This is a genomic window from Nocardioides flavus (ex Wang et al. 2016) (genome assembly GCF_014653115.1).
GTDB classification, from domain to species: domain Bacteria; phylum Actinomycetota; class Actinomycetes; order Propionibacteriales; family Nocardioidaceae; genus Nocardioides; species Nocardioides flavus.
The window spans coordinates 1-113,838 of sequence record NZ_BNAD01000005.1; the positions used below are offsets into that span (position 1 = coordinate 1).

Consider the following 113,838-nt stretch of genomic DNA (forward strand, 5'->3'; position numbering starts at 1 on the left):
AGGTCGAGGACCTCACCGCCGCCGGTCTGCTCGCCTCGATCAAGGCCTCGCGGGAGACCGAGAACGCCGAAGCAGCTCGCCAATTGGTGCTCGCTGCGCAGTGGGCCGACCTCCACCCGCCCGAGTCGATCCACTCCGCCGCCACGTTCGCCGTCCCGGGGTGTGAGCACGAGGAGCCCATCGCCGGCGAGGGTGCGCCGTTGGTGACGGAGTTCTGCGTCGCCGAGCTCGGCACCGTCCTCGGCATCTCGACGGTCGCGGCGAAGAAGCTCATCGGGCACGCCCTCGAGCTGCGCCACCGCCTCCCCCGCCTCTGGGACCAGGTCCACACCGGGCAGGTCCCGGCCTGGCGTGCCCGGTCCGTGGCCGAGACCACCATCCACGCCAACCCGGCCCTGACCCGTGAGGCTGCCGGGTTCGTCGACGCCCAGGTCGCCGCCGTCGCCGGCCGGATCGGGCCCGCGCAGCTCGACCGCCTCGTCGCCGAGACCATCACGCGCTACGACCTCGCCGTCACCGACCCGACAGCCGATCCGGAGGACGGCTATCTGTCGGTGGACCCGCGGCACGTGACCGTGCATGACGACGACGTCCACTTCGCCGGCACCATGCGCATCGAGGCCGAGATCGACCTCGCCGACGCCCTCGACCTCGACCGCGCCGTGGCCCACGACGCCGCCACCCAGAAGGCACTCGGCTCGCAGCTGTCGCTCGACGCCCGCCGCGCCAAGGCCCTCGGGAACCTCGCCCGCACCCAGACCGCCCTCGACCTGGCCGGCCCCGGCGCAGATAACGAGGACCTGCCGCCTGCGCGGGAGGTGGTGATCCACGCCCACTTCGACGCCACCTTGTCGGGTGACACCACGGTGTTCGGGCCGACGGGGCGGATGGAGAACGGCCAGCGCCTCGTCCTGCTCGAGCAGATCCAGGCCTGGTGCGGCGACACCCACACGAGCGTGACGGTCAAGCCGGTCATCGACCTCAACGCGACCCTGACTGCGCAGACCGGCAAGGTCCCCGCCCTCATCCGCGAGCAGATCATGCTCCGGGATCGCACCTGCGTGTTCCCGAACTGCGGCCGCCCCGCCCGCGGCTGCGACATCGATCATCTCGTGCCCTGGGACGAGCACGCCGACGCAGAAGGCAGACCCCAACCCGGGCCGACGACCACGAGCAACCTCGCCGCGCTGTGCCGGTTCCACCACCGGCTCAAGACCCACTCAGCCTGGCGCTATGCCATGGTCGCGCCCGGGGTGTTCGAGTGGACGGCTCCCCACGGCCACCGCTACCGCCGCGACCACACCGGCACCACCGAGCTCGACCCACCCGATCCACCCGGCATCCCACGCCCCCGCCGACGATGACCCCGCCCCACACCCCGCCAGTCCCCACGATGGCGGGGGCACAGGCACGTCCGCGCTCAGGCCGCGACGCCGAAAAGGCGCCGGACGGCGTCTTCCAGCACGGGCAGCCCGTCGACCACGGGCCGACCGACCACACGGGATACCGCGTCGGCGTCGGCGTCGAGCCCCACCTGCCGCAGCGTCTCCTCGAGCGAGACCGTCTCGAGGTCGAGTCGGTCGAGGGTGCCTCCCGCCCCGATGTCGAGGACCAGGTCGTCGCAGGTACCGAGCACGTCGTCCGACGCCGCCTGCGGCAGGTGGGGGTGGCGGCCGCGAAGCTTGTCGTGACCGATGCAGTAGATGACCTGGCCGCTGCCGTCGTCGGCCGCGCCGCCCTGACCTGGCAGGAATCCAGCGGCGGCCAGGACCGAGTCGAGTGCCGCGCACAGTCGGCGTACGGAATCCGTCGGCGGGGTCACGACGTCACCTGCGCTCGACGTACGCCATCGAGCGCAGCCCGCGCTCGAGGTGCCAGGCGAGGTAGGCCGAGACGAGGTTGCTCGCCTCGCGGAGGTGACGCGGGTCCGCGGCGTGGACGACCGGCCAGTCCCCCACGAGCAGCGCGCCGAGGACGGTGACGGTCTCGGTGGCCGGTGTCGCAGAGCCCGGCAGCCGGTCCGAGGCGCAGAGCACCCCGCCGGCGGAGGGGTTGAAGAACCGGTGCGGACCCTCGACGCCGCACTGCACGCAGTGGTCGAAGGACGGCGCGTAGCCGGCGACGGACAGCGAGCGCAGCAGGTAGGAGTCCAGCACCTGCCCGGCCGGGTGCTCCCCCGCCGCCATCGCACGCAGCCCGCCGACGAGCAGCAGGAACTGCTGGACCGCCGGCTCCTTCTCCTCGGTCACCAGCCGCTCGGCGGTCTCGAGCATCGCCGTGCCCGCGGTGTAGCGGTCGTAGTCGAACCCGAGCCGCGCGTTGAACGGGTCGAGCGTCTCGGCCTGCGTGATCACGTCGAGGCTGCGTCCCTCGGCGAGCTGCAGGTCGACGTGGGTGAACGGCTCGAGCCGCGAGCCCCAGCGCGAGGTCGTACGGCGCACGCCCTTGGCGACGGCGCGCACCCGCCCGTGCTGACGGGTCAGCAGGGTGATGATGCGGTCGGCCTCGCCCAGCTTGTGGGTGCGGAGCACGACCGCCTCGTCGCGGTAGAGGGGCACTGGACCATTGTCCCCCACCCACCGCGCGTGAGCCGGGTGCGGCGTCAGCGTTTCCGGGTGCGAGCCCTCGTCGTCGCCGGCCGGTCCTGCCAGCACTCCAGCGCGAACTCGGTCGCGGCGACGGTCAGCCGCTCCGGGCGGAAGCGCCACTCGAGGATCGAGGACGCCCGCTCCATGCGTACGTGCGGCAGCTCGGCGGCGAGCATGTCGGCGTCGACGAACGGGTGGATCGGGTCGACCGGGTGGCCCACGACGAACACGGGGGCCTGGATCCGGCGGCGCTGCGACCGCGACGGCGCGAGCCGGCCGAAGATCACCCCGTGCAGGACCGACGCGATCGACTCGGCGCGGTGGTCCAGGGTGTCCAGGCAGATCCCGGCCCAGAAGGGCACGATCCCGCGCGGCACCTGGCGCGACAGCTTCTGCAGCGCGTTGGCCGTCACCGGCACGTAGCGCGCGGCCAGCATGATCGGGACGAAGGCGAGGATCCCGGCGACGAGGGCGTTGTTGAGAACCGGCATCTCGACGATCAGGCCCTTTACCCGCTCCGGCGCGATCACCGCCACCTCGAGCGACACGTTGGCGCCCAGCGACGTGCCGCCGATGACCGCCTGCTCGGCCCCCAGGTGGTCGAGCAGCGCCACGACCTGCTCGCCGAAGGCGGTCATCGAGTAGACCAGCGGGTCTGCCGGCTGGTCGGAACGGCCGTGCCCGAGCAGGTCGAGCGTGACCACGTGCAGGCCCTGCGCCGCCATCGCCCGCGCCAGCGGCTGCTGCATCCGCCGCGGCATCAGCAGGCCGTGCAGGAGCACCACCCAGTCGTCGCCCGACCCGTACTCGGTGTACTCCAGCCGGTCGCGCCCGCCGTCGGACTCGACGAAGAACTGTCCGATCCGCTCGCTCACCAACATGACTGGAATGTAGTCGCGTCACCGGCGTCGGGGTGGCACGCTCGCCAGATGATCACCGATTCGAGTGTCGTCGAGCTCACGAGCGACGACTGGGCCGAGCTCAGGGCCATCCGCCTCCGCGCGCTCGCGGACACGCCCGACTCCTTCGGGGTGCTCCACTCCGAGGTGGTCGATCTCCCCGACGAGGCCTGGCGCGAGCGCCTGTCGACCGGGCACCCGACGTACGTCGTGCGCGAGGCGGACGCCACGGTGGCCATGGCCGGCGGCTTCGCACCCCCCGGCTCCTCCGTCGCCTGGGTCTGGGGCATGTGGACCGCCCCCGAGGCGCGCGGGCGCGGTCACTCGACCTCGCTGCTCGACGCGGTCGTCCGGTGGGCACGGCGGCTCGGGCGTACGCCCCACCTGCACGTCACCGAGGGCAACGAGATCGCTCGCCGCCTCTACACCCGCTACGGCTTCGAGCCCACCGGCGAGTGGGAGCCCCTGAGGGAGGGCTCCCACCTGCGCATCGAGGAGCTGGCGCTCACGCGCGGTTGACGGCGCTGGTCACGGCCTTGAGGGAGGCGGTGACGATGTTGGCGTCGAGCCCGACGCCCCACAGCACCTTGTCGCCGCTGGCGGAGGACACCGCGCACTCGACGTACGCCGCGGCGATCGCGTCACCGCCGGCGGACAGGGCGTGCTCGGCGTAGTCGAGGACCCGTACGTCGTGCCCGACCGCCGCGATCGCATCGACGAACGCCGCGATCGGGCCGTTGCCCTCGCCGGTGAGCTCGTGGCGCTCGCCGTCGACGTAGACCCCCACGGTGAGCTGGTCCTTCTCCCCGGCGGCGCTGGAGGTGTGGACGGAGTTGAGCCTGAGCGGGGTCTCGCGGTCGAGGTACTCGGCGCGGAAGACCGACCAGATCTGCTCCGGCGTGATCTCGCCGCCCTCGGCGTCGGTGTGCTGCTGCACGACCCGGCTGAACTCGATCTGGGCCCGGCGCGGCAGGTCGAGCTTGTGCTCGGACTTGAGGACGTAGGCCACGCCGCCCTTGCCGGACTGGCTGTTGACCCGGATGACCGCCTCGTACGTGCGGCCGACGTCCTTGGGGTCGATGGGCAGGTAGGGCGCCTCCCAGGGCAGCTCGGAGACGTCGACTCCCAGCGCGGCGGCCTTCTTGTCGAGGTCCTCGAGGCCCTTCTTGATGGCGTCCTGGTGGGAGCCGGAGAAGGCGGTGTAGACGAGGTCGCCGGCGTAGGGGTGGCGCGGGTGCACCGGCAGGTTGGTGCAGTACTCGACGGTGCGGCGGACCTCGTCGATGTCGCTGAAGTCGACCTGCGGGTCGATCCCTTGGCTGAACAGGTTCATCCCGAGGGTGACCAGGTCGACGTTGCCGGTGCGCTCGCCGTGGCCGAACAGGCAGCCCTCCACCCGGTCCGCGCCGGCCATCAGGCCCAGCTCCGTCGCGGCGACCGCGGTGCCGCGGTCGTTGTGCGGGTGCAGGCTGATCGCGGAGTGCTCGCGCCGGGTCAGCCCGCGACCGAAGTACTCGATCTGGTCGGCGTACGTGTTGGGCGTCGACATCTCGACCGTCGCGGGCAGGTTGAGGATGATCTCGCGGCCGGCCTCGGGCTGCCACACGTCGGAGACCGCCTCGCACACGCTGAGCGCGAAGTCGGTGTCGGACTGGGTGAAGATCTCCGGGCTGTACTGGTAGCCGAAGTCCTGGGTGCCGACGATCGGTCCCAGTCGCTCCTCGGCGTACTTCATCACCATCTCGGTGCCGCGCACGGCGATGTTGCGGCACTCGTCGGGCGTCACGTTGAACACGACGCGCTGGAACAGCGGGGCGGTGGCGTTGTAGAGGTGGACGGTCGCGCGCGGCGCACCGACGAGGGAGTCGATCGTGCGCTCGATGAGGTCCTCCCGCGCCTGTGTGAGCACCGAGATCTGCACGTCGTCGGGGATCCGGTCCTCGTCGATGAGCTTGCGGACGAAGTCGAAGTCGGTCTGGCTCGCGCTCGGGAAGCCGACCTCGATCTCCTTGTAGCCCATCTTCACCAGCAGCTCGAACATCGTGAGCTTGCGAGCCGGGGTCATCGGGTCGATCAGCGCCTGGTTGCCGTCGCGCAGGTCGGTCGACAGCCAGCGCGGCGCCTTCTCGACCTTCTTCGTCGGCCAGGTGCGGTCCGGCACGTCGACGGGGACGAACGGCGTGTAGCGGCCGAACGGCATCGGGCTGGCGCCCTGCTGGTTGGCGGTGTTGCTCAGGTTGGTCATGGTGTTCCTCGAAGGTCGGTCGGTGCTGGGCGACCGGCGCGCGCCACACTCCGCAACGAGGAAGCCGGTGTCAGGCCTCGCTGCGGCAGCGAAGGAGGAGGCTGCGCATCATGACCACCCCACAGTACGCCCCCGGCCACGGGTGCACACGGGTCCGTCCGATCCGCGGACCAGCGCGTGAGAGGGTGCGCGCATGAGCGACGTCGCGGACGAGATCGTGGTCGGCGAGGCCGACGCCGCCCTGGACCAGGCCCTCTCCGACGGACTCGACGCCGTCAACGAGGCCGCCACGACCGGGATCACCGCCCAGCGCGAGCTCACCGTGTCGCTGCGTGACGAGCGCGGTGTCGTCGGCGGCGTCAGCGGCTGGACGTGGGGCACCTGCGCGGGCATCGGCATGGTGTGGCTGCGCGACGACGCCCGCGGGACCGGACTCGGAGCCCGGTTGATGACGGCCTTCGAGGACCAGGCCCGCGAGCGGGGCTGCGTGCAGGTGCTGGTGTCCTCCTTCACCTTCCAGGCCCCGGGGTTCTACGAGTCGCTGGGTTACGCCGAGTTCGCCCGCTCCGAGGGCCTGCCGGTCGCCGGCCACGCCGACGTGCACTTCCGCAAGGACCTGTGACCCGCACCTGCGTCCCGGGCCCGTGACCCGCGGCGACGTGCCTCAGGCACGGCCGCGCGCGGCGTACGCCACGGCGGTCAGGTCGAACGGCCCGTCGCCGAGCCGGCGACGCAGGGCCTCCTCCAGCCGGGCGCGGCCGTCGGGTCCGAGCGCAGCGACCGCCTCGCCCGCGGGACCGACGCCGTGCAGGTAGGGCTCCCACCACTCCTCGAAGCTCGGATGCGTCACCGTCACCGGCAGCTCGACGGCCTCGACACCTCGCAGGCCGGCGTTCTCGAGGATCGCGACGAGGCCCTCGCGCGACCCGCCGGGGAGCTCACGCTCCCCCGGGTGCTCGGGCTGGAGTCGCGCGACGGCCTCCCACAGCGGCCACATCGGCGCGCGGGCGCCGGCGAGGTCCCAGACTGCGGCGCCGACGAGGCCGTCGCGACGGGTCACCCTGGCCATCTCGGCGACGCCGCCGACCGGGTCGGTCATGAAATGGACCACCAGGCAGGCCGCGGCCACGTCGAAGGAGTCGTCCTCGTAGGGCAGCGACTCCGCCCCGGCACGCCGTACGTCGACGCCGGGATGCCGCTCGCGGCACGCCTCGACGAAGGAGGCGGACGGGTCGACGGCCGCCACCTGTCCGGCACCGAGCCGGTCGACGAGGACGCCTGTCAGCGCACCCGGGCCGCAGCCGACGTCGATCGCCCGCTGGCCCGGCGCGAGCTCCAGCCAGTCGCCGAACCCGGCCGCGAGCGGCCGGGAGTAGCGACCCATGAACCGGTCGTAGGCACCACCCGTCACCTCGAAGGTCACGTCTCGCGACGCTACTCCGCCTCGTAGGCTCACGCCATGCCCCGACTGCTGGTGGTCCACCACTCGCCGACCCCGTCGGTGCTCGCGCTGACCGAGGCCGTCGTCGCCGGCGCCTGCGACGACGCGATCGAGGGCGTCGAGGTGGTCGTGCGGACCGCGTTGGAGGCCGACGCCGACGACGTGCTGGCCGCCGACGGCTTCGTGCTGGGGACCCCGGCCAACTTCGGCTACATGAGTGGCGCGCTCAAGCACTTCTTCGACTCGATCTTCCTCCAGGCCGGCGGCGCGCTCACCGACGACGGCTCCGCGGGGTCGACCGAGGGCGGCCGGAGGCCCTACGGGCTCTTCGTCCACGGCCGCTACGACACGACCGGTGCCGTCCGGTCGGTCCAGTCGATCGTCGCCGCCCTGCCGTGGCGGCAGGCCGCGCCGGTCCTCGAGGTCCTCGGCGAGGTGGGCGAGGACCAACGCGAGTCGGCGTACGAGCTCGGCGGCACCCTCGCGGCGCTGGTGATGGGGTGAGGCGCCTGCTCGCGTCGCTCGCCGCGACCGTCGTCCTCACCGGCTGCACCTCGTCGGCGCCCGACCCGGACCCGAGCACCGAGCAGTCCGCCTCCTCGCCGGCGCCCGCCCCCACCGAGACCACTCCCCCGGCCCCGGGCCCGACCCCGGAGGTCGGCGAGTGCCACGCGCTGACCTTCCGCCAGGCGCTGGCCGTCGTCGGGCGTACCGCACCGGTGCCGTGCCGCAGGAGGCACACCGCACAGACCTACGCCGTGGGCACCCTCGACCTGACGACGAAGTCCGGCTTCACTCGCCGCGTCGACTCCTCGGCGGCCCAGCGGCAGATGCGTACGACCTGCACCGCACGGCTCCCCCGACACCTGGGGACCACGCCCCGCGAGCTGCGGCTCAGCATGGTGCGCGCGGTGTGGTTCACGCCCAGCCCGGCGCGCGCGGAGGCCGGCGCCGACTGGTTCCGGTGCGACGTGGTGGCGGTCGGCTCGCCCCGGCAGCTGCTGTCGTTGCCACGGCGCACGAAGGGCTGGGCCGCGCCGGCGATGTGCGCCACGTCCGCGCCGGGGACGAAGGGGTTCGACCGCGTCGCCTGCAGTCGGCCGCACGCCTGGCGCGCCGTCGCGACCGTCGACATCCCCGGTCGCCGGCTGCCCCGGGCGGCGGTGGTCGCCGACCGGATGGACCCCGTGTGCCGCGACGCGGCGGCCGACGCCGCCGAGGACCCGCTCGACTTCTCCTGGTCGCAGGAGAGCCCGACGCGTCAGCAGTGGGCGGCCGGGCAGCGCTACGGCATCTGCTGGGTGCCGGACTAGGCGCCCACCTCAGAAGCGGCGCGCGCCCCTGGCCCAGACCGCGAGGGTCCTGCGGGAGCTGTCGACCCGCCAGTCGACCTCCTTGCGCAGGGAGAACCAGGTGACGCCGCGCACCTCGCGATGGGCCGCGAGCCAGTCCCACATCCCAGCGATCCAGGCTGCCTTGTCACCGCCGCCGCGCGCCGGGGCCGCCGTCTCGTCGACGTTCACCGGCCGGCTGCTGATGGCGCGCAGCTCAGCCACGCCGGGCCCGACGAGGTCACCGAAGGACTGCCACGTCGACCACGGCTGCGTCGTCCCCCAGTTGTAGCCGTCCAGACCGACCCGGTCGACGAACGCGTCTCCGGGGTAGAGCGACGCGATGGGCGTCGAGCCCGGGTAGGGGACGTTGACCGACCAGCTCCACCGCACGTTGCGCGCGCCGGCGCGACGGAAGACGCGGACCACGTGGCGCCAGGCGGCGGCGTGGTCGCCGGCCCGGTTGCCGTTGACGCCCTCGGCCCAGGGGTACCAGTCGCCGTTCATCTCGTGGGCGAAGCGGATGACGAGCGGCTTGCCCCAGGCCCGGACCTGGCGTGCCCAGCGCCGCAGGTAGGCGTCGTGGTCGCCGCGCGCGATCGTGTCGAGGGCGTACGCCGGCTGGCGCACTCCGCGAGCCGGGTCCCACGGCTCCCACGTCAGCACGGGGACCGCCCCGGCCGAGGTGATGCGCGAGACGTGGCGGGCCGGGAAGTCCCCGCGCCGCGACCAGGCGACGTAGAACGTGAGCGCGTCGAGGTCGACACCCGTACGCCTCTCGATCGCCCGCGCCTCCGACAGGTCGCTCGGTGCGCCGGCGACCACCAGGCCGACCGACCGCCGCGAGCCCTGCGCAGGGTCGACGACGGGCCGCCCGGTCGAGGCCGATCCCGAAGCGGAAGCGACGTCCGTGGCCGGGGCGAGGACCGAGGCCAGCGCGCCGACGAGGACGCCGACCAGCGCGACGCGGGCGCGACGCGGTCGGGGGTGCAGCACGGCGCTTCCTCCGAGACGAAGCGGGACATGACGATCTCGGGGACCAGCCTAGGCGTCGACGGCGGGTCGCGCAGCGGAACGGCTCTCCGCCGCCGTCGTCAGAACCCGAGCTTGCGCAGCTGGCGCGGGTCGCGCTGCCAGTCCTTGGCGATCTTGACCTGGAGGTCGAGGTAGACGGGCGTGCCGAGAAGTGCCTCGATCTGCTTGCGCGCCGCCGTGCCGACCGCGCGCAGCCGCGAGCCCTTGTGCCCGATCATGATGCCCTTCTGGGAGTCGCGCTCGACGTAGAGGTTGGCCACGATGTCGAGCAGCGGCTTGTCGTCGGGGCGACCCTCGCGCAGGCCCATCTCCTCGACCACCACGGCGATCGAGTGCGGCAGCTCGTCGCGCACCCCTTCGAGCGCGGCCTCGCGGATCAGGTCGGCCGCCAAGGCCTCCTCCGGGGCGTCGGTGAGGTCTCCGTCGGGATAGAGCGGCGGCCCCTCGGGCATCAGCCCGACGAGCAGGTCGGCCAGGAGGTCCACCTGGTCGTCGGCCACGACCGAGACCGGGACGATCTCGGCCCACTCGGTCGACGTCTCCTCGCCGAGCGCGGCGATGTCCATCAGGTGGGTCGCGAGCTGCTCGGGGGTGACGAGGTCGGTCTTGGTGGCGACAGCGATCCGTACGGTCCGGCGGACCTTGGCCAGCTCGGTGACGAGGAACCGGTCGCCGGGGCCGATCTTCTCGTTGGCCGGGAAGCACACCGCGACCACGTCGACCTCCGCCCACGTGGTGCGGACCAGGTCGTTGAGCCGCTCGCCGAGCAGGGTGCGCGGACGGTGGAGCCCGGGGGTGTCGACGAGGATCAGCTGGGCGTCGTCGCGGTGGACGATGCCGCGCACCACGTTGCGGGTGGTCTGCGGCTTGGACGAGGTGATGACGATCTTCTGCCCGACGAGCGCGTTGGTCAGCGTGGACTTCCCGGCGTTGGGTCGTCCGACGAAGCAGGCGAAACCGCTGCGGAAGCCTGCGGGCGCCTCGTAGAAGGCGCCGGCCGGGGCGACCCCGGACAGGTCGAAGTCCTCGTCCAGCTCGTCGTCCAGCTCGTCATCCATGGCGTCGTCCAGCTCGTCCGGTTCGCGGTGCTCGTCGTGGTCAGCCATCGCTCGTCTCCCTGGCAGCGTCGTACTCGGCCCAGATCTGAGTGTCACTCTTCCCTGCCGCCTTGCCGGCGCGCCAGACCGGACCGGGGTCGACCGCGCGGGGCTGGCGAGCGGCGGTCGCGCGCCAGTAGCCCATCACGTCGTAGTGGCTGGCCGGCAGGCCCACCTCGCGCATCAGGTGCTTGCGGATCGCCCGCATCTGCGCGGACTCGCCCGCCATCCAGAAGTACCCCTCGCCCTCGGGCCACGCGAGGTCCTCCACGACCCGGGCGAGCGCGCTCTGGCCGGGTGCGGGCGGGGCGAGCCAGGTGACCTCCGCGGTGCCGGGGAGGTAGCCGGTCAGGTCGTCGGGGACCTCGGCCATGACGTACGTCGGCAGGTCGGGGCGGGTCTCGGCGATGCGGGCCATCGCCGGCATCGCCGTGAGGTCGCCGACGAGCAGGAGCCAGGACGCCCCGGACGGCGGGTCGAAGGAAGCCTTGGGCTCGGTGACCGTGACGACGTCGCCGACGCAGTCGCGCATCGCCCACTCGGTCACCAGTCCGGTGTCGTGGACGACCACGTCGAGGGTCAGCTCGCCGTCGGCCCAGGACCGCACGGTGTAGTAGCGGCTCTGGAACTGCCCGGGCACGACCAGGCCGACCCACTCGTCGGGGACCCCGGTGGAGGCGAACCCCCCCGGACCGTCGAGGCCGTCGAGGACGAGCCGGACGAGGTGGTCCGACAGCGGTTCGCGGCGGCGTACGGTCGCTTGGAACTGGGCTGCGCGCGTGCTCACCGGACGAGGTTATCGGTGGCTCACCAGTCGGGGCGCATCGGGAACTCGGACCGTCCGTCGTCGTGGTTGCGGGTCGCCAGCACCTGGTGCAGCTCGACCTCGCCGCGCTCGAACCCGACCCGTGACCCGGCGATGTAGAGCCCCCACACGCGGGCGGTGCCCTCGCCGACCTCCGCGACGCACTCGTCCCAGTGCTCGACGAGGTTGCGGTTCCAGTCGCGCAGGGTGGCGGCATAGTGCAGGCGGAGGTTCTCGGTGTGCTGCACCTCGAGGCCCTGGTCCTGCGCGGCGCCGACGATCGTGCCCGAGCCGATCAGCTCGCCGTCGGGGAAGACGTAGCGGTCGATGAACGCGCCGGTCTCCTGCCGGCGGTTGTGCGGCCGGGTGATCGAGTGGTTGAGCAGGCGTCCGCCGGGACGCAGCCGGTCGCGCAGGCGCCGGAAGTACGCCGGGTAGCGGCGGACCCCGATGTGCTCGGTGAGGCCGATCGAGCTGACCGCGTCGAACCCGCCCTCCACGACGTCGCGGTAGTCGAGGTGACGCACCTCGGCTAGGTCGCCGAGCCCCTCACGGTCGATCGCGGCCTTGGCCCACTCGGCCTGCTCGAGCGACAGCGTCACGCCGAGTGCGCGTACGCCGTGCTCGCGGGCGGCGTGGCGGACCATGGTGCCCCAGCCGCAGCCGACGTCGAGCAGCCGCATGCCCGGCTGCAGCCCGAGCTTGCGGCAGACCAGCTCGAACTTGGACCACTGGGCCTGCTCGAGGGTGGCGTCCGGCGTCTCGTAGAGCGCGCAGGTGTAGGCCATCGACGGTCCGAGCACGAGCTCGTAGAACCGGTTGGAGACGTCGTAGTGGTGGGAGATGACCTCGGCGTCGCGCACCATCGAGTGCCGCAGCCCCTCGACCGCGCGCCGCCAGCGCGGCAGGTGCTCCTGCGGCGGAGGGGCGGGCGGGCGCAGGTGCGCCAGGCCCAGGCCGCGCGCGAGCTGCAGCGCCTCGGTCGGCGCGGGCACCCGGAACCGGGTGTGGTCCTTGAGCAGCAGCAGCGCGTCGTACGGGTCGCCGGGGTGGACCCCCGACAGGTCGAGGTCGCCGCTGACGTAGGCGCGGACCAGGCCCAGGTCGCCGGGCGCGGTCATCAGGTAGGCGAGGCCGCGCTCGTTGTGCAGGTGCATCCCGACCGGCGCGTCGGGCGGGCCGGCGCTGCTGCCGTCGTACGCCGAGAAGCGCAGCGGCAGCCCGCCCCTGACCAGCCGGTCGACGGCCTCGCCGATCGGCATCCGCGCGGTCGCCGCCGGAGTGGATCCAGAATTCATCGTCGTCCCACCACCTTGTCGTAGAGCGAGGTCAGCCTGTCGTCGGGGTCGTGCACCGCCTTGACGCGGGCGAGGTTCGCACCGCCGTAGAGCCGGTCGAAGTCGTCGCGGGAGTAGAACGCCTCGGAGTAGAGGCTCTTGTGGCCGCCGAGAGCCGTGACCTGCGCCTCGATCGCGCGGTTGCGCGGCGAGGCCGGGGCGTCGGGCCCGACGTTGACGACGCCCCAGAAGCCGACGTTGACGTAGGTCGTGCCGGCCGCGAGCGGGTAGCCCGGCCAGGGACGGTCGGAGACGGCGCCGGCGCCGGGGACCCGCCGCAGCCGCAGCGGGCACAGCCAGACGGGGCGCATGCCGACCTCGCGGTCGAACCAGTCCAGGAACTCCGCGAGGCGGTCGACGGGCACCTCGACGTCCTGGACGACCCGCTCGCCCTGCGGGCGTCCGGCACGCTGGTCGAGGCGTTCGGAGACGCCGAGGCGCCGGTCGAGCGCGACGAGCCTCCAGTAGACGTCGGAGCGACGCAGCCGGCGCGGCCACACGCGGCGTACGAGCGGGTGCTGCGCGCCGAACGCCCGCGAGCACCAGAACCAGTCGGTGTCCCAGCGCCAGAGGTAGTCGTGCATCGTGAGCAGGTCGCTCGAGCGCTGCTGCAGCGAGCGGTAGAAGACCCGCTGCCGGGTGTAGTCGCTCGTCGGGCCCGGCTCGTCGCTCCAGCGGGCCAGGGTGAGGTAGAGCTCGTCGGGCGAGAACGCCACCCCGTCGAGGCCGTCGACCCGCTCCCCTGCCCAGGACCGGTCCTCCACGATGCGACCCACGGCCTCGGCGAGCGAGTCCGCGTCGCCGAAGCGGACGTGGCGCAGCGCGACGTGTGCCGGCACCTGCTCGAGATCGATGCGCAGCCGGGTGGCGTAGCCGAGCGAGCCGTAGGAGTTGGGGAAGGCGTCGAAGAGGTCGTCGCCCGGCTTGGTGGTGACGACCTCGCCCGCACCCGTGAGCACGTCCATCTCGAGGACGGACTCGTGCGGCAGCCCGCTGCGGAAGCTGGTGGCCTCGATGCCGAGGCCGGAGACCGCGCCGCCGAGGGTGATCGTCCGCAGCTGCGGCACGACCAGCGGGATCCGTCCGTGCGCCAGCGTCACCTCGACGAGGTCCTCGTAGGTGCACATCCCCTGCACCTCGGCGACGTCGCCGTCGACCTCCACCACCCCGGTCAGGCCCGAGACGTCCAGCCCGGGGCCGCTGCGCGCACGCCCGCGGAACAGGTTGCTGGTGCGCTTGTCCAGCCGTACGGGCGCACCGGGCGGCAGGGTGGCCCAGGACTCCCTCAGCCTCGCCTCCCCTGCGCGGTGCTGCTCACGACCAACCGGCGATCGCACAGCTCCACGCTAGCGAGCCCGGGGCGCCGGCGCGAGGGTTCAGGTGGAGAGGGAGCGGACGATCGTGCCGCGCTCGTCGCCGACCATGACGGGCACGCCGGGCCCCGCGAGGTCGTGCAGCGCGCTGAGCGCGGGCTCGGCCCCGGTCAGCACGACGGCGGCCTCCAGGCCCCCGGCCCCGGACGACACGGCCATGGCGACGCAGACCTCGAGCGCGGACAGGTCGAGGTGGGCGAGGCGCACGCTCGCGGCGGCGTACGTCCGCCCGTCGAGGTCGCGCACCGCAGCACCCTCGTCGGCGCGGGCCCGGGCGCGCGTGGCACGGGCGAGGGTGACGAGCTTGGCGTCCTCGGCACTGAGCGTGTCGGTCATGGCGCCAGCCTAGGAGGCGGGTCGCGACGCTGGTCAGCGGCCGCCGGAGCTGACACTCGGCGAGACGTCGTCGTCCTCGGGCTCGGGCTCCAGCACCGTCACCAGCACCGTCTCGATCTTGTTGCGCCGGCCGGTGGCTCGCTCGGCCTCGAGGCGCAGGCCGTGGCACTCCACCACCGAGCCCGGGATCGGGACCTTGCCGAGGTGCTTGGCCATCAGGCCGCCGACGCTGTCGACGTCGTCGTCGACGACGTCGAAGCCCACCAGCTCGTCGAGGTCGTCCACCGGATAGCGCGACGAGACGCGGATGGCACCGCCCTCGAGACGCTCGACCTCGACCTCCTCCACGTCGTACTCGTCGGTGATCTCGCCGACGATCTCCTCCAGCACGTCCTCGATCGTGATCAGGCCGGCGGTGCCGCCGTACTCGTCGACGACGACGGCGATGTGCTGGCGTCGTGCCTGCAGCTCGGTGAGGAGGGCGTCGACCGGCTTGGAGTCGGGGACGTAGTGGACCGGGCGCATCACCTCGTCGACGCGCTGGGTGAACTCCACGTCCGGGGCCTCGAAGTCGCGGCGCACGAGGTCCTTGAGGTAGGCCATGCCGACGATGTCGTCGAGGTTCTCGTCGACGACCGGGATCCGGGAGTAGCCGCTGCGCAGGAACAGCGAGAGGGCCTGGCGCAGGTTCTTGTGGCGCTCGATGTAGACCACGTCGGGTCGCGGGACCATCACCTCGCGGGTGATCGTGTCGCCGAGCTCGAAGACCGAGTGGATCATCCTGCGCTCACCGGACTCGATGACCGCCGAGGCCTCGGCGAGGTCGACGAGCTCGCGCAGCTCGGTCTCGGTGGAGAACGGTCCCTCGCTAAACCCCTTGCCCGGGGTGATCGCGTTGCCGAGCAGGATCAGCAGGGCGGGGATCGGGCCGAGGATCGTGGTGACCAGCGACACCGGACCGGCCGAGGCGAGCGCGACGCGGACGTCGTGCTGACGGCCGATGGTGCGCGGGGCGACGCCGATGACGACGAACGAGACGACGAGCATCACGCCGACGGTGGTGAGGAACGTCGGGACGGGTGAGCCCTGGTAGGCGTCGCGCGCCCAGGTGGCGACCAGCACGATGGCGCTGATCTCGCAGAGCAGGCGCATGAGCAGCGCCGTGTTGAGGTAGCGGGCGGGGTCGTCGAGCAGCGTCACCAGGCGCGGGGCGCCCGGCCGGCCCTCGGCCTTGAGCTCCTCGGCGCGGGCGCGGGAGAACGCCCCGAGCGCGGCGTCGGCGGCGGAGAAGAGCCCCGCGAGCACGACCAGTACGGCAGCCGTGCCGAGCTGCCAGATGTCGGCGGTCATGTCGGCCGCCTCAGACCGAGTCGTGGGTGGGGTCGGGCGCGCTGCGCCACGCGTCGAGCAGCTCGCCCTGGAGCCCGAACATCACCGCGTGCTCCTCGGGCTCGGCGTGGTCGTAGCCGAGGAGGTGCAGGATGCCGTGCACGGTGAGCAGGTCGATCTCGGCCTCCCGACCGTGACCGGCCTCCACTCCCTGTCGCTCGGCGACCGACGGCGCCAGCACGAGGTCGCCGAGGACGCCCTCCTCGGGCTCCTCGTTGACCTTGCCGGGTCGCAGCTCGTCCATGGGGAAGGCCAGGACGTCGGTCGGGCCCTCCTTGTCCATCCACTGCTCGTTGAGCTCGGCGATGGTGTCCTCGTCGACCGCCTTGATGCACAGCTCGGCCTGCGGGTGGACCCGCATCCGATCCATCACGAAGCGCGCCAGCCGCGACAACCGGCGTACGTCGAGCTCGAGGCCGGACTCGTTGAGGACCTCGATGCTCATCGCGGTCCCCGCTCGGTCTTCTGCGGGCCGGTGCGCGGCCGACGCTCGTGCCCGTCGACCCGCTTGTCGGACTGCCGGTCGGCGAGCCCGGCCGCGTGGTTGTCGGCGTCGAAGACCTCGTAGGCCTCGACGATGCGTCCGACCAGCCGGTGGCGCACGACGTCGGTGCCGGTGAGGCGGCAGAACGAGATGTCGTCCACGCCGTCGAGGATGCCCTCCACGACGCGCAGCCCGGACTTGGTGCCGGAGGGGAGGTCGACCTGGCTGGTGTCGCCGGTGACGACGATGCGCGAGCCGAAGCCGAGGCGCGTGAGGAACATCTTCATCTGCTCGGGAGTCGTGTTCTGCGCCTCGTCGAGGATGATGAAGGAGTCGTTGAGCGAACGACCGCGCAGGAACGCGAGCGGGGCCACCTCGATGGTGCCGGCGGCCAGCAGCTTGGGGATCGTCTCGGGGTCGACCATGTCGTGCAGCGCGTCGTAGAGCGGGCGCAGGTAGGGGTCGATCTTCTCGCTGAGGGTGCCGGGCAGGAAGCCGAGCCGCTCCCCCGCCTCGACGGCCGGCCGGCTGAGGATGATCCGGTTGACCTCCTTGGCCTGCAGGGCCTGCACGGCCTTGGCCATCGCCAGGTAGGTCTTGCCGGTGCCGGCAGGGCCGATGCCGAAGGTGATCGTGTGGGTGTCGATCGATTCGACGTAGCGCTTCTGGTTCAGCGTCTTGGGCCGGATCGTGCGCCCGCGGTTGGAGAGGATGTTGAGGCTCAGCACGTCGGCCGGGCGCTCCTGCGTCTCCGTGCGCAGCATCTGGATGATCCGCTCGACCGTCTCGCCGGTGACGCCCTGGCCGGTGCGCACGAGCGTCACGATCTCGTCGAGCAGGCGCTCTGCCGTGGCGACCTCGGCGGACTCACCCGACAGCGTGATCCGGTTGCCGCGGACGTGGACGCTGGCGTCGAAGGCGCGCTCGATCAGGCGGAGGTGCTCGTCGCCCGGGCCGAGGACCGAGACCATGTCGATGCTGTTGGGGACGACCACGGTGTGGGTCGGTCGTTCCGCAGGGATGCCTGGCTGGTTCGTGGCAGTCATGGATGCCCGTGTCGGGCGGCCTTCCGGGTCGGTGGCAGAGCCCCTCCATGCTACCGAGCGGGTGAGCCGCGGCCCACCCGGAAGGACGCGGACCCAGATCGGGCCCGGTCGGGCCCGCTCAGGGGCGGGTGACCTGCAACATCCCGAGGCACATCTCGTCCGTGGTGCCCTCCCCCCACACGACGTAGCGGTCGGGCTGGCCCTCGAAGGCGGGCAGCTTGTCGCGCAGCCACTGGACGTGGGTGCAGGTGACCTTCACCTGCTCGAACGGCTGCAGGGTGATCGGCTCGATCGGCCGGCTGCCCTGGTCGTCGAAGTCCCAGACGGGGATGTCGAGGATCGTCTGCGCCTGCGGCGTGCCCGGGCGCACCTCGACCTTGATCGAGCGCCCGAGCAGGTGCATGTGGGCGGCGACGCCGTGGATGGTGATCGACTCGCCGAGGGTGCGTACGCAGGACTGGGTCTGTCCGGCCCTCGGCTCGCCGCCGCAGAGGAAGTAGAGGAGGTCGGCGGTGTTGCCGTCGGCGCCGAAGCGCTCCTTGACGTCGGCGACCGCGGCGTCGCGGTCGCAGAGCTCGCCGTCGGAGTGCTTCGGCCGACAGGGCAGCTCGACCGGCGCGGGCAGCAGCATGGTGGACAGGCCCTGGTACTTCCGGTTGCCGGGGGCGAGTCGCAGCTGTGCCGCAGAGGTGTCGGGTTGCTGGCCGGCGAGCAGGTTGTAGTGGACCTGCATCACGACCCGGCTGCCCTTGCGCAGCCGTACGCCGTAGCCGGGCTTGACGACCGACTCCTCGCCGCCGGGCGCCCACGCACCGATCCATGACGACCGGTTGACGTCCTGGAACTGGTCGAGGCCGGTGCCGCCGAAGCAGGTCCAGCCCTCGCCCTCCTCCGCCGCGTCCTTGGCCTCGGCCGCCTCGACCTGGTCGGGCGTGACCTGGAACAGGATCACGTGGTGGACGACCTCGGGGTTGCCCGGCTGGACGTGGGTGCCGGTGAGCCACGCGTCGCGGTCGAGCTCGGGGTCGAGGAGGAAGCAGCGGTAGTCGTCGGTGCCGGTGCCGTAGGGCGCGTCAGGGGTGTAGCTGGCCGGCATCGCGATCGTCGTCCGGGTCTCCCCCGCCCGCAGCTTCTTCGGCTTCACCGGCTTCGCCGCCTCGGCGTGGTGGTCGCCTGCGTGCGCCCCGGCCGTTGCCTCCTCGGCCGTCGGCGACGTGCTCGCGGGCTGCCCTGCCGGCTGGTCGGCCGGCTGGGTGGCGCTGCGGTCGTCCCCGGGGGCGCCACCGCCGCACCCGGCGAGGGCGAGGAGGCCGAGGACCAGGCCGGCAGCGAGCGCGCGGGAGGAGCGGGGCGTACGGGATCGGGTCATGTCATCCGTCAGATCAGGGTCTCGGTCATGCGCGACGAGCCGCCGAGCACGTGGAAGTGGGTGTGGAAGACGCTCTGCCCGGCGGCCGCGCCGGTGTTGGCGACGAGGCGGTAGTCGGGGTTGCCCGACTCACGGGCGATCGTGTCGGCGAGCGTGACGAGGTGGCCGACCACGGCGGGGTCCGCCGCGGCGGAGGCCGCGACGTTCTCGTGGTGGTCGAGCGGGACCACGAGCGCGTGGAACGGCGCCTGCGGGTGCAGGTCGCGGAACGCGATCGCGTGCTCGGTGCGGCCGAGCACGTCCGCCGGGATCTCCCCGGCGACGATGGTGCAGAAGATGCAGTCGTCCGACGTGGCGCTCATCCCACCAGCCTAGAGCGGTGGACAGCGGCGTGGGACCGGAAGCCGGGGGCGCACGTCGGACTACCGTGAATGTCATGACCTTCCCCACCCTGGCGGCCCGACGCGTACGGCGATGGGCGAGCGCCACCGCCGTCGTCGCGGCGGCGACCCTGTCCCTCGCATCGTGCACCGGTGACGGCACCCGCCCGGCCTCCGACGACGCCCCCGAGCCCACCGCGACGGACGACGCGCAGTCCTCGGAGTCGCCGCCCGCATCCCCCTCGGAGCCTTCGGCGTCGCCGACCGAGTCGCCCTCCGAGTCCTCGGCACCCGACGGCACGGCCGTCCCGGTCTACTGGGCCGGCGACGGCCCCGGCGGTCGTACGGTCCTCTTCCGTGAGTTCCACCGGGTGGAGGGGGACCCGCTGACCGAGGCAGCGCGGCTGGTGACCTCTGGACAGGCGCTCGACCCCGACTACAGGACACTTTTCCCCGGCGGCGCGTTGAAGTCCGTCGAGGCGACGGACGGCCTCCTCGTGGTGGAGCTGGCTGACGACGGCTGGAGCACCCCCGCCGAGGGGATGAGCCGCCGCGACGCGAAAGTCGCCATCCAGCAGCTCGTGTACACGCTCCAGGGCGTCCAGCAGGAGCGGGTGCCTGTCCAGGTGCTGCTCGGTGGCGAGCCCACGATGCTCTTCGGGATCGACACCACGGATCCCTTCACCGCCGCGAGCGCGCTCCGCACCCTCAACCTGGTCAGCATCACCTCCCCCGCAGAGGGCGACACCGTCACCGACGACGTACTGACGGTGACCGGGGTGGCGAACTCGTTCGAGGCCTCGGGGCCGTGCCGGCTGCTCGTCGACGGCGTCGAGATGGTGGTCCAGCCCTACCAGTCGGAGGGCTGGATGGAGGACAGGCTCTTCCCGTTCGAGGTGGAGTTCCCCCTCGAGGGCATCAGCGGCGAGGTGGTCGTGCAGTGCGAGACCGACGACCCGTCCGGCGGCACCGAGGGCCCTGGCGCCGCGATCGACACGAAGACCATCACGGTGCAGTAGGCGCCCGGCGCGACAGGCTAGGACCAGCGGGGCGTACGGGCGAGCAGCGCCGCGACGGCCGCGACGCCGGCGGTGGAGGTGCGCAGCACCTCGGCGCCGAGGCGTACGGACCGCGCGCCCGCGCCGGTGAGCGCGGCGAGCTCGTCGGGGGCGATCCCGCCCTCGGGTCCGACGACGACCACGATGCGCCCGGCGGCCGGGACCTCGAGGGAGGCCAGCGGGACCTCGGCGTCCTCGTGCAGGACCACGGCGAGGTCGGCCTCGGCGACCAGGCCCGCGAGGTCCGGGGTCGAGGCCAACGGCGTGACCGTGGGCAGCCACGACCGGCGCGACTGCTTGGCGGCCTCGCGGGCGGTGGCCTGCCACTTCGCGTGGGACTTCGCGGCGCGCTCGCCCTTCCAGACCGCCACTGAGCGCGAGGCCGCCCACGGCACGATCCGGTCGACCCCCACCTCGGTCAGCACCTCGACGGCCAGCTCGCCGCGGTCGCCCTTGGGCAACGCCTGGACGACCGTGATCGCTGGCTCGTGTCGTTCCTCGCTCGACACCGCAGCGATCGTCACCGTGAAGACCCGCTTGCCGGTCGAGGCCACCGGCCCGGTGACCGACGTCCCGGCCCCGTCGGTGAGCACGACCTCCTCACCCTCGCGCAGCCGTCGTACGGCGACCGCGTGGTGCGCCTCGTCGCCGGTCACCTCGACGGTCGAGCCGACGGCGACTCCGGCCAGCGACTCGACCAGGTGGACGGGCAGCGACACGGCTCAGCCCTGGAAGGCGTCGCGCAGGCGTCCGAACATCGACTTGTGCGGCGCCTGGTTCTGCCCGTCCGGCGACTCCTCGCCGCGGATGGCGGCCAGCTCGCGCAGCAGCTCCTCCTGGCGCGGGTCGAGGCGGGTCGGGGTGTCGACGGAGATGCTGACGACCAGGTCGCCGCGACCGCCGCGCAGGCTGGGCACGCCGAAGCCGCGGATCACCTGCTCGCTGCCCGACTGGGTGCCGGGACGGACCTCGAGGTCGTAGGTCGTGACGGTCTCGGAGTCGGAGTCCGCGGAGGCCGGCAGGTCGGCCTCGAGCAGCGGGAGGGTGAGCTTGGTGCCGAGCGCGGCTGCCGTCATCGGCAGCGACACCGTCGTGTGCAGGTCGCTGCCGTGCCGGGTGAAGGTCGGGTGGGGCTCGACGTGGATCTCGACGTAGAGGTCGCCGGCCGGCCCGCCGCCGGGGCCGACCTCGCCCTGCCCGGTGAGCTGGACGCGGGTGCCGTGGTCGACGCCGGCAGGGATCTTGACCGTGAGGGTGCGGCGCGAGCGCACCCGGCCGTCGCCGGAGCACTCGCGGCACGGGTCGGGGATGACCGAGCCGTAGCCGCGGCACGCCGCGCACGGTCGCAGGGTGCGGATCTCGCCCAGGAACGAGCGCTGCACCACCGCGACCTCACCCTGGCCGTGGCAGGTCTCGCACGCGACGGGCTTCGTGCCGGGCGCGGTGCCCTCGCCCTCGCACGCCTCGCACCGCAGTGCCGTGTCGACCTTGAGGTCGCGGGTCACGCCGAAGGCGGCCTCGGCGAGCTCGACGTCGAGCCGGATCAGCGCGTCCTGGCCGCGCCGCGCACGCGAGCGGGGCCCGCGCGACTGGCCGGCGCCGGGGGCTCCGCCGCCGAAGAACGCGTCCATGATGTCGGTGAAGCTGAAGCCCTGCCCGGCGCCGAAGCCCTGGCTGAACGCGTCGCCGCCACGGTCGTACGCCGCGCGCTTGCCCGGGTCGCTCAGCACCTCGTAGGCGCGCGAGACGTCCTTGAAGCGCTCCTGCGTCTCCGGGTCGGGGTTGACGTCAGGGTGGAGCTGCCGCGCGAGCTTGCGGTAGGCCTTCTTGATCTCGTCGGCGTCGGCGTCACGCGAGACGCCGAGGATCTCGTAGGGGTCCTGGGTCACTGGTTTCCTTCATCGAGGATCCGGGAGACGTAGCGCGCGACCGCGCGCACGGCTGCCATGGATCCGGGGTAGTCCATGCGGGTGGGGCCCACGACGCCGAGGGAGCCGAGGTGGTGCTCCTGCGGGCCGTAGCCGGTGGCCACGACGCTGGTCGCCGCGAGCTCGGAGTAGGGGCCCTCGTGGCCGATGCGCACCGTCAGCGCGTCGGTGCCCGACTCCCCGAGCAGCTTGAGCAGCACGACGTGCTCCTCCAGCGCCTCGAGCAGCGGGCGTACGGCGGTGTCGAAGTCGCCGTAGCGGGCGAGGTTGGCGGTGCCCCCGACAGCGACGCGCTCGTCGCTGCGGTGGTCGGACATCGCCTCGGTCAGCACGCCGGTGATCGTGCGGGCCCAGTCGGCCTGGTGGGGGCGTACGGCGTCGGGCAGGTCGCCGAGCGCGGCCGCGGCCGCCGCGATCTGCACGCCCGCGCTGGCCTGGTTGACCGCGACGCGCAGCTCGGCGAGGTCGGTGTCGGCGATCGGCTGCTCGAGGTCGACGAGCCGCTGCTCGACCCGGCCGGTGCTGAGGATCAGGATCAGCATCACCCGGGTGGGGGTCAGCGAGACGAGCTCGATGTGGCGCACGGTCGAGCGCGAGAGCGTGGGGTACTGGACGATCGCGACCTGGCGGGTCAGCTGGCTGAGCAGGCGCACCGACTTCTGCACGACGTCGTCGAGGTCGACGGCGCCGTCGAGAAGCGTGGAGATCGCACGGCGCTCCGCGGCGCTCATCGGCTTGAGCGTGGCGAGCTTGTCGACGAAGAGCCGGTAGCCCTTGTCGGTCGGGACCCGGCCGGCACTCGTGTGCGGCTGGTGGATGTAGCCCTCGTCCTCCAGCGCCGCCATGTCGTTGCGGACGGTCGCCGGCGAGACGCCGAGCCCGTGCCGCTCGACGAGCGCCTTCGAGCCGACCGGCTCCTCGGTGGCGACGTAGTCCTCCACGATCGCGCGGAGCACGTCGAGCTTGCGGTCGTCGACCATCGAGCTCTCCTCTGCACGTCGGTTCTGGCACTCCGGGAATCCGAGTGCCAACTCTACTAGGAGTCCGTACCCTCGCCGACATGCCCGACACCGCCCCCCGCTTCACCGAGGTCGCCCCGCGCGTGTGGGTGGCGCACTACGACTGGATGCACGTCAACATCACGCTGGTCGGCGGGTCCGACGGCCTCCTCATGGTCGACACGCACGGGTCCGCCGCCGAGGCGCGGGTCGTCGCCGACGACGTGCGCCGGCTGGGCGTCGGTCCGCTGACCGGGCTGGTCAACACCCACGAGCACTGGGACCACCACTTCGGCAACGCCACGATGGTCGAGCAGTTCGGCGACCTCCCCATCCACGCGACGGACTGGGCGGCCGAGCACATGGAGGCGTCCGCCGCGGCCACCTTCGAGCGCCACGAGCAGGATCCCGAGCACCCGCGCAGCGAGGAGATCCTCGCCACCACGCTCCGCCTCCCCACGAGCACCTTCGCGTCGGCGGTGCAGCTCGACCTCGGCGACCGGGCCGTCGAGCTCATCCACCCCGGTCGCGGGCACACGGCGGGCGACCTCGTCGTACGCGTGCCCGACGCGGACGTGGTGGTGGGTGGCGACCTCGTCGAGGAGTCCGACCCGCCCGCCATCGGAGACGACTCCTGGCCGCTGGAGTGGCCGACGACGCTCGACCTCGTGCTCGGGCTGATGACGGACGACACCGTCGTGGTCCCGGGCCACGGCCGCGTCGTCGACAAGACCTTCGTGCAGGACCAGCGCTTCGAGCTCGGCGTGGTCGCCGAGACCATCCGCGACCTCGCCTCGCGCGGGGTGCCGCAGTCGCAGGCGCTCGCGCAGGGCGACTGGCCGTGGGACCCCGCGCTGCTGGAGAGCGCCGTACGCCGCGGCTACGAGCACCTGCCCCGCAGCCAGAAGCGCCTACCGCTGGCCTGATCGTCCCACCCAGCGTCCCACCGCGCGTCCCACCCCCATGGGGCTGGCCGGGTCGCTCGCACCTCGGTAGGACTGGGTCATGAGCGAGAACACCGAGTCGACCGACACCCCCCAGGCCGGGAGCGGAACGAGCCCCGCCGACTCCGACCACTCCGGCGACACCGCGTCTCCTGAGGGCGCGACGCTCGGGGGGATCTCGGACGACCAGCTGCCCGAGGACTTGCAGCCCGGCGAGGACAACCCCCTGGCCGAGCCGCTCGATCCCGACGACGAGGCGACCAAGAGCCGCGAGGAGCTCGAGATGGACGCCACCCAGGAGGACCTGGGCAACGACGACGGCGCGAGCCAGGCCCCCACGCAGGGCGACGGCTAGCGGGTCAGCGCCAGACAGGCGATGAACGCGCCGTAGCCGCCGACGAAGAGCACGACGATCGCGATCGCCACCAGCAGGTCGACCGACGGGACGAGGCGATTGAGCCGGAAGTGGTTGTCGTCGGCATAGTCCTCGTAGTGGTTGGCCGAGTCCGACCACTGCCACCACGCCAGCGTCCGCTCGGCGCGGCTCATCTGCTCGGGCGGGCACCCACCCCGGTCGAGCTCCTCGGACACGAAGCCGCTGCGCCCGCCGAACGACCGGGCGATGTCCTTGTGCTGGGTCGTGCGTCGACGCGTGCCCATCTCAACGTCCCTGCGTGTGGGCGAGCCACGCGAAGAAGCCGACGAAGGACGCGGCTGCGGCGAGCACGATCAGGGCCGAGACCCCCAGGTCGATCCACAGCGGCAGGCGTACGGGGCGGAAGACACCGTCCTCCTCGTAGGCCCCACGCAGGCGCGCGCGGAGACGCTGGCCCCAGGAGCGGCGTACGGGAGCCGGCGCGGCCACCTGGTCAGTCGTGTTCGTGGTCGTGCGTGGCTGCACGGCGTGCCACCCCCGTCGTCGAGCCGTCGGCGCCTAACGTAGCCCAGTGCCCACGGATCGCTACGGAACCGACGTCCTCTCCGGCGACTGGCGCGCCCCGAGGAACGGCCGCGCCACCGAGACGCCCACCGAGCTCGGCATGGTCGTCGAGGAGGTGACGACCGACTGGTGCGGCGAGGTCGTCGCGATCGACCGCGACATCGACACTCTGACGCTGGAGGACCGCCGCGGCAAGCGGCGCACGTTTCCGCTGGGGCCCGGTTTCCTGCTCGAGGGCAGGCCGGTGATCCTCACCCGTCCGGTCCGCGCGGGCGCACCCGCCGTCCCCACCCGTACGGCGTCGGGCTCGGTCGCGGTGCCCAACGCGCGGGCCCGCGTCGCGCGGGCGAGCCGCATCTTCGTCGAGGGCCGGCACGACGCCGAGCTCGTCGAGAAGGTCTGGGGCGACGACCTGCGCATCGAGGGCGTCGTCGTGGAGTACCTCGGCGGTGTCGACGACCTCGCCGACCACCTGCGCGACTTCGGGCCGGGCCCGCAGCGTCGCGTCGGCGTGCTGGTCGACCACCTCGTCCCGGGGTCCAAGGAGGCCCGCATCGCGCAGGGCATCGCCCGCTCCCCCATCGGCAAGCACGTGCTCGTCGTCGGGCACCCGTTCATCGACATCTGGCAGGCGGTCAAGCCCGACCGGCTCGGCATCCCGCGGTGGCCGCACGTCCCGAAGGGCATCGACTGGAAGACCGGCACCTGCCAGCAGCTGGGCTGGCCGCACCGCGACCAGGCCGACATCGCCCGGGCTTGGAAGCACGTCCTCGGCCGGGTCACGTCCTTCGCCGACCTCGAGCCCGCCCTCCTCGGTCGCGTCGAGGAGCTCATCGACTTCACGACCCAACCCTGAGCGAAGCGACGGCCGGTGCGCTTCCTCTCGCTGGTTGAGGTGCGAGGAGCCAGTGCGCTTCCTCTCGCTGGTTGAGGTGCGAGGAGCCAGTGCGCTTCCTCTCGCTGGTTGAGGTGCGAGGAGCCAGTGCGCTTCCTCTCGCTGGTTGAGGTGCGAGGAGCGCTAGCGACGAGCCTCGAAACCTGCGAGCCCAGCACGTGCGTGACCTCGCACCTCAGCGCCCAGAGAGTGGCTTCCCGCCGCGACGCGATGACAGGTGCGGCAGGATCTCGAAGTCCCCGTTGATCAGCGCCTCGCGCTTCTTGCGACCCCAGCCCTGGATCTGCTTCTCGAGGCTGTACGCCTGACCGACGTTCTCGACCTCTGCGTGCCACACCAGGGCGACCGGGCGCCGGGTACGCGTGTAGGCGCACCCGTCCTTGTCCGAGTTGTGCTGGAACAGTCTCAGTTCGAGGCTGCGCGTGCTGCCGACGTAGTAGGAACCGTCGGCGCACCGGAGCATGTAGACGAAGGGCATCCTTGGATCGTCGTCCGCGCCAGCCACCGAGGACAGACCTCCGGCTGCTTCTGTGGATGACGTGGTTTCGAGGCTCGCTCCGCTCGCACCTCAACCACCGAAGGCATCATGGTTTCGAGGCTCGCTCCGCTCGCACCTCAACCACCGAAGGCATCATGGTTTCGAGGCTCGCTCCGCTCGGACCTCAACCACCGAAGGCATCATGGTTTCGAGGAGGTAGGGCCGGGTCAGTCGGTCAGGTCGCGGATCACCGCGTCGGCGAGGAGCCGGCCGCGCTGGGTGAGCACCAGGCGCTCGGTGGCGAGCTCCACGAGCCCGTCGGCCACGAGTCGGGCGACGTGCGAGCGGCCGGAGGCGTCGAGCGCCGTGACCGGGAGCCCTTCGACCAGCCGGATCTCCAGCATGATCCGCTCGACCCGCTGGTCGCGATAGCCGAGCACCTCGCGGGCCAGGGCGGGCGAGACGCCGCGCGCGAGTCGCTCGGCGTAGGCCGCCGGGTGCTTGACGTTCCACCAGCGCACCCCGCCCACGTGCGAGTGGGCGCCGGGGCCCACTCCCCACCAGTGCCCGCCGGTCCAGTAGAGCAGGTTGTGGCGGCACCAGTGGTCGGGCGAGGTGGCCCAGTTGGACACCTCGTACCAGCTCATCCCCGCGGCCGCGAGCTTCTCGTCGACGAGGTGGTACTTGTCGGCCAGGTCGTCCTCGTCGGGCATCGGCAGCTCGCCGCGGGCGACCTGCCGGCCCATGGCGGTGCCCTCCTCGACGATGAGCGAGTAGGCCGAGACGTGGTCGGGGCGGCAGTCGAGCGCCACGTCCACCGACGTCTCCCAGTCGGCGAGCGACTCCCCCGGCGTGCCGTAGATCAGGTCGAGCGAGACGTCGTCGAAGCCCGCCTGCCGCGCCCACTCGACCGCCGCGGGCACCCGCATCGGGTCGTGGGTGCGGTCCAGCGTGCGCAGCACGTGGTCGACCGCGGACTGCATGCCGAAGCTGATCCGGTTGAAGCCTGCCGTGCGGAGCTCCTCGAGGTCCCACGCGGCAACGCTGTCGGGGTTGGCCTCGGTGGTGATCTCGACGTCGTCGGCCAGGCCGAACTCGGCCGCGGCGCTGGCCACGATGGCCCCGAGGTCGGCCGGCTTGAGCAGTGTCGGAGTCCCGCCGCCGAAGAAGATCGTCTCGATCTTGACGTCGCGGTGGCCGAGCACGTGGCGGGCGAACCGGATCTCGCGGATCGCGGCCTCGGCGTACGACGACCGGCTGGCCCCGACCTCGTCACCGAGCTCGTGGGCGGTGTAGGTGTTGAAGTCGCAGTAGCCGCAGCGGACCGAGCAGAACGGCACGTGGACGTAGAGACCGAACGGCTTGCTGCCGAACTCGGCCCACGCCTCGTCGGGGAGCAGGCCGTCCTCGGGCGCGACGTCGCCGTCGGGTTGAGCGGGGGGCACGCCGGTATCCAACCACGCCCGAAACGCCGAACGGGTGCCAGTGGTCTCCCACCGGCACCCGCTCGTGGACGGAGCTCAGGCGTACATCTCGTCGATCAGCGCCTGGTGGTTGTCCTGCACCACGTTGCGCTTGACCTTCATCGACGGGGTCAGCTCACCGGACTCGACCGTGAGGTCGTGGTCGAGGAGCTTCCACTTCTTGATGGTCTCCCAGCGGTTGAGGTTGCTGTTGAGCTCGTCGATGTAGCCGGCGACCATCGCCTGGACGGCGTCGGACTGGACGATCTCGGTGTAGGACGCACCGCTCATGCCGTTGGCCTCGGCCCAGCCCGCCATCGCGTCGGGGTCGAGCGTGACGAGGGCGACGCAGTAGTTGCGGTCCTCGCCGAACACCATGAACTGGCTGGCGTAGGGGCACACGGCCTTGAACTTCGACTCGATCGCCGGCGGGGCGATGTACTTGCCGCCGGAGGTCTTGAAGAGCTCCTTGATGCGGCCGGTGATGACCAGGTGCCCGTCCTCGTCGAGCGCGCCCTTGTCACCCGTGTGCAGCCAGCCGTCGCTGGTGAGCGTCCGGGCGGTCTCCTCGGGGAGGTTGTGGTAGCCGTCCATGACGCCGGGGCCCTTGATCATGACCTCGTCGTTGTCGCCGAGCTTGACCTCGCTCCCGGGGAACACCGGCCCGACCGTGCCGAACTTGTTGCGGTCGGGGTGGTTGACGAAGGAGCCCGCGGAGGTCTCGGTGAGGCCGTAGCCCTCGAGGATCTTGATGCCGGCCGCACCGAACCACTCGGCGATGTCGCGGTTGAGCGCCGCCGCACCGGAGATGAAGAAGCGGACGCGTCCGCCGAAGCGGTCGCGCACCTTGCTGAAGACCAGCTTGTCGAACAGGCCGTGCTTGACCTTGAGCCCGATCGGCACCGACTTGCCCTCGCGCTTGAGGCGCTCGACCTCGAGGCCGGTGGCGAATGCGGCCTTGAAGAGCTTCTCCTTGGCCCCGCCCTCGGCGGCCTGCATGGTGACGATGCGACCGTGCGCCTTCTCGAAGATGCGCGGTGCCGCACCCATGAAGGTCGGCTTCACCACGCCCAGGTTGTCGACGATCTTGTCGACGCGGCCGTCGATCGCGGCGGCGAAGCCGCACGCCATCTGCGTCGACATGAGCACCTTGCCGAACGAGTGGGCCATCGGCAGCCAGCGGAACTCGAGGTCGCTCTCGGACAGGATGCCCTGCGCGCGGATGGCCTCGCCCTCGTAGACCCACGAGGAGTGCCGCAGCCGCACGCCCTTGGGGCGCCCGGTCGTGCCGGAGGTGTAGATGAGGGTCGCGAGCTGGTCGGGGCGGATCGCCTGCGAGGTGGTGCGCACGATGTCGGGCTGCTCGGCGAGCTTCTCCGCGCCCAGCGCGGCGAGGTCGTCGAGCGTGATCACCCAGTCGCCGTCGGCCTTGCCGTCGAAGGTCACGACCTTGCTCACGTGCGGGAGCTCGGAGCGGTGGGCGGTGAGCTTGGCCAGCTGCTCGTCGTCCTCGGCGAAGACGACCCGGCTCTCGGAGTCACCGAGGATGTAGACGGTGTCCTCGGCGTTGGTGGTCGGGTAGACGGTCGTGGTGGCACCTGCCGCGCACATGATGGCGAGGTCGGCGAGGATCCACTCGTAGCGGGTGCCGGACGCGATCCCGACGCGCTGCTCGGGCTCGACGCCCAGCGCGATCAGGCCGGCGGCGAGTGCCTCGATCTTGTCACCGGCCTGCTTCCAGGTGACGGACTCCCAGGCCTCGCCGCGCGGGAACCGGAAGGCCTCCGCGTCGGGGGTCGCGGCGACCCGGTCGAAGAACTGGACGGCCACGTTGGGCGGCATCGTGTCGAGGAAGCTCGTGTCGATCGTGGTCGGCATCTGTTACCTACTTCATTCGTCGGAGGGCGGCGCGGGGGGCGCCACACAGCGGGGCTGGCTGCTGACTTGGGCTGTAACCTAGATCACGGGGTTTACCGAGCGGTAGCAAACACGGCGAATTCTCACGAGGAGTGCCGAAGAAGCCGACTTTCGGCCCATCCGGCGCCGGTTTCAGTCCTGCACGGCCTTCGTGATCGCGATGCAGCGGGTGATCCAGTCCTGCTCGTCCGCGTCGAGCCCGCGACCCGCGCGCCGGGCGTCCTGGACGGCCCAGCCGGCGTTGAGGACCATGCGGACGACGACCCAGTCGCGCGCCCTGTCCTCGTCGAGGCCGGCCGCGTCGACGAGGGCGTGGAAGCGCCGCCGCAGGCCCTCACGCACGGAGCCGACGGCACCCGGGCCGCGCAGCTCGTCCATCCGGTTCCAGAGCATCGGGGCCGGCTCGTAGTGCGGGTCGCCGGCCATCGGCTTGGGGTCGATGGCGAGCCACTCCCCTGCCGCGTCCGCCATCACGTTGGCGTAGTGGAGGTCCCCGTGCACCACCACCGGGTCACCCTCGGGCGCCAGCAGGTCCGGGCCCAGCGAGAGCGCCTGCTCGACGTACCTCCGCGGGACGGGGCTGTCGCGCCCGAGCCCCTCAAGCTCACGCAGCCAGCGCTCGACGTACGACGCGACGCTCGCCAGCCGGGGCAGCGCGGGCACGTGGAGCTGTGCGTAGAGGTCGCCCACCACCTCGCACGCCTCCACGTCCCACACGTCGCCGAGGTCCGGGCCGGGGAGCCAGTCGAGCAGCAGCGCCCGCCGGTGCGGGTCGGCCCGTCGCAGGCGTACGCCCCCGCGACCCGCCCAGCGCTGGAGCGCGAGCCCCTCGTGCAGGGACTCCTCGTCACCGTCGAAGGCGACCTTGAGGGCGCCGGGCTCCCCGTCGGCGTCGGCCACCGGGAGCACCAGCGAGCAGTGGCCGTGCAGGCTGGCGCCGGTCGGCCGCAGCCGCCAGTCGGCGAGCACCTCGTCCGCGAGGCGCGGCAGCCGGTCGAGCCAGCGGCCCCAGTCGTCCCCGAGCGCCCGCTGGGCCAGCAGTCCCGGAGGGATGGCGACGGGCATGCGGCGAGCCTAGGCTGCCGGGCATGAGCGAGCGCAGCGAGCGTGAGCAGCCGTGGTCCGACTCCCACGTCGGGCACGGCCGCATCCTGGTCCTCACCGACAACCCGATCGCCCGCAGCATCGCCGCGATCGCGTCCACTGTCGGGCGCACGGTCGTGGTGGAGGCGGCCGACGACGGCGGACCGGGCCTCGACGCGCAGCCGGGCGACGCGGTGGTGCTCTGTGACCACGACGCCCCGGACGCGCCCTCCGTGCTCCGAGCGGCGCTCGCCTCGGAGGCGTCGTACGTCGCGATGATGGCCAGCCGCGGTCGGGCGGCCGGGCTCGTCGAGGACCTCGTCGCCGAGGGCGTGGACGTCAGCACGCTGCATGTGCCGGCCGGTCACGACCTGGGCGGCAAGGGCCCCGGCGAGATCGCTCTGTCCGTGGTGGCGGAGATCGTCGCCGAGTCCTACGGCCGCACCGGAGGCCCGCTGCGAGGCTAGGAGGGCCCCTGCTCCGGGTCGAGGTGCTCCTCGCGCAGGCTCGCCCACGCTGCTCGCACGTGCGAGCGCATCACCGACTCCGCCCACTCGGGGTCGCCGGCGCGCAGCGCCTGCACGATCTCGTGGTGGTGCGCCAGGCTGCGGCGCATCGCCTCGCTCGAGTAGTGCGAGAAGGTGCGCCACACCAGCGGCACCTCCACGACCGTCGACACCAGGCCCACCAGCCGGCCGTTGCCCGAGGCCTCGAGGATCGCGCGGTGGAAGCGGTTGTTGAGCTCGGTGATCGCGTCGAGGTCCGGCGGGGCGCGCCGCGCCTCCTCGTCCATCCGGTCTGCCAGCTCGGCCAGCGCCTCGAGGTCGGCGAGGCCGGTGCTCGCGGCGAGACCACAGCCCCACGGCTCGAGCTGGGAGCGCAGGCTGAAGATCTCGTCGAGGTCGTCGACCCCCCAGGCCTCGACCTGGACCCCGCGGTTGGGCTCGTGCCGCACGAGCCCCTCGGCGGCCAGGCGGCGCAACGCCTCGCGCACCGGCGTACGGCTCACGCCGATGACGGCGGCGAGGTCGCCCTCGCGCAGCCACTCGCCGCCCGCGCGCTCGCCGCTGAGGATCTGGCGGCGGATGGCCAGGTAGGTGACCTCGGCCGCCTTGCCCGCGTCCGTGCCCGCCTCGGAGCCCGCTCCCTGGGTCATGGTCGCGAACGGTAGCAGCAGGACGGTTCGTCCTCATTGTATGCAATTTCGAACCGTGCCATTGACGCTCTCCCGATCTCGTGGATACCTTCGGCAGACGCACTATGACCTGCCTCACACCGACGCACCGGTTTGCATACGAAAGGGCGTGACGTGACGTCATCCGCTCCCCTCCCCCTCGACGACCTGCGCGTCGTCGAGCTCGGCCAGCTCCTGGCGGGCCCGTTCTGCGGACAGCTCCTCGGGGACTTCGGTGCCCAGGTGATCAAGGTGGAGGACCCCGCTCACGGCGACCCGATGCGGCAGTGGGGGCGCGAGAAGCCCTACGGGCAGTCGCTCTGGTGGCCCGTCGTGGCACGCAACAAGATGTCCGTCACCGCCGACCTGCGCACCGAGCGCGGCCAGAACCTGGTCCGCCGCCTGGTGGCCGACGCCGACGTGCTCATCGAGAACTTCCGTCCCGGCACCCTCGAGCGCTGGGGCCTGGCCCCCGAGACCCTGTGGGAGACCAACCCCGGGCTGGTCGTCACCCGGGTCACCGGCTTCGGCCAGACCGGGCCGTACGCCTCCCGCGCCGGCTACGGGTCGATCGGCGAGGCGATGGGCGGCATCCGCTACGTCACCGGCGACCCGGACCGGCCGCCGGCGCGCGCCGGGGTGTCGCTCGGCGACTCGCTCGCCGCGACCTTCGCCTGCCTCGGCACCCTCGTCGCGCTGCACCAGCGCGGGCGCACCGGACGCGGCCAGGTGGTCGACTCCGCGATCTACGAGGCGGTCCTGGCGCTGATGGAGTCCCTCGTGCCCGAGTGGCAGGTCGCCGGCTACCAGCGCGAGCGGACCGGCACGACGCTGCCCAACGTCTCGCCCAGCAACGTCTATCCCACCGCCGACGGCGAGATGGTCCTCATCGCTGCCAACCAGGACACCGTGTTCCGGCGGCTGGCCGAGGTGATGGGCCAGCCGGAGCTCGCGTCCCACGAGCGCTACGCCACGCACGGGGCCCGCGGGAAGTACATGGAGGAGCTCGACGGGTTGATCGCCGAGTGGAGCAGCACCGTGGGCGCCGACGACCTCCTCGAGCGGCTGCACGCCGGCGGCGTGCCCGCCGGGCGCATCTTCCGCGCCAAGGACATGCTCGCCGACGAGCACTTCGCCGCCCGCGAGGCCATCGTCCGCCTCGCTCACCCCGACCTGGGTGAGTTCGCGATGCACAACGTCGCCCCCAAGCTCTCGGAGAGCCCCGGATCGGTCCGCCACGTCGGACCGGCCCTGGGCGAGCACAACGACGCGGTCTACCGCGACCTGCTGGGCCTGACCGACGACGAGCTGTCGTCCCTGCGCGCAGACGGCGTCATCTGACCCACCCCGTCACCACCCTCCCACCTTCGTCCACCTAGGAGAGCACCCATGACCTACCGGCTCGGAGTCGACGTGGGCGGCACGTTCACCGACATCCTGCTGATCGACGAGGACACCGGCGCGACGTTCCGCGCCAAGACCTCGTCCACGCCCGAGGACCAGTCCGTCGGGGTCCTGCGCGGCATCGACCAGGCCTGCGCCGCCGCCGGCATCGACCGGAGCGAGGTCGGCGACGTGTTCCACGGGACGACGGTCGCGACCAACGCGATCCTCGAGGGCAAGGGCGCCCGGGTCGGCCTGGTGACGACCCACGGCTTCCGCCAGGTGCTCCAGATCGCGCGGTCGTTCGTCCCGGGCGGCCTGGCCGGCTGGATCATCTGGCCCAAGCCGGAGCCACTCGCCGCCCTCGAGGACACGGTGGAGGTGCGCGGCCGGATCGGCAGCGACGGTGCCGTCGTCGACGAGCTGGACGAGGACGACGTACGCACCCAGCTGCGCGCGCTGGTCGGTCGCGGCATCGAGGCGCTGAGCATCAGCCTCATCAACTCCTACGCCAACCCCGCCCACGAGCAGCGGGTCGGCGAGATCGCCGCCGAGGAGCTGCCCGGCATCGCGGTGTCGCTGTCGTCGTCGGTGCTGCCCGAGCTGCGCGAGTACGAGCGGACGATCACCACCGTCGCCAACGCGGCCGTGCAGCCCCAGGTCAAGCGCTACGTCGCCAACCTGGAGGGCCAGCTGCGCGACTCCGGCGTCAGCGGCTCGCTGTCCATCCTGCGCAGCGACGGCGGCCTGGTCTCCGCGGCGGTCGCCTCGGACAACCCGGTCAACCTGCTGCTGTCCGGCCCGGCGGGCGGCGTGACGGGGGCCGCCTGGGTGGCGGCGCAGACCGGTCACCGCAACTTCCTCACCTTCGACATGGGCGGCACGTCGACCGACGTAGCCCTGGTCGAGGACCTGACGCCGCGCATCGGGCGCGAGACGACAGTCGGCGACCTCAAGGTGCGCGCGACGTCGGTCGACGTACGCACGGTGGGCGCCGGTGGCGGCTCGATCGCCCACGTCCCGCCGCTGACCCAGGCGCTCCGCGTCGGACCGCAGTCGGCCGGCGCGGCACCCGGCCCCGCGGCGTACGCCGCCGGCGGCACCGAGCCGACCGTGACCGACGCCAACGTGGTGCTCGGCCACCTGCCGAGCGCGCTCGCCGGCGGTGAGGTCACGCTCGACCCCGAGGCCGCGCGGACCGCGGTGAAGACCATCGCCGACGCGACCGGGCTCGACTCGGTCGAGGCAGCGGCGGCCGGCATCATCGACATCGTCAACGAGAACATGTTCGGCGCCCTGCGACTGGTCTCGGTGCAGCAGGGCTTCGACCCCCGCGACTTCGCCCTCGTCGCCTTCGGCGGCGCCGGCCCGCTGCACGCCAACGCGCTGGGACGGCTGACCGGCTCGTGGCCCGTCATCATCCCGCCCTCGCCGGGTGTGCTCTGCGCCTACGGCGACGCGACCACCAGCCTGCGCGACGAGGCTGTCCGCACCCTGGTGCGTCGCTTCTCCGAGCTGAGCGACGACGGCCTGCGCGCGATCCTGGACGACCTGTCGGCATCGGCTCGCGGCACCCTCACCGCCGAGGGAGTGCCCGAGGACGACCTGCGGGTGACCTTCTCGGCCGACCTGCGCTACCACGGCCAGGGCTTCGAGATCCCGGTGGCGATCGACATCGACGCCTTCGACGGCGCGGGCGGCGGCCTGGCCGCGCTCGCCAAGGCGTTCGACGCCGAGCACGACCGGCTGTTCTCCTTCGTCCTCGACACCGAGCACGAGCTCGTCACGCTGCGCGCCACCGCCGACGCCCCGCGACCGGAGGTCGGAGCGGTCGAGCTCGAGCAGGGCGACACCGACCCGTCGGCCGCCCGGGTGCAGGAGCACCAGATCTGGGCCGACGGCGGCATGGTCGACGCCGACGTCTACGACCGATCCCTGCTCAAGTCCGGCAACGTGGTCGTGGGACCCGCCGTCATCACCGAGATGGACTCCACGACGCTCGTCCTCCGCGACCACGCCGCCGCGGTGCACCCGAGCGGCAGCCTCCTCATCCGACCCGTCGACCAGAGCCAGGAGGGCTGAGCCATGGCACGCCTGATCGAGACCAACACCTCCCCCATGCAGCAGGTCGACGTCGACCTCGTCACCCTCGACCTCGTCGAGAACGCGCTGCGCAACGCCCGCTACGAGATGGACGAGGTGCTGTTCCGTACGGCACTGTCCCCCGGCATCCGCGAGCAGCACGACGAGTTCCCGCTCATCGCCAACCGCGACGGCAAGATGATGGTCGGCCAGTTCGGGCTCTCCATCCCCGACTTCCTCGACAACTTCGACGGCACCATCGAGGAGGGCGACGTCCTCCTGACGTCCGACCCCTACTCCTGCGGAGCCGCGATCAGCCACGCCAACGACTGGCTGGTCGTCATGCCGATCTTCTTCGACGGCCGCATCGTCGGCTGGGCGTCGATGTTCGGGCACATGTCGGACGTCGGCGGCAAGACCCCGGCGTCGATGCCCACCGACGCGCGCACGATCTTCGAGGAGGGAGTGGTCATCCCGCCGTTCCGCCTCTACAAGAAGGGCGTGCTCGACGAGGACGCGCTGCGCATCATCCTCAACCAGGTGCGCAAGCCCGACTGGAACCGCGCCGACCTCAACGGCATCGTCGCCGCGTGCCGTACGGCCGCCAGGCGCGTGCAGGAGCTGTGCGCCCGGTTCGGGGTCGACACCTACAACTCGGCGCTCGACGCGCTGCTCGACCGCAACTACCGCGCGATGAAGACGCTCCTGGCGATGGTGTTCGAGGAGGGCAAGACCCTGTCCTTCACCGACTACATCTGCGACGACGGCCTCGGCTACGGCCCCTACGAGCTCAAGCTGAGCCTGACCCGCACCGGCGACAAGGTGCTGCTGGACTTCACCGGCAGCAGCCCGCAGGCACAGGGGCCGATCAACTACTACATCAACGAGAACCTCGTGCGGATGTTCTTCGGCATCTACATGATCACCGTCGCCGACCCGCAGATCCTCTGGAACGACGGCTTCTACCCGCTCGTCGACGTGGTGATCCCCGACGACTCCTTCTGGAAGCCGCAGTACCCCGCGGCGCTCAACGCCCGCAACCACGGCATCGGCCGGGTCTTCGACCTCTTCGGCGGGCTGCTCGGCCAGACCAACCCCGACCTGCTCAACGCCGCCGGCTTCTCCTCCTCGCCGCACTTCATGTACTCCGGCACCTACGGCGAGGGCGACCGCAAGGGCGAGTGGTTCCAGCTGTACTCGATCGGGTTCGGCGGCATCCCGGGTCGGCCCATCGGCGACGGGCCGGACGGGCACTCGCTGTGGCCGTCCTTCGTCAACATCCCGTGCGAGTACCTCGAGTCCTACTACCCGCTGCGCATCGAGCGGTGGGAGACGGTGGCCGACACCGGCGGGGCCGGCCTGCACCGCGGCGGCAACGGCGTCGACGTGGCCTACCGGTTCCTCGAGGCCGGCACCATCGCGATCCACGACGACCGGTGGCTGACCTATCCGTGGGGGGTGAACGGCGGCGAGCCCGGCGCCCGCGGACGCAAGTGGCTCGAGCGCGCCGACGGCACCACAGAGGTCCTGGGCAGCAAGGTGCACGACGTGCCGGTGGGCCGGGGCGACCTGCTGCACTTCGTCACGTGGGGCGGGGGTGGGTGGGGCGACCCGCTCGCCCGCGACCCCGAGCTGGTCGGCCTCGAGGTCAGGCGGGGCCTGGTGAGCGCGGAGGGAGCCCGCCGGTACGGGGTGGTGTGCGACGACTCCGGCACCGTCGACGTGTCCGCGACGGAGTCGCTGCGCAGCACGCTGGGCGCCGACCGTCCGCACCCGCTGCCGACCTTCGACATGGGACCGCCCCTGGAGACCATCCTCGAGAACTGCCTGGAGGAGACCGGCCTGCCGGCTCCCCGGGCTCCCATCCCCCGATGACGAGCCACCCCGCCGCCGAGGCGTTCGGCGCCACGCTGACACCGGGGACGCGCCCGACGGTGCTGGCCGTCGACCTGATGCGGGCCTACTTCGACCCGGCGAGCCCCCTGAACCTGCCGGACGACGGGTGCCTGCACAGCGCCGCCCGCGTGCTGGAGGCGGCCCGCGCGCACGACGTGCCCGTCGTGCACACGCGGGTCTCCTACGGTCCGGGCGGCCTCGACGGCGGGGTCTTCTTCCGCAAGGTGCCGGCCCTGGCGCAGCTGGTCGGCGACTCGCCGATGGGAGAGCTGATGCCCGAGGTGGCCCCGCGCGGCGACGAGGTGGTGGTCGTCAAGCAGTACGCGAGCGCGTTCTTCGGCACCACGCTGGCCACGACCCTGCACGCGCGCGGCATCGACACGGTCGTCGTGGTGGGGGTGAGCACCAGCGGCTGCATCCGTGCCACCGTCGTGGACGCCATCCAGCACGGGTTCGTCCCGCTGGTGGTCGAGGACGCCGTCGGCGACCGTGCGCCGGAGCCGCACTGGGCCAACCTGCACGACCTGCGCACGAAGTACGCCGAGGTCGTCGACGAGCCCACCGCCATCACCTACCTCGAGGGGACCTCATGATCTCGGCGAGCCGGACGGTCGAGATCGTGGAGATGGCTCCGCGCGACGGCCTGCAGAACGAGGCGACCCTGCTCCCGACGGCCGACAAGGTCGAGCTGGTCGAGCGCGCCATCGCCGCAGGGGCTCGACGCATCGAGGCCACCAGCTTCGTCAACCCCGCACGGGTGCCGCAGATGGCCGACGCAGACGACGTGATGGCCGCACTGCCCCGCCCCGACGGAGTGCGCTACGCCGGGCTGGTGATGAACGAGCGCGGCCTCGACCGGGCGCTGGCAGGCGGTGTCGACGAGGTCGACGTCGTGGTCGTGGCGACCGACACCTTCTGCCGGCGCAACCAGGGGGTGTCGACCGCGGAGGCCGCGACCCTCGCTGCCACGCTGGTCGAGCGGGCTCGTGCCGCGGGGGTGTTCAGCACGGTCACCGTGGCTGCGGCCTTCGGCTGCCCCTTCGAGGGAGAGGTGTCGGAGCAGCGGCTGCGCGAGGTGCTGGGCCGCGTCGCGGACGCCGGGCCCGACGAGGTCTCCCTCGCCGACACCATAGGGGTCGCCGTGCCGCCCCAGGTCACGGCGCGCGTGCGGATCGCGGCCGAGGTCGTCCCCGCCGGAACGCCGCTGCGCCTGCACCTGCACGACACCCGCCACACCGGCGTCGCCAACGCCGTCGCGGGACTCGAGGCGGGGGTCCGCGCCCTCGACGCGAGCATCGGCGGTGCCGGCGGCTGCCCGTTCGCGCCCAACGCGACCGGCAACGTGGCGACCGAGGACCTCGTCTACCTCTTCGACCGGATGGGGGTGGCGACCGGCCTCGACCTGGCCGCCACCACCGCGACGACCACCTGGCTCGAGGAACGGCTCGGCAAGCAGCTGCCCGGGGCGCTCCTGCGGGCCGGGGGGTTCCCCGCGACCTAGGCTCCAGGCATGCTCACCTGGGACGACCTGGCGGCCGCTTCACTGGCCCGCCAGTTCCCCGAGGACCCGGGCACGGTGGCCGAGCGGGTCCACGCGATCGGCGACATGCAGACGCAGACCGCGCGCTCCGCCTTCGTCGGTCTCGCCGCGCGGTTCCCCGGCACCACCCACGCCGAGGTCAGCGAGGCGTACGGGTCCGGGACGATCGTGCGGGGCAGCACGATCCGCGGGACGGTCCACACCGCCAGCCCCCGGGCCTACACCGTGCTCGCGGAAGCCACCCGCATCGGGCAGCACCCCCGTTGGGCGCGGATGCTCGGCCTCGCCGAGGGCCAGCTCGCGGCGCTGTGGACCTCCGTCGAGGAGTTCGCGCGCGAGTGGCGCACGCCCGAGGAGCTGCGCGCCCACGTCGACGACTGGCTGCGCCGTCACGCCGCGGGCTCGCTGGAGGCAGCCGCGACCGGGCCGGGGCGCTACCTCGGATTCGCCCACGGCGGCCTCGTGCGGCGACCGGCATCGGGCGACAGGTGGGAGGGTCAGGGCAAGCCGGTCTACGCGACCTTCGAGCGGACCGGAGCGGCCACGGTCGCCGACGTCGTCCGCCTGCACCTCGCCGCCCACGGCCCGTCCTCGCGACACGACGTCGCGTGGTGGTCGGGCATGTCGTTGCGCGCCGTCGAGGAGGGTCTCGCCGGCCTGACCGTGGTCGAGGAGGAGGGCCCGGACGGTCGGACGTACGTGGACCTCCCGGACGCACCGCCACCGAGGGACCTGCCGGGCGTCCGCCTCCTGCCGGAGTTCGACGCCCTGCTGTGCGGCTACGACTCGAGGGTCCGCGACCGGTTCGTCACGCCCGAGCACCACCGACGCCTGTGGAACGACGCCAACGGGATGCTGCTGCCGCCGCTGCTGGTCGACGGCCGGGTCACCGGCTTCTGGCGAGCCGCGGGCACGGCGCGTCGACGGCCGCTGGAGGTGGCCTGGTTCGCCCGCACCCGGAGGCCGCGCACGGGCGAGCTCGACCAGGCGGTCGCCGCGCTCGAGGCGGCGCTCGCCATCACGGTCACGCAGGTCTCGCTCAGTCGCGAGCAGGTGTAGCGGCGCGGATCTCCTCGGCCACCATGGCCATCGTGGTCCGCGCCCGCACCGGGTCCTCGGTGAGGAAGTAGTGGTCGACGTCGGGGGTCACGTCGTGCACCACCCGTACGCCCGCGGCCCGCAGCCGGTGGGCGTACGCATCGCCCTCCGCGCGCAGCACGTCGCGCTCGGCCGTCAGCACGACGGCGGGCGGGAGCCCGCGCAGGTCCTCGGCCAGCAACGGGGAGGCGTACGGCTCGCGTCGGGTCGCCGGGTCGGGGAAGTAGGCGCGCCGGACCAGCCGTCGCAGCTCGGGCGTGACCATCCCCGGGTCGCTGTCGCGGGGTTCGGCCGACAGGTCCAGTGCCGGGACGCCCAGCACCTGCAGCGTCGGGGCGAAGGAGCCCGAGTCGCGTGCCTGGAGCGCGACCGAGGCGGCGAGGCCCCGCCCGAGCTGAAGCCGCCGACGGACACCGGCGTGCCGTCCGCCGCGAGGTGGGCGGCGACGTCGTGGGCCTGGTGCTGCGCCACCGGGTACGCCACCCGCGGGGCGACCTCGAAGTCGACGTTGGCGACCACCACGCCGGCGGACGCCGCGACGTAGCGGCACCACCAGTCGTCCATCCCGGGGTGCCGCATCAGGAAGGCGCCGCCGTGCAGGTGCACGTGGACCGGGAGCGGTCCCGGGCCGGGTCGGTAGAGGAGCACCGGGACGCGCCCGTGGCGCGTCGCCACGCGGACCCGGGTCGGGCGCGGCAGGTCGCCGCCGGCGAACCGCAGGCCCTCGCCGTAGGACACGGTGAACCGGGCGCCGGCGCGGATCAGCTCGACGCGGACCCGGTCGGCGAGGAGCATGCCCGTCCTTCGCCGCGGCGAGCGGGCCCGGATTGGTCAGCGGCGCTCGAGCGTGACCACGGCGACCGTGCACCGACCGACGACCTCGCCCGGCCCGGTGACCAGTTCTCCCTGTCCCGCGCCCGTGACGACGTACGCCCGCTGGTCCACTGCGAGCGGCAGCGTGGAGCCCCGGCCGAGCTCGAGGACGGTGACCACCGGGGCCGTCCGATCCGCGTCGGCGGTGACGACCAGCACCCGTACGTCCCCGTCCAGGGGGGTCGCCGTCACCTCGATCCCGCCCGCGAGCGGGAACGGCCGCGACGGCTCCAGGACGTGGGTCGAGCCGCCGGACTCCACCTGGAGGACCGGGCCGCCGACCACCGTCAGCAGGCGCTCCTGACCGGGCGTCGGGGCCAGCACCCGCCCCGCCTCGACCTCGAGCAGGTCGAGGCGCCAGCGCCCGTCGTCGGCGCGAGCCAGCTCGCGGTCACCCACGGGACTACTTCTTGCCGGACTTCTCCGCCGGCTGCGTGGTCGACAGCGCGGCGACGAAGGCCTCGGGCGGCACCTCGACGGAGCCGATGTTCTTCATCCGCTTCTTGCCGGCCTTCTGCTTCTCCAGCAGCTTGCGCTTGCGGCTGATGTCGCCGCCGTAGCACTTGGCGAGCACGTCCTTGCGGATCGCGCGGATCGTCTCGCGGGCGATCACCCGGGCGCCGATGGCGGCCTGGATCGGCACCTCGAACTGCTGGCGCGGGATGAGGTCCTTGAGCTTGCCGGCCATCATCACGCCGTAGGAGTAGGCGGCCTCGCGGTGCACGATCGCGCTGAACGCGTCGACCGGCTCGCCCTGCAGCAGGATGTCGACCTTGACCAGGTCGGCGGCCTGCTCGCCGGAGCGCTCGTAGTCGAGCGAGGCGTAGCCCTTGGTGCGCGACTTGAGCTGGTCGAAGAAGTCGAAGACGATCTCGCCCATCGGCAGCGTGTAGCGCATCTCGACGCGGTCCTCGGAGAGGTAGTCCATCCCCTGCAGGCTGCCGCGCTTGAGCTGGCAGAGCTCCATGATCGTGCCGATGTAGTCGGACGGGGCGAGGATCGTCGCCCTGACCACCGGCTCGCGCACCTCGGCGACCTTGCCGTCGGGGTACTCGCTGGGGTTGGTCACCTCGTGCTCGGTGCCGTCGTCCATGACGACCTGGTAGACCACGTTGGGGGCGGTCGAGATCAGGTCGAGGTTGAACTCGCGCTCGAGCCGGTCGCGGGTGATCTCCATGTGAAGCAGTCCGAGGAAGCCGCATCGGAAGCCGAACCCGAGCGCGCCGGAGGTCTCGGGCTCGTAGGTCAGCGCGGCGTCGTTGAGCTGGAGCTTCTCCAGCGCGTCGCGCAGCGTCGGGTAGTCGTCGCCGTCGATCGGGTAGAGACCGGCGTAGACCATCGGGTTGGGGTGCTTGTAGCCGCCGAGCGACTCGGTGGCCCCGTGGTGCTGGGAGGTGACGGTGTCGCCGACGCGCGACTGGCGCACGTCCTTCACTCCGGTGATGAGGTAGCCGACCTCACCGACGCCGATCTCACGCGACTTCACCGGCTCGGGGCTGATCACGCCGACTTCGAGCATCTCGTGCACGGCGTTGGTCGACATCATCTTGATCCGGTCGCGGTGGCTGAGCTTGCCGTCGACGACCCGGACGTAGGTGACCACGCCGCGGTAGGTGTCGTAGACGGAGTCGAAGATCAGCGCGCGGGCCGGGGCGTCAGCGTCGCCGACCGGCGGCGGGGTCTGCTTGACGATCTCGTTGAGCAGCGCCTCGACCCCGACGCCGGTCTTGGCGCTCGTGAGCAGCACCTCCTCGGGCTCGCAGCCGACGAGGCCGGCGAGCTCCGCGGCGTACTTCTCCACGTTGGCGCTGGGGAGGTCGATCTTGTTGAGCACCGGGATGATGTGGAGGTCGGCGCCCATCGCGAGGTAGAGGTTGGCCAGCGTCTGCGCCTCGATGCCCTGCGCGGCGTCGACGAGCAGGATCGCGGCCTCGCAGGCCTCGAGGCTGCGGGAGACCTCGTAGGTGAAGTCGACGTGACCCGGGGTGTCGATCATGTTGAGGACGTAGGTGCCGGGCTCGGCGCCCTCGGCGTTGCCGGCCGGGACGGTCCACGGCATCCGCACCGCTTGGCTCTTGATCGTGATGCCGCGCTCGCGCTCGATGTCCATCCGGTCGAGGTACTGCGCGCGCGAGGCCCGCTCGTCGACGACCCCGGTGAGCTGCAGCATCCGGTCGGCCAGGGTCGACTTCCCGTGGTCGATGTGCGCGATGATGCAGAAGTTGCGGATGATCGACGGGTCGGTCGAGCCAGGCTGGGGCGCGTTCTTGAGGCTCACGGACTGCTTTCGGGAGTACGACGACGGGGTCGGGTCATTCTTCCACGCGGTGCGTGCCGTGCCGAACCGACGACGGTCGTTAGCGTGAGGCGGGTGACCCGGCACTCGCGAGCAGCACACCTGCCCCTCGTCCCGGCGGTCGCCTTCGTCCTCGTGTGGTCCTCCGGCTACATCTCCGGGCCGGCCGCCGTGCAGGCCGCCGCCCCCTTCACCGTGCTCGCCTGGCGCTTCGTGCTCGCGGCCGTGCTCGCCGTCGGCATCTCGCTGGCGCTGCGCCGCCCCACGCGGATGGACCGCGCCACCCTCGGCCGCGTCGCCGCGGTCGGCCTGGTGATGAACGCCGTGCAGTTCGGCCTGATGTACGTCGCGTTCGACCTCGGCCTCGGGGCCACCCTGGCCTCGCTGTTCCACGCGCTCAGCCCGGTGCTGACCGCCCTCCTGGCGGCCGCGATCCTCGGCGAGCGCGTCTCGGGCCTCCAGGTCGGCGGCTTCGTCGTCGGCGTGGTCGGTGTGCTCCTCGTGCTCGGCGGCGACCTGGGCCGCGCCGGCGGCCCGGCCGCGGTCCTCATCGGCTGCCTGAGCATGCTCACCCTCAGCCTCGGCACCCTGGGCCAGCGGTGGATCGGCGCGCAGCCGGACCTGCTCTGGTCGGCCGCCGTGCAGTTCGCCGTCTCGGCTCCTCCGCTGCTCCTCCTGGGGTGGGCAACCGAGGGCGCCTGGCCCGTCACGGACGCCCGCCAGGCGCTGGTCGCCGTGCTCTTCCTGGCGATCGTCAACTCGATCGTCGGGCTCGTCCTGCTCTCGCTGCTGGTCCTGCGCGGCGGGTCGGGGGCGGCGGCGAGCCTGTTCTTCCTCAGTCCGCCGGTGACCGCGGTGCTCGCCTGGGTGGTGCTCGACGAGACGCTGTCCGCGCTGCAGCTGGTCGGGCTGCTGGTCGCGGTCGTCGGCGTCGGCGCCGCGACCCGGACCCGGACGACCGTCGTCCCGCCCCCGGGATGACTACGGCGTCGTCGGCACCCAGTAGCGCCGCTTCGCCCGGCGCACGTCCTCCAGCACGCCGCCGGCGGACTCGATGACCCGGATCGAGCCGACGTTGTCGTCGTCGCAGGTGACCAGCGCGGAGTCGATGCCGAGGTCGCGCGCCCACGGCAGCGCCTCGCGCAGCATGGCCGTGGCGTGGCCCTCGCGGCGGCGCGTCGGGCGTACGTCGTAGCCGACGTGGCCGCCGACGTCGAGGAGGAACTCGTTGAGCCGGTGCCGGATCGCGAGCCGGCCGAGGTAGTCCTCGCCCTCCACCCACCACAGGGTCGTGCACGGCACGTGCCGCTCCGGCCGGGGCGTGTCGTCCAGCGCGTCCGCCCGCACGGCTGCGACGAACTCCTCGAACACCGTCGGGTCCTTCCATGCCGGGGCCCGGTGCTCGATCCACGCCGCCGTCTGGGTGTTGTCCGCCCCCTCGGCGACGAACTCGTCCATCGCCTCCAGGAAGGACTCGCGGACGGAGGTGGTCGGCAGGACGAGCTCGGGCATGGCGGCAGTCTCCCCGGTGGTCTCCCCTCCTCTCCACCCGATATCAGAAGACGACGCGCGCGGCCCGGAGCCCGTCGGCGACGGCCGGGTCACCGTCGCTCGCCAGCACGCACTCGTCCGAGCGGCCCGACAGCAGGCGCATGAACGCCACCGCGTCCTCGGTGACCACAGCGGCCGGCTCGCCCTCGCCGATGCTCCAGCGTCCGCCGCCGCGACCGGTCAGCTCCAGCATTAGCGCCGGCCCCGACCAGGCCAGGTCGAGGTCGCGGACCACCTGGGCGACGACCTCTGCCTCCGCGTCCGTCACCGGCATGTCGAGCCCGGTCGCACGGTGGAGGTCGACCCGGTGCAGCCACACGTCGCGGACGTAGACCACGTCGAGGAGGTAGGCCAGGCGGGCCCCGTCGGGCAGCCCGGCGAAGGACGGCAGGGGCACCCGCCGCAGCACGCCGGGCTGGCGGCGGCGGGCGTCCGGCGCGGCGAGCGCCCACCGCCGGAGGTCGGCGGCGAGGGCGGCGTCCGACAGGCCGGCACGGTCGGCGATCTGCGCCACGCACAGCAGGTCGACCAGCTCGCCGTCCCCGCGGCGTAGGCCCCGCAGCGCACCGACCGCGTGCCGGAGCTGCACGCGGAGGCGGCACGCCTCCTCCGCCGCCCCGGCCAGGTGCGCGACCATGTCGCGCACCCGCCAGTCCGTGCAGTCGGTGGGCAGGCTCCAGTGCTGGGCCGAGAACGCCTCGACCATCTCCACCAGGGCGGCGTACTCCGCGGCGGCGTGGTCCCGGCCCTCGTCGGGCGAGGGCTGGGGCAGGGCGGCGGCGCGGGGTGCGGTGGTGATGGTCATCGGTGGCTCCGGGGATCCTGGTGGGGCGAGTAGTGGTCGGTGAACATCCGTACGAGTGCCGCACGGTGGCGCGAGGCACGGCCGCGCTCGAGGGGCACGCCGGGCTCGTTGGACAGCTGCTGGGAGATCACCCCGGTGGTGAGTGCTGCCCACACCTGCACCAGCTCCTCGACCTCATGGCGCGCATCGACGAGCCCGAGCTCCCGGGCCCGGGCGAAGGCCGTGGCGGCCTGCGCCATCGCGGCCTCCGCGGGCTCGAACGCGGACGCGGACGGACGCCACCTCGCGATCGGGCGCCAGAACATCAGCTGCGCCTCCGCCGGGTGGTCGAGCGCCCAGCCCACCGCGACGTCCATCGCCTCGGCAAGCAGCCCGTGCAGGTCGGTCTGCTCGTCGGGGAGGAGGTGGGCCGTGCTGGCGCCGAAGGCCTGCCAACCGCGACGGAAGAGCTCGTCGCACAGGTCAGCACGACCCTCGAAGTACTCGTACAGCGACGGCGGGCGCATGCCCACGCGACGCGCGACCTCGCCGAGGGTGAGGGCGGCCGCACCCTCCTCGGCGATCACGGCGCGGGCGGCGTCGACGATCGCCTCCGTCGTGCGCGCTCGTCGCTCCGCCACCGTGCCCATGGCACGACAATTCTCCTAACACCATTAGGAGTCAAGGGACGCCGCAGCTGGTGCAGACCGGCAAACGAGTCGTCTCCCGGGCAGACCTGGGGAAGGATGCCGCCCATGACCCGCTCGTCCCACACTCCCCTCGCGCCCTACCCCGCCCCGCACGGCAGGACCGCCCGGCGCCTGGAGTGGGCGTTCCTCCCGCCGAACCTGCGCGCCTGGATCGAGCGCAAGTGCGGCTCCCCCGTCGTCTCGGCCACCTCCCAGACCGGCGGTTTCACCCCGGGATTCGCGTCGGTGCTGCTCTGCGAGGACGGCACGCGCCACTTCGTGAAGGCCGCCTCGGTCAAGGCGCAGCGGGTCTTCGCCGACTCCTACCGCGAGGAGGCCCGCAAGCTCGCCGCCCTGCCGTCCGCCGTGCCCGCGCCGAGGCTGCTGTGGCACCTCGACGACGACTGGGTCGTGCTCGGGATCGAGCACGTCGCGGCCCGCGCGCCGCACCGGCCCTGGGTGCGCGAGGACCTCGACGCCGTCCTCGACTCGCTGGAGGAGGTGGCCGACACGCTCACGCCGCCGCCGGACGGTCTCGCGCTCGACTCCGCCGTCGACGACTTCGCGCCCCTGCTGGAGGGGTGGGCCGACGTGCGCGCGCGGCGTAGGGACCTCGCCCCGGCCCACCTGGAGGAGGCCGAGGCACTCGCCCGGCGCTACGCCGAGGTGGTCGGGGGCGACACCCTGGTCCACACCGACATCCGCTCCGACAACGTGCTCATCGACCCCGACGGGCGCGCGCTGGTCTGCGACTGGAACTGGCCCGTGCGCGGGGCCGCCTGGTTCGACTCCTTCGCCGCGCTGATCGGACCGCGCGGCGAGGGCCTCGACGTCGACGCCGTGATCGCCGAGCGCCGGCTGCTGCGCGACGTCGACCCCGAGGCGTACGACATCAACCTCGCCCTCTACGTCGGCTACTTCTTCACCCAGGCCGTGCTGCCCGTGCCCCCGACCTCGCCGCACATCCGCGACCACCAGCGCTGGCAGGGCGAGGTGTGCTGGGACTGGCTCGCAGAGCGCCGGGGCTGGTCGTGACCGCGCCGCGCGCCGTGGGCGTACGCCTGCCGTACGCCCGGGTGCCCGTCGCCGTCCGGGAGTGGGTGGAGGCCGAGCTCGGCTCCCCGGTCGTCGCCACCGCGGAGCAGGCGGGCGGCATGTCGCCGGGCTGCGCCACCCGCCTGACCTGCGCCGACGGCACCCGCGCGTTCGTCAAGGCGGTCGGTGCCGAGCTGAACCCGGACACCCCGACGCTGTTCCGCAGGGAGGCCACCGTGCTGACGCACCTCGGCGGCCACGAGCTGTGGGCCCGCCTCCTGGCCGCCTACGACGACGGCGAATGGGTCGCGCTGCTGATCGAGGACGTCGAGGGACGCCACCCCGACGTCGCCCGGCCCGAGGAGCTCGACGCGGTCCTCGACGGGGCGGACCGGCTGTCGGAAGTGCTGCAGGAGCGGGTCATGCCCGCCTCCGTCGCCCTGGTCGAGCTCTCGGAGCGCTTCCGCCTGTGGGCCGACACCCTCGCCACACTGCCGCAGGCTCCCCCGACGACACCGGTGCCGGCGTGGGTGCACGCCCTGGCCCCGGAGTGGGCCGCACGGCTGCGCGACCTCGCCGAGCAGCCCGACTCGCACGTCGCCCACTGGGACATCCGCGTCGACAACCTGCTGCGGCGCCCGAGCGGCGAGGTGGTCTTCGTCGACTGGGGGATGGCCGCGCGGGGCCCGGTCTGGGCGGACCCCCTGCTCGCCCGGCTCGAGCGGGTCGAGGACCCGTGGTTCGACATCTCGATCGGCCGCTCCCCCGCCCTGTCGGAGGCCGGCGACGAGGTCGTCACCGCCTTCCTGGCGGGGTTCGGCACGCACCTCGCCGTACGCTCCGTGGTCGCTGTCGACGTGAACCTGCCGACGCTCAACGATTTCCGTCAGCGCGAGTCGCGGCGCATGCTGGGGGCCGTCGCCAGGCGCGCGGGCCTGACCTCGGCCTGAGCGATTTGGGCGCGCGCGAGGCGTGCCGGTAGAGTTCATCCCTGCGTGTCCGGCACCCGACCCTCCCCGTGCCCATGGGAGGGGTTGCCAGGCAGCCGACAAGCACCAGACTTTCCCATTCCGGTTCAAGCCGTCCCGGTCGAGCACTCAAGGATCCACACGTGGCGAACATCAAGTCCCAGATCAAGCGCAACAAGCAGAACGAGAAGGCGCGCCAGCGCAACCAGGCCGTCAAGTCGCGCCTGAAGACCGCTGTGCGCAAGTTCCGCGAGCTCTCCGAGGCCGGCGACAAGGACGGCGCCGTGGCCGCCGGTCGCGACGCCATGAAGGCGCTGGACAAGGCCGCCTCCAAGGGCGTCATCCACGCCAACCAGGCTGCGAACCGCAAGTCGTCGATCGCCAAGAAGGCCGCGTCGCTCTGACCCCGGCCCTCCCGCTGAGCACCCGCCCTCGTGGCGGGTGTTCTGCATTTCGGGGGGCTCAGCGAGCCTCGCGCAGCTCCGCGACGGTCAGCACGAGGCGCTCGAGCGTGTAGGACGCGTCGTGCGCCCGGCCCTTGATGTCGGCGTCGGCGAGCGCCACCGCACGGACCGCGGCGGCGATGCCCTCGGGGTTCCACGAGCGGGACTGGTCGCGGACGGTGCGCACCTTCCACGGCGGCACCCCGAGGTCGCGCGCGAGGTCGGCGTCGCGGGCCCCGCGCGGGGCACCGAGGTAGCGGGCCAGGCTGCGGGCCGAGGCCGCCATGGCCGAGGTGACGAGCACCGGTGAGGTGCCGGAGTCGAGTGCCCAGCGCAGCTCCTCCAGCGCGACCGCCCGCCGGCCGGCGAAGGCGGCGTCGGCGACGGTGAAGGACTTGGCCTCCGCCCGGCCGCCGAAGTAGCGCTGGACCTTGTCGACGGTGAGGTGCTCACCGTGGAAGTCGTTGGTGAGCTGGTCTGCGGCGGCGGCCAGCGAGCGCAGGTCCGTGCCGACTGCCTGGACGAGGAACGCGGCTGCGTCGGAGTCGATCCGGGCGCCGTGCGAGGCGACCTCGGAGGTCACGAACGACGGCATCTCGCTCGCCCTGACCTCCTCCGACTTCACCTCCGTCACCGCGGGCAGCTTGCGCAGCTTGGTCAGGACACCGCTGCCCTTCTGCCCGCCGGAGTGCACGAGCACGAGCGCGACGTCGTCCGCCGGGGCCGCGCAGTAGGCGAGCAGCCCGTCGACGGACTCGTCCGGCAGGTCCTCCAGCCCCCGCACGACCACGCACCGGATCGAGGAGAACAACGAGGGCGCGGACATCTCGCCGAGCGAGGCCAGCGTGAGCTCGGAGGCCATCGACTCGGCCATCTCCGACTCCGCGTCGTGGGCACGGACGGCGTCGCGGACGGAGGCGACCGTGCGGGCGGAGAGGTACTCCTCCTTGCCCGTCACGAGGACGACGTGGCCGAGGACCTGCGCGGCGGAGGGGGTGCGTGCCATGGTGCCCTCACCCTATCCACCGGTGGCGACACCGACCTCGCCGTCGGCGACCACCACGACCACGTCACCGGAGAGGTCCGTGCGCCACACCTGCGCACCCACCGCGGACAGCGCCGCCAGCAGGTCGGGGGCGGGGTGGCCGTAGTCGTTGTCGGCCCCGACCGAGACGAGCGCCAGCCGTGACCCGAGCGACGCCAGCCAGTCCAGGTCCTGGTGGCGGCTACCGTGGTGCGGCACCTTGAGCACGTCGACGCGGAGCCCCGCGACGTCGCGCGCCAGGGCAGCCTGTGCGGAGGGCTCGACGTCCCCGGTCAGCAGGATCCGTGTTCCCGCGACCTCGGCGAGCAGCACCACGCTGGCGTTGTTGGGTGCGCTCTCCCCCGGGTCGCCCGCCGCGGCGCCCGGGCGCGGCCACAGCGCCTGGAGCGTCACCTCGCCCACCCGGCGCGTGAGCCCGTGGCTGGCGGGCTCGGGCGCGCGCCCCGCCGCGGCCTCGACGTCGCGCACACCACCGGCCGGCTCGAGCAGCCCGGTCGCCTCGAGGACGCCGACCTCGCGGCCGTCGACGACTCCCGCAAGCCCGCCGACGTGGTCGGCGTGGAAGTGGGTCAGCACGACCAGCGGCACGTGGGTCACCTCGAGCCGGTCGAGGCAGGCGTCCATCGCCGCGGGGTCGGGTCCCGCGTCGACGACGACCGCCGACCGGGACCCGGCGCGCAGGACCAGCCCGTCGCCCTGCCCCACGTCGCACATCGCCATCACCCACCCCGCGGGCGGCCACCCCGGCGTCGGCGGGCGCACCAGCATCACCACCACGAGCACACCGGTGCAGGCGAGCGCGGGACCGGGCCGGCCGAGCAGGCGCGGGGCGAGCGGCACCGACAGAAGGCAGAGCGCGGTGAGCACGACCAGCGACATCGGCCCGGTGCCCCAGTCGACCGCGGCTGTCGGCACCGACGCACCCCAGCGGGCCACCGCGATGATCCAGCCCGCCGACCACGCGGCGGGGGCGGCCACCACGACCCCGACCGGCCCCCACAGCAGCCCGAGGAGGCCACCGGCGAGACCGAGCACCGTCGCCGGCGCGACGGCCGGCGCCGCCAGCAGGTTGGCGCCGACCGCGACGAGGCTGACCTGGCCGGACAGCGCCGCGACCACCGGCGTGCAGGCCACCTGCGCGGCCAGCGGCACCGACACCGCCTCGGCCACCCAGCGCGGCGTCCACCGCATGAGGGCGTCGCGCCACACCGGCGCGAGAAGCAGGATGCCGGCCGTCGCGAGCACCGACAGCGCGAAGCCCGCCGTCACCGCCAGCTGGGGCCGGAACAGCAGCAGGGCCAGGACGGCGACCCCGAGGCCCCGGACGCCGCGCGAGCGTCCGTTGCGCCCCATGCCCACGAGGGCCACCGCCCCCATCGCGGCGGCGCGAACGACGCTGGGCTCGGTGCGCGCGGTCAGCACGAACCCGACGATTCCGACCACGCCGATCGCGTAGAGCCACGGTCCGCGCACCCCGGCCCACCTGGCGAGGACCAGCAGGAACCCGACCACGAGGGTGAGGTTGGTGCCGCTCACGGCCAGCAGGTGGGTCAGTCCCGTCGTACGGAAGTCGTCGGCGAGGCCGGCGTCCAGCCCGCCGTCGTCCCCGACCACCAGCGCAGGCACGAGCTCGCGCGCGTCCTCGTCGCGGCCGGAGACGGCCTCCCGCACCGCCCGGCGTACGGCCGCTGCCGCGTCCCACCAGACGTCGGGAGGCGAGACCACCCGCGGGGCACCCGTCGGCCGGACCAGGGCGGCCACGTCGTCCTCCCCCGGCGCCAGCCGGGCGGTCGTCTCGAGCGTGGTGCCCAGCTGCTGGCGCGGCCAGCCGGCGTCGGCCATCACCACGACCGGGGCGGTCAGGCGCCACACGGTCCCCCGCCCCTCGAGCCGGGTCACGTCGGCGCGCAGGACCTGGAGATCGCCGAAGCGACCGATCACGACCCGCACATCGGACGTCACCTCGAGCCGCACCGTCGCCACTGCGCGCTCCTCGGCGAGCCCGGCGAGGGGTGACGTCGTGACCAGGACCTGGTGCAGTGCCGCGACACCGGCGACGGCCACGAGGGCGGCGAGGGGCGCCAGCCACCCCGCCGACCACCGCCGACGCCGGACGCCGGCGACGACGAGCACGACGAGACCGCAGGTGGCGCCCAGCGCCACGGCACCGGGGAGCAGCAGGACCAGCAGCGCACCGGTCCACGCCCCGGCTCCGAGGGCTATCGCGCGCAGGTCGGGCACGGGGCGCGGTCGGTCGCTGGCGAGTCGCGGTCAGAGGGTGACGTGCGGCGCCAGGTCGGCCAGCGTCGCCTCGCCGATGCCGTCGACCTCCAGCAGCTCGTCCACGGAGGTGAAGGCGCCGTTGGCATCGCGCCAGCTGAGGATGGCTTCGGCGGTCACCGGTCCGACTCCCGGCAGCGTGTCGAGCGCTGCCTGGTCGGCGGTGTTGAGGTTGACCAGGGCTCCGCCCGCCCCGTCGACCTGCCCGCCGCCGGGAACCGTCGAGCCGAGCGTGCCCGCCACGCCGCCGGCGGGCTCCACGCCGACGAGGATCTGCTCCCCGTCGACGACCGGCCGCGCGAGGTTGAGCGACGTCAGGTCCACCCCGCGCCGCGGGCCGCCCGCCGCCTCGATCGCGTCGACCACGCGGGAGCCGGGAGGCAGCACGGCGATGCCCGGGCGACGCACCTTGCCGGCGACGTCGACGACCAGCTCCTCGGCCGGGACGGCAGCGTCCGTGCCTTCCTCGACCGGGGAGCCGGTCCCGGCGCCGACCGGGGTGAGCGGTGAGGGCGAGGCGCCCGGTGGGGCTGGCGGAGCGACCGGCACCACCTCGGCCTGGTCGCGCACCGCCCACCACGCCGCGAGCCCGACAGCAAGGGCGGCCACGCAGCACACGACCGCGAGGTGTGCCGGGCCGAGCTGCAGCCCGCCGATGCGCAGCCGGCGGGCCGCGTGTCGTCCCGGCACCGGCAGCACCACCGGAGCGGGCACGACGTCGGGGCGCTCGCGGACCCGGGTGTGGGTGGCACCGGACGTAGTCCCGCCCTCGCCATCCCCCTCCCTGCGGACTGCGGCGAGCTCGGCGCTCAGCGTCGCCAGCCGGCGTGAGACCGCCTCGGCGTGCTCGGAGGACGACTGGGATCGGCGCATGCCTCCACGCTAGGAAGGCCGGGGACCGACCGACAGGGGCGATCGACGATCTGTGGAGAGAGCGGCGCGATCAGTCGCGCGGGGCGACGCACACCGCGACCATCCCCGGGCCGACGTGCGCCCCGAGCACTGCTCCCAGCTCGCCGCACATCACCTCGCGGCCCTCGAGCCCGTCGGCGAGCCGCTCGGCGAGCGCGGTCGCCAGCTCCTCGGCACGCTGGGCGTTGGCGAGGTGCGACACGCACACGTCGACCGGACGGTCCCCCGCCGCCTCGACGGCCAGCTCGGCCAGCCGCGCCAGCGCCCGCGAGGCCGTACGGACCCGCTCGAGGGGGACCACCCGGCCGCCGGCGATCTGGAGCAGCGGCTTGACCGACAGCGCGCTGCCGAAGATCGCGGCCGCGGCACCGATCCGGCCTCCGCGACGCAGGTGCTCCAGGGTGTCGACGTAGAACAGCGACGTGGCCGCCTCGCCGCGCGCGAGCGCCGCCTCGGCCGCCTGCTGGGCGCTGCCGCCCGCCTCGAGCACGTCGGCGGCGGTGAGTGCCGCGTAACCCGTCGCGATGCCGACCTGCCCGGAGTCGACGACGTGCACCGGCAGGTCCACCTCGAGCGCGGCGAGCTGGGCGGACTCGAAGGTGCCGCTCATCTCGCCGGAGAGGTGGATCGAGACGATCTCCTCGACCCCCTCGGCCTCGAGCGAGCGGTAGAGCTCGACGAAGACGGCGGGCGCGGGTCGTGACGTGCTGACCGGGACGAAGTCGCGCAGCGCCTGCGCCACCACCTCCGGCGTGGCCCCGTCGGGCCCCTCGTCGAGCACCCGGGCGCCGATCACGACCTGCAGCGGCACGACCCGGATGCCGTGGGCCTGCGCCACCCCGGCAGGCAGGCTCGCGGTCGAGTCGGTGACGATCACGGTGCCGGACACACCGCGAAGGCTAGTCGCAGCACCGCGGCGCGGACGCCGTCGCTCACCGTGCGGCGCGTGTTGCAGCGTTTTGGGGGCCTCCGCTTGGATGTCCGGATGCAGGACAGGCCCGAGAGCTTCGCCGAGGCGCTCAGGTCCGCCATCGACGCGCGCGGGCTGAGCCTGGACCGGATCACCGACCACCTCGCCCAGCGTGGCGTCTCGGTCAGCTCGGCGACGCTGAGCTACTGGCGCTCCGGGCGCAGCGAGCCCGGACGGCGCTCGTCCCTGGCAGCCCTGCCACACCTCGAGACGGTGCTTGGCCTGCCCGCCGGCAGCCTGGCCGCGACCCTGCCGAGCACCCGCGAGCGCACGCCGCGCCACGCCGTACGGGGACTCGACGCCCTGTGGCCCGAGCAGCCGCACTCGGCGGTCCTCGGCCGGCTCGACACCAGCTGGGACACCCACCTGACCCGGGTCTCGGTACACGACGTCATGCAGATCGGCCCGGACCGCCGCCAGGTGCGGCTCACCGTGCGCCAGGCCATGCGAGCTCGTACCGACGGCCCCGATCGCCGGGTCGTGATGCACTCCCAGGACGACCTCGACGCCGGTCTGCCGGAGATCCGGCCGCTGCGTGGGTGCACGCTGGGCCGCGTGGAGCAGGACCCCGAGGCGGGCGTCGTGGGCGCAGAGCTGGTGTTCTTCCGGCCGCTGCGCCGCGGCGAGACCGTGATCGTGACGTACGACGTCATCTCCGCCAGCCCCGGGCCGCGCGAGCACGAGTACACCCGCCGCCTCCGCCTGCCGATGCGCGAGTACCTGCTCGAGGTCGCCTTCGACTCATCCGCGCTGCCGGAGAGCATCGCGGCCATCACCGAGGGGCGCGAGCAGCCGATCTCCCTGGACGGCGACAGGCGCGCGCACCTGGTCCACACCGACACCGCGCCCGGGACGACCGGGATCCGCTGGAGCTGGCCGCGCGACTGACCCGGGGCACGCCTGCGCGGCGGGCAGTTAAGTGTTAAGCGGCGCCCGCCCCTTGCCCGGGACCGCGTCGGACGGTCAGGGTCGGCCTCGTCCATCTGTCTCGGGAAGGATCCATCGATGAACCATGCACGACCCCGTCTGGCGGCAGGCCTGATCGCCTCGCTCGCCGGTGCCGCACTCGCGATCGCGCCGTCCGCCACCCACGCGGCCGGCTCGGACAAGCCGCAGGAGTCCCCGCAGGCCTCCGCCTCCGACGACGGGCTCGCGCCCGTCCTCGGCACGTCGGCCGACGACCGCTACATCGTGGTGCTCGACAAGGAGGCGCCCGGCAAGAGCCTGCGCGCCGCCAAGGCCGACGTCCGCGCCGAGGGCGCGAGCATCAGCCACACCTACACCTCGGTGATCGACGGCTTCGCCGCCACGCTCAACAGCAAGGCCCTGGCCGCGCTGCGCAAGAACCCCAACGTCGCCTACATCGAGGCCGACAAGGAGGTCCAGCTCGCTGCGACCCAGTCCCCCGCCACCTGGGGCCTGGACCGGATCGACCAGCGCGACCTGCCGCTCAACAACGCCTACACCTACGACGCCACCGGCGCGGGCGTGACGGCGTACATCATCGACACCGGCGTGCTCAACACCCACACGCAGTTCGGCGGGCGTGCGGTCTCGGGCTACACCGCGATCAACGACGGCCGCGGCACCACCGACTGCAACGGCCACGGCACGCACGTCGCCGGCACGGTCGGCGGCTCCACCTACGGTGTCGCCAAGGGCGTGCGCCTCGTCGCCGTCCGCGTCCTGGACTGCAACGGCAGCGGCTCCAACTCCGGCGTCATCGCCGGCGTCGACTGGGTCACCCAGAACCACACCGCCGGCTCGCCGGCGGTGGCCAACATGAGCCTGGGCGGCGGGATCTCCTCGGCCCTCGACACCGCGGTCGCCAACTCGATCGCCGACGGCGTCACCTACGCCCTCGCCGCCGGCAACGACTCCGGCGCCAACGCGTGCAACAGCTCGCCGGCCCGTGTCGCCGCCGGTCTGACCATCGGCTCGACGACCAACACCGACGCACGATCGAGCTTCAGCAACATCGGCTCGTGCCTCGACATGTTCGCCCCCGGCTCCAACATCACCTCGGCCTGGCACACCGGCACGTCGGCGACCAACACCATCAGCGGCACCTCGATGGCGACCCCGCACGTCGCGGGTGCGGCCGCGCTCTACCTGCAGGCCAACCCGTCCGCCTCCCCGGCGTCGGTCGGCAACGCGCTGATCTCCAACGCGACCCCCAACAAGGTCACGAACCCCGGCACGGGCTCGCCGAACCGCCTGCTCTACGTCGGCACCGGTGGCACCACGCCCACTCCGGACCCGACGCCCACCACCTGCAGCACCATGCCCGAGAAGGAGACCGGCTCGCTGAGCTCCGGCGGCGTGTCCTACCACCCGGGCTCCAGCGACTACTACTACTCGGGTGCCGGCACCCACGTGGGCTGCATCTCGGGCCCCTCGGGCGCCGACTTCGACCTCTACCTCGAGAAGTGGAACGGCTCCTCGTGGGTCGTGGTGGCGCAGGGCATCACCAGCACCTCGGAGGAGAAGATCACCTACACGGGCACCGCGGGCTACTACTCGTGGCGCGTGCAGTCCTACTCCGGGTCGGGCAGCTACACGTTCGGCCTCGACCGCCCGTGACGCTCCCGCGCTGAGCAGCACCTCCCGCTGAACGACGTCGGCCCCGTGGCTCACTGCCACGGGGCCGATGTCGTCGGAACACCTCAGACGACGATGTTGACCAGCTTGGGCGCACGTACGACGACCTTGCGGACCGTCGCCCCGTCGATCGCGCGCTGCACGCCCGCGTCCGCCATCGCCGCGGCCTCCAGGTCGGCCTCGGAGATGTCGGGCGACACCTCCAGGCGCGCCTTGACCTTGCCCTTCACCTGCACGACGGCCGTGACCGTGTCCTCGACCAGCAGCGCCCCGTCGACCGCGGGCCACCCGGCGCGGGCGACGGTCGGCTCGTGGCCCAGGCGCTCCCACATCTCCTCGGCGGTGTAGGGCGCGACGAGCGACAGCAGGATCGCCACCGCCTCGGTCGCCTCGCGCACCGCCGGGTCGGCCGGGCCGCAGCCCGCGTCGATCGCCTTGCGGGTGGCGTTGACCAGCTCCATCACCCGGGCCACCACCACGTTGAAGCGGTAGGTCTCGACCAGCTCGGCCGCGTCGTGGACGGTGCGCGCGGTCGTACGCCGCAGCGCGACGTCGCCGGTCGTGACGTCCACGCCCGGCTCCGAGGTGACGTCACCGGACAGTCGCCACGCGCGCTGCAGGAAGCGCAGCGACCCCTCGGGTGACATGTTGGCCCAGTCGATGTCGTCCTCCGGCGGCCCCGCGAAGACCAGGGTCAGGCGCACGGCGTCGACGCCGAAGGCGGCCAGCTGGTCGCCCAGGTTGACGCCGTTGCCCAAGGACTTGCTCATCTTCTTGCCCTGGTTGATCACGAAGCCCTGGTTCAGCTGGGCCGACCACGGCTCACGGAACCCGACCAGGCCCATGTCGTTGAGGACCTTGGTGAAGAACCGGCCGTAGAGCAGGTGCAGCACCGCGTGCTCCACGCCGCCGACGTAGAGGTTGCACGGCATCCACGCGTTGACCTTGTCGGTGTCGAACGCCTGGGTGTCGTCGTGCGGCGAGCAGTAGCGGAACATGTACCAGGACGAGTCGACGAAGGTGTCCATGGTGTCGGTGTCGCGGGTCGCCGGGCCGCCGCACGTCGGGCAGGTGGTCTCGACCCAGTCGGTCGCGCCGCCCAGCGGCGAGGTGCCCTTGGGCTTCAGCTCGGCGCCGGTCAGCACCGGCAGGGTCACCGGCAGCTGGTCGTCGGGCACCGGGACCTCGCCGTCCACCGGGCAGTGGATGATCGGGATGGGCGCGCCCCAGTAGCGCTGGCGGCTCAGCAGCCAGTCGCGCAGGCGGAAGTTGACCGCACCCGTCCCGCGACCGTCGGTCTCCAGCCGCTCGATGATCGAGCGGATGCCGGAGGCCTTGTCGGTCAGGCCGTCCAGCGGGCCGCTGTTGACGTAGGTCCCGTCGCCCGACGTCGCGACGCCGGACTCCTCCGGGTTGTCGTCGCCGGTGTCGATGACGCGGCGGACCGGCAGGCCCATCGCGCGGGCGAAGTCGAGGTCGCGCTGGTCGTGGGCGGGCACGGCCATGATCGCGCCGGTGCCGTAGTCGGCCAGCACGTAGTCGCTGGCCCACACCGGGATCTCCTCGCCGGAGACCGGGTTGGTGGCGGTGATTCCCAGGTCCACGCCGGTCTTGGGCCGGTCGGTGGCGAGCCGGTCGATGTCGGAGGCCTTGCGGACCTCGACCAGGTAGTCCCCCAGCGCCTGCGCGCGGTCGGGGTGCACGATCTCCGCGGCCAGCGCGGCGTCGGCCGCGACCACCATGAACGTCGCGCCGTACAGCGTGTCGGGCCGGGTGGTGTAGACGTCGATGTCCCGCTCACCGTCGGCAGCGTGCAGGGTGAACGTGACGTGCGCCCCCTCGGAGCGGCCGATCCAGTTGCGCTGGGCGGTGACCACGCGGTCGGGCCACGTGGCCTCCAGCTCGTCGAGGCCGTCCAGCAGCTCTTGGGCGTAGTCGGTGATCTTGAAGTACCACTGGGTCAGCTCCTTCTTGGTCACCTCCGCCCCGCACCGGTCGCAGACGCCGCCGACGACCTGCTCGTTGGCCAGCACCGTCTGGTCGTTGGGGCACCAGTTGACGGGACTGTTCTTGCGGTAGGCCAGCCCGCGCTCGTGGAACTTCAGGAACAGCCACTGCGTCCAGCGGTAGTACTCCGGGTCGGAGGTGTTGAAGGTCCGCGACCAGTCGAACGACGCGGCGTACTTGCGGCACGACTCGATCGAGCGTGCGATGTTGGCGCGCGTGTAGGTGTCGGGGTGCTCGTCGTTGCGGATCGCGGCGTTCTCCGCGGGCAGGCCGAAGGAGTCGAAGCCCATCGGGTTCAGCACCTCGTAGCCGCGCTGCCACCAGTAGCGCGCCACCACGTCGTGCAGCGCGAACACCTCGGCGTGACCCATGTGCAGGTCGCCGCTCGGGTAGGGGAACATCGTCAGCGCGTAGCGCTTCTCGCGCGGGCTGTCGTCGTCGGCCCGGAACGGCTGGAGGTCCTCCCAGACCCGCTGCCACTTGGTCTCGGTGGCCTCGATGTCGTACGTCGTCGTCTCGCCGTGGGTGCTCTGCTCGGGATTCATCTCTCTCGCTCCTGTGTGTCCTGCTCCCGACATGAAAAAACCCCTCGCACATGGAGGGGTGGCCGCGGTGACTGCCTGGACGGTGAGTCAGCGCGGCTGTCGAAGAAGCAGGATCTGCGACCGCATGGACCCATGGTAGCGCCTCGGCCGGCGCATACTCATCCCGTGCCCGACCCAGCAACCCACCCTGCGGACCTCAGCCGCTACGACGACGTCCTGGCCCTCCTGCGCGGGCTGCCTGCGCAGCTGCCGCAGGTGCGGGTGGTCGTGGTCAGCGGCTCCGCGGTCACGGGCGGTCACGACGAGCACTCCGACCTCGACGTGCAGGTGTGGTGCGACGGGGCGGCCGACGCGACGTACGACGCCACGATGGCGCTGGTGCACGCGCGCCTCGACGTCGACCACGTCTGGCGGGTGGCGGCCGACCGCTGGCCGACGGCCGCGCAGGGCTTCGTCCACCTGCAGCCCGACGCCGCCGACCTGTCGCGCCCGACCCGGCTGGTCGACCTGTTCGTCGACGAGCTCCCCGCGCGGCTGACCGTCGACGTGCGCCGGCACGGGGTCCCACGGGTGATCCACGACCCCGACGGGTTGCTGCTCCTCGAGCACGACCCCGAGGAGCCGATGCAGGCGCAGCGTCGACAGGCGGTGGAGCAGGCCGCGGCGCGTAGGGAGACCGGCGCGTGGCTCGTCCAGCGGGCGATCGCGCGCGGCGATCAGGCCGAGGCGACCTTCTTCCACCTGCGCTTCGCGGTCGAGCCCCTGGTGACGCTGCTGCGGATCCGGCACTGTCCGGCCCGCTTCGACTTCGGGATGCGCTACCTCCGCACCGACCTGCCCGACGGGATGGCGGAGCGGGTGGAGGCGTTGCTGCCCGGGCCGGACCTGGCAGACCGCGCCCGGGCGGCGTTCGCGTGGCAGGCCGAGGTCCTGCGCGAGCTCACGTGAGGATCAGCTGACGAACCGCGGCGTGAGCGGCGGGTTCCACCACTCGCCGTTCCAGGCCTTGACCGCCCCGACGACGTGGAGGATGCCCGCGATCACCGGCGGCACGAAGAACACCGGCCACAGGACGACGAAGCCGATCCCGATCGTGACGACGCCGAGCACCACGTAGAGGACCGTGACGACCACCAGCCAGATGAACATCGAGATCTGGACGTTGAGCGAGTTCGCCGCGTGCGAGCGGACGAACGGACCGCGGTCCTTGTACATCACGTAGACCACGATCGAGGCCAGGAACCCCAGGAAGCCGGCCGAGAACACCATCGCCGCGACCGCGCCGGCGTGGCTGACGGCGCCCCACGTGCGCTCCTCCTGCGGCGAGATGGCGGACGGGGCCGACGACGGGTAGCCCGTGGTCGGCTGCTGGCCGTAGGACTGCTGACCGTACGACTGCTGGGCGTACGCCCGCGTCGGGTCGTGCGGGTCGGTGGGGTACTGGTCGGACATCTCACTCGCTCCTCGTGGGCCGGGTGCCCTGCTCTCGGTGACCAGCCAAGCACGCCCCCGACCCGTTTTCATCCCCTCCCGGGGTCGACTCAGGGTGTCGTCAGGGTCGGTCGCGGGGCCTCCCCTCCCACCCCTCCCACCCCTCCCGCACCGCGGCTGCGTAGTCCAGTGGCGAACTGTCGCCGTACGGCGTCCGGGACGACAGTTCGCCACTGGACTACGGGCGACGGCGGCCGAACCGACGACCTCCCAAGAACTGTTTGACACTCGCGACCACGTGCGTCCACACTGCCTCCCCAAGAACTCGCGGAGGGTCAGATGGACGAGACAGCACCGACGGCCGTGGCGCGACTGCGCGCGACGGCACACCCCGTACGCCTGCGCATCCTGTCGCTGCTGACCGCGGAGGCGATGAGCGCCGCCGAGGTGGCCCGGGCGCTCGACCTCACCCACGCCAACGCGTCCTACCACCTGCGCCAGCTGCACGACGTCGGCGAGCTCGTGGTCGAGAGCGAGGAGAAGATCCGCGGCGGGGTCGCCAAGCGCTACCGCTACGACGCGACCCGCGACGTACGCAGCCACGGACCCGGCGTCGACGCGCGCGTCGCCTACGCCCGCGCCAACGGCCTCGAGGTGGAGCGGCGCCTTCGCCAGGCCGCACCCGGCGCGTCGTCGTCGAGCGACCTGGAGACCTGGGTCGACGTCGAGACCTGGCATCGCGCCCTGGACCTCCTCCACGAGGCCTCGCACCTCCTGCACGCGGCGGCGAAGCCGGCCGGCACGCCCGACACCGTCCACGTCAGCGCCACCACCCACGCCTTCACGATGAGCGGCGGCCTCGAGGGCGACGCGGTCCGCTGGACCCCGGCGCGGGAGACGGGCCGATGACCTGGACTGCCGCGCTCGCGCCGCTGCGCAACCGGAACTTCGCGTGGTACTTCGCCTCTCGGTTCGTCAACACGCTCGGCAACATGATGGCCAGCATCGCGCTCGCCTTCGCCGTGCTGGACATCACCGACTCCCCCACCGCCCTCGGCCAGGTGCTCGCCGCGCACACCATCCCGATGATCGCGCTGCTGCTGTACGGCGGGGTGATCGCCGACCGGTTCCCGCGCACCCTGGTGCTCCAGTTCTCCAACCTCGCCTCGGCCGTGAGCCAGGGCGCGATCGCCGCGCTGGTGCTGACCGGGCGGGCCGAGGTCTGGATGCTGGTCGTGCTCTCCGTCGTCCACGGTGTCGTGTCCGGGGTCGGCTTCCCGGCGATGGCGAGCGTCCTGCCCCAGCTGGTGGAGCGCTCCGAGCTCCAGCCGGCCAACGCGCTGGTGTCCCTGACCCGCAACGGCATGATGGTCCTCGGCCCCACGGTCGGCGCGCTCCTCGTGGTGACGGTCGGGTCGGGCTGGGCACTGGCCGTCGACGCGGCGACCTGGCTCGTCGCCGCGCTGCTCCTCGTGCCGGTCCGGCTGCCGGCACGCCAGCCGCGCGGGGAGGCCCCGGACACGTTGCGCGAGCTCCGTGAGGGCTGGTCGTTCTTCTGGGCCACGCCGTGGCTGTGGATCGTCGTCGTCGGCTTCGGCGTGCTCAACGCGATCCACACAGGCGCGTGGTCCACCCTCGGCCCCGCGGTCGCCGACGACACCATCGGGCGACAGGCGTGGGGCTACGTGCTGTCCGCGGAGGCCGCCGGGCTGCTCCTCACGACCGTGGTGCTGCTGCGCGTACGGCTGGAGCGCCCGCTGCTGCTGGGCATGCTCGGCGTGGCGATGATGGCGCCGCCGATGCTCCTGCTCGGCGTCTCTCCCACCCTGGTCGGCCTGGTGACCGCGGCCTTCCTCGCGGGCGCCGGGGTCGAGGTCTTCGGCATGGGCTGGAACCTGGCGATGCAGGAGAACATCGAGGACGGGATGCTCTCGCGTGCCTACTCCTACGACGCGCTCGGCTCCTTCGTCGCGATGCCCGTCGGTCAGCTCGCCTACGGGCCGCTCGCCGTGGCGTTCGGCTTCCAGCCGGTGCTGGTCGTCTCGGCGATCGCCTACGTCGCCGTCGTCGCGCTCGTGCTGTGCTCCCGCTCGGTCCGCGACCTGCCGCGCGCGCCGGCGACCCCGGCGTCGGCGGTGACGACCACCACGCCCTAGGGTCCCGGCATGGGAGTCATGGACATGTTCCGCCTGGACGGCAAGGTCGTCATCGTCACCGGTGCCTCGAGCGGCCTGGGGGTCGCGTTCGCGCACTGCTTCGCCGAGGCCGGCGCCGACGTGGTGCTCGGCGCGCGCCGCGTCGACAAGCTCGAGCGGGTCGCGGCCTCCGTACGCTCGACCGGCCGCCGGGTGCACACGGTGGCCACAGACGTTGCCGACCCGGAGCAGTGCCAGCGGCTCGTCGACGAGGCGATGGCGACGTTCGGCCGGGTCGACGTGCTCGTCAACAACGCCGGCATCGGCACCGCCGTCCCCGCCACCCGGGAGACCCCCGAGCAGTTCCGCTCGGTCATCGACGTCAACCTCAACGGCTGCTACTGGATGGCGCAGGCCTGTGGACGCGTCATGGAGCCCGGGTCCAGCATCATCAACATCTCCTCGATCCTCGGCATCACCACCGGCGGCCTGCCGCAGGCGGCCTACTCCGCCTCGAAGGCCGGCCTCGGCGGGCTCACCCGCGACCTCGCCCAGCAGTGGACCGGCCGCAAGGGCATCCGGGTCAACGCCCTCGCCCCCGGCTTCTTCACCTCCGAGATGACCGAGACCTACCCCGAGGGCTACCTCGACCTCGCCCTCCAGCGGGTCCCCGCCGGCCGCAAGGGCGACCCCCACGAGCTCGCCGCGACGGCCGTCTGGCTCGCGTCCGACGCTGCCGGCTACGTCACCGGGCAGATGATCCCGGTCGACGGCGGCCTGACGATCGCCTGACCAGCGGACGACGATGTCCCACGGGGACTACAAGGCGTTCTTCGCTGCCGCCTGCGCCGGCGACCTCGACCTGGTGGAGCACCACCTCGACGCGGGCGTCGACGTGGACTTCGTGCACCCCGAGCTCCAGTCGACCGCGCTCGTCGGGGCGATCGAGGAGCGCCGCGAGGACGTCGCCCTGCTGCTGCTCGACCGCGGGGCCTCCCCCACCCTGCGCTCCCCGCTGGAGGGCATGACCCCGCTCGAGGCCGCACGCGCAGCGGGGCTCGACCGGGTCGTCGACCGGCTGGGCTAGAGCCAGGGCTCGCCGGCCGTGACCCCGTCCGTACGCCGTCCGGTCGCGGCCTGCTCGAGCCACTGCTCGGCCTCGCCGTCCGCGAAGCGGCCATCGCTCGCCATGCCGTCGGGGTGGCGCGTCACCGACCGCCGACGTCCGCGCACCGCGTAGACGCCGCCGCTGAGGGCCAGCACGAAGGCGTCGTCTATCCGGTCGACCTGCTCGGCGACCGGCGCGCCGCCGATCGCCGGCTGGCGCTCGATGACCTCGACCGGGTCGCCGACACCGATCACGACGACGACGTGGCGGTCGAGCGGGTGCACGCCCCGGACGACCGTGACGGGCTGCGTCCCGGCCGGGCCGTGCAGGCGGATCGCACCGGTGACCTCGACCGCGACGCCCTCGGCCCATTCGACGTCGACGTCCTCGACCGTGGCGAGTCCGGCCTCCACGACGGCCCGCACCCAGGCGTCGGCCCGCTCGCGGGCCGAGCCGCTGCCGCGCGACGGCTGCAGGGCCGAGGCGGCGAACCGGCGCCGGTCGGGGTGGGTAGTGACGACCACCCCGTCCAGCCGGTGGCGGGTGAGCTCGCCGCCGGCCAGCGCGAGCACCACGGCCGCGACCGGCTGGTCGGGGTCCTGCTCGGCCGCCTCGGCGAGGGGGTGGACGGTGATCCCGACGCCGCCGGCCGTCTTGAACGACCGACGGGGCCAGAACCGCCGTCCTTCGAACCCGAGCGCCAGGAGGAGATCGGCGAGGCGGTCAGGGTCGGGCGGGGCGAGCTCGAACCACCTCAGGACGGGGCCGTCAGCCGGGCCGGGGCCCATCGGCGAGGTCCACTCGATGAGGAACGGCAGCGAGCCGTCGTAGGGCCCGGGACCGACGTCGCACATCCGCCACGCCACGACCTCGCCGTCCGGGGTGGTGCGCGAGCCCTCGCGGACCTCGCCGGGGGTGAAGCCCGCCCCCACCAGCGCGGCGCGGGCGTCGTCGACGTCGTCGACCGCGATCGCCCACGAGATGGGTCCTCGGGCGGAGCGCACGCGGTCCAGCCACGGGTTGGAGTCCGCGCTGCCCGCAGCGATCAGCTCGACGTACGCCGGGCCGGGACCGCGGACCAGGGCGTTGACCGTGCCGACCGGGTGCGCTCCCCCGCGTACGGCGGGCAGGCCGGCTGTGGTCCACCGGGCCGCCGCCTCGTCGAGGTCGTCGACGGCGACCACCAGGTGGTCGAAGCGGGCCCGCACCGCTGGCTCAGGCGCCGGTGATGATCTCGGTGACCGCCTCGACGAGGCCGGCGACGTCCTCGTCGCTGGCGACCAGCGGCGGGGCGAAGCGGACGGTCGAGCCGTGGGTGTCCTTGGCCAGGATGCCGCGCGCCATCAGGGCCTCCGACATCTGGCGACCCGTCATGAGCGTCGGGTCGATGTCGATGCCGGCCCAGGCGCCCCTCACCCGTACGGCGGTCAGGCCCTTGCCGACCAGCGGACCGAACCCGGCCTCGAGCTGGACGCCGATCTCGGCGGAGCGCGCCTGGAAGGTGCCCTCCTCCAGCATCGCGACGACCTCGGTGCCGATGGCCGCGGCCAGCGGGTTGCCGCCGAAGGTCGAGCCGTGCGAGCCGGGCGTGATGACGTCCATGACCTCGCGGTCGGCGGCGATCGCGGAGACCGGGTAGATGCCGCCACCGAGCGCCTTGCCCATGATGTAGATGTCGGGGACGACGTCCTCGTGGTCGCAGGCGAATGTGCGACCCGAGCGGGCGAGGCCCGACTGGATCTCGTCGGCGACCATCAGCACGTTGCGCTCGGTGCACAGCGCGCGCAGGTCGCGCAGGAAGCCCTCGGGTGGCATGACCACGCCGCCCTCGCCCTGGATGGGCTCGAAGAGGACCGCGACGGTGGTCTCGTCGATGGCCGCGGCGATCGAGTCGATGTCGCCGTAGGCGGCGCTGCGGAAACCGGTGGTGAACGGGGCGTAACCCGACGTGGCGACGTCGTCGTCGGAGAAGCTGACGATGGTGGTCGTGCGGCCGTGGAAGTTGCCCTCCATCGTGACGATCGAGGCCTGGCCGGCGGGTACGCCCTTGACCTCGTAGCCCCACTTGCGGCTGACCTTGATCGCGGTCTCGACGGCCTCGGCGCCCGAGTTCATCGGCAGGATCATGTCCTTGCCGGTCAGGCGGGCGAGGGCCTCGGCGAAGCCGCTGAGCTTGTCGTTGAAGAACGCGCGGCTGGTGAGCGTGAGCCGACCGAGCTGCTCGCGCGCGACCGCGACCAGGCGTTCGTTGGAGTGACCGAAGTTCAGCGCGGAGTAGCCCGCGAGGCAGTCGAGGTAGCGCTTGCCGTCGACGTCGACGACCCACGCCCCGTGACCCTCGGCCAGGACCACCGGGAGGGGGTGGTAGTTGTGCGCGGCGTAGCGCTCCGTGGTCGCGATGTGCGCGGCGGTGCGCTCGGAGGTGGTGCTGGTGGAGAGGTCGGTCGCGGTCATGGGCCCATGGTGCCACCGACCATTTCAGAACGCCGACTCGGCGGGACCCCCGAACGCAGAGAAGTCCGGCGCGCTGCGCCGGACTTCTCGTTGGTGGAGCTGAGGGGACTCGAACCCCTGACCCTCTGCATGCCATGCAGATGCGCTACCAGCTGCGCCACAGCCCCAACAGCCGAGAACATTAGCGGACGGTTCCACGGAGGTGAAATCGGGGTCCCAGGTCAGGTGATCCAGCGCCACAGGAGCCAGATCCCGAGCACGGTCGCGGCGATCCCGGCGACCAGCGGCACGACCATCAGCGCTGCCGCGCCCGCGACGTACGCGGCGCTCGGCGGCTCGCGCAGTGGCTGGCGCTCGACCTCGCGCAGCAGCAGCCGCAGGTTCTTCCGGTTGGCGCGGTGGGCGACGTCGAGGAGGTCGCCGACGCCCGGCACGAGGCCCAGAACCGCGTCGAGCAGCAGGTTCAGGCCCATGCGGGCGAGCACCGCCATCGGCACCCGGGCGCGTACGGCGTCGCGCACGATCACGCCCGACAGGACGCTGCCGAGGGCGTCACCGATGCCCGGCACGAGGCCGATCACGGCGTCGAGGCCGACGCCGATGCGAGTGCCCGGCACGATGACCGCGTCGTCCATCACGCGCGCCACCCGCCGGCTGACGGCGACGTCGACCTCGCGGGCGCGTTCGCTCACGACGTGACCACGCGGTTCCAGGCCGTCAGCCGCCACCGCTCCACCCCGCCGGTCCAGGTCGACGCCGCGTGCTCGAGGACCACCCAGCCGCAGTTGGCCAGCACCCCGAAGCTCTCGCCCGGGTCACCCTCCCAGCCCAGGAACGCCGGCACCGCGACGCGCAGGGCGGCTCCGTGGGAGACGACGATGCCGGTCTCGCCCTCGCCCAGCGTGTCGGCGTACGACGTCAGCGCGGGCACGAAGCGCGCCAGCACGTCGTCGCGCGTCTCGCGTCCCGGGATCGCGTCGATCTCGCCGGCGAGGAGGGCGGCGTGCTCCTCGGGGTGCGCGGCGGCGTACTGCTCGCTGGTCAGCCCCGTACGGTTCGGGCCGATGTCGAACTCTCGCAGCCGCGTGTCGAGGACCGGGGTCAGGCCGGACTCGGCAGCGACGGCGTCGGCCGTGCCCGAGGCGCGAGCCAGGTCCGAGGACCAGATCGCGACGGGTCGCAGCGCGGCGAGCACGGGCGCGACCTCCTTGGCCTGGGCGAGGCCGACGTCGTCCAGCGCGACGTCGGCGTGCCCTTGGGCGCGCCCGGCGTCGTTCCAGGCGGTGCGCCCGTGGCGCAGGAGGACCAGACGCCTCACGTGAGGGTCAGCGGGATGAGCGGGCAGTCGCTCCAGAGTCGCTCGAGGGCGTAGAACGACCGCTCCTCCTCGTGCTGGACGTGCACGACGATCTCGCCGTAGTCGAGCAGCACCCAGCGACCCTCCTTGTGCCCCTCGCGACGGATCGGCTTGGCCCCGTGCTCGCGCAGCTTGTCCTCGACCTCGTCGACGATCGCGCCGACGGCGCGCTCGTTGCTCGCGCTGGCCAGCACGAACGCGTCGGTGATCGCGAGCTGGTCGCTCACGTCGAAGGCGAGCACCTGGTCGGCCTTCTTGTCGTGCGCGGCCTGGGCCGCGACGGCGACGAGCTCGAGGGCGTGGTCGGTGGCAGTCATGCGGTGTCCTTGCTGGGATGGGAGCTGGTGTCGGGTGCTTCGTAGAGGTGGTGCTTGGCGATGTACTGCACCACGCCGTCGGGCACGAGGTACCACACGGGCTCCCCGCGGCGCTTGCGCTCGCGGCAGTCCGTGGACGAGATCGCCAGCGCCGGGATCTCGACCATCGTGACGCGCTCGGCCGGGATCCTCGCGAGCGCCTCGGGGTCCATCTCGTAGCCGGGCCGGGTGCAGCCGACGAAGTTCGCGAGCTCGAAGAGCTCGTCGGCGTCGCGCCAGGTGAAGATGTCGGCCAGCGCGTCGGCGCCGGTGATGAAGAACAGCTCCGCGTCGGGCATCTCGGCCCGGAGGTCGCGCAGCGTGTCGATCGTGTAGGTCTTGCCGGCGCGGTCGATGTCGACCCGCGAGACGTTGAAGCGTGGGTTCGCGGCCGTGGCCACGACCGTCATCAGGTAGCGGTGCTCGGCAGGGGTCACCGCGCGGTCGCTCTTCTGCCACGGGTCACCGGTGGGCACGAACAGGACCTCGTCGAGGTCGAACCACGCCTGCACCTCGGAGGCGGCGACGAGGTGGCCGTGGTGGATCGGGTCGAACGTGCCGCCCATCACCCCGACGCGACGCCGCGCCACTGGAGCACTCACGCGCTCAGCTGTGCTCGCGACCGCCGCCGAAGGAGACCACTGCCAGGAGCAGGAGCATGAGGAGGACCAGGGTGACGCCACCGATGACGTAGGGGTGGACGGCGGGCTCGCCCTCGGCCTCGGCGGCAAGCGTGATCACGGTGCTCAGCATGCGACCCATGCTAGCGGCATCACCGCACGTGGCCCTCGCCGACCACGACGTACTTGCTCGAGGTCATCTCCGGCAGCCCCATCGGTCCCCGCGCGTGCAGCTTCTGCGTCGAGATGCCGATCTCGGCGCCGAAGCCGAACTCGCCCCCGTCGGTGAACCGGGTGGAGGCGTTGACCATCACGGCGGCGGAGTCGACGGCCGCGACGAAGCGGCGGATGGTGGCGTGGTCGCGGGCCACGATCGCCTCGGTGTGGCCGGAGGAGAACCGGCGGACGTGCTCGATGGCCGCCTCGACGTCGGCCACGACCGCGGCGGAGATCTCCAGCCCGAGGAACTCGGCGGCGTGGTCCTCGTCGGTGACCGGCACGACGTCGTCGTACTCCGCGAACGCGCCGTCGCCGTGGACGAGCACCCCGGCGGCCTGCAGCGCCTCGATCACCCGCGGCAGGAACTCGTCGGCGAGGTCCTCGTGGACCAGCAGCGACTCGGCGGCGTTGCAGACGCTGGTGCGGTGGGTCTTGGAGTTCATCACGATCGCGAGCGCCTGGTCGAGGTCGGCCGAGGCGTCGACGTAGACGTGGCAGTTGCCGACGCCGGTCTCGATCACCGGGACCGTCGACTCCTCCACGACGCTGCTGATCAGGCCGGCGCCGCCGCGCGGGATCAGCACGTCGACCAGCCCGCGCGCCCGCATGAGCGCCTTGACGGAGTCGTGGGTGTCGCCCGGCACGAGCTGCACGGCGTCCTCGGGCAGCCCGCTGCCGGCGAGGGCGGCGCGCATCGTCGCGACGATGGCCGCGTTGCTCGACCGCGCGCTGGACGAGCCGCGCAGCAGCACCGCGTTGCCGGACTTGAGGCAGATGCCCGCCGCGTCGGCGGTGACGTTGGGGCGGGCCTCGTAGATCATCCCGACCACTCCGAACGGCACGCGCAGCTGGCGCAGCTCGAGCCCGTTGGCGAGGGTGCTGCCACGCAGCACCTCTCCCACCGGGTCGGGCAGGGCCGCGACGTCGCGCAGGCCCTGGGCCATGGCCTCGAGCCGGCCCTGGTCGAGGCGCAGCCGGTCGACGATGTTGGCGGGAGTCCCGCCGGCCTCGGCACGGCCCACGTCCTCGGCGTTGGCCGCCAGGACCTCGGACGCACCGGCCAGCAGCGCGTCGGCCATCGCGTGGAGCGCGGCATCCTTGGCCGCCCGGGTCGCCGTGGCCAGGTCGTGGCTGGCCGTACGGGCGCGAGCAGCGGCCTCGCGCACGTCGGCCTCGACGTCAGTGGTGCTCATGGGGTGAGCGTAGGCGCGCGGCACCACGTCCGTACGGGATGTCTCAGCGCCGACCGGGCATCTCCTCGCGCTCAGACACAGCGACCGGGCGCTTCCTCGCGTTCATTCCGCGAGGAAGCGCCCGGTCGAGGGGGTGAAGCGCGAGGAGGCGCCCGGTCAGCCCTTGCGCTCGGTGATCTTCTCCGTGGCAGCGGGCAGGACCGTGTGCAGGTCACCCACGACACCGAAGTCGACGAGCTCGAAGATCGGGGCCTCGGGGTCCTTGTTGACCGCGACGATGGTCTTCGAGGTCTGCATGCCGGCACGGTGCTGGATCGCACCCGAGATGCCGTTGGCGACGTAGAGCTGCGGCGAGACCGTCTTGCCGGTCTGGCCGACCTGGAACGCGTGCGGCATCCAGCCCGAGTCGACCGCGGCGCGCGAGGCGCCCACGGCGGCACCGAGGCTGTCGGCGAAGCCCTCGACCGGCTCGAAGTTGCCGCCGGTGCCTCGGCCGCCGGAGACCACGATCGCGGCCTCGGTCAGCTCCGGGCGACCGGTGGACTGGCGCGGCTGGGTGGCCACGATCTGCGCGGTCTTCGCGGCGTCGGACACGGTCGCGGCGAACGCCTCGACCGCACCGGCACCCTCGGCCTCCTCGGGGGCGGCCGAGTTGGGCTTGACCGTGATGATCGGCGTGCCGGTGGTGACCTTGGCCTGCACGGTGTAGTTGCCGGCGAACACGCTCTGCGTGGTGGTGCCGGACTCGTCCACGTCGACCGCGTCGGTGATCAGGCCCGAGCCCAGCTTGATCGCCAGGCGACCGGCGACCTCCTTGTTCTCGAACGTCGAGGGCAGCAGCACCGCAGCCGGGCTGGTCTTCTCGGCCAGCTGCTGGAGCGCCTCGGCCTTCGGGGCGACGAGGTAGCCCTTGATCTGCGCGTCGTCGACGACGTAGACCTTCGCGGCGCCGTACTTCTTCACCTTCTCAGCGACCGCGTCGCCCTGCTCGGGCGAACCGAAGAACACCGCGGACGGCTCACCGAGCCGGCGGGCGATCGTGAGCAGCTCGTAGGTCGGCTTCTTGACCTCGCCCTCGGCGTGGTCGATGACAACAAGAACCTCAGACATGTCTGGCTGCTCCTCAGATGAACTTCTTGGACGCGAGGAAGTCGACCAGCGCACCAGCGCCCGAGCCGTCCTCGTCGGTGACGACCTCGCCGGCCGTACGGGGCGGGCGCTCGGTGGTGTCCTCGACCTGGGTGTAGGCCACGGACAGGCCGACCTGGTCGGCGTCGAGGCCGAGGTCGGTCAGGGACCACGTCTCCAGCGGCTTCTTCTTCGCCGCCATGATGCCCTTGAACGAGGGGTAGCGCGCCTCGCCGGACTGGTCGGTCACGCTCAGCACGATCGGCAGGGTCGCGCCGACGACCTCGGTCGAGCCCTCGTTGTCGCGCTTGATGCGGACCTGGTCGCCCTGCGACTCCACGACGGAGGCGAGCGTGACCTGGGGCATCCCGAGGCGCTCGGCGAGCATCGCGGGGACCACGGAGCCGGACGCGTCGGTCGAGGCCATGCCGCACACGACGAGGTCGGCGCCGGTGTCGGCCTTGATCTTCTCGATCGCCTTGGCCAGCACCAGCGAGGTACCGAGGTAGTCGGAGCCCGCGATCGCGTCGTCGACGACGTGGACGCCCGAGTCGGCACCCATCTGCAGCGCCTTGCGCACCGCGTCGACGGCCTTCTCCGGGCCGATGGTCAGTGCGGTGACGGTGATCTCCTCACCCTCACGCTTCTCGCGGAACTGCAGGGCCTGCTCCACGGCGTACTCGTCGAGCTCGGACAGCAGGCCGTCGACGCCGACGCGGTCGACGGTGAAGTCGTCCTCGAACTTGCGGTCGGCCGTGGCGTCGGGCACGTACTTCACACAGACAACAATGTTCATGGTGGTGTGGCCTCGCGGCCCCTCCTGTGAAATCGGGGTGTTCTCGTGAGGTTACTAGCCGGTCAGCGCGGACCGGAATGGCGATCCGGGTGTGGTCGCTCACAGTGACGCTGTCACCGTCGCGGCCCGCCGGGGCCGGAGTCAGGGCTTGACGATGCGGTCCAGGACCCGGCCCACGACGAGCCAGGCAATCGCGCCCAGGCCCCAGTTGAACAACGCGTTCTTGACCTCGGCGCCCTCTCCACGGAACTGCTTGATGCCGTCCTGTCGGGAGAAGACCCCCAGGTCGGCCCAGGAGGCCGCGCGGAGGACCGCGTCGACGAGCTCGTTGGACTTGTTGGCGTCCAACGCGATCAGCAGCGCCCCCACCGCCAGCAGCAGTGCCGCCAGCGCGCAGGCCAGCCAGATCAGCTGGGCGAGCGTTGCCCGGATCTTCGTTGCCACAGTCGTCTTCTCCCTCGTTCGTTCGTCGTGCTCGTCGTGGTCCGTGAGGTCGCGGCCGGGTCAGCGACCGACGAACGTCGCCTTGCCCGGCCCGTTCTCAACGAACGAGGTCATCCCGCGGGTACGGTCCTCGGTGGCGAAGATCGCGGCGAACTGCTGCCGCTCGATCTCCAGGCCGGTGTCGAGGTCGGTCTCGCTCCCCCGGTCGATGCACTCCTTGGCGGCGCGGATCGCCAGCGCCGCGGCGCCGCTGAACTGCGCGGCGTAGGCGACCGACTCCTCCAGCACCTCGCCCGCCGGGACGAGCCGGTCGACCAGGCCGATCCGCAGTGCCTCCTCGGCCTTGACGAAGCGGCCGGTGAAGATGATGTCCTTCGCCTTCGCCGCGCCGACGAGGCGGGTGAGGCGCTGGGTGCCGCCGGCGCCCGGGATGATCCCGAGCAGCACCTCGGGCTGGCCGAGGACGGCGTCCTCGGCGGCGAAGCGGAAGTCCGCCGCGAGCGCGAGCTCGCAGCCGCCGCCCAGGGCGTACCCGTTGACCGCGGCGACGACCGGCTTGGGGATCCGGGCGATGGCGGTGGTCGCCGAGGTGGCGGACGCGGCGACCTTCACCATGTCGGCGTAGGAGAGGTCGGCCATCTCCTTGACGTCGTTGCCGGCTGCGAAGACGCGCTCGCCGCCCCACACCACCACGGCGCGTACGTCGTCGCGCTCGGTGAGCTCGGCGGCGGCCTCGCGGAGGTCGGCCTGGACCTGCACGCTGATCGCGTTCATCTTCGGGCGGTCCAGCCGCAGGACCGCGACCCCGTCGGTCACGTCGATCGAGACGAACTCCATGGTGGCTCCTCATCGTGGTGCGGTCGTGGCGAGCGCAGTGTGGCGCATCGTGGGCGCATTGTGCCGTGCGTGGACGATGCCACCACAATGGCTCGTGTGACACCGCCCCCCGACACCACGACGGTCTGGAACCACGACGGCGAGACGATGTCGGTCTGGCCGGGTCGCAACTACCCGCTCGGAGCGACGTGGTCGTCGGAGTCGACCAACTTCGCCGTGTACGCACCGGCCGCCACCGCGATGTGGGTGTGCCTCTTCGACGACGACGGGACCGAGGTGCGCCACCGCCTGACCGAGCACTCGCTCGGCGTGTGGCACGGAGCGCTGCCGGGAGTCGCCCCCGGCACCCGCTACGGCTACCGCGCCGACGGGCCGTGGGACCCGGAGGCCGGCCTGCGGTTCAACCCGGCGAAGCTGCTGCTCGACCCCTACGGCAAGGCGGTGTCGGGCGACCTCGTCGTGGACGACGCGATCTACGGCTACACCAAGGACGACCCCGGGACGATCAGCGACCTCGACTCCGCGCCGTACGTGCCGCGCAGCGTCGTGGTCTACGACGACTTCCAGTGGGGACCCGACACCCCGCCGCGCCGCCGATGGCGCGACACCGTGATCTACGAGATGCACGTCAAGGGCATGACGATGCTGCACGACCGGGTGCCGGAGGAGCTGCGCGGCACGTACGCCGGGCTCGCGACGCCCGCGGTGACCGACTACCTGCGCGACCTCGGCGTGACGGCGGTCGAGCTGCTGCCAGTGCACCAGTTCTTCTCCGAGCCGGCGCTCGCCGAGAAGGGCCTGGTCAACTACTGGGGCTACAACTCGCTGTGCTTCTTCGCCCCGCACAACGCCTACGCCGCGTCCGGCGACCGTGGCCAGCAGGTCACCGAGTTCAAGCAGATGGTCAAGGACTTCCACGCAGCCGGGCTGGAGGTCATCCTGGACGTGGTCTACAACCACACCGCCGAGGCCGGCCCCCGCGGGCCGACACTCAGCTTCCGCGGGCTCGACGACCGCGGCTACTACCAGCGGGTGGCCGCGCCGGAGTCGGCCGACGGTCCCGCTCCGGTGGACTACTGGGACGTCACGGGCTGCGGCAACACGGTCGACTCCACGCACACGCAGAGCCTGCGGATGATCCTCGACTCGCTGCGCTACTGGGTGAGCGAGATGCACGTCGACGGCTTCCGGTTCGACCTGATGAGCGCGATCACCCGGACCAACCAGGTCGTGGACATGGGCTCGCACCTGCTCACCGCGATCGGCCAGGACCCCGTCCTGCGCCACGTGAAGCTCATCGCGGAGCCGTGGGACGCCTCGATGGACGGCTACCGCGTGGGCCAGTTCCCGCCGCCGTGGATCGAGTGGAACGACCAGTTCCGCGACACCGTCCGCGACTTCTGGCGCGGCCAGTCCGGCGGCGTGCGCACCGTGGCCACGCGCCTGGCCGGCTCCAGCGACCTGTACGCCGACGACGGCCGCTCCCCCTACGCATCGGTCAACTTCATCACCGCCCACGACGGCTTCACCGTGCGCGACCTCGTGTCGTACAACGAGAAGCACAACGACGCCAACGGCGAGGACAACCGCGACGGCACCGACAACAACCGCTCGTGGAACTGCGGCGTCGAGGGCGAGACCGACGACCCGCAGGTGCTCGCGCTGCGGCGCCGCCAGGCCGCCAACCTGATGGCCACGCTGTGCTTCTCCAGCGGGGTGCCGATGCTGACGGCGGGCGACGAGCGCGGGCGCACGCAGGGCGGCAACAACAACGCCTACGGCCAGGACAACGAGATCTCGTGGATCGACTGGCGACCCGACGACGCCTGGCTCGACGTCTACGAGATCACCAAGACGGCGCTGCGCCTGCGCCGCGAGCACCCGGTGCTGCGGCAGCGGCACTGGTTCGAGGGACGCCCGACCATCAAGGGCGGCATCAAGGACCTCGTGTGGGTGCACCCCAGCGGGCGCGAGATGACCGTCGACGACTGGAACGACGACGCGATCCGCACGATCGGCATGTTCCTCAACGGCGCACCGCTGCGCTCGCCCGGTCCGCGCGGCGAGCAGGTGCGCGACCGGTCCTTCATGATCTGGCTCAACTCCGGGGCACACGACGTCGAGCTGGTGCTCCCCGCCAACCAGTGGGTCCACCACGGCGAGGTCGTGCTCTCGACCAACACCGACATCGCGCCCGGAACGCCGGTCGTGGCCGGCGGCACGCTCGTGCTCCAGGCGCGATCGGTGCTCGTGCTCCGCGAGACCTGACCACCTGCGACAATCACCCCATGGCCGGAAGTGTTCCCGCGCGACGTACGGAGAAGGGCCGCAGCCACCTCCTCGACCTCGACGCGCCCCGTCGGATCGTCGCCGACCCCGAGAAGGACGCGCGCGACTTGGCGCGGGTGCAGCGCTGGGTGATGTCGACCCTCGCGGTGACGACGATCCTGCACCTGGTGGTCGGGCTGGTCGTCGCGGCCGTCATGCTCGACGGACCGACGTCGTCGCGCGTCGGCCTCAACGTGATCGCCGGTGTCTTCGGCGCGATCACCGTCGCCACCGGCCTCGGCATCCACGGCCGCCGCGTGGTGTCGCCGTGGCTGCTGCTCGGGGTGGTCCCGACCCTCGTCGGACTCTGGTTGACCTTCGGCTGACCGCCGTACGGACCGAACCTCGAGCTCGCCGGGCCGCCCACGCTCAGGCGCGGGCGGTCCGGGCGACTTGTGTCCGCGTGTCTTCGCAGTCCGGGACCGACCAACAGGTCAGGCGGGCTCGGCCACCAGGCCCAGCTCGGCGACCGAGGCGAGGGACTCGTTGCGCGGGACGACGCGCACGGTGTAGCCGAAGGGGCCGGAGTGGTCGAGCAGGACGGCTGCGTCGAAGCGGTGGCGGTTGCCGTCGTAGGACTCCCCCACCAGCATCGGCGTGAGCGTCGTGGCGGTCAGCTCGTCGTCGGAGCCGATCCTGCCGTGCACGACCTGCACCTCGACGTCGTCCGCCGAGAGCGAGCCCAGCGCGACCCAGGCGCGGACGGCGAGCGTCGCGCCGACCTCGGCCTGGTCACCGACGCCCTCGGAGTCGATGTGCTCGACGCGCACGCCGTGCCACGCCTCGCGCACGGTCTGCTTCCAGCCCGAGAGGGTGCGGGCGCCGGCGTAGTCGGAGTTGAGCGTGCGGGCGGTGTGGGCCGCGGGGGCGTACAGCTCGCGCACGTAGTCGCGCACCTGCCGGGTCGCGAGGACCTTGGGCCCGAGCGACTTCAGCGTGTGGCGCACCATCTCCAGCCAGCGCGGCGGGACGCCCTCGTCGTTCGTCTCGTAGAAGCGCGGCACGACCTCGCCCTCGAGCAGGTCGTAGAGCGCGTTGGCCTCGAGGTCGTCACGACGGTCGGGGTCGTCGATCCCGTCGGCCGACGGGATCGCCCAGCCGTTGTCGCCGTCGTACCACTCGTCCCACCAGCCGTCGAGGATCGACAGGTTGAGGCCGCCGTTGAGCGCGGCCTTCATGCCGGAGGTGCCGCAGGCCTCGTAGGGGCGCAGCGGGTTGTTGAGCCAGACGTCGCAGCCGGGGTAGAGCGGCTGCGCCATCGCGATGTCGTAGTTGGGCAGGAACGCGATGCGGTGGCGGATCTCCGGGTCGTCGGCGAAGCGCACCATCTCCTGGATGAGCCGCTTGCCGGTCTCGTCGGCCGGGTGCGCCTTGCCCGCGATCACGAGCTGGACGGGGCGCTCGGGGTCGAGGAGCAGCTTCTTGAGGCGGGCGGGGTCGCGCAGCATCAGCGTGAGCCGCTTGTACGTCGGCACGCGCCGCGCGAAGCCGATGGTCAGCACGTCGGGGTCGAGCGCGGTGTCGATCCAGGTGGTCTCGGCGGCGGCGAAGCCCCGCTTGGCCGCCGAGCGACGCATCCGGTCGCGGGCGTCCTCGACGAAGCGGGTGCGCAGCGTGCGCTTGAGGTCCCAGATCTCGCGGTCGCCGATCTGGTCGACCATCGGCCACAGCGCGTCGGTGTCGTCGCCGTCGACGTCGGCGCCGCGGCTCGCGGCGAGCTCGATGACCTCGCGGGCGATCCAGGTCGGGCCGTGGACGCCGTTGGTGATCGAGGTGATCGGCACCTCGGCCTCGTCGAAGGCGGGCCAGAGGCCGTTGAACATCCCCCGCGAGACGTGGCCGTGCAGCTGGGAGACGCCGTTGGCGCGCTGGGCCAGGCGGAAGCCCATGACCGCCATGTTGAACACGCCGGCGTCACCGCCGTCGTAGTCCTCGGCACCGAGCGCGAGGACCCGGTCGACCGGGACGCCCGGGGTGGGGCTGTTGCCGCCGAAGTACTGCGAGACCAGCTCGCGCGGGAAGCGGTCGATGCCGGCGGGCACGGGCGTGTGGGTGGTGAAGACGGTGCCGGCGCGCGAGACCTCGAGCGCGGTGTCGAAGTCGAGGTGCGGGCCGTCGTCGGCGACGGTGAGCTCGCGGATCCGCTCGATGCCGAGGAAGCCGGCGTGGCCCTCGTTGGTGTGGAACACCTCCGGCGCAGGGGCACCGGTGATGCGCGACCACACCCGCAGCGCGCGCACGCCGCCGACGCCGAGGAGCAGCTCCTGGCGCAGCCGGTGCTCGGAGTTGCCGCCGTAGAGGCGGTCGGTGACGTCGCGGTAGTGGGCGCTGTTCTCCTCGATGTCGGTGTCGAGCAGCAGCAGCGGCACGCGGCCGACGTGGGCCACGAGGATCCGGGCCACGAGGTCGGGGCCGTCGGGCAGCGCGATCGAGACGGTGGCGCGGCTGCCGTCGGCCTCGCGCAGCTGCGTCAGGGGCAGCTCGTCGGGGTCGAGGACGGGGTAGCTCTCCTGCTGCCAGCCGTCGCGGTCGAGGGCCTGCTTGAAGTAGCCGTGGCGGTAGAACAGCCCGACGCCCGTCAGCGGGATTCCGAGGTCGGAGGAGGCCTTGAGGTGGTCACCGGCGAGGATGCCGAGACCGCCGGAGTACTGGGGCAGCACCGAGCTGATGCCGTACTCCGGGGAGAAGTAGGCGATGGAGCGGGGCGCGTCCTCGCCGGCCTTCCGGGCGTACCAGCGGTCCTCGGTGAGGTAGCGCTCGAGGTCGGCGCGGGCCGCGTCGAGGCGGGACCGGAACTCGTGGTCCCCGGCCAGCTCCTCGAGGCGCTCACGGCCGACCGCACCCAGCAGGCGCACCGGGTCGCACTTGACCTGGCGCCACAGGCTCGGGTCGATCGAGGAGAACACGTCCTGGGTCGGCGGGTGCCACGACCAGCGGAGGTTGCCGGCCAGGACAGACAGCGCCGCCAGGGGCTCGGGGAGGACGGGACGGACGGTGAATCGTCGGAACGCTCGCACGATCCAGCACCGTAGGGCATTTCTTGGAACGATCCAAGCGTCAGCGCCACAACCCTGAGTAACCTCCGCGCCCCGTGCGCAGTTGTTCGCCACATGACGCACACCCGCCCGGCAGCCGGCCGCACCGCCCTCGCAGCGGCCCTGCTGCTCGCGATCCCCACCGCCGCCCTCGCCGCGACACCCGCCACCGCGGAGACCAGGACCGAGACGGCCGCGCCGGGCCCGACCCCGCCCGACGTGCGTACGCTCGGCGACCCCGTCGCCGGCCCTGCCGACGTCGACACCCGCGCCGCCGTCGCGCCGTCGGCCTCCCAGCGCGCGGCGGTCGACGCGCTCGGGCCGGTCACGCTCCGCTGGAACGACCTCGGCTCACCGGCGTCGGTCCTGCCCGCCGACGGCTCGCTCGGCGCCGCGCCCGGCGACCCCGCCGACGGCGCCCGGGCCTGGCTCGCCGAGCACGCCGCCCTGTTCGGGCTGGCACCCGACGAGGTCGCCGGTCTCGAGCTGGTGTCCTCGCAGGAGCTCGCCGGCAGCGACGCCCGCGCGGTGCTCTTCCGGCAGCGGTACGGCGACCTGGTCCCGGCCACCGGCGGCATGGTGACCGTCGGCGTCGCCGACGGCCGGGTGGCGTACGCCTCCTCGTCCCTGACCCGGGCCGACACCGCTCCCCCGGCCCCCGTGCTCACGCCGGTGCAGGGATGGCTGAAGGCCGCGGCCGACGTGGGCCGGGCAACGGACGCGGACGTGGTCGAGGTCGTGCAGCGGGCCGCCGAGGCGGGCGACTGGACGCGGTTGTCGGTGCCCGGGATCGCGCAGGAGCAGCAGGTGCGGCTGCGCGCCCTCGCCGTGGACGCCTCCACGGTGCGACCGGTGTTCGAGGCCAACGTCGTCGACGTCGCGGGCGGCGCCACCCTGGCCCACACCGTGCTCGTCGACGCGATCACCGGAGAGGTCCTGGTGCGCCGCAACCAGGTGGACAACCTGAACGACGCGCAGGTCTTCCAGGGGGCGATCACCGCGACGGGGTGCGGCCCGCGGCACGCGTTCGAGCTCACCGACGACCTGACCCGGTCGATCAACGTCGCAGCACTGGCGCTACCGGCCGACGACGTGATCTTCAAGCTCTACGGCCCCGGCGGCGAGCTGCTGCTGTCGCAGGACCTGCTCACCAGCCCGGAGGTGGCGTCGTACTCCGCGGAGAGCATCCCCGCCGGCACCTACGCGATCGAGGTCTGCCCGTTCGACACCGCGTCGGTGGTGCTCGGCCAGTACGCCCTCACGGTGCTCGCCAGCGACCAGGCCGCCCCGTCCGCCGAGACGCTGCAGACCAACCCGCGCTGGCGCTACTTCCCCGCCAACCCGATGCTGGACGGCCCCGACGAGACGCCGGCCAACTCGGTCATCGGCTGCTGGAACCTCGAGGAGGGCTGCGACCTGGGGTTCCGCAACGTCGCGGCGCACGGGCCGTGGGACACCGTGGGCGGTGGCACCCTGCCGACCTCGACGACCCTCGGCAACAACGCCTCGACCCGCGAGGCGTGGGCCAGCCCGCTGACCCCCGGCGGCCTGTTCCAGGCGCCGGTCTCCCCCACCCGGGAGTACACCGCGGAGTTCACCGACGCATGGAACAACGACCGGTGCGACCCGACCGGGCTGGTGCCCGGCGGCAACGACATCGACGCCTCGGTGGGCAACCTGTTCGTCAGCCACAACCGGATGCACGACTACAGCTACTACCTCGGCTTCACCGAGGACAACTACAACATGCAGGTCGAGAACGGCGGCCGCGGCGGCGTCGGCGGTGACCCCGAGATCGGCAACGCCCAGGCCGGCGCGATCACCGGCGGCAGCCCGAGCTACCTCGGGCGCGACAACGCCAACCAGATCACCCTGCAGGACGGTACGCCCGGGATCACCAACCAGTACCTCTTCCAGCCGATCGCCGGCGCCTTCTACGCGCCGTGCACCGACGGCGGGCTCGACATGGGCATCGTCGGTCACGAGTACACCCACGCGATCTCCAACCGCATGGTCGGCGGACCCGACGACGGGCTCACCTCCGAGCACGGTGGCGCGATGGGCGAGTCGTGGAGCGACCTGGTCGCCGGCGAGTACCAGTTCAGCCACGGCTACAGCAACGGTGGGAACGTCTGGGCGATCGGCGCCTACGCCACCGGGAACCTCGAGACCGCGATCCGCGACTACGCGATCGACGACAACCCGCTGAACTTCTCCGACTACGGCTTCGACTCCACCGGGCCCGAGGTGCACGCCGACGGCGAGATCTGGAACGGCACGATGTGGGAGGTGCGCCAGGCGCTCGTCGAGGCGTACGACGCCCAGTACCCGTCGACCGACGAGGCGCTGCAGCTGAGGTGCGCGCAGGCGACGGCCCAGGAGACGCCCTACCCGGTCGAGCAGTGCCCGGGCAACCGCCGATGGGTGCAGCTGATGTTCGACTCCTTCCTGCTCCAGCAGGGCGCCACGTCGATGCTCGATGCCCGTGACGCGATGATCGCGGCCGACCAGATGCGCTTCGGCGGCGAGAACCGCGACGTGCTGTGGGCGGCGTTCGCCCGGCGCGGCATGGGCGGCGGCGCGTCGGTCACCAGCGCGGACGACGACCAGCCCGTGCCGAGCTTCGCCTCGCCCGTCGCCGACAACGCCGAGATCACCTTCGACACCGGCAGCCCCGCACGCATCTACGTCGGCGACTACGAGGCCCGCGTCACCCCGGTCGCCGACACCCTCGGCGACACCGACCTCGGCGCCACGGCCACGTTCGCACCCGGGACCTACCGGATGCTCGCCGTCTCGCCCGACCGCGGCGCGACCCGCTTCACCCTGACGGTGGACGGGACCGGGGCGCGGACCGTGCAGGTGGCCGACGACGTCAACCTGGCCGGCGCCGCCGCCGGCGCCACGGTGATCGGCGCCACCGACGGCTCCCGCAACGCCGAGCACCTCATCGACGGGACCGAGGCGACCAACTGGGGCGGCGTCACCGAGGGCAACGTCGACGAGACGAACCCGTCGGTGGCCGTCGACCTCGCCGGGAACGTGCAGACCGTCCGGCGGGTCCAGGTGAGCGCGATGCTCACCCCCGCCCCGGCCGACCCGAACGCCCTGCCGCTCGCCCAGGAGGACCCCGACTCCGGGTCCCGCTTCACCGCCCTGCGCCAGTTCGCGCTCGAGGCGTGCACCTCCGACTGCGCCTCGGCGGATGCGACGTGGAGCCGGTTCTACACCTCGCCCGGCGATGCGTTCCCGTCCGTGCTCCCGCGGCCGGTGGCGCCCGACCTGACGATGCGCTCGTTCGACGTCCCGGACACCGAGGCGGCCGCCGTACGGCTCGTCGCCCTGGAGAACCAGTGCACCGGCCAGGCGCTCTACGCCGGCGAGCAGGACGCCGACCCGCTCAACGACACCGACTGCAAGACCGCCTCCGACCGCGGCACGATCGTCCACGCCGCCGAGCTGCAGGTGTTCGGGGAGGCCGCCGAGGCCCCGGTACAGCCCGGCGGCGCCACCCCGCCGTCCACCACTCCGTCCGCTCCCCCGTCTGCTCCCCCCGCGGAGCCCGGGGCGACGGACCCCGACGCGCGCGTGTCACCGACCGTGTCGCTGCGCGTGCGCCGCGCGGTCCAGACGCGCCGCAACGCCGCCCCCCGGCTGCTGGTCGAGGTGGACTCGGCGGGTGCGGCTACCGAGGCCGGCCGCCTGGTCGTCCTCGTGGACGGGCGGAGGTGGCGCACGACCACGACGAGCACGGGGAGGCGCTCGCTGCTGCTCACGAAGCGGCTCGCGCCCGGCCGCCACACCGTACGTGTGCGCTTCCGGCCTGACGACACGACGACCCTCCGCCCGGCCCGCAGCAGGATGGTGAGGATCGTCGTGCGCAGGCGGTGAGCCCCCTCCGCTGGGTGAGACCGGGCGGTCCCCGGCTTGCGCCCCGACCCCGACCTTCGCAAGTGTGGGGTCATGGTTGGACGGATACCCGTGATGGATGTCTCTCCCGTGGTCGACCTGGGTCGCCAGTCGGCCAAGGCCACCGTCGGCGAGCCGATGCCGGTGCGCGCCTCGGTGTTCCGGGAGGGCCACGACCAGCTGGCCGCCGAGGTGGTGGCCACCGACCCGACTGGCCGCACGCGTGACCCGGTCCGGATGCGTCCCGACGGGGACGCGCCCAACCGCTACGTCGCCCACGTCACCCCGGACGTGCCCGGCGAGTGGACCTTCGAGATCCACTCCTGGTCCGACCCGGTCGCGACCTGGCAGCACGACGCCGGCATCAAGATCCCGGCCGGCGTCGACGTCGAGCTGATGTTCACCGAGGGGCGGCTGCTGCTCGAGCGCGTCGCGACGGGCACCGGCGCGGCCGCCCTCGACCCGTCCGCCGCCGCCCTCGTCAAGGGCGCCATCGCGGCGGCGAGCGACGAGACACGACCGACCGGCGCGCGCCTCGCAGCCCTCCAGGACCCCGACCTCGGCGCGGTCCTGCTCGCGCACCCGCTGCGCGAGCTGCTCACGGTGACCGGCCCGTTCCGGTTCCGCGCCGACCGCACGCGCGCCCTCTTCGGCAGCTGGTACGAGTTCTTCCCGCGGTCCGAGGGCGCGACGCGCGACGAGAAGACCGGCAAGATCACCAGCGGGACGTTCCGCACCGCGGCGAAGCGGCTCGACCGGGTCGCCGAGATGGGCTTCGACGTCCTCTACCTGCCGCCGATCCACCCGATCGGCGAGGTCAACCGCAAGGGCCCCAACAACACCCTCACCCCAGGCCCGGACGACACCGGCTCGCCGTGGGCCATCGGCAGCAAGGACGGCGGCCACGACGCCATCCACCCCGACCTCGGCACGTTCGAGGACTTCGACGCCTTCGTCGCGCGCGCCACCGAGCTCGGCATCGAGGTCGCGCTCGACCTGGCCCTGCAGGCGGCACCGGACCACCCGTGGGTGACCACCCACCCGCAGTTCTTCACCACGCGCGCCGACGGCACGATCGCGTACGCGGAGAACCCGCCGAAGAAGTACCAGGACATCTACCCGATGAACTTCGACAACGACCCCGCGGGCATCTGCCGCGAGGTCCTGCGGATCGTCAAGCTGTGGATGTCGCACGGCGTGCGGATCTTCCGCGTCGACAACCCGCACACCAAGCCACTGGCCTTCTGGGAGTGGCTGCTCGCGGAGGTGCGGCGCACCGACCCCGACGTGATCTTCCTGTCCGAGGCGTTCACCAAGCCCGCGATGATGCACGGCCTCGGCGCCGTCGGCTACCACCAGAGCTACACCTACTTCACCTGGCGCACGGGCAAGCGCGAGATCGAGGACTACCTCCTCGAGGTGTCCAGCGAGTCCGACCACCTGATGCGCCCGAACTTCTTCGTCAACACCCCCGACATCCTCCACGCCTACCTGCAGTACGGCGGGCCGGCGGCGTTCAAGGTGCGCGCCGCGCTCGCGGCCACCGGGTCGCCGAGCTGGGGCGTGTACGCCGGCTACGAGCTGTTCGAGCACGTCGCGGTCAAGCCCGGCTCGGAGGAGTACCTCGACTCGGAGAAGTACCAGATCCGCATCCGCGACTGGGCCCGGCACGACGCGGAGGGCACCACGCTCGCCCCGTACCTCACCCGGCTCAACGAGATCCGGCGGCAGCACCCGGCCCTGCAGCTGCTGCGCAACATCACCATCCACCACAGCGACGACGACCAGGTGCTGGTGTTCAGCAAGCGGCACGAGGACGACGTCGTCATCAGCGTCATCAACCTCGACCCGCACGGCACGCGGGAGACGATGGTCCACCTCGACATGCCGGCGCTCGGCCTCGACTGGCACGACTCGTTCGTCGCCCACGACGAGATCACCGGCGCCGACTGGAGCTGGAGCGCCCACAACTACGTGCGCCTCGACCCCGGCTGGGAGCCCGCCCACGTCATCACCGTCAGGAGGACCCGTTGAGCGACCACCACCCCACGTCAGCCGACATGCCGAGGGACGCGGGTGCGGCCACGGCGGTGCTCAACGCGGAGCCTGAGTGGTTCAAGACGGCGGTCTTCTACGAGGTGCTGGTGCGGTCGTTCCGCGACTCCAACGGCGACGGCACCGGCGACTTCCAGGGCCTGATCGAGAAGCTCGACTACCTCGAGTGGCTCGGGGTCGACTGCCTGTGGGTGCCGCCGTTCTTCACCTCGCCCCTGCGTGACGGCGGCTACGACGTCGCCGACTACAACAACATCCTCCCCGAGTGCGGCACGGTGGAGGACTTCCACGAGTTCATCGACGCCTGCCACCAGCGCGGCATCCGGGTCATCATCGACTTCGTCATGAACCACACGAGTGACGCCCACCCGTGGTTCCAGGCCAGCCGCAGCGACCCCGACGGCCCCTACGGCGACTTCTACGTCTGGTCCGACACCGACGAGCTCTACGAGGACGCGCGGGTGATCTTCGTCGACACCGAGCCGTCGAACTGGACGTGGGACCCGGTCCGCCAACAGTACTTCTGGCACCGGTTCTTCCACCACCAGCCCGACCTCAACTTCGACAACCCCAAGGTCCACGACGCGATGCTGGACGCGATGGCGTTCTGGCTCGACATGGGTCTCGACGGCTTCCGCCTCGACGCGGTGCCCTACCTCTACGAGCGTCCGGGCACCAACGGGGAGAACCTCCCCGAGACCCACGACTTCCTCAAGAAGTGCCGCCGGTTCGTCGACGAGCACTACCCCGGCCGGGTGCTGCTGTGCGAGGCCAACCAGTGGCCGGCCGACGTCGTGGAGTACTTCGGTCCCGAGCAGACCGAGGACGGCCGCTGGGTCGGCACCGAGTGCCACATGGCCTTCCACTTCCCGGTGATGCCGCGCATCTTCATGGCGGTTCGCCGCGAGTCGCGCTTCCCGATCTCGGAGATCCTCGAGCAGACCCCCTCGATCCCCGAGGGCTGCCAGTGGGGCATCTTCCTGCGCAACCACGACGAGCTCACGCTCGAGATGGTCACCGACGAGGACCGCGACTACATGTGGTCGGAGTACGCCCACGACCCGCGGATGAAGGCCAACATCGGCATCCGCCGCCGCCTCGCGCCGCTGCTCGACAACGACGTCAACCGGATGGAGCTCTTCACCGCGCTCCTGCTGTCCCTGCCCGGCTCCCCGGTCCTCTACTACGGCGATGAGATCGGGATGGGCGACAACATCTGGCTCGGTGACCGCGACGGCGTGCGCACGCCGATGCAGTGGACGCCCGACCGCAACGCGGGCTTCTCCTCGGCCACGCCGGGCAAGCTCCACCTGCCCGCCATCCAGGACCCGGTCTACGGCTACCAGTCGGTCAACGTGGAGGCGCAGCTGGAGAACACCTCCTCGCTGCTGCACTGGACCCGACGCCTCGTGCACGCCCGGCGTCGCCACCCCGCCTTCGGCCTCGGCGACTTCGTCGACCTCGGTGGCTCGAACCCGAGCGTGCTGTCCTACATCCGCGAGCACTCCTCCGAGGAGGGCCGCGACGTGATCCTGTGCGTCAACAACCTGTCCCGGTTCCCGCAGCCGGTCGAGCTCGACCTGCGCCACTGGGAGGGCATGGTGCCGGTGGAGCTGCTCGGCGGGGTGCCGTTCCCGGCCATCGGCGAGCTGCCCTACCTGCTGACGCTGGGCGGCTACGGCTTCCTGTGGCTGCGACTGACGGATCCGAACGCCACAGGGACCGGGATGGGGACGGGCATGGGGGTGGAGCAGTGAACGAGGAGCTCAGGAGCTGGATCGCGGAGGCCCGCTGGTTCGGCGGCAAGGGCCGTGACTGGGAACTGACGGCCGTACGTCGGGTGGGCGAGCTGCCCGGCGCACCGGAGGGCCTGCGCGTCTCGATCGAGCTGGCCGAGGTGACCTACGCCGGCGACGCGGGCGACACCGAGCTCTACCAGCTGCCGCTGGCCTGGTACGACCACCCGCAGGACCGGATCGGCCACGCGCTGGTCGGTGAGTGGCACGACGACGACTTCGGGCAGTCCTTCGTCTACGACGCGGTGCACGACCGCGAGTCGATGGCGCTGTGGCTGCAAGCGTTCGCCGCTCCCCCGACCAGCACCGCCCGCGGGCTGCTCGACTTCCACAGCCTCGCCGGGCACGAGCTCGACCTCGGGTCGCACTCGACGCTGTTCTCCGGCGAGCAGTCGAACTCCTCGGTCGCCTTCGGCGAGGACGCGCTGATGAAGGTCTTCCGCAAGGTCACCCCCGGCGTCAACCCGGACATCGCGATCCACCAGGTGCTGACCGAGGCGGGCTCGACGCACGTCGCCGCGCTCTACGGCTGGCTCGACCTGGTCGACGACGAGACCAACACGACCATCCAGCTGGCGATGCTCCAGCAGTTCCTCCGCACCGCCAGCGACGGCTGGGACCTCGCCCTGGCCAGCGTGCGGAACCTGTTCGCCGAGGCCGACCTCCACGCCGACGAGGTGGGCGGCGACTTCGCCGGCGAGGCCTCCCGGCTCGGTGTCGCGCTCGCCGAGGTGCACGCCGACCTCGCCGCCCACTTCCCGGTGGAGCAGCGCGACGCGGCCGTGGTCGACGACCTCGCCTCCGCGATGGAGGGCCGGCTGTCCGCCGCGATCGACATGGTGCCCGACCTGGCCGCGCACGGGGCCTCGCTCCGCGCGACGTACGACCGGCTGCGCGGGCTGGACCACATCGACGTGCAGCAGGTCCACGGCGACCTGCACCTCGGCCAGACGCTGCGCACCTCCAAGGGCTGGAAGATCGTCGACTTCGAGGGCGAGCCCGCCAAGCCCCTCGCCGAGCGACTGAAGCCGGACTCGGTGTGGCGCGACGTGGCCGGGATGATCCGGTCCTTCGACTACGCACCGCGCGTCGTCGCCCTGACCGGCGCCGGCGGCTTCGACGCCGACGCCGAGGCCGAGCAACGCTCCTACCGGGCCGGGGAGTGGTCGGCGCGCAACCGCACCGCCTTCCTCGACGCCTACACCACGCAGCGCGGGGAGGACCTGGGTCCGGCGGCCACCACGCTGCTCGACGCCTACCTCGCGGACAAGGTCGTCTACGAGGCGGTCTACGAAGCACGCAACCGGCCGGGATGGCTCTCCATCCCGCTCGCAGCGTTGGGAGGGACGACCACATGACCGACACGACACACGCCCCCGGTGAGCTCGACCTGCACCTGATCAACGAGGGCCGCCACGAGGAGCTCTGGACGGTCCTCGGCGCCCAGGTCGGGGACGACGGCACGTCGTTCCGCGTCTGGGCGCCCAACGCGCTGGAGGTCCAGGTCGCCGGCGAGTGGGCGGGCTGGGACGGTGCCGCGCACCCGATGACCCGACTGGCGGACTCCGGCGTCTGGCACGTGCACGTCGAGGGAGTCGGCGTCGGCGACCAGTACAAGTACCGCCTGCGCGGCGCCGACGGCCAGTGGGGCGACCGGGCCGACCCGCTCGCCCAGTACGCCGAGAAGCCGCCGAGCTCGGCCTCCCGTGTCTGGCGCTCCGAGCACCAGTGGGGCGACGACGAGTGGCTCGAGGCCCGCAGCACCAGGCAGCCGGTCGACGAGGCGATGTCGATCTACGAGGTGCACCTCGCGTCGTGGCGCAAGCACTACTCCGGCGAGCTCTACACCTGGGACCAGATCGCCGACGCGCTGGTGCCGTACGTCTCCGACCTCGGCTTCACGCACGTCGAGCTGATGCCGGTCATGCAGCACCCGTTCGGCGGATCGTGGGGCTACCACGTGACGTCCTACTTCGCCCCGGACGCGCGCTTCGGCGACCCTGACGGGCTCAAGCGCCTCATCGACCGGCTGCACCAGGCCGGCGTCGGCGTGATCCTCGACTGGGTGCCGGGCCACTTCGCCACCGACGAGTGGGCGCTGGCCCGCTTCGACGGCACCCCGCTGTACGAGGACCCCAACCCGCAACGCGGCTGGCACAAGGAGTGGGGCTCCCACATCTTCAACTTCGGCCGCCACGAGGTGCGCAACTTCCTCTACGCCAACGCGATCTACTGGCTCGAGGAGTACCACGCCGACGGCCTGCGGGTGGACGGCGTGGCCTCCATGCTCTACCTCGACTACGCCCGCGAGCACGGCGAGTGGTCGCCCAACGTGCACGGCGGCCGGGAGAACCTCGAGGCGGTGCAGTTCCTCCAGGAGATGAACGCCACCGTCTACAAGCGGGTCCCCGGCATCGTCACCATCGCCGAGGAGTCGACCGCCTGGCCGGGCGTGACCGGTCCCACCAGCGACGGCGGCCTGGGCTTCGGCTTCAAGTGGAACATGGGGTGGATGCACGACTCGCTCAACTACGTCTCCAAGGACCCGCTCTACCGCAGCCACCACCACGGGCAGATGACGTTCTCGCTGGTCTACGCCTACGCCGAGAACTACGTCCTCCCGATCAGCCACGACGAGGTCGTCCACGGCAAGGGCTCGCTGCTGCGCAAGATGCCGGGCGACCGCTGGCAGCAGCTGGCCAACCTGCGCGCCTACCTCGCCTACATGTGGGCGCACCCCGGCAAGCAGCTGCTGTTCATGGGCTGCGAGTTCGGCCAGGAGTCGGAGTGGGCGGAGAGCCGCGAGCTCGACTGGTGGCTCCTCGAGCACCCCGAGCACGCCGGTGTCCACGCGATGGTGCGCGACATGAACGCCACCTACACCGCCACCGGTGCGCTCTGGGGACGCGACAACGACCCCGAGGGCTTCCAGTGGATCGACGCCAACGACGCGGGCCGCAACACCTTCGCGTTCGTCCGCCGCTCCCCCGGCCACCCCGATCTGGTCTGCGTGGCCAACTTCGCCGGCAACCCCCACGAGGGCTACCGCGTCGGGCTGCCGAGCGCCGGCACGTGGACGGAGGTCCTCAACACCGACGCGGAGGTCTACCACGGCTCCGGGGTGGGCAACCTCGGCTCGATCACCGCCGTCGAGGGCGAGCACCACGGCCACCCGGCGTACGCCGACATCGTGGTGCCGCCACTCGCGACGGTGTGGTTCCGCAAGGACGCGTGAGTCAGGTCAGCCGGATGATCCTGATCATGCCCATGAAGGCGTGCGGCATGCCCTTCATGTCCGGGTCGGGGAAGAAGCACATCACGGCGTAGTGCCCCGGCGGCAGGTCGTAGTCCACCGTCATGCTGTGACCGGGGCTGAGCGTGCCGGTCAGGAGCGTGGCCTCCAGGAACGGCGGAGGAGGTCCGCCCGGACCTGCCTGGAACGACTCGAGGACCTGGTCCGCGGTGGTCCCCTCCACGACCTGCTGCAGCTGCACGAAGTGGGGGACGCCGGCGCTGCGCCGGTTCTGGAAGCGGAAGCGACCCTCTGCCGGCAGTGTCGACGCGCCACCCCACGCCAGCCCGCTCTTGGCGATGATGCTTCCGTCCACCCGCGGGGCCCTGGACCGCCGCGGGGGTCCGCTGACGCGGAACGCCCGTCCGACGGCGGCGCCGCGCTCCCCGATGGTGAACGGGTAGTAGGCGCCGGCCCGGGGGAAGACGATGGTCGCCTCACCGGGCGACGTCCCCCCGATGATGGTGGTGTTGGCGATGGCGCGTCGTAGGGCCTTCACGTTGCACTTCTCGCCGCACTTGTTGACGTCCGCGACGAACCTGTCGGGACCGTAGCCCTCCTTGAACGTCACGAACTCGACGGTGGCGCGGCCCGTGACGGTGAGGTGGACGCGCCCGGCCCGGAGACCGTCCGTGCCCGTCACTCGGATGCCGCGCTTCGTGACCTTCGCGGTCAGGTGGGGGATCTCGGCCGACGCGCTGGCCGTGGCGGCGCCGGAGGCTCCGGCCGTGGTGGGAGCGAGGAGGGCGGGCGAGCTCGCCAGCGCGACGGCGCACACGGCCGCCACCACCCTGCGCATTCCTGGGGGCACGTGCATGAGGGGTTCCTTCCCTTCCGGAGGGTGCGGCGCCGCCCGTCGGCACCACCCTCCAGTAGGCGCACGGACCCGTCAGGTCGTCATCATCGATTCTCGTGACATGCCGTCGAGGTCCAGACCAGAGGGGTGGAGGGGGTGCCGGTCCTCCGGCACTGATGCACACTCGGGACGATGACGGGGATCCTGCGCGTCAGGCTCACGGCCTGGCTGATCGGCATCGTGACGTGCACGTGCGCGATCGTGGCACTCGTGGCCGGACCGGGGCCCGAGGGAACCACTGCCTCGGCCGAGCCGGTCCGCACCGCCACGATCGTGATCGAGCAGGGTGGCACCCGCACCGGCTTCGCAACCCCTGAGGTGACCGTCGGCGGCGGAGGCACCGTGACGGTCGTCAACCTCGACTCCGTGGACCACACCGTCACGTCGGTCGCGCGGGACGCCGACGGAGCGGCGCTCTTCGACGTACGCGTCGCGGCCGGCACCTCCGCGACCGTCCCGGGGGTCGAGGCGCTCGCCGCGGGCGACTGGGCGTTCTACTGCAAGTTCCACCCCGGCATGCGCGGCACCATCACCGTCGAGGGGGTGGTCGGCGGGGTCGCGCCCGTGGAGACGCGCTTCGAGCAGCCGCTGGTCGTGCCCGCCACCCGACGCGGAGCCGACATCCGGCTCGTCATGCGGCGCGCGAAGGTGCGCGCCCTCGCCGACGGCCCGCGCACCACGATGTGGACCTATGACGGCACCTACCCGGGCCCCACCATCAGGCGGCGCGGCGGTCGGGGCACCGAGGTGACGGTCGTCAACCGGCTGCCCCGCGGCGCAGGGGCGATGTCGACGCACCTGCACGGCGACCACCACGCCCCTGCCGACGACGGACAACCCACCACCCACCTCATCCGCCGCGGCGACGAGCGGACCTACCGCTACCCGCTGCTGGTCGACGGCCGGCCCGAGCCCGGTTCGTTCTTCTGGTACCACGACCACCGCATGGACCGCACGGCGCGCAACAACTGGCGCGGGCTGCAGGGGATGTTCATCGTCACCGACCCACCCACGCGCGGGCTCCGGCTCCCCACCGGCCGTCGCGACGTGCCGCTGATGGTGTCCGAGCGCTCCTTCACGCCGGGCAACCAGCTGACCGACCCTTTCGCCGACGGCCCCGACATGACCGGCCACCACGGCGAGATGTCGTGGACCGGGGAGCACGCACCCCCCGACGACGCCACGGTGGGCGACACGGTGCTGGTCAACGGTCGTCACGCGCCCTACCTCGAGGTCTCCGCCACCCGTCACCGCCTGCGCCTGCTCAACTCGTCACCGTTCTCGAGCTACAACTTCACGCTGTCCGACGGGCGGCCGTTCCTGCAGATCGGCACCGGCAGCGGCCTCCTGCCTCGCGCCGTCGTACGGTCGAGCGTGCTGCTCGGCCCGTCGCAACGGGCCGACGTGGTCGTCGACTTCAGCGGCGCGAGCGGCCAGCGGCTCGTGCTCGCCTCCGTCCCGGCCGCACCCGGCACGACGGGCGACGACGCGCGAGAGACCGCGGTGATGGAGTTCCGGGTGGGCGCGCCGGCACCGGATGCCTCCCGGCTGCCGTCCAGGCTGCCGTCGCCGAGGCTGGTGGCACCGGTCCCCGCCCAGGTGTCGAGGACGTGGACCTTCGGGCTCGAGGAGACCGCACGCCACGGCAGCGCCTGGACGATCGACGGCCGCGCCTTCGACCCTCGCCGGGTCGACCACCGGGTCCGGCTCGGCACTGTCGAGCGGTGGCGACTGCGCAACGACAGCGAGGTCACGCACTACGTCCACATCCACGCCCAGCAGTGGCGCACGCTGCTGCGCGACGGCGAGCGGCCCCCGCCCTGGGAGCGCGGTCTGGAGGACACCTGGCGCCTGGAGCCCGGCGAGGAGGTCGAGGTGGCCGCCCGCTTCACCGACTACACGGGGCCGTTCATGATCCACTGCCACATGCTCGACCACGAGGACCACGGGATGATGGCGCGTTTCGACGTCGTGCCCTGACCGGCCCTTCCCGGCGCTGGCTAGGGTGGCCGGGTGCCTGAGCAACAGCCCACGCTGACCGACGGGGTCGTCACGTTGCGGCCGTGGCGCGACGAGGACGTCGCCGAGGCGGTGGCGGGGCACGACGACGAGATGGCGCTGTGGTTCGGCTGGGACCCCGCCGACGTCACCGAGCGGACCCACCAGGACGCCGTCTCCCGGTGGCGAGAGCGCTTCCGGGCCGGGGAGCAGGCGTCCTTCGTCGTCGAGCACGACGGCGCGCTGGTGGGCAGCGTCGAGGTGACCCGTCAGGGCGGCGGCGGCGCGAGCCTCAGCTGGGCCCTCTACCGGGGCCACCGCGGGCGCGGCTTCGCCGCCCGTGCCGTGCGGGTGCTCGTCGACTGGGTGTTCGCCGACCCGGACCAGGGGGGCTGGGGACTGCAGCGGGTCGAGGCCCGGATCGACCCCCGCAACGACGCGAGCCGACGCGTGGCCACCCGCGCAGGCCTGCGGCTCGAGGGTGCCCAGCGCATCACCCCCGGCATGGGCGACCGTTCGGACGCCACGTCCTACCTCGTGTTCGCCAGGCTCGTCACCGACCCGCCGTTGAGCGACCCCGAGTCGTTCCGGGCGCTGCTCAACTCCTTCCTCCCGCGCAAGCGCGCCATCGCGCAGATGCTGGTGCGCGACCTCGAGGGCCGGGTGCTGCTGTGCCAGCTGACCTACAAGCGCGACTGGGACCTTCCCGGAGGCGTGGTCGAGGTGGGCGAGTCGCCGCAGGTGGCTGTCCGGCGCGAGGTCGAGGAGGAGCTCGGCCTGTCCGTGGAGCCGCGGGGCCTGCTGCTCACCGACTGGCTGCCGGCCTGGGGAGGCTGGGACGACGCCGTCTGCCTCGTCTTCGACGGCGGCACGCTGCCGCACACCGCGCTGGCGGACGTCGTCATGCAGGAGCGGGAGATCCGCGACGTGCGGTTCTGCACGCTCGAGGAGGTCGACGAGCTCGCGGCCGACTTCACCGCGCGCCGGGTGCGCGCCGCCGTCACGGGCGAGGGGACGTATACGGAGTCCGGTCGCTGAGGCAGGATGCCTGTCATGACCTGGGTCTACGACTTCGCAGAGGGCAGCAAGGACCAGAAGGACCTCCTGGGCGGGAAGGGGGCCAACCTCGCCGAGATGACCAACCTCGGCCTCCCCGTCCCACCGGGGTTCACGATCTCCACCGAGACGTGCCGGGCCTACCTGGCCCTCCAGGAGTCGGGTGAGGGAGGTGAGCCCGAGGGCCTCGCCGATGAGGTGACCGAGCACCTCGCCGCACTCGAGGACGCGATGGGCAAGAAGCTCGGCGACGCCGACGACCCGCTCCTCGTGTCGGTGCGCTCGGGCGCGAAGTTCTCCATGCCGGGGATGATGGAGACCGTCCTCAACGTCGGCCTCAACGACACGTCCGTGGGCGGGCTCGCCGCCCGCAGCGAGTCCGACCGGTTCGCCCAGGACTCCTACCGCCGGTTGCTGCAGATGTTCGGCGGGACCGTGCTGCACGTCGACTCCGAGCTGTTCTCCGACGCCCTCGACAAGGTCAAGCAGGACAAGGGCACCGACAACGACCTCGACCTCGACGCCGACGACCTGCGCGGGGTCGTGGAGTCGTTCAAGGCGATCATCCGCGAGCAGACCGGTCGCGACTTCCCGCAGGACCCGCGCGAGCAGCTCGACCTCGCGATCCACGCGGTCTTCGAGTCCTGGAACACCGACCGGGCCCGGCTCTACCGCCGCCAGGAGCGCATCCCCGAGGACCTCGGCACCGCGGTCAACGTGCAGGCGATGGTCTTCGGCAACTTCGGCATGGACTCCGGCTCAGGGGTGGCCTTCACCCGCGACCCCGCCAGCGGCGCGCAGGGCCAGTACGGCGACTACCTCCAGAACGCCCAGGGCGAGGACGTCGTCGCCGGCATCCGCAACACCGTGTCGCTGGCGGAGATGGCGGAGGTCGACCGGAAGTCCCACGACGACCTGATGACGATCATGACGCGGCTCGAGCGCCACTACCGCGACATGTGCGACATCGAGTTCACCGTCGAGCGCGGCAAGCTGTGGATGCTGCAGACCCGCGTCGGCAAGCGCACGCCCGAGGCCGCCTTCCGGATCGCCGTGCACATGGTCGACGAGGGCATGATCCAGATGGACGAGGCGGTCCTGCGGGTCACCGGCGACCAGCTCGCCCAGCTGATGTTCCCCCGCTTCGACGAGACCTCCGAGCGGACGCTGCTCGCGACCGGCATGAACGCCTCGCCGGGCGCCGCGGTCGGGAAGGCCGTCTTCGACTCCGACACGGCCGTGGAGTGGGCCGAGCGCGGCGAGGACGTCATCCTCGTGCGCAAGGAGACCAACCCCGACGACCTGCGCGGCATGGTCGCCGCCCGCGGCATCCTCACCAGCCGCGGCGGCAAGACCTCCCACGCCGCCGTCGTGGCCCGCGGGATGGGTCGTACGTGCGTGTGCGGCGCCGAGTCGCTCGACGTCGACGCGAAGGCCCGGGAGTTCCGCGTCCGCGACGGCGAGACCGTGCGCGAGGGCGACGTGATCTCGATCGACGGCACCACCGGCGAGGTCTTCGCGGGCGCCGTGCCGGTCTCGGACTCCGTGGTGGTGCGCCACTTCGAGGGCGAGAAGCTCGACGACGACCTCGCCGCGGCCGTGTCGCGGATCATGGCCCACGCCGACGGTGCCCGACGCCTACGGGTCCGCACCAACGCCGACACCCCCGAGGACGCGGCGCGGGCCCGTCGCTTCGGTGCGCAGGGCATCGGGCTGTGCCGCACCGAGCACATGTTCCTCGGCGAGCGTCGCGAGCTGGTGGAGAAGCTCATCGTCGCCGAGAGCGAGCAGGGCCAGGACGAGGCGCTCGCCGCGCTGCTGCCCCTCCAGCGCCAGGACTTCACCGAGATCCTCGAGGCGATGGACGGGCTGCCGGTGACGATCCGGCTCCTCGACCCGCCGCTGCACGAGTTCCTCCCCGACCTCACCGACCTGAGCGTTCAGGTGGCCCTCGCCGAGGAGCGCGGGGAGCAGGACGAGCGCGCCGCGACCCTGCTGACCCACGTGCGTCGGCTGCACGAGCAGAACCCGATGCTGGGCCTGCGCGGTGTCCGGCTCGGCATCCAGATCCCGGGCCTCTTCCGCATGCAGGCCCGCGCCATCGCGGAGGCTGCGGCCGACCGGACGGAGGTGCACGGCGCGCCGCGCGCCGAGATCATGGTGCCGCTGGTCGCCAGCGTGCGCGAGCTGCAGATCGTCCGGGCCCAGCTCGAGCAGGAGATCGCCGAGGTGCAGGAGTCACGCGGGGTCAAGCTCGACATCTCGATCGGCACCATGATCGAGCTGCCGCGCGCCGCGTTCCTCGCCGACCGGATCGCGAAGTCCGCCGACTTCTTCTCCTTCGGCACCAACGACCTGACGCAGATGGCCTGGGGCTTCTCCCGCGACGACGTGGAGTCCGCGTTCTTCTCCCGCTACTTCGAGCACGGCATCTTCGACGTCTCGCCGTTCGAGTCGCTCGACCAGCTCGGCGTCGGCGGCATGGTCGAGATGGGCACCAAGAAGGGTCGCAAGACCCGCTCCGACCTCAAGGTCGGCGTGTGCGGCGAGCACGGGGGCGACCCGTCCTCTGTGCACTTCTTCGACCGCGTCGGGCTCGACTACGTGTCGTGCTCCCCGTTCCGCGTGCCGGTCGCCCGGCTCGAGGCCGGGCGATCGGTGCTGGAGAAGCGCTCCTCGTCCTGATCAGAACAGTGCGGACGCGAGGCTGCGTCGACCCGCCAGCACGCGCGGGTCGTCGTTGCCGACCGCGGCGAACAGCCCGAGAAGGTGGTCCCGGGCCCGCTCGCGGTCCTTGTCGCTCGTGCGGGCGACCAGGTTGACCAGGCGGGTGAAGGCGTCCTCGACGTGCCCGCCGAGCATGTCGAGGTCGGCGACCAGCGTCTGGGCGTCGACGTCGTCGGGGTTCTCGGCAGCCGCCGCACGGGCGGCGTTGAGGTCGACCCCCTGCGTGCGCTGCATGACCTTGGCCATCGCCAGCCCGCCCGCGGCCTCGACGTCGGCCGGGTTGGCGTCGGCGAGCTTCTGGTACTCGGCGACGGCACCCTCGATGTCGCCGGCCGCCAGCGCGTCCTGGGCCGGCGCGTAGCGCGGGTCGACGACCTCCTCCTCGCCGGCGGCGGCCGGGGCGCCGCCCGAGCGCGGCTGGTGCCGGCCCGTGATGCCCTGGGCGGTGAGCTGCTGGCCGACCTGGGTGAGCGCGGTGCGCAGCTCGTCGATCGGCAGCGGGTCCTGCAGCAGCGGCATCGGACGGCCGTCGACGACGGCCACCACCAGGGGGATCGAGGGGATCTGCATCGCCTGCGCGATCTGGGGCGCGGCGTCGATGTCGACCAGGCCGAGCAGGTACCGGCCCTCGTGCTCCTCGACCACGGTCGCGAGGTCGTCGGCGAGCTGCCCGCTCTCCGGCATCCGGGTGCGGGAGTAGAAGACCAGGAGGACAGGCGCCGTCATCGACTGCTCGAGCAGGCCCTGGAAGCCCTGCTCGTCGACGAGGACGCTGTAGGACGCCCCGCCGGCGCCCGGGGGGCCGGGCTGGGGCGAGGGACGGCCGGTCGGGGCTGACGCCTTCGGGGCGGGCTTGCCGAGACCGGAGAGGTCGATGGCACCTGGACGGCTGAAGGGCTGCTGCGTCATGGGGTCAATCCTAGGGAGACGCGCGATGCGACGGCGTCCGGGTCGGTAGCCTCGCAGGCATGGGATCCCGGGGCACCGCGCTGACGACGCGTCACCGTCGCAACGTGCACCTCCTCCTACGCTTCAGCGCGGTCGGCGCGTCGGGCGTGGTGGTCAACCTGTGCACCCTCGTCCTGCTGCGCCGGCTCGGCCCGCACTTCGACGACGCGGTCGTGGCGATCGGCAGCACCGGCTACAACGTCCGCTGGTACCACGTCTACTCGACCCTCGCGTTCCTCGTGGCGAACCTGTCGAACTTCCAGCTCAACCGCACCTGGACGTTCCGGAGCAGCCGCGCCGCGTCGTGGACCCGCGAGTACTGGCCGTTCCTCGCCGTGGGGCTCGCCGCCCAGGCGGTCGGGCTCGCGCTGCTCACCCTGCTCATGCACCCCGACTCCCCCGTCAGCCTGCCGACCGACGTCCTCGACGACACCTCGGGCCTGCGCAACCGGCTGTACTGGTCGCAGCTGGTCGTGATCGCCCTCGTCACGCCGATGTCGTTCGTCCTCAACAAGCTGTGGACCTTCGCCGCCGTACGGACCGCGCGGCTCGAGGCTGCCGCCGCGGAGGCCGAGGCGGGGGCGCACCACGGGCAGTGAGACCGGGTGCTCCTCACCTGTCACCCACCCACTCGGGCGTGGTAGAAAGTGCGGCGAGCTCGACGAGAGGGACGCCAGGGCATGACGACATCGGGGTCGTACGACTTCACGGGCTACCAGGTCCTGGTGATCGGTGGCACCCGCGGCGAGGGCCACACCATCGCCTCGTCGTTCGCTGCCTGCGGCGCCTCCGTGACGGTGACCGGCACGATGATGCTGCGCTCGCTCTACGACAACGACCTGTCCGCCTTCGACTACGAGTCGGTCAACCTCGCGCGCCAGGAGTCGATCGACCACCTGGTGGGGACGGTCACCCACATCGACGTGCTGGTGCTCGCGGCCTCCTGCACCCTTCCCTACGGCATGCCGCCCGGCGAGCAGGCCTTCGTCGCGGAGGCCGCCCGCTCCGGGCTGCTGGGCCCGACCTTCCTGACCACCCGGTTGCGGCTCAAGCTCGGCCAGAGCCCGGCCCTCGGCGGCGGCTGCGTGGTCAACACCGGGGCCGTGACGTCGTGGCTGCAGCTGGCGACCTCCCCCGAGGCGGCCCAGCGCGAGCTCGTCGAGGCCACCGCGCGCGCCGGGGCCAACTGGGCCGGACTCGGCGTCCGCGTCAACTCGGTGCTCCACGCGCCCCGGACCGTGCTGCCGCGCCAGTACGCCCCCGGCTCCGCCCCTGCCGGCGGCAGCCGGGCTGCGGGCGGCACGCTGGTGCGCACCCACCAGCCGCGCGTCGCGGACGCCGTCGCCGACGCCACGCTGTTCCTGGCGAGCAGCGCTGCCGCGCGCATCACCGGGCAGACGCTGCGCATCGGCTGAGGCCCGCGAGAGGACTCGACGGGAGAGTTCTGCGAAATGCCGTGCAGAACGTTCGAGCCCGGTTACATTTCCCCACGCGGAAGCAACAACAGACCCACAGGGTCTCGCCACCGTCTCGGGTCGGTCGCTCCCTCGTCGCCAGGAAGGACTCACCCCATGACTGCCGAAACCATCTACCTGCCCTCCACCCGGAGCGGCTCCTCGTGGACCGGACGCGCCTCGCGGATGCGACGTGAGCAGCTGCTGGGGCGCGCGCCGGCCGCGGACTCGCCCGTCCACCACCTGTGGGAGTCCCTCGTCGACGTGCTCGGGGCGATCGAGGGTCCGTCGACGGCGGTCCTGGCGACCGCGGGCGGCGACCCGGTGGCGGTGCACGGCCTCGCCGGGTCCGAGGTGGCACGCGTCGCCCGGCAGAGCCGGGCGGCCTTCGGCATGCGCACCCCGACCAGACCCGACGGCGCGTCCACCGAGCCGGCCCCGGTGGAGACCGTGGAGCTCACGGCGGGCCTGCGCCACACCGTCATCGCGTCAGTGCCCACCGGCACGGGCGGGGGCCACCTGCTCTCGGTGACCGCGCAGGGCGTGAGCATCCAGGTGCTGGAGGCGTGGACGCGCCGGCTCGCGGAGGACATCCGCGCGGCGCTCTCAGTCGCCGCCCGGTAGCCCCTCGAGCAGCTCGTCGGCGGCGGCGTACGGATCCAGGTCCCCGGTCGCCACCCGCGCGGCGAGCGCGTCCAGGTCGGCGCCGGACCCGGCGCTGCCCCAGCGGGCCCGCAGGGCGGCGAGCGCCACCGCCTCGACCTCGCCGCGCGCCCGAAGCGTACGCCGGCGCGCGAGCTCGCCCGACTCCGCCAGCCAGGCGGCGTGCCGGTCGAGCTCCTCGAGCAGCCGGTCGATCCCCTCCCCCGTGCTCGCGACGGTCTGCAGCACCGGCGGACGCCACGCGTCGTCACGACGCTCCGCCATGCCGAGCATCGTGCGCAGCTCGCGCCGGGTCCGGTCCGCGCCCTCGCGATCGGACTTGTTGACGGCGTAGACGTCCCCGATCTCGAGGATCCCGGCCTTGGCGGCCTGGATGCCGTCGCCCATCCCGGGCGCCAGGAGCACCAGGGTGGTGTCGGCGAGCCCTGCGACCTCGACCTCGCTCTGACCGACCCCGACGGTCTCGACGATCACCACGTCGCAGCCGGCCGCGTCCAGCACGCGCACCGCGTGCGGCGTCGACCAGGCCAGGCCGCCGAGGTGCCCGCGCGCGCCCATCGACCGGATGAAGACCTCGCGGTCGAGGGCGTGGTCGCCCATGCGCACGCGGTCGCCGAGCAGCGCGCCGCCCGAGAACGGCGAGGAGGGGTCGATGGCCAGCACCCCGACGCGCTTGCCGGCCCGGCGCATGGCCGTCACCAGGGCGCTCGTCGAGGTGGACTTGCCGACCCCTGGCGCGCCGGTGATCCCCAGCACGTGCGCGCGGCCGGCGGTGCCGCGCAGGGCGGACATCACCTCGCGCAGGAGCGGTGAGGCGTCCTCCACGAGCGTGATGAGCCGCGCCACCGCGGCCGGGTCGCCCTCACGAGCGCGCGCGACGAGGTCGGGGACCGCCTGGGCACCCCGCCTCGTCACACCACCCGTCACGCCACCCGTCACGCCACCCGTCACGCCTGGGTCACGCAGAGGGGACGCGGATGATGAGGGCGTCGCCCTGCCCGCCGCCACCGCACAGGGCGGCTGCGCCGATCCCGCCGCCGCGACGCTTGAGCTCGAGGGCGAGGTGCAGCACGATGCGGGCCCCGGACATGCCGACCGGGTGGCCGAGGGCGATGGCGCCGCCGTTGACGTTGACCTTGTCCTGGTCGACGCCGAGCTGGCGGGCGGACTCGATGCCGACTGCGGCGAACGCCTCGTTGAGCTCGAAGAGGTCGATGTCGGAGACTGCGATGCCCTCCTTCTCGGCCGCCTTGGTGATCGCGTTGGCCGGCTGCAGCTGCAGCGATGAGTCGGGGCCGGCCACCTGGCCGGACGCGCCGATCTCGGCGATCCAGGTGAGGCCGAGCTCCTCGGCCCTGGCCTTGCTCATCACGACCACGGCGCAGGCGCCGTCGGAGATCTGCGAGGCGGAGCCGGCGGTGATGCTGCCGTCCTTGGCCACGGGCCGCAGGCCGGCGAGCGACTCGGTCGTGGTGTCGCCGCGCACGCCCTCGTCCTCGGCCACGGTGACGTCGCCCTTGCGCGACGAGACGGTGACCGGGACGACCTCGTCGTCGAAGAGGCCGTTCTTCCAGGCGAGCGCCGCGCGCTGGTGCGACTGCGCGGCGAAGGCGTCCTGCTCCTCGCGCGTGAGGTTGGCGCCCGCGGCGTTGCAGCCGTCGGTCAGGTTGATCATCGCCTGGTGGGTGAACTGGTCGTACAGCGCGTCGTAGGCCATCGAGTCGACGAGCGCGGTGTCGCCGTACTTGAAGCCCTCGCGGCTCTTCGGCAGCAGGTGCGGGGCCTGGGTCATCGACTCCATGCCGCCGGCGACCACGACCTCGTGCTCACCGGCACGGATCAGCTGGTCGGCCATCGCGATCGCGTTGATGCCCGAGAGGCAGACCTTGTTGATCGTGATGGAGGGGACGTTCATCGGGATGCCGGCCTTGACGGCGGCCTGGCGGGCGGTGATCTGCCCGGCGCCGGCCTGGATGACCTGACCCATGATCACGTAGTCGACCTGCTCACCGCTCACGCCGGCCTTCTCCAGGGCCCCCTTGATGGCGACCCCGCCGAGGTCGGCGGCCGACTGGTCCTTGAGGCCGCCGAGCAGGCGGCCGATCGGGGTGCGAGCCCCTGCGACGATGACGGATCCGGACATGGGATTTCCTCCAGGCGTTGCGAGTCAGGGCGGCAGGTGCCGACACTTCGGACGATACCCACCGCTCCCGCGCCTCCGGGAGGGGGTTAGCGGGCATTCACCGTGAGGCACACGTCACACCTCCTCGCGGGCCCGCCGCCCCGGAGTGCACGATGTGCCCATGAGCGCCTCCGACCTCCCCGACGACGTCCGCCACCTGTTCACGGCCATCGACCACGTCGGCATCGCCGTGCCCGACCTCGACGCGGCGATGGCGTTCTACCGCGACGCCTACGGCATGCAGGTGCTGCACGAGGAGGTCAACGAGGAGCAGGGCGTACGGGAGGCGATGGTCGGGGTGGGCGACTCCGGCTCCTGCATCCAGCTCCTGGCCCCGCTCACCCCGGAGTCCACCATCGCGAAGTTCCTCGACCGCAGCGGCCCGGGGATCCAGCAGCTCGCCTTCCGCGTCGACGACGTGGAGCACGTCGCCGACGTCCTGCGCCGGCGCGGGCTGCGCCTGCTCTACGACGCGCCGAAGCGGGGCACCTCCGACAGCCGGGTGAACTTCATCCACCCCAAGGACGCGGGCGGCGTGCTGGTCGAGCTCGTCGAGCCCTCCTCCACGGCGCACTGAGCCTCACGGCACGAGGTAGTCGCCGTCGCGCGCGTCGGTGACGAGCATGTGACCCGGTGCGTGGGCGATCGCCAGCGGCGGCCGCGACTCCATCACTGCCGCCTGCGGGGTCACCCCACAGGCCCAGAACACCGGCACCTCCCCGTCGCGCACCTCGACGGGGTCGCCGAAGTCGGGGCGGGAGAGGTCGGCGATGCCCAGCGCCGCGGGGTCGCCCACGTGGACCGGCGCCCCGTGCACGGCCGGGTAGCGCGAGGTGATGCGTACGGCGTCGGCGACCTGGGCGGCCGGCACCGGCCTCATCGACACCACGAGGGGACCGGAGATCGTGCCGGCCGGCCGGCAGCGCCGGTCGGTGACGTACATCGGGACGTTGACACCCTGCTCCACGTGCCGCACCGGCACCCCGCCCTCGACCAGGGCCGACTCAAAGGTGAAGCTGCAGCCGACGAGGAAGGACACGAGGTCCTCGCGCCACCAGCCCGAGACGTCGGTCGTCTCCTCGGCGAGCTCGCCGTCGACGTAGACGCGGTAGGCAGGGAGGTCGGTGCGTACGTCGCCGTCGAGCAGCGGCTCCGACACCTCACCCGCCTCGAGTACGTCGAGCACCGGGCACGGCTTGGGGTTGCGCTGCGCGAAGACCAGGAAGTCGAGGGCCAGCTCGCGCGGAAGCACCATCAGGTTGGCCTGGGTCCACCCGCGGCTCCAGCCGGCCGTCGGGGTCACCAGCCCCTCGCGGAAGAGCTGCCGGGCCGCGCGGGGCGCGAGCTCGGCACGGTCGGGAGCGTGATCGGTCATGGGACCTCCACCCATCGGAAGCGCACGGGGTCCCCCGGGCGCAGCTGTGCGGCACGGTCGACGTCGGCGTCGACGACGACCGCCACCACCGGATAGCCGCCGGTGACCGGGTGGTCGGCGAGGAACAGCACCGGCTCCCCGCTGGGCGGCACCTGCACGGCCCCACGCCAGGCTCCCTCGCTGGGCAGCTGCTGGTCGCGGGCCGGCCGCAGCGCGGCGCCCCCCAGACGCATGCCGACCCGGTTGCTCCGCTCGGTCACCGACCACGTGGTCGCCACGAGCGCCTCGACGTCGTCGACCCAGGAGTCGCGGGGGCCGCGCACCGCGCGCAGCACCACCTCGGCCGCGAGGTCGGGGGCGGCGACCGAGTCCACCGCGGGGAACCGCTTCCCGGGTCCGCCGACCGGCAGCACGTCGCCGGCCGCGAGCGGCGCCGGACCGACCCCGGACAGGACGTCGCTGGCGCGGGACCCGAGCACCTCCTCGACCGTCACCCCACCCCGGACACCGAGGTAGGACCGCAGGCCGGCGGCCGGCCGGCCGAGCACCACGCGGGCCCCCGGCTCGGCGTAGAAGACCACGTGCGAGCCGACGTCGCGACCGTCGACCCGCACCGGGCAGGGAGCACCGGTCACGCAGCACCACAGACCCTCGTCGAGGACCTCCACCTCCAGCCCACCGAAGGTGACCTCGACGGCCGCGGCGTCGACGGGGTTGGCCAGCGCGCGGTTCACCTGGCACAGCGCCCCGCGGTCGGCGGCGCCGGAGCGGCCGACGCCCACCCCCGACAGACCGCGCCGGCCGAGGTCCTGCACCAGGGCGAGCGGACCGGTCGCGTGCACGCGCAGCGCCCGGGTCACGACGCCACCTGCACGAACCGCACGCGCACGCCCGGGGAGAGCAGGGCGGCGGGGTCGCGCCCGAGGTCCCACAGCGCCGCATCGGTGCGACCGATCAGCTGCCACCCCCCGGGCGACGGGCGCGGGTAGATGCCGGAGTACTCGCCGGCCAGCCCGACGGCGCCCGCGGGCACCCGCGTCCTGGCCTCCGCGCGCCGGGGCACGTGGAGCCGCTCGTCCTCGCCGAGGAGGTAGCCGAAACCGGGGGCGAAGCCGCCGAAGGCCACCCGCCAGGTCTGCCCGGTGTGGGCGGCGACGACCGCCTCGACCGAGAGCCCGGTGAGCTCGGCGACGTCGGCGAGGTCGTCGCCGTCGTAGGTGACGGGGACCTCGACGACCGGGCTGTCGTCCGCGGCCGCGGCCCCCTGCTCCGGGGACACCTCGGCCAGCACCTGCCTGAGGTCTGCGACGGGGACGCCGTCGTCGGCCACCACCAGGACCGTGCGCGCGGCCGGGACGACCTCGCCGACCTCGACGGGTCCGCGGGCGCGCAGGGCCGCGGCGTACGACACGGCCTCTGCGGTGGAGGCCAGCTCGACCAGCACGGCCCGGTCGCCGTACGGCAGCAGCTCGGGTCGGCCCGTCACGCGAACGCCTCCAGCCGCACTCCCTGCGCGGCGAGGGCCTCACGGACGGCGACGGCCATCTCGACGGCGCCGGGGCTGTCGCCGTGGACGCAGACCGAGTCGGCCTCCACCCGCACGGTCGACCCGTCGCTCGCCACGAGGGTGCCCTCGGTGGCCAGGCGCACGACGCGGGTCGCGACCTCGGCGGGGTCCGTCAGCACCGCCCCGGCCTCCCGGCGCGACACGAGTGTCCCCTCGGGCGTGTAGGCCCGGTCGGCGAACGCCTCGCGCACGGTCCGCAACCCGGCCTCCTCCGCAGCGGCCAGGAGGCGCGAGCCCGGCAGGCCGAGCAGGGGCAGCGAGGCGTCGTACGCCTTCACCGCCGCGACCACCGCGCGGGCCTGCTCGTCGTGGTGCACGGTCGCGTTGTAGAGCGCCCCGTGCGGCTTGACGTACGCGACGCGGGTGCCGGCCACGCGGGCGAGCGCCTCGAGCGCACCGATCTGGTAGGTCACCTCGTCGGCCAGCTCCGTGGCGTCGTAGTCGACGAAGCGACGGCCGAACCCGGCGAGGTCGCGGTAGCCGACCTGGGCCCCGACGACCACCCCGTGCCGGGCCGCGGTCTCGCAGCAGCGGCGCAGCGTGGAGGCGTCGCCGGCGTGGAAGCCGCAGGCCACGTTGGCGCTGGTGACGACCTGCAGGACCTGCTCGTCGTCGCCGAGCTCCCACCGGCCGAACGACTCGCCGACGTCGCTGTTGAGGTCGACCCGGGGCGCGCTCACAGGTCACCCAGCAGCAGCAGCGCGTTGTAGCCCAGGTAGAGGGTCAGCAGCCACGCGATGGCACCGACGGCGAGGAGCCATGCCGGGTAGCGGTAGCCGTGGAGCAGGTCGCGGCGGCGCCAGGCGACCCACAGCAGCACGCCGAAGCCGAGCGGGAGGATCAGGCCGTTGAAGGTGCCGGCGAAGATCAGCAGCTGCGTCGGCGCCTGCTCGATGATGAGGTAGACGACCGCGCAGAAGGCGATGAACCCGACCGTGATCAGGCTGCGCGTGCGCTCGGCCGTCGCCGAGGTCGTCACGAAGGACACCGAGGTGTAGGCCGCGCCGATGACCGACGTCAGGGCTGCCGCCCACAGGATCACGCCGAAGACGCGCAGGCCCGCCTCGCCGGCCGCCGCACTGAAGGCGGCGCCCGCGGGCCCGCCGACGGCGTCCTGGGACAGCACCGCACCCCCGGCGACCACGCCGAGGATCGCGAGGAAGAGCAGGATCCGCATGAGCCCGGTCACGAGGATGGACACGACCGAGCTGCGGGTGATGTCACCGACGTGCTGCGGCCCGGTGAGCCCGGAGTCGAGCAGGCGGTGGGCGCCGGCGTAGGTGATGTAGCCGCCGACGGTGCCTCCGATGATCGTCGTGGTGGCGACGAAGTCGAACGTGTCCGGCGCCACGACGCTGACCAGCGCCTCCCCGACCGGCGGGGAGGACGTGACGGCGATCGCGAGGGTCGCCACGATCATGAGCAGGCCCAGCAGCACCACGATCCTGTCTAGCGCGACACCGGCGCGGCGGCTCAGGAAGATCCCCACGGCGATCGCGGCTGACACCGCGCCTCCGATCCGGGGGTCGACGCCCAGCATGGCGTTGGCCCCGAGTCCGGCCCCGGCGATGTTGCCGATGTTGAAGACCACTCCCCCGAGGAAGACGAGACCGGCGAGCAGGAAGCCGAAGCCCGGCACCACGGCGTTGCCGAGCTGGTGGGCCCGCAGGCCGGAGACGCCGATGACGCGCCACACGTTCATCTGCACCGCGATGTCGACGACGATGGAGATGACGATCGCGCACGCGAAGGCTGCGCCCAGGGTGATGGTGAAGTTGGCGGTCTGGGTGATGAACCCCGGGCCGATGGCGCTGGTGGCCATCAGGAAGACGGCCCCCATCACCGCCGTCCGGCTGAAGCCGGACGCCCCGACGGGCTCCGTCCCGGCTGAGTCGCTCCCGGTGGACCTGTCGGCTGGTGTGTGCTGGGTCATACCGGGACGATAAGGATTGTTCAACAATTCTTCAATACCTCTCCTGTTTCCGCTCCGTTACAGTGCGACACATGGGCACCACCGACCCCGCGAGCCCCACGAGGAGCAGCGGGACCTCCCGCGGCGCCGCCCTGGGCAGCGACCTCGACACCGTGCTCGACGGGGTGCTCGCGGCCCGCCGGGCCGAGCGCACGGTCATGAGCACCTCCGCCGACCGGGCGGCCCGCGTGGTCCGCGAGCAGGTCGTCGAGGGTCACCTCCGGTCCGGGACCCGCCTGCCGGAGGAACGCCTCGCCGGCGCCCTCGGCGTCTCGCGCAACACCTTGCGCGAGGCGTTGAGCCAGCTCGTGGCCGAGCGGATCCTGGTGCGCGAGCCCCACCGGGGCGTCGTGGTGGCCACGCCGGAGGTCGAGGACGTCGAGGACGTCTACCGCGTACGGCGGCTCGTCGAGACGGCTGCGCTCGCCCGCGGCAGCCACCACACCCCCGAGCGCGTGGCGGCGGTGGCCGCGGCCGTGACCGAGGGACGCGGGGCGGCCGCTCGCGGCGACTGGGACGGCGTGGCCTCGGCCAACCAGCACTTCCACCGGGCCGTCGTGTCCCTGGCGGGCAGCCCGCGCCTCGACGCCCAGATGGACCTGCTGCTCGCCGAGATGCGGTTGTTCTTCCACCAGATGGGGGCACCGGAGCGGTTCCACCGCCCCTACCTCGACGAGAACGGCGCCATCGCCGACCTCCTCGCTGCGGGCGAGCGCGACCGGTCAGCCGACCGACTCGACACCTACCTCGCGACCGCCCAGGACCAGCTCGTCGCGGCCTTCCGCCAGCGCGCCTGAACCCGGCGACGCCTCCGGTCCGGCCCGGCTGGATCGATCCAACGAGCCGTGGGCGCGGCGTAGGTCACATCCGGGTGACACCGTATCTACCCGTCGGTACCTTTCACGCACCCGAGACCCGACGCCCCCGAAGCACCAGGAGCCAGTCCGTGCAGAACATCCTCGAAGCCATCCAGTCCGGCAGTGCGACCACCGAGGACTTCGCCAGCCTCGAGCTCCCGGAGTCCTACCGCGCGGCCTTCGTCAAGAAGGACGAGGTCGACATGTTCGAGGGCCTCACGACCCGGGAGAAGGACCCGCGCAAGTCGCTCCACGTCGACCAGGTGCCGCTGCCCGAGCTCGGCCCCGGCGAGGCCTTCGTCGCGGTCATGGCCTCCGCCATCAACTACAACACCGTGTGGACCTCCATCTTCGAGCCGGTCTCGACCTTCGGCTTCCTCGAGCGCTACGGCCGCAACAGCGAGCTCACCAAGCGTCACGACCTCCCCTACCACGTGGTGGGGTCCGACCTCTCCGGCGTCGTGCTCAAGACCGGCCCGGGCGTGACCAAGTGGAAGCCGGGCGACCGCGTCGTCGCGCACTGCCTCTCCGTCGAGCTCGAGGGCCCCGACGGCCACAACGACACGATGCTCGACACCGAGCAGCGGATCTGGGGCTTCGAGACCAACTTCGGCGGCCTCGCCGACGTGGCGATGGTCAAGGCCAACCAGCTGATGCCCAAGCCCGAGCACCTCACCTGGGAGGAGGCCGCCTCCCCCGGCCTGGTCAACTGCACCGCCTACCGCCAGCTGGTGAGCAAGAACGGCGGCGACATGAAGCAGGGCGACAACGTCCTCATCTGGGGTGCCTCCGGCGGCCTCGGCGGCTTCGCGACGCAGTACGCCCTCAACGGCGGCGCGACCCCCGTGTGCGTGGTGTCCAACGAGGAGAAGGCCGCCATCGCCCGCAGCATGGGCGCGGAGCTGATCATCAACCGCTCCGAGGAGGGCTACAAGTTCTGGAACGACGAGGGCACGCAGCAGGACCCGAAGGAGTGGAAGCGCTTCGGCGCCCGCATCCGTGAGCTCACCGGCGGCGAGGACATCGACATCGTCTTCGAGCACCCCGGCCGCGAGACCTTCGGCGCCAGCGTCTTCGTCACCCGGAAGGGCGGCACCATCACCACGTGTGCGTCGACCTCGGGCTACATGCACGAGTACGACAACCGCTACCTGTGGATGAACCTCAAGCGGATCATCTCCAGCCACTTCGCCAACTACCGCGAGTCGTGGGAGGCAAACCGCCTCATCGCCAAGGGCAAGATCCACCCCACCCTGTCGAAGACCTACACCCTCGACGAGGTCGGCCAGGCCTCGCTCGACGTCCACCAGAACGCCCACCAGGGCAAGGTCGGCGTCCTGTGCCTGGCCCCCGAGGAGGGCCTCGGCGTCCTCGACCACGAGATGCGGGCCCAGCACGAGACGGCGATCAACCGCTTCCGCGGCGTCTGAGAAGGCGTCTCCACCCGCCTGAGATCTTTCACACCCCGGTTCGCGCGACTCCGACACAGGTCGCCCGCGAGCCGGGGTGTGTTTGTCTCAGGCCATCGGACAGACTGGCACCGACGCAGTCCGTACCGATGTGAGAGTGGGTGCCGCAGCATGGCTTCCGACCAGGGCCTGTCCATCTTCGACGAGCCGGGGTCCGGCGACGGCGCGGCGAGCGCCGACAGCGCCGCCGAGGAGACCCAGGTGCTGCCGGTGACCGGGAAGGACCGGCCGGGCGCCGGTGCCACGGCGGCCGGCGACAGCGAGGCGGCCACCGCCGAGCCGACGAAGAAGCCGACCGACGAGCCTGCGGCCGCGGGCCCGACCGATCCCGAGCGCACGGTGAAGGCGCCGGTCGTCCCGGCCCCGTCCCGCCCGGCCACGATGGCGAGCCCCCCGACCCCTCCGGCGGCGTCCACCGCGTCCGGCACGTCGTCGACCACGTCCCCGACCGTCCCGCCCCGGATCCCGTCCGCTCCTGCGGCAGCGCCCCTGCCGGTCGTGCGCCGCGGCGGCTACGACAAGGCCGCGGTGGACCAGCGCGTCGCTCAGCTGCAGTCCGAGAAGTCGGGCCTGGCGACCAGCCTGGCCAGCAGCGAGCAGCGCGTCATCGAGCTCGAGGCCGAGCTCGAGCGGCTGCGTGCCGAGGCCGCAGAGAACGCCAACCCGACGTACGCCGGGCTGGGCGGCCGCGCGACCTCGATGCTCAAGATGGCCGAGGACGAGGCCACCGACGTACGCAACGCCGCGCGCCGTGAGGCCGACGAGATCCGTACGCAGGCCGAGCGCGACGCCCACAGCATCCGGGCCGACGCGGCCCGCGAGGCCGACGACATGCGCATGGTGCAGCTCAAGGAGCTCGACGAGATGCGAGCCCGCCTGACCGCCGACGCCGAGACCGAGCGCAGCCTGGCCAAGGCCGAGGCCGAGGACCTGCTCGCCGCCGCGCGCCGCGAGTCCGACCAGCTCCGCCTGGCCGCGCAGCAGGAGACCAACGAGATGCGCGTGACCGCGACCCGCGAGGCCGAGCAGGCTCGCGCGGCCGCCGACCGCGAGGTGCAGGAGGCCCGGCGCACGCTCGCGGTCGAGAAGGAGCGCCTGACCCGCGAGGCGGCCGAGCACCACAGCAACGCCACCGCGGAGACGCAGCGCCTCGTCGCCGAGGCCGAGGCACGCGCCACGGCCGCGGAGCAGCGCGCCCGCGAGGCCACCACGCAGGCCAACACCCACCGCCAGCAGGCGCAGTCGGAGTCGGAGGGACTGCTGGCCCGGGCACGTCGCGAGGCGGAGCAGATCGTGGCCTCGGCCCGCACCCAGGCCGACTCCATCGGCGCGACCCGCGTCGCCGAGGCGGAGCGCGAGCTGGCCAACATCCAGGCCGAGGTCGACCGCGCCGCCAAGCGGCGTGACGCCATCACCGCCCAGCTCGGGGCGCTGCGCGACGTCGTCGCCGGCTTCGACGAGGACGAGTCCTGAGCTGGCGCGACCGGCTCGGCGGGCTGCTGGGCTCGGGTGACGCCGGCTCCGGTGACACCCGCAGCGACGGCGGCCGGGACGCCACGACGGCCCTGCGCGAGGCCGCCGACGACCCGACCGCACTCCCCCAGGCGCTGGAGGAGGTCGTCGAGCAGGTCAACGACGACGCCGACCGCGCCGAGGCCGCGGCCGGCGCGGCGGAGGAGTCGGCCCGCTCGGCCGCCCACATCGCCGAGCGCATCGACGACGCCACCGACCTCGTCGTCGACGAGGCCACCCCGGCGCCCTACGCTCCGACCGAGCCCGCGCCGGCACCCCTGCTGCTGCGCCACTCCCCCTTCAACATCGGGTTCTTCGGCGCCTTCGGCGCCCTGGTGGCGATCTTCCTGAGCCAGCAGCTGCTCAGCATCTCCTCGGTGCTGGTGCTGCTGGTGATGTCGATGTTCCTGGCGATCGGCCTCAACCCCGTCGTCGAGTTCTTCATGCGTCGCGGCATCCGGCGGGGCCTCGCAGTGCTCGTCGTGCTGGTCGTCGTGATCGGCGTGCTGGCGCTGTTCGTCGTGGCCATCGCGCCGGTGATCAGCGAGCAGATCGCGGCCATCACGCGCAACGCGCCCGGATGGCTCGACGACCTGCAGTCCAACGCCCGGGTGCAGCGGCTCGACGAGAAGTACGACCTGATCGCCAAGGCGCGCGACTACATCGAGAACGGCGACTTCGGCGAGCGGCTCTTCGGTGGTGCGCTCGGCGTGGGCCTGCGGGTGCTCTCCGCGCTGGCCAACAGCCTGATCGTGATCGTGCTGATGATCTACTTCCTCGCGTCCCTGCCGAGCATCAAGCACGCCGGCTACTCCCTCGCCCCGGCCTCGAAGCGGCCGCGGGTCAGCGAGCTCGGCGACAAGATCATCCGTTCGACCGGTGCCTACGTCGCCGGGGCGTTCCTCGTCGCGCTGTGCGCCGGCCTCAGCACGCTCATCTTCTCGTTCGTGGTCGGGCTGGGCGACTACGCCTTCGCGCTGGCCTTCGTCGTCGGCCTCTTCTCGCTCATCCCGGTCGTCGGCGCCTTCGTCTCGGGCGCCCTCATGACCCTCCTGGCCCTGACGGTCTCCCCGACCGTCGCGCTGGTCGCGCTGGTCTACTACGTCGCCTACCAGCAGGTGGAGTCCTACCTCATCTACCCGCGCATCATGAAGAAGTCGGTCGACATCCCCGGGTCGGTGACCGTGGTGGCCGCGCTCGTGGGCGGATCACTCCTGGGCATCATCGGCGCGCTCCTCGCCGTCCCGGTGGCCGCCGCCCTGCTGCTGCTGCACCGCGAGGTCTTCCTCAAGCGCCAGGACGCGCGCTGAGCGACTCCGCACCACCCTCGGACGCAGGCACAGGCACAGGGACGGGGTCGGGCTCGGGGAGCGGCTCCACGAGCAGCGGCGCACGCCCCTCGCCCAGCTTGACGACGACGACCCCGGCGAGCACGAGCAGGCCGCCGGCGAGCTGGACCGGGCGGGGCAGCTCACCGAGCAGCGCCCACGTCCACAGCACGGCTGCCAGCACCTCGCCGAGGGCGACGAAGGACGCGAGGCGGCTGCCGAGGCGCCGACCCGCCGCGATGCCCGTGACATAGGCCAGCGCCGCCGTGACGAGGCCCAGCGCCACCACCGCGACCCACCACGGCACGGTGAACCCGTCGTACACGGCGTCGTCGGTGGAGTGGTCGAAGGGCAGCAGCCCGGTGCCGCCCGCCACCAGCAGGACGACCGCCCCCACCACCAGCCCGCCGGCGGCGAGGCTGATGCCCGGGAGGCCGTTGCTCTCGTCGGCCGAGATCACGAAGTAGGTCGCGGCGCCCACCATCGCCCCGAGCGCCCACAGCACGCCAGCCGTGCTCAGCTCGGCGCCCGAGACCACGTCGAGGACGAGGGCGAGACCGCCGAGGGCGAGCAGCCCACCGAGCACCGTGAGCCCTGAGGGCCGGTGGCCGTGGCGCAGCCAGAGCCAGACGACGACGGCCACCGGGGCGGTGTACTCGAGCAGCAGCGCGACGCTGACCTGCATGTAGGTGACGGCGTAGAAGTAGCAGAGCTGGGCGCCCGCCACCGCCGCGATGCCGTAGACGGTGACCAGGCCGGCGTTGTCGCGCAGCAGGTGCCAGCGACCGCGCAGCGCCAGTGCGCCGGGCACCACCAGGACCACGGCCGCGATCAGGACCCGTACGGTCACCGCGGCGCCCGCGCTCCAGCCGGTGTCGAGCAGTCCGCGTGCCAGGGCCCCGGACAGACCGAACGACGCGGCCGACGCCAGCGCGAGCGTCAGGCCGGCAGCCGTGCGGGAGGAACCGGCGTCATGGGTCAAAGCCATCACGGTCATGACCGTAGGCCGCGCTGTTGTAATGTGTCAACGTGCTTTTCACGGATGACACCGACGCGGCACTCCAGGCTGCGGTCGCCCTCGTCAACTCGACCGACGAGCCGGGCGACCCGCTGGGGTCGGTCGCGGACCTGTCCGCCTTCCTCGCGTCGTGGTCCTACACCGGGCGCCACGACGCCACGGCTGAGGAGCTCGATGCCGTACGCCGGTTGCGGCCGTCGCTCAAGGCACTCCTGCTGGCCGATCGCGACGAGGCCGCCGCGCTCGTCAACACGATGCTGGCGCGGGCGAAGGCGCTCCCCCAGCTCCAGCGCCACGACCAGTGGGACTGGCACCTGCACGCCGTGGACCCCGACCGTCCGCTCGACGAGCGCGTGGTGGTGGAGACGGCGATGGCGATGGTCGACGTGATCCGGGCCGACGAGATGTCGCGGCTCGACCGCTGCGCGGCCGACGACTGCGACGACGTGGTGCTCGACCTGTCCCGCAACCGGTCGCGGCGCTACTGCTCGACCACCTGCGGCAACCGGGAGGCGGTCGCCGCCTACCGCGCCCGGCAGCGGGGCTGAGCCGCCGTCCCCGGTCGCCTCAGGCGAGGAAGCGTCGCAGCACCTCGAGGAAGACCTCCGGCTGCTCGGAGTGCACCCAGTGGCCGGCGTCCTTGACGAGCACCCGCCGGTTGCGCGGGAAGCGACGATCCATCTCGACCGCGCGCTCGTCGGAGATGTAGTCCGAGCGCGCGCCGCCGATCCACAGCACCGGGCCGTCGTAGGACGCGTCGCCGAGCTCGTCGCCGGGCCAGCCGACGAGCTCGTCCATGTGCTCGGCGAGCAGGTCGAGGTTGAGCTGCCAGTGCCAGCCGTCGTCGGTACGGCGCAGGTTCTGCAGCAGGAAGCTGCGCACCGTCGGGCTCGGCACGACCTCGCGCAGCGCCTCGTCCGCCTGGTCGCGCCGCTCCAGGGAGCCGAGGTCGAGGGCCCGCATGGTCTCGATGTAGCCGACGAACTCGCGCCCGCTCTCGTACCTCACCGGGGCGACGTCGACGACGGCCAGCCGCTCGACGAGGTGCGGATGGCGCAGGGCCAGGCACATCGCGATCTTGCCGCCCATGGAGTGGCCGACGAGGGCGACGGGCTCCTCGCCGAGCTCGGCGGCGACGAGGTCCGCCAGCTCGAGGTAGTCGAAGCGCTGCGTCCACGGCGACCGGCCGTGGTTGGGCATGTCGAGCAGCAGCACGCGGTGGTCGGCGCTGAGCGCCTTGGCCGCCTGGGTCCAGTTCTTGCCCTGGCCGAAGAGGCCGTGGCAGAAGACGACGCGCTGCCCGGACTCGCCGAGCTCGGTGCGGTGCAGGCT

Annotated in this window: 107 protein-coding genes, 1 tRNA gene and 1 pseudogene (1 of these 109 only partly in view); 46 read left to right on the forward strand and 63 right to left on the reverse strand. The window is 72.4% G+C overall.

The features are described from left to right. Positions 1-1,364: HNH endonuclease signature motif containing protein (locus IE200_RS10435; RefSeq protein ID WP_191279421.1), on the forward strand; the 1,364-nt coding region annotated here is incomplete at its 5' end. Positions 1,365-1,420: 56 nt separating this feature from the next. Here IE200_RS10435 and IE200_RS10440 read toward each other — a convergent pair. From IE200_RS10440 to IE200_RS10450, 3 genes are read right to left on the reverse strand one after another with little or no spacing between them, the layout of a single operon-like run. After that, positions 1,421-1,822 carry a hypothetical protein gene (locus IE200_RS10440; protein WP_191279422.1) on the reverse strand — a complete coding sequence of 134 codons (402 nt, stop codon included), beginning with the start codon at positions 1,820-1,822 and terminating at the stop codon, positions 1,421-1,423. Positions 1,823-1,826: 4 nt separating this feature from the next. Further along, positions 1,827-2,558 carry a DNA repair protein RecO gene (gene recO / locus IE200_RS10445; RefSeq protein ID WP_191279423.1) on the reverse strand — a complete coding sequence of 244 codons (732 nt, stop codon included), beginning with the start codon at positions 2,556-2,558 and terminating at the stop codon, positions 1,827-1,829. A gap of 44 nt (positions 2,559-2,602) precedes the next feature. Continuing rightward, a complete protein-coding gene (locus tag IE200_RS10450; RefSeq protein WP_191279424.1) occupies positions 2,603-3,469 on the reverse strand; it encodes an alpha/beta fold hydrolase in 867 nt (288 codons plus the stop codon). 48 nt (positions 3,470-3,517) lie between these two features. On the opposite strand from IE200_RS10450, the gene IE200_RS10455 reads away from it, so the two are divergent. Beyond that, the gene (locus IE200_RS10455; RefSeq protein WP_191279425.1) at positions 3,518-4,006 is read left to right on the forward strand and encodes a GNAT family N-acetyltransferase; all 489 of its coding nucleotides are present in this window, start codon (positions 3,518-3,520) and stop codon (positions 4,004-4,006) included. Here IE200_RS10455 and leuA read toward each other — a convergent pair. Next, on the reverse strand, positions 3,993-5,732 hold the full coding sequence (gene leuA / locus IE200_RS10460; protein WP_191279426.1) for a 2-isopropylmalate synthase: 1,740 nt from the start codon (positions 5,730-5,732) through the stop codon (positions 3,993-3,995). The genes IE200_RS10455 and leuA overlap by 14 nt on opposite strands. Positions 5,733-5,925: 193 nt before the next feature. Here leuA and IE200_RS10465 point away from each other — a divergent pair, with 193 nt between their 5' ends. After that, positions 5,926-6,354, forward strand: coding sequence for a GNAT family N-acetyltransferase (locus tag IE200_RS10465; protein ID WP_191279427.1), 429 nt, complete (start codon positions 5,926-5,928; stop codon positions 6,352-6,354). A gap of 42 nt (positions 6,355-6,396) precedes the next feature. Here the strand turns inward: IE200_RS10465 and IE200_RS10470 are convergent, their stop codons facing one another. Then, complete coding sequence (locus tag IE200_RS10470; RefSeq protein ID WP_191279428.1) at positions 6,397-7,155, reverse strand: class I SAM-dependent methyltransferase; 759 nt, start codon at positions 7,153-7,155, stop codon at positions 6,397-6,399. A 36-nt stretch (positions 7,156-7,191) separates the two neighbouring features. Between IE200_RS10470 and IE200_RS10475 the strand changes: the two genes are divergently transcribed. After that, positions 7,192-7,677, forward strand: a complete 486-nt coding sequence (locus IE200_RS10475) for a flavodoxin family protein (protein ID WP_191279429.1) — start codon at positions 7,192-7,194, stop codon at positions 7,675-7,677. Continuing rightward, positions 7,674-8,486 carry a septum formation family protein gene (locus IE200_RS10480; RefSeq protein ID WP_191279430.1) on the forward strand — a complete coding sequence of 271 codons (813 nt, stop codon included), beginning with the start codon at positions 7,674-7,676 and terminating at the stop codon, positions 8,484-8,486. The genes IE200_RS10475 and IE200_RS10480 overlap by 4 nt, the downstream gene beginning before the upstream one ends. A gap of 9 nt (positions 8,487-8,495) precedes the next feature. Here IE200_RS10480 and IE200_RS10485 read toward each other — a convergent pair whose 3' ends face one another. The 11 genes from IE200_RS10485 to IE200_RS10535 all read right to left on the reverse strand — a co-directional run bounded on the left by IE200_RS10485 (position 8,496) and on the right by IE200_RS10535 (position 19,137). After that, a complete protein-coding gene (locus tag IE200_RS10485) occupies positions 8,496-9,500 on the reverse strand; it encodes a glycoside hydrolase family 26 protein (protein WP_191279431.1) in 1,005 nt (334 codons plus the stop codon). Positions 9,501-9,598: 98 nt separating this feature from the next. After that, entirely contained in the window at positions 9,599-10,645 is a 1,047-nt protein-coding gene (gene era / locus IE200_RS10490; RefSeq protein WP_229856383.1) for a GTPase Era, read from the reverse strand. Beyond that, a complete protein-coding gene (locus tag IE200_RS10495) occupies positions 10,638-11,423 on the reverse strand; it encodes a siderophore-interacting protein (protein ID WP_191279432.1) in 786 nt (261 codons plus the stop codon). The genes era and IE200_RS10495 overlap by 8 nt, the downstream gene beginning before the upstream one ends. A 20-nt stretch (positions 11,424-11,443) precedes the next feature. After that, complete coding sequence (locus IE200_RS10500) at positions 11,444-12,739, reverse strand: class I SAM-dependent methyltransferase (RefSeq protein ID WP_191279433.1); 1,296 nt, start codon at positions 12,737-12,739, stop codon at positions 11,444-11,446. Then, a complete protein-coding gene (locus tag IE200_RS10505) occupies positions 12,736-14,115 on the reverse strand; it encodes an FAD-binding oxidoreductase (protein WP_191279434.1) in 1,380 nt (459 codons plus the stop codon). The genes IE200_RS10500 and IE200_RS10505 overlap by 4 nt, the downstream gene beginning before the upstream one ends. Before the next feature lie 39 nt (positions 14,116-14,154). Further along, the gene (locus IE200_RS10510; RefSeq protein WP_191279435.1) at positions 14,155-14,487 is read right to left on the reverse strand and encodes a cytidine deaminase; all 333 of its coding nucleotides are present in this window, start codon (positions 14,485-14,487) and stop codon (positions 14,155-14,157) included. Positions 14,488-14,520: 33 nt separating this feature from the next. Beyond that, positions 14,521-15,837 carry a hemolysin family protein gene (locus IE200_RS10515; RefSeq protein WP_191279436.1) on the reverse strand — a complete coding sequence of 439 codons (1,317 nt, stop codon included), beginning with the start codon at positions 15,835-15,837 and terminating at the stop codon, positions 14,521-14,523. A 10-nt stretch (positions 15,838-15,847) separates the two neighbouring features. Continuing rightward, a complete protein-coding gene (gene ybeY / locus IE200_RS10520; protein WP_191279437.1) occupies positions 15,848-16,321 on the reverse strand; it encodes an rRNA maturation RNase YbeY in 474 nt (157 codons plus the stop codon). Beyond that, a complete protein-coding gene (locus IE200_RS10525) occupies positions 16,318-17,406 on the reverse strand; it encodes a PhoH family protein (RefSeq protein WP_191279438.1) in 1,089 nt (362 codons plus the stop codon). Before IE200_RS10525 ends, ybeY begins: the two co-directional genes overlap by 4 nt. A gap of 118 nt (positions 17,407-17,524) precedes the next feature. After that, a complete protein-coding gene (locus tag IE200_RS10530; RefSeq protein ID WP_191279439.1) occupies positions 17,525-18,775 on the reverse strand; it encodes a hypothetical protein in 1,251 nt (416 codons plus the stop codon). An 8-nt stretch (positions 18,776-18,783) separates the two neighbouring features. Then, the gene (locus IE200_RS10535; protein ID WP_191279440.1) at positions 18,784-19,137 is read right to left on the reverse strand and encodes an HIT domain-containing protein; all 354 of its coding nucleotides are present in this window, start codon (positions 19,135-19,137) and stop codon (positions 18,784-18,786) included. A gap of 74 nt (positions 19,138-19,211) precedes the next feature. Here IE200_RS10535 and IE200_RS10540 point away from each other — a divergent pair, with 74 nt between their 5' ends. Beyond that, on the forward strand, positions 19,212-20,174 hold the full coding sequence (locus tag IE200_RS10540) for a Gmad2 immunoglobulin-like domain-containing protein (protein ID WP_191279441.1): 963 nt from the start codon (positions 19,212-19,214) through the stop codon (positions 20,172-20,174). Positions 20,175-20,191: 17 nt separating this feature from the next. Here IE200_RS10540 and IE200_RS10545 read toward each other — a convergent pair whose 3' ends face one another. Genes IE200_RS10545 through hrcA form a run of 3 tightly spaced genes read right to left on the reverse strand, consistent with a single transcriptional unit; the run spans position 20,192 to position 23,121 of the window. Next, positions 20,192-20,932 (reverse strand): 16S rRNA (uracil(1498)-N(3))-methyltransferase, encoded by a 741-nt coding sequence (locus tag IE200_RS10545; protein WP_191279442.1) that lies wholly within the window; start codon positions 20,930-20,932, stop codon positions 20,192-20,194. Between the two features lie 3 nt (positions 20,933-20,935). Further along, the gene (gene dnaJ, locus IE200_RS10550; RefSeq protein ID WP_191279443.1) at positions 20,936-22,102 is read right to left on the reverse strand and encodes a molecular chaperone DnaJ; all 1,167 of its coding nucleotides are present in this window, start codon (positions 22,100-22,102) and stop codon (positions 20,936-20,938) included. After that, positions 22,099-23,121: a heat-inducible transcriptional repressor HrcA gene (gene hrcA, locus IE200_RS10555; RefSeq protein WP_191279444.1), complete on the reverse strand. Its 1,023-nt coding sequence runs from the start codon at positions 23,119-23,121 to the stop codon at positions 22,099-22,101. The genes dnaJ and hrcA overlap by 4 nt, the downstream gene beginning before the upstream one ends. A gap of 80 nt (positions 23,122-23,201) precedes the next feature. On the opposite strand from hrcA, the gene IE200_RS10560 reads away from it, so the two are divergent. Both IE200_RS10560 and IE200_RS10565 read left to right on the forward strand, forming a co-directional pair. Continuing rightward, positions 23,202-24,065, forward strand: a complete 864-nt coding sequence (locus IE200_RS10560; protein WP_229856384.1) for an MBL fold metallo-hydrolase — start codon at positions 23,202-23,204, stop codon at positions 24,063-24,065. A 79-nt stretch (positions 24,066-24,144) separates the two neighbouring features. After that, positions 24,145-24,438 carry a hypothetical protein gene (locus IE200_RS10565; protein WP_191279445.1) on the forward strand — a complete coding sequence of 98 codons (294 nt, stop codon included), beginning with the start codon at positions 24,145-24,147 and terminating at the stop codon, positions 24,436-24,438. Here the strand turns inward: IE200_RS10565 and IE200_RS10570 are convergent. Together IE200_RS10570 and IE200_RS10575 are read right to left on the reverse strand one after the other, a co-directional pair. Further along, positions 24,435-24,743, reverse strand: a complete 309-nt coding sequence (locus tag IE200_RS10570; RefSeq protein ID WP_191279446.1) for a hypothetical protein — start codon at positions 24,741-24,743, stop codon at positions 24,435-24,437. The two genes, IE200_RS10565 and IE200_RS10570, sit on opposite strands and share 4 nt — an antisense overlap. Position 24,744: 1 nt before the next feature. Beyond that, positions 24,745-24,948: a hypothetical protein gene (locus IE200_RS10575; protein ID WP_191279447.1), complete on the reverse strand. Its 204-nt coding sequence runs from the start codon at positions 24,946-24,948 to the stop codon at positions 24,745-24,747. 82 nt (positions 24,949-25,030) lie between these two features. On the opposite strand from IE200_RS10575, the gene IE200_RS10580 reads away from it, so the two are divergent. Continuing rightward, the gene (locus IE200_RS10580; RefSeq protein WP_191279448.1) at positions 25,031-25,879 is read left to right on the forward strand and encodes a DUF3097 domain-containing protein; all 849 of its coding nucleotides are present in this window, start codon (positions 25,031-25,033) and stop codon (positions 25,877-25,879) included. Between the two features lie 214 nt (positions 25,880-26,093). Here the strand turns inward: IE200_RS10580 and IE200_RS10585 are convergent, their stop codons facing one another. The 4 genes from IE200_RS10585 to IE200_RS10600 all read right to left on the reverse strand — a co-directional run bounded on the left by IE200_RS10585 (position 26,094) and on the right by IE200_RS10600 (position 30,841). Next, entirely contained in the window at positions 26,094-26,396 is a 303-nt protein-coding gene (locus IE200_RS10585) for a GIY-YIG nuclease family protein (protein ID WP_191279449.1), read from the reverse strand. Positions 26,397-26,623: 227 nt separating this feature from the next. Next, positions 26,624-27,841 carry a radical SAM family heme chaperone HemW gene (gene hemW / locus IE200_RS10590; RefSeq protein WP_191279450.1) on the reverse strand — a complete coding sequence of 406 codons (1,218 nt, stop codon included), beginning with the start codon at positions 27,839-27,841 and terminating at the stop codon, positions 26,624-26,626. A gap of 75 nt (positions 27,842-27,916) precedes the next feature. After that, a complete protein-coding gene (locus IE200_RS10595; protein WP_191279451.1) occupies positions 27,917-29,737 on the reverse strand; it encodes an AMP-dependent synthetase/ligase in 1,821 nt (606 codons plus the stop codon). Positions 29,738-29,908: 171 nt separating this feature from the next. Further along, complete coding sequence (locus IE200_RS10600; protein ID WP_191279452.1) at positions 29,909-30,841, reverse strand: aminoglycoside phosphotransferase family protein; 933 nt, start codon at positions 30,839-30,841, stop codon at positions 29,909-29,911. 23 nt (positions 30,842-30,864) lie between these two features. Between IE200_RS10600 and IE200_RS10605 the strand changes: the two genes are divergently transcribed. Further along, positions 30,865-31,326, forward strand: a complete 462-nt coding sequence (locus tag IE200_RS10605; RefSeq protein WP_191279453.1) for an XdhC family protein — start codon at positions 30,865-30,867, stop codon at positions 31,324-31,326. Here IE200_RS10605 and IE200_RS10610 read toward each other — a convergent pair. Continuing rightward, positions 31,323-32,015 carry a GntR family transcriptional regulator gene (locus IE200_RS10610; protein WP_191279454.1) on the reverse strand — a complete coding sequence of 231 codons (693 nt, stop codon included), beginning with the start codon at positions 32,013-32,015 and terminating at the stop codon, positions 31,323-31,325. The genes IE200_RS10605 and IE200_RS10610 overlap by 4 nt on opposite strands. 153 nt (positions 32,016-32,168) lie before the next feature. Between IE200_RS10610 and IE200_RS10615 the strand changes: the two genes are divergently transcribed. Genes IE200_RS10615 through IE200_RS10640 form a run of 6 tightly spaced genes read left to right on the forward strand, consistent with a single transcriptional unit; the run spans position 32,169 to position 39,993 of the window. Further along, positions 32,169-33,374 carry a CaiB/BaiF CoA transferase family protein gene (locus IE200_RS10615; protein ID WP_191279455.1) on the forward strand — a complete coding sequence of 402 codons (1,206 nt, stop codon included), beginning with the start codon at positions 32,169-32,171 and terminating at the stop codon, positions 33,372-33,374. Positions 33,375-33,422: 48 nt separating this feature from the next. Beyond that, complete coding sequence (locus tag IE200_RS10620; protein ID WP_191279456.1) at positions 33,423-35,498, forward strand: hydantoinase/oxoprolinase family protein; 2,076 nt, start codon at positions 33,423-33,425, stop codon at positions 35,496-35,498. A gap of 3 nt (positions 35,499-35,501) precedes the next feature. Then, positions 35,502-37,373, forward strand: a complete 1,872-nt coding sequence (locus tag IE200_RS10625; protein ID WP_191279457.1) for a hydantoinase B/oxoprolinase family protein — start codon at positions 35,502-35,504, stop codon at positions 37,371-37,373. After that, a complete protein-coding gene (locus IE200_RS10630; RefSeq protein WP_191279458.1) occupies positions 37,370-37,987 on the forward strand; it encodes an isochorismatase family protein in 618 nt (205 codons plus the stop codon). The genes IE200_RS10625 and IE200_RS10630 overlap by 4 nt, the downstream gene beginning before the upstream one ends. After that, positions 37,984-38,895, forward strand: coding sequence for a hydroxymethylglutaryl-CoA lyase (locus IE200_RS10635; RefSeq protein ID WP_191279459.1), 912 nt, complete (start codon positions 37,984-37,986; stop codon positions 38,893-38,895). The genes IE200_RS10630 and IE200_RS10635 overlap by 4 nt, the downstream gene beginning before the upstream one ends. 9 nt (positions 38,896-38,904) lie before the next feature. Further along, positions 38,905-39,993, forward strand: a complete 1,089-nt coding sequence (locus tag IE200_RS10640; protein ID WP_191279460.1) for a winged helix DNA-binding domain-containing protein — start codon at positions 38,905-38,907, stop codon at positions 39,991-39,993. Here the strand turns inward: IE200_RS10640 and IE200_RS10645 are convergent. From IE200_RS10645 to lepA, 3 genes and pseudogenes are all read right to left on the reverse strand, one after another. Then, a pseudogene (locus IE200_RS10645) lies at positions 39,974-40,827 on the reverse strand (alpha/beta hydrolase fold domain-containing protein). The gene IE200_RS10640 and the pseudogene IE200_RS10645 overlap by 20 nt on opposite strands. A gap of 36 nt (positions 40,828-40,863) precedes the next feature. After that, positions 40,864-41,304 (reverse strand): HutD family protein, encoded by a 441-nt coding sequence (locus IE200_RS10650; protein ID WP_191279461.1) that lies wholly within the window; start codon positions 41,302-41,304, stop codon positions 40,864-40,866. Between the two features lie 4 nt (positions 41,305-41,308). Then, complete coding sequence (gene lepA / locus IE200_RS10655) at positions 41,309-43,183, reverse strand: translation elongation factor 4 (protein ID WP_191279462.1); 1,875 nt, start codon at positions 43,181-43,183, stop codon at positions 41,309-41,311. A gap of 93 nt (positions 43,184-43,276) precedes the next feature. Here lepA and IE200_RS10660 point away from each other — a divergent pair, with 93 nt between their 5' ends. Continuing rightward, positions 43,277-44,182 (forward strand): DMT family transporter, encoded by a 906-nt coding sequence (locus IE200_RS10660; RefSeq protein WP_191279463.1) that lies wholly within the window; start codon positions 43,277-43,279, stop codon positions 44,180-44,182. Here the strand turns inward: IE200_RS10660 and IE200_RS10665 are convergent, their stop codons facing one another. Genes IE200_RS10665 through IE200_RS10675 form a run of 3 tightly spaced genes read right to left on the reverse strand, consistent with a single transcriptional unit; the run spans position 44,183 to position 46,186 of the window. Next, a complete protein-coding gene (locus IE200_RS10665; RefSeq protein ID WP_191279464.1) occupies positions 44,183-44,713 on the reverse strand; it encodes a GNAT family N-acetyltransferase in 531 nt (176 codons plus the stop codon). 43 nt (positions 44,714-44,756) lie between these two features. Next, entirely contained in the window at positions 44,757-45,557 is an 801-nt protein-coding gene (locus IE200_RS10670; protein WP_191279465.1) for a maleylpyruvate isomerase family mycothiol-dependent enzyme, read from the reverse strand. Next, positions 45,554-46,186: a TetR/AcrR family transcriptional regulator gene (locus IE200_RS10675; RefSeq protein WP_191279466.1), complete on the reverse strand. Its 633-nt coding sequence runs from the start codon at positions 46,184-46,186 to the stop codon at positions 45,554-45,556. The genes IE200_RS10670 and IE200_RS10675 overlap by 4 nt, the downstream gene beginning before the upstream one ends. 105 nt (positions 46,187-46,291) lie before the next feature. On the opposite strand from IE200_RS10675, the gene IE200_RS10680 reads away from it, so the two are divergent. The 3 genes from IE200_RS10680 (at position 46,292) to rpsT (ending at position 48,632) form a co-directional block, all read left to right on the forward strand. Continuing rightward, complete coding sequence (locus tag IE200_RS10680) at positions 46,292-47,260, forward strand: phosphotransferase family protein (protein ID WP_191279467.1); 969 nt, start codon at positions 46,292-46,294, stop codon at positions 47,258-47,260. Continuing rightward, positions 47,257-48,210 (forward strand): phosphotransferase, encoded by a 954-nt coding sequence (locus IE200_RS10685; RefSeq protein WP_191279468.1) that lies wholly within the window; start codon positions 47,257-47,259, stop codon positions 48,208-48,210. The genes IE200_RS10680 and IE200_RS10685 overlap by 4 nt, the downstream gene beginning before the upstream one ends. Positions 48,211-48,371: 161 nt before the next feature. Continuing rightward, positions 48,372-48,632 carry a 30S ribosomal protein S20 gene (gene rpsT, locus IE200_RS10690; RefSeq protein ID WP_191279469.1) on the forward strand — a complete coding sequence of 87 codons (261 nt, stop codon included), beginning with the start codon at positions 48,372-48,374 and terminating at the stop codon, positions 48,630-48,632. A gap of 58 nt (positions 48,633-48,690) precedes the next feature. On the opposite strand, the gene holA is transcribed toward rpsT, so the two are convergent. The 4 genes from holA to IE200_RS10710 all read right to left on the reverse strand — a co-directional run bounded on the left by holA (position 48,691) and on the right by IE200_RS10710 (position 53,797). Next, positions 48,691-49,677, reverse strand: coding sequence for a DNA polymerase III subunit delta (holA, locus tag IE200_RS10695; protein WP_191279470.1), 987 nt, complete (start codon positions 49,675-49,677; stop codon positions 48,691-48,693). 12 nt (positions 49,678-49,689) lie between these two features. Then, on the reverse strand, positions 49,690-51,957 hold the full coding sequence (locus IE200_RS10700) for a ComEC/Rec2 family competence protein (RefSeq protein ID WP_191279471.1): 2,268 nt from the start codon (positions 51,955-51,957) through the stop codon (positions 49,690-49,692). A gap of 30 nt (positions 51,958-51,987) precedes the next feature. After that, on the reverse strand, positions 51,988-52,869 hold the full coding sequence (locus IE200_RS10705; protein ID WP_191279472.1) for a ComEA family DNA-binding protein: 882 nt from the start codon (positions 52,867-52,869) through the stop codon (positions 51,988-51,990). 70 nt (positions 52,870-52,939) lie between these two features. Further along, on the reverse strand, positions 52,940-53,797 hold the full coding sequence (locus tag IE200_RS10710) for a DegV family protein (protein WP_191279473.1): 858 nt from the start codon (positions 53,795-53,797) through the stop codon (positions 52,940-52,942). Positions 53,798-53,893: 96 nt separating this feature from the next. On the opposite strand from IE200_RS10710, the gene IE200_RS10715 reads away from it, so the two are divergent. Together IE200_RS10715 and IE200_RS10720 are read left to right on the forward strand one after the other, a co-directional pair. Beyond that, positions 53,894-54,766, forward strand: coding sequence for a helix-turn-helix domain-containing protein (locus IE200_RS10715; protein WP_191279474.1), 873 nt, complete (start codon positions 53,894-53,896; stop codon positions 54,764-54,766). Positions 54,767-54,883: 117 nt separating this feature from the next. Beyond that, positions 54,884-56,461 (forward strand): S8 family peptidase, encoded by a 1,578-nt coding sequence (locus IE200_RS10720; protein ID WP_191279475.1) that lies wholly within the window; start codon positions 54,884-54,886, stop codon positions 56,459-56,461. Between the two features lie 83 nt (positions 56,462-56,544). On the opposite strand, the gene leuS is transcribed toward IE200_RS10720, so the two are convergent. Further along, entirely contained in the window at positions 56,545-59,031 is a 2,487-nt protein-coding gene (leuS, locus tag IE200_RS10725; RefSeq protein WP_191279476.1) for a leucine--tRNA ligase, read from the reverse strand. 165 nt (positions 59,032-59,196) lie between these two features. On the opposite strand from leuS, the gene IE200_RS10730 reads away from it, so the two are divergent. Next, the gene (locus IE200_RS10730) at positions 59,197-59,979 is read left to right on the forward strand and encodes a hypothetical protein (protein WP_191279477.1); all 783 of its coding nucleotides are present in this window, start codon (positions 59,197-59,199) and stop codon (positions 59,977-59,979) included. A gap of 3 nt (positions 59,980-59,982) precedes the next feature. On the opposite strand, the gene IE200_RS10735 is transcribed toward IE200_RS10730, so the two are convergent. Beyond that, a complete protein-coding gene (locus IE200_RS10735; protein WP_191279478.1) occupies positions 59,983-60,483 on the reverse strand; it encodes a DUF4870 domain-containing protein in 501 nt (166 codons plus the stop codon). Between the two features lie 318 nt (positions 60,484-60,801). Between IE200_RS10735 and IE200_RS10740 the strand changes: the two genes are divergently transcribed. The 4 genes from IE200_RS10740 to IE200_RS10755 are packed head-to-tail and all read left to right on the forward strand — an operon-like array spanning position 60,802 to position 63,684. Beyond that, positions 60,802-61,371 (forward strand): ArsR/SmtB family transcription factor, encoded by a 570-nt coding sequence (locus IE200_RS10740; protein ID WP_191279479.1) that lies wholly within the window; start codon positions 60,802-60,804, stop codon positions 61,369-61,371. Next, positions 61,368-62,618 (forward strand): MFS transporter, encoded by a 1,251-nt coding sequence (locus IE200_RS10745; protein WP_191279480.1) that lies wholly within the window; start codon positions 61,368-61,370, stop codon positions 62,616-62,618. The genes IE200_RS10740 and IE200_RS10745 overlap by 4 nt, the downstream gene beginning before the upstream one ends. A 9-nt stretch (positions 62,619-62,627) precedes the next feature. Further along, a complete protein-coding gene (locus IE200_RS10750; RefSeq protein ID WP_191279481.1) occupies positions 62,628-63,389 on the forward strand; it encodes an SDR family NAD(P)-dependent oxidoreductase in 762 nt (253 codons plus the stop codon). Positions 63,390-63,402: 13 nt separating this feature from the next. Next, positions 63,403-63,684, forward strand: coding sequence for an ankyrin repeat domain-containing protein (locus IE200_RS10755; RefSeq protein WP_191279482.1), 282 nt, complete (start codon positions 63,403-63,405; stop codon positions 63,682-63,684). Here IE200_RS10755 and IE200_RS10760 read toward each other — a convergent pair. From IE200_RS10760 to IE200_RS10815, 13 genes are all read right to left on the reverse strand, one after another. Further along, positions 63,681-64,913: a VOC family protein gene (locus IE200_RS10760; RefSeq protein ID WP_191279483.1), complete on the reverse strand. Its 1,233-nt coding sequence runs from the start codon at positions 64,911-64,913 to the stop codon at positions 63,681-63,683. The two genes, IE200_RS10755 and IE200_RS10760, sit on opposite strands and share 4 nt — an antisense overlap. Positions 64,914-64,920: 7 nt before the next feature. Next, positions 64,921-66,159, reverse strand: a complete 1,239-nt coding sequence (rocD, locus tag IE200_RS10765) for an ornithine--oxo-acid transaminase (RefSeq protein ID WP_191279484.1) — start codon at positions 66,157-66,159, stop codon at positions 64,921-64,923. Positions 66,160-66,250: 91 nt separating this feature from the next. After that, positions 66,251-66,326: transfer RNA gene (locus IE200_RS10770), tRNA-Ala, on the reverse strand. A gap of 54 nt (positions 66,327-66,380) precedes the next feature. Beyond that, complete coding sequence (locus tag IE200_RS10775; RefSeq protein WP_229856386.1) at positions 66,381-66,851, reverse strand: DUF4112 domain-containing protein; 471 nt, start codon at positions 66,849-66,851, stop codon at positions 66,381-66,383. Next, entirely contained in the window at positions 66,848-67,477 is a 630-nt protein-coding gene (locus IE200_RS10780; protein ID WP_191279485.1) for a histidine phosphatase family protein, read from the reverse strand. The genes IE200_RS10775 and IE200_RS10780 overlap by 4 nt, the downstream gene beginning before the upstream one ends. Next, positions 67,474-67,833: a ribosome silencing factor gene (gene rsfS / locus IE200_RS10785; RefSeq protein ID WP_191279486.1), complete on the reverse strand. Its 360-nt coding sequence runs from the start codon at positions 67,831-67,833 to the stop codon at positions 67,474-67,476. Before rsfS ends, IE200_RS10780 begins: the two co-directional genes overlap by 4 nt. Continuing rightward, positions 67,830-68,474, reverse strand: coding sequence for a nicotinate-nucleotide adenylyltransferase (gene nadD, locus IE200_RS10790; RefSeq protein ID WP_268245542.1), 645 nt, complete (start codon positions 68,472-68,474; stop codon positions 67,830-67,832). The genes rsfS and nadD overlap by 4 nt, the downstream gene beginning before the upstream one ends. A 4-nt stretch (positions 68,475-68,478) precedes the next feature. Beyond that, positions 68,479-68,625, reverse strand: a complete 147-nt coding sequence (locus tag IE200_RS20740) for a hypothetical protein (protein ID WP_229856387.1) — start codon at positions 68,623-68,625, stop codon at positions 68,479-68,481. Between the two features lie 19 nt (positions 68,626-68,644). Continuing rightward, positions 68,645-69,904: a glutamate-5-semialdehyde dehydrogenase gene (locus IE200_RS10795; RefSeq protein ID WP_191279488.1), complete on the reverse strand. Its 1,260-nt coding sequence runs from the start codon at positions 69,902-69,904 to the stop codon at positions 68,645-68,647. Positions 69,905-70,060: 156 nt separating this feature from the next. Beyond that, positions 70,061-71,014, reverse strand: coding sequence for an electron transfer flavoprotein subunit alpha/FixB family protein (locus IE200_RS10800; RefSeq protein WP_191279489.1), 954 nt, complete (start codon positions 71,012-71,014; stop codon positions 70,061-70,063). Positions 71,015-71,027: 13 nt separating this feature from the next. Next, complete coding sequence (locus IE200_RS10805; protein ID WP_229856389.1) at positions 71,028-71,810, reverse strand: electron transfer flavoprotein subunit beta/FixA family protein; 783 nt, start codon at positions 71,808-71,810, stop codon at positions 71,028-71,030. Between the two features lie 159 nt (positions 71,811-71,969). Continuing rightward, entirely contained in the window at positions 71,970-72,272 is a 303-nt protein-coding gene (locus IE200_RS10810; protein WP_191279491.1) for a hypothetical protein, read from the reverse strand. 60 nt (positions 72,273-72,332) lie between these two features. Continuing rightward, positions 72,333-73,109 carry an enoyl-CoA hydratase/isomerase family protein gene (locus tag IE200_RS10815; RefSeq protein ID WP_191279492.1) on the reverse strand — a complete coding sequence of 259 codons (777 nt, stop codon included), beginning with the start codon at positions 73,107-73,109 and terminating at the stop codon, positions 72,333-72,335. 96 nt (positions 73,110-73,205) lie between these two features. Here IE200_RS10815 and glgX point away from each other — a divergent pair, with 96 nt between their 5' ends. Together glgX and IE200_RS10825 are read left to right on the forward strand one after the other, a co-directional pair. Further along, positions 73,206-75,377 (forward strand): glycogen debranching protein GlgX, encoded by a 2,172-nt coding sequence (gene glgX, locus IE200_RS10820; RefSeq protein ID WP_229856390.1) that lies wholly within the window; start codon positions 73,206-73,208, stop codon positions 75,375-75,377. Positions 75,378-75,397: 20 nt separating this feature from the next. Further along, on the forward strand, positions 75,398-75,763 hold the full coding sequence (locus IE200_RS10825) for a hypothetical protein (RefSeq protein WP_191279494.1): 366 nt from the start codon (positions 75,398-75,400) through the stop codon (positions 75,761-75,763). Between the two features lie 108 nt (positions 75,764-75,871). On the opposite strand, the gene glgP is transcribed toward IE200_RS10825, so the two are convergent. Beyond that, the gene (glgP, locus tag IE200_RS10830; protein WP_191279495.1) at positions 75,872-78,454 is read right to left on the reverse strand and encodes an alpha-glucan family phosphorylase; all 2,583 of its coding nucleotides are present in this window, start codon (positions 78,452-78,454) and stop codon (positions 75,872-75,874) included. A gap of 93 nt (positions 78,455-78,547) precedes the next feature. Here glgP and IE200_RS10835 point away from each other — a divergent pair, with 93 nt between their 5' ends. The 5 genes from IE200_RS10835 to glgB all read left to right on the forward strand — a co-directional run bounded on the left by IE200_RS10835 (position 78,548) and on the right by glgB (position 89,467). Then, complete coding sequence (locus IE200_RS10835) at positions 78,548-82,363, forward strand: M36 family metallopeptidase (RefSeq protein ID WP_191279496.1); 3,816 nt, start codon at positions 78,548-78,550, stop codon at positions 82,361-82,363. A gap of 93 nt (positions 82,364-82,456) precedes the next feature. Next, on the forward strand, positions 82,457-84,415 hold the full coding sequence (locus IE200_RS10840) for an alpha-1,4-glucan--maltose-1-phosphate maltosyltransferase (protein WP_229856392.1): 1,959 nt from the start codon (positions 82,457-82,459) through the stop codon (positions 84,413-84,415). Positions 84,416-84,441: 26 nt separating this feature from the next. Then, positions 84,442-86,193 (forward strand): maltose alpha-D-glucosyltransferase, encoded by a 1,752-nt coding sequence (treS, locus tag IE200_RS10845; RefSeq protein ID WP_191279675.1) that lies wholly within the window; start codon positions 84,442-84,444, stop codon positions 86,191-86,193. After that, positions 86,190-87,590: a maltokinase N-terminal cap-like domain-containing protein gene (locus IE200_RS10850; RefSeq protein WP_191279498.1), complete on the forward strand. Its 1,401-nt coding sequence runs from the start codon at positions 86,190-86,192 to the stop codon at positions 87,588-87,590. Before treS ends, IE200_RS10850 begins: the two co-directional genes overlap by 4 nt. Next, positions 87,587-89,467 carry a 1,4-alpha-glucan branching protein GlgB gene (gene glgB / locus IE200_RS10855; RefSeq protein ID WP_229856393.1) on the forward strand — a complete coding sequence of 627 codons (1,881 nt, stop codon included), beginning with the start codon at positions 87,587-87,589 and terminating at the stop codon, positions 89,465-89,467. Before IE200_RS10850 ends, glgB begins: the two co-directional genes overlap by 4 nt. A gap of 1 nt (position 89,468) precedes the next feature. Here the strand turns inward: glgB and IE200_RS10860 are convergent, their stop codons facing one another. After that, a complete protein-coding gene (locus IE200_RS10860; protein ID WP_191279500.1) occupies positions 89,469-90,341 on the reverse strand; it encodes a hypothetical protein in 873 nt (290 codons plus the stop codon). Between the two features lie 171 nt (positions 90,342-90,512). Between IE200_RS10860 and IE200_RS10865 the strand changes: the two genes are divergently transcribed. The 3 genes from IE200_RS10865 to ppdK are packed head-to-tail and all read left to right on the forward strand — an operon-like array spanning position 90,513 to position 96,119. Beyond that, on the forward strand, positions 90,513-92,360 hold the full coding sequence (locus IE200_RS10865; RefSeq protein WP_191279501.1) for a multicopper oxidase domain-containing protein: 1,848 nt from the start codon (positions 90,513-90,515) through the stop codon (positions 92,358-92,360). 33 nt (positions 92,361-92,393) lie between these two features. Next, positions 92,394-93,416, forward strand: coding sequence for an NUDIX hydrolase (locus IE200_RS10870; protein WP_191279502.1), 1,023 nt, complete (start codon positions 92,394-92,396; stop codon positions 93,414-93,416). Positions 93,417-93,431: 15 nt separating this feature from the next. Further along, positions 93,432-96,119, forward strand: a complete 2,688-nt coding sequence (gene ppdK, locus IE200_RS10875) for a pyruvate, phosphate dikinase (RefSeq protein WP_191279503.1) — start codon at positions 93,432-93,434, stop codon at positions 96,117-96,119. Here ppdK and IE200_RS10880 read toward each other — a convergent pair whose 3' ends face one another. After that, a complete protein-coding gene (locus tag IE200_RS10880; RefSeq protein ID WP_191279504.1) occupies positions 96,120-97,070 on the reverse strand; it encodes a co-chaperone YbbN in 951 nt (316 codons plus the stop codon). 59 nt (positions 97,071-97,129) lie between these two features. Between IE200_RS10880 and IE200_RS10885 the strand changes: the two genes are divergently transcribed. From IE200_RS10885 to IE200_RS10895, 3 genes are all read left to right on the forward strand, one after another. After that, positions 97,130-97,708 (forward strand): GtrA family protein, encoded by a 579-nt coding sequence (locus IE200_RS10885; RefSeq protein ID WP_191279505.1) that lies wholly within the window; start codon positions 97,130-97,132, stop codon positions 97,706-97,708. 81 nt (positions 97,709-97,789) lie between these two features. Further along, positions 97,790-98,524: an SDR family oxidoreductase gene (locus IE200_RS10890; protein WP_191279506.1), complete on the forward strand. Its 735-nt coding sequence runs from the start codon at positions 97,790-97,792 to the stop codon at positions 98,522-98,524. Between the two features lie 156 nt (positions 98,525-98,680). Beyond that, positions 98,681-99,187, forward strand: coding sequence for a hypothetical protein (locus tag IE200_RS10895; RefSeq protein ID WP_191279507.1), 507 nt, complete (start codon positions 98,681-98,683; stop codon positions 99,185-99,187). On the opposite strand, the gene meaB is transcribed toward IE200_RS10895, so the two are convergent. Both meaB and IE200_RS10905 read right to left on the reverse strand, forming a co-directional pair. Next, positions 99,170-100,141, reverse strand: coding sequence for a methylmalonyl Co-A mutase-associated GTPase MeaB (gene meaB / locus IE200_RS10900; RefSeq protein ID WP_191279508.1), 972 nt, complete (start codon positions 100,139-100,141; stop codon positions 99,170-99,172). The two genes, IE200_RS10895 and meaB, sit on opposite strands and share 18 nt — an antisense overlap. 43 nt (positions 100,142-100,184) lie before the next feature. After that, positions 100,185-101,369 carry an acetyl-CoA C-acetyltransferase gene (locus IE200_RS10905; RefSeq protein WP_191279509.1) on the reverse strand — a complete coding sequence of 395 codons (1,185 nt, stop codon included), beginning with the start codon at positions 101,367-101,369 and terminating at the stop codon, positions 100,185-100,187. A gap of 160 nt (positions 101,370-101,529) precedes the next feature. On the opposite strand from IE200_RS10905, the gene mce reads away from it, so the two are divergent. Continuing rightward, positions 101,530-101,985, forward strand: coding sequence for a methylmalonyl-CoA epimerase (gene mce / locus IE200_RS10910; protein ID WP_191279510.1), 456 nt, complete (start codon positions 101,530-101,532; stop codon positions 101,983-101,985). Positions 101,986-101,988: 3 nt separating this feature from the next. Here mce and IE200_RS10915 read toward each other — a convergent pair whose 3' ends face one another. The 5 genes from IE200_RS10915 to IE200_RS10935 are packed head-to-tail and all read right to left on the reverse strand — an operon-like array spanning position 101,989 to position 106,283. Then, complete coding sequence (locus tag IE200_RS10915) at positions 101,989-102,783, reverse strand: putative hydro-lyase (protein ID WP_191279511.1); 795 nt, start codon at positions 102,781-102,783, stop codon at positions 101,989-101,991. Beyond that, positions 102,780-103,643: a 5-oxoprolinase subunit C family protein gene (locus tag IE200_RS10920; protein ID WP_191279512.1), complete on the reverse strand. Its 864-nt coding sequence runs from the start codon at positions 103,641-103,643 to the stop codon at positions 102,780-102,782. The genes IE200_RS10915 and IE200_RS10920 overlap by 4 nt, the downstream gene beginning before the upstream one ends. After that, entirely contained in the window at positions 103,640-104,269 is a 630-nt protein-coding gene (locus IE200_RS10925; protein WP_229856395.1) for a 5-oxoprolinase subunit B family protein, read from the reverse strand. Before IE200_RS10925 ends, IE200_RS10920 begins: the two co-directional genes overlap by 4 nt. After that, positions 104,266-105,030, reverse strand: coding sequence for a LamB/YcsF family protein (locus tag IE200_RS10930; RefSeq protein WP_191279513.1), 765 nt, complete (start codon positions 105,028-105,030; stop codon positions 104,266-104,268). The genes IE200_RS10925 and IE200_RS10930 overlap by 4 nt, the downstream gene beginning before the upstream one ends. Further along, positions 105,027-106,283: an NRAMP family divalent metal transporter gene (locus IE200_RS10935; protein ID WP_191279514.1), complete on the reverse strand. Its 1,257-nt coding sequence runs from the start codon at positions 106,281-106,283 to the stop codon at positions 105,027-105,029. Before IE200_RS10935 ends, IE200_RS10930 begins: the two co-directional genes overlap by 4 nt. A 71-nt stretch (positions 106,284-106,354) precedes the next feature. Here IE200_RS10935 and IE200_RS10940 point away from each other — a divergent pair, with 71 nt between their 5' ends. From IE200_RS10940 to IE200_RS10955, 4 genes are all read left to right on the forward strand, one after another. Next, complete coding sequence (locus tag IE200_RS10940; protein WP_191279515.1) at positions 106,355-107,119, forward strand: GntR family transcriptional regulator; 765 nt, start codon at positions 106,355-106,357, stop codon at positions 107,117-107,119. A gap of 149 nt (positions 107,120-107,268) precedes the next feature. After that, positions 107,269-108,609, forward strand: a complete 1,341-nt coding sequence (ccrA, locus tag IE200_RS10945) for a crotonyl-CoA carboxylase/reductase (RefSeq protein ID WP_191279516.1) — start codon at positions 107,269-107,271, stop codon at positions 108,607-108,609. 150 nt (positions 108,610-108,759) lie between these two features. Further along, entirely contained in the window at positions 108,760-110,121 is a 1,362-nt protein-coding gene (locus tag IE200_RS10950; RefSeq protein ID WP_191279517.1) for a coiled-coil domain-containing protein, read from the forward strand. Positions 110,122-110,495: 374 nt separating this feature from the next. Continuing rightward, the gene (locus IE200_RS10955; RefSeq protein WP_191279518.1) at positions 110,496-111,470 is read left to right on the forward strand and encodes an AI-2E family transporter; all 975 of its coding nucleotides are present in this window, start codon (positions 110,496-110,498) and stop codon (positions 111,468-111,470) included. Here the strand turns inward: IE200_RS10955 and IE200_RS10960 are convergent. After that, the gene (locus tag IE200_RS10960; RefSeq protein ID WP_229856396.1) at positions 111,448-112,476 is read right to left on the reverse strand and encodes an EamA family transporter; all 1,029 of its coding nucleotides are present in this window, start codon (positions 112,474-112,476) and stop codon (positions 111,448-111,450) included. The two genes, IE200_RS10955 and IE200_RS10960, sit on opposite strands and share 23 nt — an antisense overlap. A gap of 41 nt (positions 112,477-112,517) precedes the next feature. Here IE200_RS10960 and IE200_RS10965 point away from each other — a divergent pair, with 41 nt between their 5' ends. Continuing rightward, positions 112,518-113,054 (forward strand): CGNR zinc finger domain-containing protein, encoded by a 537-nt coding sequence (locus IE200_RS10965; RefSeq protein ID WP_191279520.1) that lies wholly within the window; start codon positions 112,518-112,520, stop codon positions 113,052-113,054. Between the two features lie 19 nt (positions 113,055-113,073). Here IE200_RS10965 and IE200_RS10970 read toward each other — a convergent pair whose 3' ends face one another. After that, positions 113,074-113,838 carry the 3' portion of an alpha/beta fold hydrolase gene (locus tag IE200_RS10970; RefSeq protein WP_191279521.1) on the reverse strand. Its footprint extends 3 nt past the window's final position, so the window shows 765 of its 768 coding nt (coding positions 4-768); its start codon lies beyond the right edge, outside the window — the gene reads right to left on this strand; the stop codon is at positions 113,074-113,076.

Excerpts from the sequence above, each read along its gene's own strand:
- IE200_RS10675 (WP_191279466.1), bottom strand. The coding sequence starts at position 46,186 with ATGGGCACGGTGGCGGAGCGACGAGCGCGCACGACGGAGGCGATCGTC.
- ybeY (WP_191279437.1), bottom strand. The coding sequence starts at position 16,321 with ATGAGCATCGAGGTCCTCAACGAGTCCGGCCTCGAGCTCGACGTACGC.
- IE200_RS10670 (WP_191279465.1), bottom strand. The coding sequence starts at position 45,557 with ATGACCATCACCACCGCACCCCGCGCCGCCGCCCTGCCCCAGCCCTCG.
- IE200_RS10715 (WP_191279474.1), top strand. The coding sequence starts at position 53,894 with ATGCAGGACAGGCCCGAGAGCTTCGCCGAGGCGCTCAGGTCCGCCATC.
- IE200_RS10620 (WP_191279456.1), top strand. The coding sequence starts at position 33,423 with ATGACCTACCGGCTCGGAGTCGACGTGGGCGGCACGTTCACCGACATC.
- mce (WP_191279510.1), top strand. The coding sequence starts at position 101,530 with ATGAGCGCCTCCGACCTCCCCGACGACGTCCGCCACCTGTTCACGGCC.
- IE200_RS10795 (WP_191279488.1), bottom strand. The coding sequence starts at position 69,904 with ATGAGCACCACTGACGTCGAGGCCGACGTGCGCGAGGCCGCTGCTCGC.
- IE200_RS10600 (WP_191279452.1), bottom strand. The coding sequence starts at position 30,841 with ATGCCCGTCGCCATCCCTCCGGGACTGCTGGCCCAGCGGGCGCTCGGG.
- IE200_RS10530 (WP_191279439.1), bottom strand. The coding sequence starts at position 18,775 with ATGACCCGATCCCGTACGCCCCGCTCCTCCCGCGCGCTCGCTGCCGGC.
- IE200_RS10890 (WP_191279506.1), top strand. The coding sequence starts at position 97,790 with ATGACGACATCGGGGTCGTACGACTTCACGGGCTACCAGGTCCTGGTG.
- IE200_RS10475 (WP_191279429.1), top strand. The coding sequence starts at position 7,192 with ATGCCCCGACTGCTGGTGGTCCACCACTCGCCGACCCCGTCGGTGCTC.
- hrcA (WP_191279444.1), bottom strand. The coding sequence starts at position 23,121 with ATGGTCGACGACCGCAAGCTCGACGTGCTCCGCGCGATCGTGGAGGAC.
- IE200_RS10635 (WP_191279459.1), top strand. The coding sequence starts at position 37,984 with ATGATCTCGGCGAGCCGGACGGTCGAGATCGTGGAGATGGCTCCGCGC.
- IE200_RS10515 (WP_191279436.1), bottom strand. The coding sequence starts at position 15,837 with ATGACCGCCGACATCTGGCAGCTCGGCACGGCTGCCGTACTGGTCGTG.
- IE200_RS10800 (WP_191279489.1), bottom strand. The coding sequence starts at position 71,014 with ATGTCTGAGGTTCTTGTTGTCATCGACCACGCCGAGGGCGAGGTCAAG.
- ppdK (WP_191279503.1), top strand. The coding sequence starts at position 93,432 with ATGACCTGGGTCTACGACTTCGCAGAGGGCAGCAAGGACCAGAAGGAC.
- leuS (WP_191279476.1), bottom strand. The coding sequence starts at position 59,031 with ATGAATCCCGAGCAGAGCACCCACGGCGAGACGACGACGTACGACATC.
- IE200_RS10630 (WP_191279458.1), top strand. The coding sequence starts at position 37,370 with ATGACGAGCCACCCCGCCGCCGAGGCGTTCGGCGCCACGCTGACACCG.
- IE200_RS10605 (WP_191279453.1), top strand. The coding sequence starts at position 30,865 with ATGAGCGAGCGCAGCGAGCGTGAGCAGCCGTGGTCCGACTCCCACGTC.
- IE200_RS10570 (WP_191279446.1), bottom strand. The coding sequence starts at position 24,743 with ATGGGCACGCGTCGACGCACGACCCAGCACAAGGACATCGCCCGGTCG.
- IE200_RS10465 (WP_191279427.1), top strand. The coding sequence starts at position 5,926 with ATGAGCGACGTCGCGGACGAGATCGTGGTCGGCGAGGCCGACGCCGCC.
- IE200_RS10610 (WP_191279454.1), bottom strand. The coding sequence starts at position 32,015 with ATGACCCAGGGAGCGGGCTCCGAGGCGGGCACGGACGCGGGCAAGGCG.
- IE200_RS10865 (WP_191279501.1), top strand. The coding sequence starts at position 90,513 with ATGACGGGGATCCTGCGCGTCAGGCTCACGGCCTGGCTGATCGGCATC.
- IE200_RS10825 (WP_191279494.1), top strand. The coding sequence starts at position 75,398 with ATGGCCGGAAGTGTTCCCGCGCGACGTACGGAGAAGGGCCGCAGCCAC.
- IE200_RS10940 (WP_191279515.1), top strand. The coding sequence starts at position 106,355 with ATGGGCACCACCGACCCCGCGAGCCCCACGAGGAGCAGCGGGACCTCC.
- IE200_RS10500 (WP_191279433.1), bottom strand. The coding sequence starts at position 12,739 with ATGAATTCTGGATCCACTCCGGCGGCGACCGCGCGGATGCCGATCGGC.
- IE200_RS10625 (WP_191279457.1), top strand. The coding sequence starts at position 35,502 with ATGGCACGCCTGATCGAGACCAACACCTCCCCCATGCAGCAGGTCGAC.
- IE200_RS10535 (WP_191279440.1), bottom strand. The coding sequence starts at position 19,137 with ATGAGCGCCACGTCGGACGACTGCATCTTCTGCACCATCGTCGCCGGG.
- leuA (WP_191279426.1), bottom strand. The coding sequence starts at position 5,732 with ATGACCAACCTGAGCAACACCGCCAACCAGCAGGGCGCCAGCCCGATG.
- IE200_RS10665 (WP_191279464.1), bottom strand. The coding sequence starts at position 44,713 with ATGCCCGAGCTCGTCCTGCCGACCACCTCCGTCCGCGAGTCCTTCCTG.
- IE200_RS10950 (WP_191279517.1), top strand. The coding sequence starts at position 108,760 with ATGGCTTCCGACCAGGGCCTGTCCATCTTCGACGAGCCGGGGTCCGGC.
- IE200_RS10880 (WP_191279504.1), bottom strand. The coding sequence starts at position 97,070 with ATGACGCAGCAGCCCTTCAGCCGTCCAGGTGCCATCGACCTCTCCGGT.
- IE200_RS10745 (WP_191279480.1), top strand. The coding sequence starts at position 61,368 with ATGACCTGGACTGCCGCGCTCGCGCCGCTGCGCAACCGGAACTTCGCG.
- IE200_RS10905 (WP_191279509.1), bottom strand. The coding sequence starts at position 101,369 with ATGTCCGGATCCGTCATCGTCGCAGGGGCTCGCACCCCGATCGGCCGC.
- IE200_RS10540 (WP_191279441.1), top strand. The coding sequence starts at position 19,212 with ATGACCTTCCCCACCCTGGCGGCCCGACGCGTACGGCGATGGGCGAGC.
- IE200_RS10585 (WP_191279449.1), bottom strand. The coding sequence starts at position 26,396 with ATGCCCTTCGTCTACATGCTCCGGTGCGCCGACGGTTCCTACTACGTC.
- IE200_RS10595 (WP_191279451.1), bottom strand. The coding sequence starts at position 29,737 with ATGCCGACCACGATCGACACGAGCTTCCTCGACACGATGCCGCCCAAC.
- IE200_RS10860 (WP_191279500.1), bottom strand. The coding sequence starts at position 90,341 with ATGCACGTGCCCCCAGGAATGCGCAGGGTGGTGGCGGCCGTGTGCGCC.
- IE200_RS10960 (WP_229856396.1), bottom strand. The coding sequence starts at position 112,476 with ATGGCTTTGACCCATGACGCCGGTTCCTCCCGCACGGCTGCCGGCCTG.
- IE200_RS10525 (WP_191279438.1), bottom strand. The coding sequence starts at position 17,406 with ATGACTGCCACGAACCAGCCAGGCATCCCTGCGGAACGACCGACCCAC.
- IE200_RS10750 (WP_191279481.1), top strand. The coding sequence starts at position 62,628 with ATGGGAGTCATGGACATGTTCCGCCTGGACGGCAAGGTCGTCATCGTC.
- rsfS (WP_191279486.1), bottom strand. The coding sequence starts at position 67,833 with ATGACTGCCACCGACCACGCCCTCGAGCTCGTCGCCGTCGCGGCCCAG.
- IE200_RS10640 (WP_191279460.1), top strand. The coding sequence starts at position 38,905 with ATGCTCACCTGGGACGACCTGGCGGCCGCTTCACTGGCCCGCCAGTTC.
- IE200_RS10915 (WP_191279511.1), bottom strand. The coding sequence starts at position 102,783 with ATGACCGATCACGCTCCCGACCGTGCCGAGCTCGCGCCCCGCGCGGCC.
- IE200_RS10815 (WP_191279492.1), bottom strand. The coding sequence starts at position 73,109 with ATGGAGTTCGTCTCGATCGACGTGACCGACGGGGTCGCGGTCCTGCGG.
- IE200_RS10680 (WP_191279467.1), top strand. The coding sequence starts at position 46,292 with ATGACCCGCTCGTCCCACACTCCCCTCGCGCCCTACCCCGCCCCGCAC.
- treS (WP_191279675.1), top strand. The coding sequence starts at position 84,442 with ATGCCGAGGGACGCGGGTGCGGCCACGGCGGTGCTCAACGCGGAGCCT.
- IE200_RS10740 (WP_191279479.1), top strand. The coding sequence starts at position 60,802 with ATGGACGAGACAGCACCGACGGCCGTGGCGCGACTGCGCGCGACGGCA.
- IE200_RS10510 (WP_191279435.1), bottom strand. The coding sequence starts at position 14,487 with ATGACCGACACGCTCAGTGCCGAGGACGCCAAGCTCGTCACCCTCGCC.
- IE200_RS10450 (WP_191279424.1), bottom strand. The coding sequence starts at position 3,469 with ATGTTGGTGAGCGAGCGGATCGGACAGTTCTTCGTCGAGTCCGACGGC.
- IE200_RS10705 (WP_191279472.1), bottom strand. The coding sequence starts at position 52,869 with ATGCGCCGATCCCAGTCGTCCTCCGAGCACGCCGAGGCGGTCTCACGC.
- IE200_RS10735 (WP_191279478.1), bottom strand. The coding sequence starts at position 60,483 with ATGTCCGACCAGTACCCCACCGACCCGCACGACCCGACGCGGGCGTAC.
- rocD (WP_191279484.1), bottom strand. The coding sequence starts at position 66,159 with ATGACCGCGACCGACCTCTCCACCAGCACCACCTCCGAGCGCACCGCC.
- glgB (WP_229856393.1), top strand. The coding sequence starts at position 87,587 with ATGACCGACACGACACACGCCCCCGGTGAGCTCGACCTGCACCTGATC.
- IE200_RS10895 (WP_191279507.1), top strand. The coding sequence starts at position 98,681 with ATGACTGCCGAAACCATCTACCTGCCCTCCACCCGGAGCGGCTCCTCG.
- IE200_RS10565 (WP_191279445.1), top strand. The coding sequence starts at position 24,145 with ATGAGCGAGAACACCGAGTCGACCGACACCCCCCAGGCCGGGAGCGGA.
- IE200_RS10755 (WP_191279482.1), top strand. The coding sequence starts at position 63,403 with ATGTCCCACGGGGACTACAAGGCGTTCTTCGCTGCCGCCTGCGCCGGC.
- IE200_RS10720 (WP_191279475.1), top strand. The coding sequence starts at position 54,884 with ATGAACCATGCACGACCCCGTCTGGCGGCAGGCCTGATCGCCTCGCTC.
- IE200_RS20740 (WP_229856387.1), bottom strand. The coding sequence starts at position 68,625 with ATGCTGAGCACCGTGATCACGCTTGCCGCCGAGGCCGAGGGCGAGCCC.
- era (WP_229856383.1), bottom strand. The coding sequence starts at position 10,645 with ATGGCTGACCACGACGAGCACCGCGAACCGGACGAGCTGGACGACGCC.
- IE200_RS10835 (WP_191279496.1), top strand. The coding sequence starts at position 78,548 with ATGACGCACACCCGCCCGGCAGCCGGCCGCACCGCCCTCGCAGCGGCC.
- IE200_RS10885 (WP_191279505.1), top strand. The coding sequence starts at position 97,130 with ATGGGATCCCGGGGCACCGCGCTGACGACGCGTCACCGTCGCAACGTG.
- holA (WP_191279470.1), bottom strand. The coding sequence starts at position 49,677 with ATGGCACGCACCCCCTCCGCCGCGCAGGTCCTCGGCCACGTCGTCCTC.
- IE200_RS10560 (WP_229856384.1), top strand. The coding sequence starts at position 23,202 with ATGCCCGACACCGCCCCCCGCTTCACCGAGGTCGCCCCGCGCGTGTGG.
- IE200_RS10455 (WP_191279425.1), top strand. The coding sequence starts at position 3,518 with ATGATCACCGATTCGAGTGTCGTCGAGCTCACGAGCGACGACTGGGCC.
- IE200_RS10935 (WP_191279514.1), bottom strand. The coding sequence starts at position 106,283 with ATGACCCAGCACACACCAGCCGACAGGTCCACCGGGAGCGACTCAGCC.
- IE200_RS10840 (WP_229856392.1), top strand. The coding sequence starts at position 82,457 with ATGGATGTCTCTCCCGTGGTCGACCTGGGTCGCCAGTCGGCCAAGGCC.